The organism is Psychrobacter sp. SC65A.3 (genome assembly GCF_025642195.1).
In the GTDB taxonomy this organism is placed as follows: domain Bacteria; phylum Pseudomonadota; class Gammaproteobacteria; order Pseudomonadales; family Moraxellaceae; genus Psychrobacter; species Psychrobacter cryohalolentis.
The window spans coordinates 980,413-1,095,755 of the sequence record NZ_CP106752.1 but is presented as its reverse complement, the minus strand read 5'-3'; the positions used below and the strand labels follow the sequence as shown (position 1 = coordinate 1,095,755).

Genomic DNA, 115,343 nt, shown 5'->3' with positions numbered 1-115,343 from the left:
TGTGCAATAGCTTGCGCTCTATGCCTAACTGCTCGTGTAGGTTATAAAGACGTAGTAATATATTGTCATCTGCTAGCCCTTGCCGTGTGGCTGCATCAAAACTATTTATCATTTCTAAAAAGCCTGTGCTATTTGCATGGGCTTTTTGCTGTGTGGCATTTGTGCCTAGTGTGGTGTTCATTTGTTCCCCCTTGCCTGTGCCTCTTTGGGCTGGCGTGTTGATCTGTATTTTTTATAATAAGACTTACGTTTTGCATACTTGCGGCTTTCCTTTGGTGGTGGAAATTGCTTCATTTCTGCACCCTCCAACTGCTACAAATAGCGATAGGTTTTAGCCTATTTATAAGCCTAAAAAATACGCTCATTAAGGGATAAAAATAACGCTCTGTAATGCTAAATATTTTCGGCTGTAACGGGACATATGGAATAATTTTCGACGGCTTTTGATGAATACTTAAAGGTCGATTTGAGTGCTTGCAATCACCCAATAAAACTACCTTTTGCTTAGGGTTTTCAATGGCTAGTTGAACGTCTAAAGAGACTTTCGGTTTAACATTATTAGTAGGCACAAGCATCTACCTTACCAAAGCCAGTTTGGGCTAAGGGTTCGTTGATAGTGTCCAGTTGGCTATAAAGCAGATTAATCCAAGTATCGGCGGCATCTTGTGACAGACGCGCTAATGCTATGGCTGCATGGGGTTCTATTTGACGGGTAGCGATAAGATGGAATAACTGCCCCATGTCATGCAAGGTAGTAGCGGCGGCATTAATATCACATGCAATATCGGATAGCATGATAGACGGCATTAAAATCACTTCGTCATCATCGGCGGCGGTGCAATCTATTATATTGATTTGGTGTTTGCTGCCATACAGTGCGTTAATGGCTTGGCGGTTTGCTGGCATGTCATGGAATAATGACGGGGCGGCATCATCGCGGCTTACCTTGCCGTCATTGCGGTAATGGTATGTTTTACCGTTGGTGGTAAAGCCTAAACAATTATATTCTTTATCATTGAATAGCTGATAAATGCTATTGCCTACAGATGGGCATAGAACGCTGTCACCTGCTTTGAATGTGGCTAGTGTGCTGTTGGTAGTGGTTTGAGTGTTTGAGGTGGTACGGATTGAATTAGGCATGATAGCCTCCTAGTAATTTAGTTAGTTTGTTGTCACCCATAAAAATAGGGTGACGGGTCTTAACTACCGTTACTAGACGGTTGAGCTTATTTACCATAAAGGCTTTTGTATTAGGCTCTATCAACCCGTCATAGATGTTTGCACCAGTGACGGCGCTAGATATATGACGTGCCTGTATAAAGACAGACGTATTTTTATTCATGCCTGTAGTAGCTTGCTGATTAGTAGTCAGGCAAGTTTTAGGCACAAAAATAGCCAATGAATGACGGTTTGGCTTAACCGCTAGTAATTTAGTAGTGGGGCTATGATAACCGCTGTTATCATCGGTTGCAATCGGTTTTGCATTCACTGGCTGGCACGCTACCAATGACAATAGCAAGCCAATACCTGCCACCCATGCCATGAATATGATAAAGCTAAGTAGTAAGCCGCGCTTATGTGGCTCATTGCGATTGTGTGCCCCGTCACGGGCTTTTAGATTGTTTTTGGTATGATTATCACACATAGCGCGTTACCTCCATTTCAGGCATTGATAGAACGCTGTCCATCTGTTCGCTGGCATCAGTGGCAAACGATGAGTCCCTAAACAATGCAGCAATGACGGCTTGAATAACGCCTTTAGATATTGGGTCGTCTGTCTGCACGGCTTGCAATGCCATAGCGTAATGTTCGGTATCAATTGATAATAAGATCAGCTGCTCGTTGATATGCTCTAACGTGTCCGCTATCTGTAATAGTCTGTCGTTTGATTGGCTCATAATTGCACCCCTGTAGCGTCATGGTTGCCATCGGCTGGCGTGTCTATCCAATAGCGTTTAAAACGTTTACCGTTATTCTTAACCCATTCATCTTGAATAGTTATGCCTTGATCCCTTAGCTCACTGATACGCTGTAAAAAGCACGTTATATTGTAGAGGTCGTATGCTTCATAAGTAGATAGGCTCTTACCTGCTAGCAAGTGATTAAGAATAATTTGCTTATATTTTTGCTTTGTTTGCCGTGTGTTCATGGGTTACACCTCGCTAGTGATTGAGGTGTGGCTGTTTAGCCAATGATGTACTTCGGCATAGCTCCATGCAGTCATAGTAGGACTTAGCTTCTTGCCCGCTGGGAAACGTCCATCTTTTGACCATTCAAAAAGGGTGGTTTTGCTAAATGGTAGAAATGGCAGAATATCTTTAGCCCTGCCCATGCCAGTAATAGGCAGTTGCATAACTGGTCTGTTTGCGGCGGTTGCTTCGGTATCGTTCGAGGTGTTATCAGAGAAAGGGATAACTGGTTTGTCTGTATTTGACATGCTTATAACTCCGTATAGTTGCCTTGTGCGTCATAACGGTGCGCTACGACTGATAAGGTTAGATTAGGGGTTATAAGGTGTTCAAAGTTCTATAGTAGATAGCAGGTTATCTATAGTAGATAACTTTCTTTATTTATAGACACAAAAAAACCACCCGTTAAGGTGGCTGTTATTGAGCGTTAAGTGATTAATTTTTGAGCTGTCTTTGTAGTTGAAGCATACTTTTTAGACTATCCACGCTATCGGGATATTTCTTGGCAAATTCCATTACAGCGTGATTGTCGCTTAAATCAAGACTGCTCATTTCCTGCATAGCTTTCTCATGCTTTTTTCTAGCCTTGCGAGCGTCCCACGCTTTCCTCATGTTCTGCCCTTCTGCAAAACTATCGCCCCAACTGCTAGGGTCAATGACTGCTTGAGAGGCTCTTAGCGGCGCATCATTTGGCTGCACCCAAGATTGATCATGTACGTAAACATCGTATCGCTCAGCATGAGCTATAATTGCAAAGCCTGAGCATAATAGAGCTATAGCCAGTTTGTGCATAATCAATCCCTATATTTTGTTTGGTTTAAAAGTACTATAAACAAAAACCACAGTATCAGCAATTCTAATTACTGGCACCGGCACCCACTGCCGCGCCTGCCTGCCCTGTGCGCTGGGGTATCAATCCTAGTAGCTTCATTTGCTCATCAGTCAATCCTAAGCCGCTGCCCCTTGTTATGCCTGCCTGCCCATTCATGGCCTTTGCTGTGGCTGTTGCGGCTGCGCCTTTTTTGGACATATTAACCGCACCTGTTACGCCACCAGTTGCAACATTGGAAAGGTGTCCTATTCCTAGCGGGATCTTGCCCGCCCAGCCTGCCACGCCTACCAATGCGTTAATTAGTGCGCTTGATGTGTTTGAGTGGTTTACATGAGCGCCCAGTGGTTGCTGCATCAAAATATCACTGACTTGTTTAATGTCATTGATACGGGCTATCTGCTGCGGGCTAAACAGTGCTTTCATGCGATTGTCACCAAAAGAGTTAATAGCCTTGTTCAGTTGTGCGGGACTGAATGCGCCATTATTGGCTTGCGTTGCTCTAGTCAAAAAGTGCTCTATCGTTTCCCCTTGCAAGTCGGCTAAGTTTTGCGTGCCCTCTGGTGTGCTCTTTAGGTCATCGACTAATCGCACAAGGTCGCGCTCATCAGCATTGAGCACATACTTTTTAAAGGCATCATCAGGGGCTTTATCGTCTAATGCCGCTTTTAGCGCGGGGTTGCTTTCAATGGCTTGCATACGGCTGGCATGTGCGCCCTTTGCGCCTGTCCATGCTTCACTGGCTTGCTTGCCAGCGCCGCCGCCTAGGGCATTCATTGTTTCGTCAACTTCTTTGGCTAGATGATCTTTAACCAGTCCCAAGGCGTAACGCTCGTTGCCGTCTGTTGTGGTTTTTAATCTAGCGTTGAGCACCTTGTTTATTTCCTCCGACTTACCTAGTGTCAGCTGAAAATTAGGGTCGTCAAACATGCCTTTGAATATGCCGCGTATATCACCTTTTAGGAATGTGCCAAGCCCTTGCGCTTCCAATTCTTGACTGGCATTGTTAATAAAGCGCATGTGGTCCAATGGTACGTCATTGCCTGCGCTTGCCCTTGCATTGTCATACAAGCCGCTTACATTCGCCTTTGCTGCATCATCGCCCTGCTTAAGCGTTTGGAATGTCGATGCCATGCGCGTGTTGGTGTCTGTAGGCGTTGCGCCCGTTTCATCAGCTAATGACTGCCACTTGCTAGCAATTTGCTCATTATTGTTGGTATGGACACTGTTTAACGGGTTGCCATCTTGTTTGGCAAGTTCGCGTTCGGCTGCCCATTCTTGTGGATTGCGTGATATTTGCGCCCGTGTGCCCTTAATGCCATTGTCATCAAGTAGCGACTTGCGGACGGCTGCGGCGGCATCAATCTGCTTTGACTTGCTTAGGTTTTTGGTTGCTTCGTTGACTAGCTTAGCACGTGCTGCTGGCTTGACTGCTATACCTGTATCACGGATTGCATCATCAACTAGCTTTGTTGCCGCGGTTGCGGTTGCACCTGATTTGTTAGCCCCGCGTCTTGCTACTTGCTTGCCTGCATAGCCTACACCTTTGCCAACTGTTACGCCTGCAACCCCGCCAACTGCCCCACCTATTGCGCCAAGTGCTGTGTTGCCCACTTGTTCGGCTGTAGATTTGGAATGGCGTAGTGAGCCGTCTAGACCGCCAATAGCTGCCTCACGACCGGCAAACGCTCCTAGTCCTTTTAATCCCGCCCCTGGTGCGCCGCCTGCAACATATAACGGGGCTTTTGCTGCAATATCACCTGTCAGCTCGCCTAAATCAACACCGCTATAGTTTGCTTGGTCACGTAACTGGTTTTTACGTGCGTCCATCGCCGCCACATCACGGTCATAGGCTGCGCGATTACCTGTTGGTATCTTTGTACCTAATGCCTTGTTGATACCGCCTGATACCGCATCTAGTCCACTATTAGCGACCTGTGCGACTTTACCGAACGACTTTGCAACACCAGTCATGGCGCTGTAATTGGTAGATTTGGCTTTATCGGCTAACGTGGCGTTTTTGTTCTTGGTAGTCGCTTTGGGGTCTAGTTTGGTTGTCTTTAAACCGAAATATTCCCCTATCTCTTGGGCTGGTGATAGGTCAGCCGCCCTTAGTGCTTTAATCATCTTTTGAGCGTCTTTGCCAGCCTGTCCAGGTATAGAAGTCATACCCACTACAATTTTGGCATCAGATGTGCCCTTTCGCTGCTCAGATTTGATGTATGCTCTGATTTGCTGTTCTGAGTTTGCCATGTTGCTACCTCTCTAAGTTATGCCAATGCAGCATTTGGCTTGCATTGACTATCAGGTAAGCGACGTTGCCGCTTTAACCCTAACTTAGATTAAGAGTTGCAGACCTTTCAAGGTTCTATAGTAGATACCAACTTATCTATAGTAGATAACATTGATTTAAATATTGAGTAAAATGGTAAGGTTTTAATAAAAAACCCTGCTCAGTGGCAGGGGTAGTGTTAGCTAACAATCATCTTTTTGCACTTTGCACTTCGTTTATTTCTGTTAACCACTTTCCTACTGCTTGATACTCGAGCTTTAGATTGTCATTCTGTAGTAATGTAACGATTTCACAGTTTAATGAACCTCTATTTTTACCATAAGGTGCTGAGTTATCTAATTCAGTCAGTTTAGCCATTGCATACATTACCCTAAGCACAGTCCTCATAGATTGATGAGGTATTTCTTTTAAGTCTTTATCTAGCGGACTGACACTTTGACTCAACTTCTCTTGTAATCCTGCTACTTCATCCTTTGCATCTGCTAGCTGCCTCTCAAGTTCAGATACTCGCTTCTGATAAAATGGATTCTCTTTATCTAAGCTATTTGTATCTTTCGCTAGATTGTCATTGAAGCCGGTCATTACCCAGTCTTTGTTATACAAGAATGACTTTAAATCATCACTATTAAGTTGCCCATCATCATCAAGTGTCAATCTACCCTTTTTGATACCACCCTCAATAACTCCCAATGCCATTTCCAAACCATCATCACTACCGTTGAAATCAGGATGCAAGCCTGCAATTAAGCAGCTTGCTTGATACGGTGTAAAGTAATCATAAAGCATTGTTATGCGCTGATAGTCGTTAGGTGCAATAGGACCTTGGTGCTGTTGTGCTTTAATTAAGTCACCTACTGTTCTTTGTTTAAATCCTGATCCTAATTGAATATGATTCGGTGGTGGTGGTGCCTTACTCTGTCTTACGGCTTTTGATTGTCTTTTTTCTGAGGTTTGATGCTTTGCAGATATGTAGCTTTGTATCTCTTTATTAGGGAACAATAAATCATCTATGCCAATATCATACCCATCACCTTGAACATAATAATGAATATTATCAGAGGCATTTAATACATCAAAACCATGTTTTTGTAAGCAGATCCGCTCATCTTTATAAGAATTTAAATGCTCTACTCCTATTTCCTCATATATATAAGCATTGGTAATTATTACTGTTGGAATCTGCTTAGACAGCAAAGGATTTAGCTCAGGAGCAGTAAGATAACCATTGAAAGGTCTTGTAAACTCTCTTATATATATAACATTCTCATGATGGTTTATTGCTCCTTTGATTATATATTTATCATAAGAAAATATGGGGGTTAACTCTCCACGTCTGCATAAATCGGCAAGCTGTGGTAATCCAAAAGGTATCAATGTATCAGATTGGCTTTTTTGCAATATCTCTAATGTTTGCTCTAAGTTATAGTAACTCACACTCACACCCCTACACCCTTAAATCAAAGTAGGTGCAAGGCAGTGACAGCATAAGGGTGTGAATAGCTGTCGTTCGGGTAATTAGTCCTAGCCTTGCATGGTCGTTACAGCATGATGTTAGCCATGCTTTTGTTTTTGTTGTTTAAAGCTCGTATGTATGACGTTATCCAATTTGCCAGCATAAGCATCATCAATAAAGTTTGCCCATTGGTGCATCATGTCTATTCTGTATGGTAGGTGCTGCGCCCCGTTATAGGCTGCACTGATTTTGTTCTCTCTATCGTGTGCCAGCTGTAGCTCTATGGCTTCGTGCATAAACTCTTTTTCATGCAATGTGGTACTAGCAAGCCCTCTAAACCCGTGCCCCGTCATCTTGCCTTTATAACCCATATTCCATAGGGCATTAATAAATGCGCTTTGACTGTATGGCTTACGGGTTGAGGTATTAAAGAAAACATACTGATCCGAAAAGCCTAGCTCTTTGATCTGCTTTAATATCGCTACTGCTTGCGGTGCTAGTGGCACAATATGCAAACGCCTAGCTTTCATCTTTTCAGCTGGGACAGTCCATAAGCCGCGATTAAAATCTATGTCCTGCCATTCCATAAAGCGTAATTCATTGGTACGCACAAACGTATAGCATAAAAACCATAAGCCTAGTTTCACCAATACATCACCTTGATAAGCATCAATGTCTTTTAATAACTTGGGTAATTGCTGGCTAGTGATACGGCTATGATTGACGGTTTTATGTGGCTTGATCGCTTCGGCTAGGTCGGTGGCTGGGTTATGTGTGGCTAGTCCATTGCGTATGGCGTGCTTGAATATCTGCCCTATCTCTCTAATGGTACGCCTTGCCATTTCATTAGCGCCGCGACTCTCTACTGCTTTACCAATAGCCAATATGTCAGGTGCGGTAATGTCGTTTATGTTCTTTTGACCAATAGAGGGCTTAACATCGCGCATATAGGCGGAATAGTTACGGGAAAAGGTGCTTTCTGCTAGGTAGGTCTTGCGCTCGCTATACCATGACTGGGCTATGTTATCGAAAATATTTAAACCGTCTTGGCTGGCTTGCTGCTCTTTCTTGTGGTCTTTTGGGTTCACACCATCAGCTATTAATCTTTTAATCTCAATATTGCGCTGGCGTGCATTTTGTAGGCTCATTACTGGATAAGTGCCAATAGTGAGAGTTTGTTGTTTGCCTTGCCAGCGATAGGCGCTGATCCATGACTTAACGCCCGTGTAACGCACCCATAATTGCAGCCCGTTACCATCGCTGTGCTTGTCAGGTCGCTTTGTATCAATCGAGGTGCTACTGGGCTGTAGCTTATTGATAACGGTATGAGTTAAGGGCATCGGACTATCCTTTGTTGGTATTGAGCATGTGTATAGACTCTAATACCAACAATAATACCAACATTCTATATAGGACGCTATACCCCTATATAAACCTCAATACCTGAAAAACGCCCAAAATAAAGGGCTGACAGTCTATGACGGTCAGCCCTATATCGTTGTTTGGTGGAGATGGCGGGAGTTGAACCCGCGTCCGCCGGCATTACGCTCATGAATCTACATGTTTAGTTTCTGTCTTTGATTTTAGTCTGCACCGATCCGACAGTCAGGATGGATTAGCCGATTCTCTACTTTTGAACCCAAGCGATTGAGACAATCCCTTGTGGCGAGCCTACATGCGGACGCTTCAACTTAGTTGACCAACTGTAGGTGATCAGCAACTAAGTAAGCAGGGTTTAAACCAAGTAAACAGGGTTTAAGCTGCTAGAGCGTAATTTTCGTCGTTTGCGACTATAACAATATATGTTTGATTAACGAGAGGACATATACTCTCGACATGCATCATTGAGTTTCATCACCAGCGTCGAAGCCAGAACATCCCCAATAAGGTCGATGATTATATAGCATATATACGGCTGCTTGCAACCTATTAGAGCTCTGTATTACATTACGTTACAGCTCAACCATCTAAGCCAGTATGGTATTTAACCATTTACCGATATTTTGAATCTGCGGCATACATACCTGATGTGCCATAGGATAGGTATGATAAGCAACATTATATCCTTTCTCTGATAATAACTGCTTTGCTTGTTCGCCTAATATAACGGGAACAACTGGATCATGCGTACCATGCTCGATCAAAATTGGCATATCTGTGTTGACAGCGCTATAGCGAACGCTGTCATTGGTTGCAAAGTAGGTAGAAAGCGCCATCAAGCCAGCCAAGCGCTGTGGGTAACCGAGTGCCACATGATACGCCACTGCCCCGCCCTGCGAAAATCCTGCAATCACAATATGTTCAGGTTTCACACCGCGCTCGATTTCACGAGCAATCAAGTCATGGATTTGTTGTGCGGACTCTTCAATCTGCGCAATATCAACTTTGCGCTCAAGGCTCATCTCCAAGATGTCATACCATGCTGGCATGACCATACCGCCATTGACCGTCACTGGGCGGTTGGGTGCATGCGGAAAGATAAAACGTACTGCCATTCCATCCGCTAAGCCGAGCTGCGGCACTACTGGCTCAAAGTCATGACCGCTAGCACCCAAACCATGCAGCCAAATCACGGATCGATTAATCGCTTTGTTTGCAGGATTGTGCTCGACAATAACGGCATCTAAATACTTATTCATTAATTATCCTTAATGAGAGTCAAAATTTAAACAAAATTAATATTACAAAATTGTTTTGGTTGTCATCATTCCTTAAACATAACCCTATATTTTAGGAGCTAAGTCAGTAACCATAAAATTAGTAATGATGATTTATGCACATTTATGAGGGTAGTTTACATGACAATTTCAAAAAATTCAGTGAATGAGCGGGCACAGCTATACAACGCAGTGCTGAATAGACTCAGACGCCAAGGTTCTACTTTACCTTTAGCAATTATCAGCACTTTTTTATTAATAGGCTGTAATGAAGATGACGGTTCATCAATGATCGTACCACCTACTCTACCGCCAACGATTGAACCTATACAGTCGCTAGCTTATACCTATGGCGTTCGACCATTTTATCTGGTCAACGATATGGATGAAAGCCCGCTAAAAGATGAGTTACTGGCATGTAAGGGTCAAACACCTAGCAAGACAGATTTCTCTATCGCCCATCGCGGCGCGCCTCTACAATTTCCTGAGCATACTTATGACGGTTATGTAGCTTCAGCACAAATGGGCGCAGGCATCCTAGAGTGCGATGTGGCCTTCACTAATGATGGTGAGCTGGTATGTCGACATGCCCAAAACGATTTGCATACCACGACCAATATTGTCGCCACGCCATTAGCGAATCAATGTAGTGTCCCACCTATAATAGATGCTAATGGAACTCTCACCAATGCGGCCGATATTGAATGCCGAACTTCAGATATTAGCGTAACAGACTTTAAAAGTCTGACGGGAAAAATGGACGCCGTCAATACCCAAGCAACCAGTATTAGTGCCTACATGAATGCGACTGCACCATGGCGAACGGATTTGTATTCGCAAAATGGTGAGGTATTGACCCTAAAGGAACATATAGCACTTGCCAGTAGCTTGGGCATGAAGCATACACCTGAGCTCAAAGAACCCGTGGTTACTATGCCATTTAATGGATATAGTTTAGATACTTATCGTCAACAGCTAATTGACACTTATAAAGTTGCAGGCGTGCACACCAGCGATGTATACCCGCAGTCATTTAATCTTGCAGATATTGACTATTGGATTAATAACGAACCGAACTACGCCAACAATGCCGTCTACCTTATCGATGATAGCAACGAGAGCGCGGCGGGTAAAATATTTGATAAAAACGACCCAACGACGTGGAAGCATTCATTGGCTGAGCTGAAAGCGCGCGGCATTAATATCATTGCCCCCGCAACTTGGCTATTGGTCACCAGCGATGGTAATGGCAAGCTGCTACCGTCGGCATATGCCTTGCAAGCCAAAGCCAATGGCCTCGACATTCTCACGTGGTCGCTTGAACGGTCAGGGCCATTAAAAAGTGGTGGTGGCTGGTATTATAGTGGGCTTAGCGACGCTATTAATAACGATGGCGACATCATGAATGTCATTGATGTGCTGGCGCAAGAAGTTGGAGTGAAAGGCATCTTCTCAGATTGGCCAGCAACGGTCAGTTACTATGCCAACTGTAAAGGTTTGAAGTAATATAAAGGGTCAACCCTACTCATATTATAAAGACATAAAGACATTAAGTAATCGATTGGACTGGTTGCTTAATATCCGCATTTTGACCGCGATGACGCAGATAATGATCCAGTAACACAATCGCTAACATAGCTTCTGCAATGGGTGTTGCACGTACACCAACGCAAGGATCATGACGACCTTTTGTCAGCATCTCAATCGCCTCTCCCTCTGTATTGATACTCTTGCCAGCCGTAGTAATACTAGAGGTTGGCTTCAGTGCAATACTGACACGGATATCTTGTCCTGATGAGATACCACCCAAGATGCCGCCTGCATGATTGGCGGTAAAACCATCGGGTGTCATTTCATCACGAGAGCTATGCCCAAATTGTCCTGCCACTGCCATACCATCACCAATCTCAACACCTTTAACAGCATTGATACTCATCATGGCATGGGCAATATCGGCATCTAAACGGTCAAAGACAGGCTCACCAAGTCCAACTGGTACACCGCTTGCAATAATCTCAAGACGGGCACCACAGCTCGTACCTTCACGGCGTAAACTATCTATCAAAGTCTCAAAGCGACTGACAGCATCGGCATCCGCACAGAAAAACGGATTACTATTCACAAAATCCCAATCGATTGTGCTCGAGTTTAGGACATCACTGTACTCATGACCAATTTGGGTCACATGACCACGGATTTGCACACCTAAGCGCTCTAGCAAATATTTCTTGGCGATAGCACCAGCAGCGACACGCATGGCAGTCTCACGCGCCGATGATCGACCACCGCCACGATAGTCACGAAAGCCATACTTCATACTATAAGTATAATCGGCATGACCGGGGCGAAAGGTATCTTTAATTTCACCATAGTCTTTAGATTTTTGATTGGTATTACGAATCAGTAGACCGATAGAAGTACCTGTCGTTTTACCTTCAAAAACGCCAGAGATAATCTCGACTTCATCAGATTCACGGCGCTGGGTCGAGTACTTAGAAGTACCCGGTTTACGGCGATCCAAATCTATTTGCAAGTCGGCTTCGGATAAGGCTAAACCTGGTGGCACGCCATCGACGATTGCCAACAAACCTGCACCATGCGACTCACCGCAGGTGGTGACGGTAAAGACCTGCCCAATACTGTTGCCTGCCATATTTATCCTTAAACAAATGAAGTCGATTTTTGACTGTTTGAATTATAGTATCAATCGTGATTTATTGATTGCTATCTAGTAACTGTACATAATTAGCGAATAATGAGCGATAGCTCATAAGCTCATCATAGGTAATCGCAAAGATGCCATGACCGCCATGAGCAAACCTTAGCCAATCAAACTGAATCTCAGGATAAGCTTGTTTTAACGCCCACTCGCTATCGCCCACTTCACAGACTAGTAAACCTTCTGGGCTAAGATAATCTGGCGCTTCAAACAAGATACGATGTACCAAGTCCAAACCATCTTGACCAGCAGCGAGTGCATGCTCAGGCTCATATAAAAACTCTGGTGGCAAATCTGCCATGATAGCGGCATCAACATAAGGAGGATTGGTTACAATCAGCTCATATTGATTTTCGGCAGGGATTTTGGCAAATAAGTCAGACTCAATTACATTGACTTGATGACCAAGGTCATGATGATCGACATTAACCATCGCGACTTCTAGCGCGCCTTTATCAATATCTACAGCATCAACCAATGCATCGACAAAGCGAGTCGCCAGTGCGATAGCAATACAGCCAGAACCGGTACATAAATCTAAAATACGCTCAGGCTGTGATAGCTGTTTAATTTCTAACCCATGATCATAAAAAGCCGGCGCTTGATTATTGACACTTACGCCTATTGGTTTTGCCAGCTCGCTCACTTCAAAATATGGGTGGAACTGCTGACGAATCAATTCAGCAATAGGTGAGCGAGGAATCAATACGCGCTCATCGACATAGAACGGCAAATCACAGAAATAAGACAGATTAATCAAATAGCTTAATGGCTTACGCTCAGCGATACGCTCTTCTAACAAGCTTAGAACCAATTGCTTCTCTGAGGTGGTCAAACGACAGTCCAGAATCTGATCATTGGCGGACCAATCCAAAGATAAAGAATGCAATACAATCGCAGATGCTTCGGCAAACTCATCGGTGGTGCCTTGGGCGACAACCACATCATAGTTACGTAATTGCGTCACTGAAAAACGAATAAAGTCACGAATAGTGACCAGTTGCTCACGTGCCTCTTCAAGCTCCGCACGCAAAGTCGCAAATTCATCGTGCTCACCGACCAGCCCTGTCTCTAAATCGTATTCCATATCATCATTGATACCTTGTGACTCATCATCATTAAAGTATTGATTTTGAAATTCTTCTGCGCTCATTACTTGGTCTTCTGACATATCGCACCTTGCTGATTACATGCTCACTGACTACATGCGGATGGGTTAAATCGCTTTCAATGATTTCACTGAACAGCCAATTTATTAAATAAAAATCTCGTTCCACATTATAGACGGAAACAAGATGATGCGCCAATGACTGTGTTTTTTACTTCAACAAAATCTCCAGCAGTATTCACAATTAAGTAGCCCATGGCTTTAAAAGAACGGTTAGAAAGGGTAATTTAGCATAGCCATATATCACTACCTTAAAGCTCATAACGTATTGTGGTAACTGTTAATTGAGTGAAAAAGGCAGCCCTAGCCTGACTCAACTCTTGCTTAATTGTAGTGAATACGTCAACTGTTGACGTTTGGCAAGTCTTAAACGAAAAAATATGTGTCAAAAGTTTGCGAAGCATCCAAATTATGCGCATAATAGCCTCATTAGCAGCCACCACAAGTATATAAATATGATGAAAATAAAACCTCTTATCACCGCTATATCTATCGCTGTTGTTAGTATGAGTGCTATTGCTGCACCTGCTGATGGTACGCGCACTTTACCTGTACGCACAGCTGACTCGCTTCCTAGTATTGCGAAAAAAGTCAGTCTGAATGTGCAAGAAAGCCGTAGTAGCTCAGTCGTCGACTCTAGTACGACCGTAAAGCTAGATACGAATAAAACCAAATCAGCGGACCGTATGACCCAGCTGATTGATGCCAAGCAGGACGCTGAAGTGAAAGCATCGGTCGCCGTTACCGCTGACAATATGACCGTAGAGGAATTGACTCGTAAGGATGAGCAATCAGACAGTGACGATATTAGCGAAGGTCAAGCGGTATCAGCACCTAGCTCTGCCATGGCTGATAGTGCAACGGATACTTCTATCAAAAGTATCGCCGATGTTGATGGTAAAAAACATACCACGCTGAATTTGTCTAATTATGCCAAACAAGTAAACGGTGCCACATGGACACCGAGTATGAAAGTTAACTCAGCTATGACTATCAAAATGCAGGCGCTGCTCGATTGGAATCATGCGTCTCCGGGTGCTATTGATGGCGGCTGGGGCATGAACAGTAAAAAAGCACTGATCAACTTTCAAACCATGCAAGGCTTGCCAGCAAACGGTAAGATGGATCAAAAAACATGGGATGCTTTAAATAAAAATATTCCAGCTAACAAGCCAGTTTTAGTGACCTATACCATCACTGAAGATGATGTGAATACCAATTTTGCTACTATGCCTGCAGACTCAGAAGCCAAGTCAAAAATGAAAGGCTTGTACTATCAAGACATCAAAGAGATGTTTGGTGAGCGCTTCCATATGGATGTGCGTTATTTAGACAAGTTAAATAAAAACAAACAATATAAAGCGGGTGAAACCATTACTGTGTTAAATACGCGTGCTCCGCTTAAGCAGCGTATTAACCGTGTCGTTGCCAATAAAGCTGATAAAACCCTTTATGCTTATAATGATAACAAGCTGGTTGCAACCTATCCTACAACTGTCGGTAGTGACAGCACGCCATCACCACAGGGCACCTTTAAAATCGTTAATAAAGTAAAAATGCCGTGGTATAAAGCAACTGTTGGCGAAGGCGCAGATAAAAAAGTACATATGTTACCACCAGGACCGAACAGTCCCGTAGGTGTGGTATGGATGGGCTTATCTAAACCTTCTTACGGTTTACATGGCTCACCTAAGCCAGAAGGTATCAGTCGCCAAGCATCAGCAGGCTGTGTGCGTTTGACTAACTGGGACGTTTTAGAGGTTTATGCCAATATCGAAAATGGCGCAACCGTTGAGCTAAAATAGTTCAATAGATAGTACACAATAAAAAAGACCTTGATCATCGTATCAAGGTCTTTTTTATTATATTCCAAAAGATTCAGTACCAAAACTTTAAATGTAATAAATAAAATGAATAGCATATATAAAATGCTCAATTAAATGATACTACGATCTTTTTTACCGCAACCTATGCTTTGTAACCCTCTTCATTACCTGTAATGCTGCCAATTTTTTTGGTGAAAAATAATGCTGTGGGAATAGAAACTAAGAAACCGATAGCGACTGCTATTTGAATATGCGGAATCTGGTTAAAACCCATGACCAAAGCGCCGATCATAAAGAGACCGATGATGACAGTTGCTGCCATTGAATAGACAACAGAAAAAAGTGGCCAGCTCATAACTTATTCCTTACTTTTATTATGGGTATAACTACTTTATACACTATATCCATACTAATAGTAAGTCTTTTATTATTTATGCTCAGCCCAATCATAGTAAGTAATTACTATTGATAACCTTATTATAAGTATTGATTTATAATAAGTGTTTTTACTAACCCCAAACCGCCTTTTATTCAAAAGTTTTCCACCCTTTGTACTGGTCTAATTTTATTCAGGAAGACCTATGACTACGTGCTTGTTTATCCTTACTATTGAAATATTCGACTGACAATCTAAATAAAATTGTCTGGTTTATAGCAAAAAATGAGTAGGGTTTACCATGTATTTACTTAGGAATCTTCAACACCCTTGGCACGTTTGTGCTAAAATCGCTTGCAAAATTATTTTACTTATTCTACTAAATACATCCGTCAGTAAGGAGCCGCTGTGAGCCAGCCATTTCGCTCAGCCGATATTCGTCAAGCTTTTATCGATTTTTTCATAAGCAAGCAGCATACCCCCGTCGCCTCATCGAGTTTGATTCCACACAATGACCCGACATTGCTATTTACCAATGCCGGCATGAATCAGTTTAAAGAGACATTTTTGGGTATGGAGCCGCGTGATTATACGCGTGCGGTAACCTCGCAAAAGTGCGTACGTGCTGGTGGCAAGCATAATGATTTGGATAACGTCGGCTATACGGCGCGCCATCATACATTTTTTGAGATGCTTGGTAATTTCTCTTTTGGCGATTACTTTAAGCAAGCCGGTATTAGTTATATTTGGGAATTTTTGACCTCAGATGAATGGCTTGCGATTGATAAAAACCGCTTGTATGTGACCATTTATGAGACTGATGACGAAGCCTTTGATATTTGGCATAAAGACATCGGTATCCCAAGCGAGCGTATTATCCGTATTGGTGATAATAAAGGCGCGCCTTACGCCTCTGATAACTTTTGGACCATGGGCGATACCGGTCCATGCGGTCCTTGTACCGAAGTATTTTATGACCATGGCGCTGATATCGAAGGCGGTTTACCGGGTACGCCTGAAGAAGACGGCGACCGCTATATTGAGATTTGGAACTGCGTCTTTATGCAGTTTAATCGTCAAAAAGACGGTACTATGCTGCCGCTACCAGCCCCAAGTGTTGACACCGGCATGGGACTTGAGCGTATCAGTGCCATCATGCAAGGCGTACATGGCAACTATGAGATAGATTTATTCACTCATTTAATGGATGCGGCGGCTGAGATTTTAGAGATTGAGAATCAACAACAGTCATCATTAAAAGTCATCGCCGATCATATCCGTGCAGTGGCATTTTTGATTGCTGATGGCGTCACTCCAAGTAATGAAGGTCGCGGTTATGTGCTACGCCGTATCATTCGTCGTGCGGTACGCCACGGTAATAAGCTTGGTGCCGATAGCGATTTCTTTTATAAAATGGTCGCACCGCTTGTCGCTGAGATGGGCACCGCCTATCCTGAGCTAAAAGACAAACAAAGCGTCATTGAAAACGCCATTCAAAAAGAAGAAGCGCAATTTGCTAAAACCTTAGCACAAGGTTTACGCCTGCTTGCCAGCGAACTTGAAGGTCTAAAAGATGGTGACACCCTCTCTGGCGAAGCAGCATTTAAGCTATATGATACTTACGGCTTCCCCGTTGACTTGACCGCTGATATCACCCGTGAGCGCGGTATTGTGATTGATGAAGCGGAGTTTGATGAACATATGCAAGCACAGCGTGAACGCGCGCGTGATGCAGGCAAGTTCGACGTTGATTATAGCAGTGTCATTCAAGTAGAGAATCCAACGACCTTTATCGGTTATGAGCAGCTTGAAGAAGAAGGTGTCACGATTGATGCGCTGTATCAAGATGGCAATCCAGCCGATAGCTTAACTGAAGGTATGGAAGGCGTCGTAGTACTTGACCGTACACCGTTTTATGCGGAAGGTGGTGGTCAGGTTGGTGAGCTGGGTGAAATTCGCACCGCGACTGGCGTTTTTGAAGTGCAAGATACCAAAAAATCTGGTCAAGCTATTATTCATTATGGCGTGGTTACCATGGGCGGGATTAACGCCCAGCAAACTGCCGATGCACAAGTATTATCGAGCATTCGCGCAGCCAGTGCCAAAAACCACTCTGCCACACATCTATTGCATGCTGCATTAAGAGAAGTATTGGGTGATGAAGTCACGCAAAAAGGCTCGCTAGTATCAAGCGAAGTATTGCGTTTTGATTTCTCCTATGACAAGCCCGTCAGCACTGCTGAAATTACGCGTATCGAACGCTTAGTCAATGAGCAAATTCAAGCAAACACCCCTGCTCGCATCGAGAATATGTCTATTGACGAAGCGATGAAACAAGGTGCAATGGCATTGTTTGGCGAAAAATATGGTAGTGATGTTCGCGTCTTAACCATGGGTACTGGCAGTATCATCGATGGTCAACGTAAGCCCTTCTCTATTGAGCTTTGTGGTGGTTTGCACGTTAAACGTACCGGTGATATTGGTGTTTTAAAAATTACCAGCGAATCAGGTATCGCTGCTGGCATCCGCCGTATTGAAGCCGTCACTGGCATGAATGCGATTAAAAATATCCAGCAAAGTGAGCAGCAGCTGAGCGAGCTTGCCAGTCAGCTAAAAGTTAAACGTCCAGAGGTTGCACAGCGCGTGCGTACCATGGCGGATAAGCAGCGCGAACTTGAGAAACAACTAGAGCGTTTAGAGCAAAAAATCGCCAGCGCCCAAGCCGCAAACTTGCTTGATGACGTGCAAACCATCGCTGGTACGCCAGTACTTATCAGTACCTTAAGTGGTATCGATGGTAAATCTATCCGTACGTTGATGGACGATATCAAATCAAAACTACCAGATAGTGTGATTGTATTGATTGGTGATAAAGATGAGCAGTTAGCACTAGCCGCCAGTGTGGCAAAGTCTGTGACTGCGAAAGTAAAAGCCGGTGACATCATTCGTCATTTGGCAAGTGAGCTTGGTGGTAAAGGTGGTGGTAAACCTGACTATGCTCAAGGCGGCGCGCCAAAAGCTGCCAATACTAGTGCGGTTGTCAATGCCCTACCTGCTTGGATTGCGGACCAGCTTGGCTAATACCTTAAGCTGAGCAATATTGTACTAAATCAGAGATAAGATACGCGATTGGTTATAACGGTTATAACCAATCGCCATGTATCTAATGTCTACTGATACTTAAAGTTACGGCTCGAATATGATATAAAGGTCAACGCTTAGACTTATTTCAGCGTATGAAGTCTATTGGCATAATAAGACAGTAAACCATCAAAAAGTAAAACAAAGGGCGCAGTTCTTATAATCTGGCTTTATCGTTATTAAAATCAATCTAGCACTTAATTTAGACAGTGCCATGACGAATTGATGTCTCTCAATAACAGATAACCATTGGTGAATAATAGGTAGATTTTTATGGCGTTAATAGTACAAAAATATGGCGGCACCTCGATGGGCAGTATCGACCGCATCAAAAACGTCGCCAAACGAGTCAAACGCTGGCATGACAATGGTCATCAAGTAGTCGTTGTCGTGTCTGCCATGAGCGGTGAAACCAACCGTTTGATTGATTTAGCACGCCAAATCAGTAGCCAGCCCGATCCTCGCGAATATGACCAAATGGTCTCAACCGGCGAGCAGGTGTCTATCTCACTGCTTGCCATGGCGATTAAAGAGTTAGGTATCGGTGCACGTTCATTTACCGGTCGTCAAGTCGCTATTAAAACCGATAATGCTCACAATAAAGCGCGTATCGAAAGTATCGATGACAAAAACATTCGTGAGCAGCTAGATGCTGGCAACGTCGTTATTGTCGCAGGCTTCCAAGGTATCGACGAAGAAGGCAATGCGACGACGTTAGGGCGCGGCGGCTCTGATACGACAGGCGTAGCGATTGCCGCGGCTTTAGGCGCTGATGAATGCCAAATCTATACTGATGTGGATGGCGTCTATACCACTGACCCGCGCGTCACCTCAAAAGCCAAAAAACTTGAAAAGATTACTTTTGAAGAAATGCTTGAGATGGCAAGTCTTGGCTCTAAGATTTTACAGATTCGCTCAGTAGAATTTGCTGGCAAATACGGTGTACCGCTGCGCGTATTATCTAGCTTTGATGAAAACAACGATGGTAGCTTCGACCAAGAATTTCAAGACAATGTCGGCACCCTAATTACGATAGACGAAGGAGACAATATGGAACAGGCAATCATCTCAGGTATCGCTTTTAATCGAGACGAAGCAAAAATCGTCGTACGCGGTGTCCCTGATCACCCTGGCATTGCTTCTGCTATCCTCAGCCCTATTGGCCGCGCCAATATCGAAATTGACATGATCGTGCAAAACCTATCTACCAACGGTATGACTGATTTTACTTTTACCGTTAATCGTACGGACATGGAAAAAACCATGAAAGTACTAGAAAGCGAAGTCAAAGATGAAATCGGTGCTAAAGAAATATTGGCCAATGATGAAGTGGTTAAAGTCTCATTAGTCGGCGTCGGCATGCGCTCGCACGCAGGTGTTGCTAGTCTTATGTTCCAAACCCTTGCGGAAAACAACATCAATATTCAAATGATATCGACTAGTGAAATCAAGGTATCTGTTCTTATCCAAGAGCAGTATCTGGAAAAAGCGGTAAGATCTCTACATACGGCCTTTGGTCTTGATCGTGAAGACGGTGAAAGCAAAATCGCTGGTTTATAAGAATGAGCGTATAAACACTTTACTAAAGCCGTATAAAAATAATAGGCTTTAGTATTTGTTCAATAAACTGCGATTTATTATTTTCAACAATGCTTAATACTTAATTAAATAGGGTCTTATTAAGACCCTATTTTCTTTTTTTATTATTGCTGAGGTTATTATAAAACCAATAGTTTTGTGAAAACCCGTGACAGTATCTGTTATGCCCCCTATAATGAGGGTTTCATTTGGGCTAAATGAATTTATCTATCATTATCGCTATTAGCATCCTATTTTGGGTAAAATTTATAAAACAATGTTTATGACATTTATTTTATAACAGCTGCCTATTTTGTGCAGCGATAATGTCCTGTAATTGAGACGCAATCTGATGAGTAATAATCTGTTGATGCGACATAAGGAGTGTGACGCATGTTAATTTTGACACGCCGCGTGGGCGAAACGCTAATGATTGGCGACGAGGTCAGTGTGACTGTCCTAGGTGTCAAAGGCAATCAAGTACGTATCGGCGTTGATGCGCCAAAAGATATTGCCGTACACCGCGAAGAGATTTATCAGCGCATTCAACATGAGCGCACGGTACAGTCGCAAATGCAGCATCTTGAGCAAGGCAGCTTTGCGCCTTCATTTGATGATGAAGACTATTTTAATCGCTAACCTGTTAGCTTCATATCCAACTATCAATAATCATTAAGCTTGTATCAAGCATGCTAGTTTTGGCTTTTTAACAGCTTTGAGGTCATTTATTTATGAGTATCCGCCAATCAGATGTATCGGCTCTACTTAATGGTTTGAATAAAAAAGCCATTGGATTCAATGATGTCATCAGTTTTATTGATGATTTTTATCGTTATGCGCCAGCGCCTTTTGTGAATGGCATGGCACATAATGCTGCTGGTGAAAACGAAGGCAGCGCCAAGATTTTTGGTTTTGCAAAGCATCACGGCTTAAATCAATTAGATACGCTAAAGTTGTTTGGTGAGCATTACCAAACAGTTCAAGCGACGCCTAAAGGAGTTGATCATCCCAATATTCGCAATTTTTTACATTGGGGCTGGCAAGGTTTTTTAATGGAGAAGAATCCATTAACACTGCGCCCTAGCGTAGATACCAGCACGCTTTAATGGTTTATGATTGACGATTATAAAAAAGCCACACTATGATGATAGCGTGGCTTTTTTTATGCTTCATTTTTTATCAGTGCATTTAGATAGTAAGTCTATTTATCACGAAACTTCACGGGCTGTACTGCGCCTTTCGGATTTGGCATATTGGGATAATGATGTTCATGTTCAACATCACATTCAGCGCCAACGACCGAACCATCTTCTCTGACCGGCTTATGAATATAACCAGTTCGCTCAGTAGGCGCCAGATGTTCATGTTCCCATACCATCACGGCTTGCATACAGGTCTCGCGCTGCTCAGCAGTCAGCTTACGACCGTCTTGCCATTTGCCAAGCTCAATTGCCATACGAAATTTATCGACCACTTCAGGTGTTAGGCTTGCTAATATCGTTTGTTTGTCCATCGTGCCTACTCTCCACTACTATTTTTATATCACATTTTTGTCTAATAAAGACGCTTATTCATCGTCCATGATATCATCATCAGCGTCGAGACTGAATTCCTCAGCATGCACATTCCAGTGTAACTTCGTCCGGCACGCTTCATAAAAGTCAAACCCTGGCGGATGTAGCAAGGTTAATTTATCCGGGTGCTTACGAATATATAGACGCTGCTCTTGTTCAAGCGGCGTGCTTGGTTTACCGTCAGCACTGACCATCGGTTGGGTGCGGTTGTCCTCATGAATACGAATACAAATCTCGCTGGTGCCACTGACCACAATAGGGCGACTTGACAGCGTGTGCGGGTGCATAGGCACCAAACATATGGCATCCATGCTTGGATGTATAATAGGACCACCACCAGAGAGCGCATAAGCTGTCGAGCCCGTCGGTGTCGCTACGATGAGACCATCACTGTGCTGCCGATAAACATCATGCCCATCGATTTTCATCTGAAAATCAATCATATGGACAGACTTACCAGCGTGCAACACGATATCATTGAGTGCCATGTCTTCATGAATAATCTTACGACCTTCACGAATCTCCATTGTGAGTAAAAATCTATGGTCTAACTGATAATCGCCCATCAGTACTTGGCGCAATTTAAACGCCGCTTCATCAGGTTTGACATCGGCTAAAAAACCAAGGCGGCCACGGTTAACCCCCAAGACAGGTACACGATAGCGCGCTAGTGCTTCGGCAGCATGGAGTATAGAACCATCACCGCCAACCACAATGACCAAATCACAAATCTCACCGATAAGGCTACGCTTAACAATTTTGACCCTCTCAATATCAGTGAGATTCAGAGTTGGCAAGTTAGCAGTTTGCACATCCATAATCAACGTAAGATTCATATCGTTAATTATTTGGGCAATCTGCCCAAGACTTTGGGTTACGCTGCGCTTTCCAGCACGACCCATCAAGCCAATACGGCGAAAAGCTGGATTTTTGATAGCGTGGAACAGCTCTGATTCATGTAGGTGCGGCAATCTTGCGGACTGCGCTGAGGTTTCCATAAAACGACTCGGCATGATGGTAAATTACAGAGTAATGATAACGAGAAATGGGCGATTAGACTAGCCTGTTTATCAATTATCGTTGTTAACGGTCGTAATTGACCCCATATAAAAGCCAACATGCGCTGTTTCGGGCGTATGTATTTAGCTATTTGATATCGCTGTGTATAGGAGCGAAATCGACTCAATAGTTGCGCAAAGCCTTATACGCTGTCACGTAAACACCGTTGACAATAATGGCGATTTTGCTAAAGTAGCTGACATAACTATTATTTATATTTTATTGAGGACAACTTTATGGCCAATCCTATTGTCAGTCGCGCAGAGCTTGCCGTCGGCGGTGCGCCGATGACAGTGAAGGGCGTAATTCAAAAAACCAGTTTATTGCTTGGCTTATCGGCGATTACTGGTATTGGATTTTTCTTTTATGCGTTGATGGCAGGTTTATCACAAGGTTTTATCACGATGGCAGCCTTCGGTAGTATGTTTGCTGCCTTTGGTCTTGCTATCTTTATCACTTTTAAACCGCAAAAAGCTAAGACGCTTGCCGTCCCATATGCACTTTTGGAAGGTATATTCTTAGGTGGTATTTCACTGTTTTTCATGAGAATGTATCCAAGTGTACCAGTCGCTGCAATGTGTGCGACCTTTGTAACAGCAGCGGTTATGCTAGGGCTATATCGCTCAGGCTTGGTTAAAGTGACTGAAAAGTTCCGCTCAATCGTCACCTCAGCCTTGATCGCTATCATGCTAGTTTATGTGGCGCAGTGGGTACTTTCTTTAGCATTTGGTTCAAGCCTGCCTTTCTTGTTTGAAGGCGGCGCTATCGCTATTGGCTTTAGCTTATTTGTGATTGTTATCGCCTCTTTTACACTGTTATTAGATTTTGATAATATTGAGCGTGGTGTGGCAATGGGTGTGTCAGAAGACTACGAATGGTTATTCAGTATTGGTCTTCTTGCAACGCTAGTGTGGATGTATATCGAATTTATGCGTCTATTAAGCTATCTACAAGATTAGTCAAATAGCTGTTCGATAGTCATTGAAATAAAAAAACCGTCTTTTATTGAACCGACCCCCATAAGTTGGACACACCTTATGGGGGTATTTTTATGCGTTACGATCTAGACTTTAAGATGCAAGTCATCGCATACTATCGGCAAGGACATACCGGACTTGCCACAAGTGAGAAGTTTAAAGTAGATTCGAAACTTGTACAAAAATGGGTTAAGCAATACCAAAGCGGTGGTATAGACGCGATCAAGCCAAAGACAAGTAAGGCCAAATACAGCAGTGGGTTTAAATACAAAGTGATTACGACCATGCTGACGCAAGGATTAAGTCAATCCGAGGTCGCTTTAACATTTAACATCAGCTCACCGGCGCTAATCAGTCATTGGCACAAAGCATATCGACAACAAGGCATGTCTGGCCTAATATCCAAACCCAAAGGTAGAACCGCCATGAGTAAACCCTTTATCACAGACAAACCAGATGATGAGAAAACCTTAGCAGAGCTTAAGCGTGAGAATGAGTACCTACGTGCAGAGAACGCCTACCTAAAAAAGCTCGATGCCTTGCTCAAAGCGGAGGAACAAGCAGGCAAAAAGCAAGGCTCATCGAAGCACTAAGACAAGCGCACCCTTTATCTGCTTTGCTAAACATCGCTAAGATGGCTAAGAGTGTCTTTTACTACCATAGGTGCCAGTTTGACGTTAAAGACAAATATGCAGACTTAAAACAGCGTATTGCTAAGCTGTATCATAAGCACAAAGGCAGGTATGGCTATCGCAGAATAACGGCCGCGCTAAAGCAGTTAGATTGTCATCATAACCATAAGCTCATCGCTAAGCTTATGCATGACATGACCCTTAGCGCAAAGATAAGACGTCAGAAGTATCGCTCCTATAAAGGACAACAAGGTAAGATTGCGAAGAACTATTTAAAACGCCAGTTTCATGCAGATAGACCGAACAAGCGCTGGCTCACCGATATTACCGAGTTTAAGGTCGGTGATGATAAGCTGTATTTGTCGCCCATACTAGATTGTTATAACAATGAGATTGTCAGTTATACACTCTCAAAGAGACCGACTTATGACTTAGTTGGCAAGATGCTAGAGGATGCTTTGGCAAAGACGAAAGCGTGTCGTGATAAGACGCTCATGCTACATTCTGATCAAGGATGGCATTATCAAATGAGACTGTTTGGACAGGTGCTGAAACAGCATGGTATTAAGCAAAGTATGAGCAGAAAAGGCAACTGTTTGGATAATGCGCTCATGGAGGGGTTCTTTGGTACCCTAAAGTGTGAGACGATTTATATTGAAAAGCCTAATTCGATTGAAGGTTTAGAGAAACAGATTCATGAGTATATTCACTACTATAATCATGAAAGAATTCAACTCAAACTAAAAGGACTGAGTCCTGTTAAGTACAGAACTCAGTCCTTGATATAAACTAAACCGTCCAACATTTGGGGGTCAGTTCATATAAAGACGGTTTTTTTATGGGTAATCTTCAGAGATTTTTTTAAATGAGTTTAAGCTGGTTTAAATTAAGCGCGCTTTAGACGCAGCGCATTTAATACGACAAATAATGAGCTTAGTGACATGCCAATAGCAGCTAGCCAAGGTGGCACATAACCCAAAGCTGCTGGTATCAAAACACTGCCATTATAAATAAGTGCCCAGCGCAAGTTTTGTTTGATAATGCGTTTGGTTTTATCAGCGATACGTTTCGCTGCAATAATAGCTTCGATTTGTCCGTTTAGGATAATACTGTCACTAGATACTTGCGCCAAATCTGCTGCACCGGCAATCGAGGTTGAAACGTCTGCCGCTGCCAATACTGGCGCATCATTAATACCATCACCAACCATCAATATCACTGCACCTTGAGCTTGTAGCTGCTGAATATGATTGACCTTGTCCATTGGCGACAGTCCGTTATACGCAGACTGCATACCCAAATTTTCAGCCATTACCAAGGCTTGCGGACTTGGGTCACCTGTGAGCATGACAGGCTCGATACCTAATGCTTTCAAGCTATCCAGCATAGATTGAGCGCTATCACGTACCTTATCATTAAAATAAAAACATGCCAGTGCTTGCCAGCTTGCTGATTCATCCTTTTGACAAGATAAGACTACCGCTGAGCTGGCGCGCTCGGCAACTAAATCAATCATTAAGTCTTTATCTGCATTGGCAACATTATTCATTTTGTCTAAAGCAAAATCTACATGACCAATACGATATAGCACATCATCCATCATTGCTTCAACGCCACCTGCTGGATAATGCTGCAGCGCTTGTGTCGCTGGCAGATGCAGCTGATAGGCAGCGGTCAGTAGCGCATGAGCAATCGGATGGCGACTGCCTACCTCTAACGCCGCCGCAATGGCCAATACATTGTCTCTTTGCTCATCTGCCTTTGTGATGACACTTGTATCAGTAAGTAGCTTAATGTTTAATAAATTGGGTTTACCATAGGTCAAGGTTCCCGTTTTATCAAATGCCACATGGGTAATTTCAGCAAGCGTTTGTAGGGTATGCCCGCGCGTCGTCAAAAAGCCATAGCTGGCCAATCTATTGGTCGATACGGTAAGCGCAATTGGTGTCGCTAAAGACAGCGCACAAGGACATGTCGCGACCAATACCGCCACCGTTGCCCAAATCGCTTGGCTTGGGTCCACGATATACCAGCCAATAAATACCAAGACAGACAATACTAAAATACGCGCCACAAACCAACGTGCTAGCTTATCTGCTTGCTGTGCAAGTTTTGGCTTTTCACTCATTGCCCGATTCATTAGCCTGTCAATCAAACCGATTTGGCTGTCTTCTGGTAACGCTGTGACCAACATCTCAAATGGTTGGCTGTCGTTTTGTGCACCGCCAACGATATAGTCGCCTTGGGTCTTAGTGATTAAATCACCTTCACCTGTCAGTAGGCTTTGAGAAACTGTGGCGGTTGAGCTGAGCAAGATACCATCACTGATAATCTCAGAACCTGCCTCAACCATGATGATGTCACCCACTTGCAAGCTATGAGCGGTCACCATCTGCTTTTCTTTTGCCTCATCGTTTGTATTTGAGACAGTTAATCGTTGCTGACGAGTCTGCTGCCATTCTTGAGCAATACGTGATGTTAACTGATAGACATTAGCATCCATACTTTGTGTAAAATTAGGCGTAGCACTCACTGTATTTTGACTATTTACCTCATTACCAACTACGGTAACAGCCCCATTAACAGCTCCATTATCAACCTTATCAACAGACTCTTCGTTTTCTTGTTTAAGCGCATTTTTCTGCACGCTATTTTGTTCTAATAGCTGCAAAATACTTGCAGCAGAGTCTTTGTCTTCAGCAATTTTCTGTACCAATACTGGCTCAACTACCACCAAATCGTTTGCCATAGTTGCCGCTTTTAGGCGCGCATTGTGCTCAATATAACGACCTGCCAGCAAGAAGAAAATAAACATACTGACTGAGTCGTAATAGGTCTCCCCTTGTCCAGTAATGGTGGCAAATAGACTGGCGAAAAATGTGACAATCAAGGCAATACTAACGGGCACGTCCATATTGACTTGGCGAGCACGAATCGCTGACCATGCTGACGTAAAAAATGGTACACCGGCATAAAAGAATACTGGCGTACTGACGAATAAAGACACCCAACGCAAAAAATCTCGCTGAAATATCAGCATATCGCTATATTCACCGAAATAAATTGCCACGGCATACATCATCGCTTGCATTGAGCCGAGTGCCGCGATACCAAGCCTTATTAGCATTTGGTTGTTATGACGTGCTAGCATGGCTTCGTGGGTATCTTGCCGATAAGGCTTGGCTTCATAGCCAATTTCATTGATAACCGCAAGAATCCGGCTAATCGGTAGCTTGGTCTCATCCCAAATCACCCGCATGCGTTGATTGGTCAAATTAACCTGACATTTACTGATGCCATCTAACTCATCAAGCCGCGATTCAATCAACCACGTACAAGCGGCGCAGCGCAGATTATTGACAGACAACTCTGCTACCGACATACCGTCTTGGGCGTAGACAAACTGTGATTTTATTTCATCATGGTCATAAGCTTCAAGGCGGGTCATCTGAACGGGTAAGCTTGCCGTACGGTTAATCTCCGAGCGATCAAGATAATATTGCTCAAGCCCCGCTTCCACGATACTTTGTGAAGCTAACTGGCAGCCCATACAACACATCTCACGCGATTTACCTAATATATCGGTATGAAACGGCGGCTGCGGCACGGGATCACCGCAATGAAAACAATGACCCGCCAGCGGTAATACCAGACCGTCAATAATAGAATTGTCTTGATAATGAGTATTGGTTTTTGATGACCTTGGTAATGTCGGTGATGTTGGCGGCATAGGAGATGGAATACTGGACATAATCGCACTTATTTCCTTTAGACAGAACATTGAGTAAATAGCTTTAAATCAAGGCTCTATCATCTGATCTACTCGATATCGAGAAAACCATTATTTTTGATGTATATTGGTTAACTGGCTACTATATTTGGGGCTACGCGACATTGATGGTTATGCTTCTTTAAAATAGCGCGTGTTAATGCAAACCATTACTCTTACTCAAAATTGAGACAGTGTTACGACAATAAGAGGTGGCGGATACTTTCAAATAACCATCATTGCTTTTATAAAGATTATACTATAAGCACAGGCTCTCAGCAGTATAACTCCTGAGCGCTGAGAGCAAATGAATGCCTGCGTTGATGATGATAGATTGAAAAATTTGTCAATTTGCGTCATTATGAGGCAGTTTTTCATCCCAAAATGGTGTGTCATCAGTGCAAAAATCTAATTCTAAGCAACCACAGTCCTCTAAGCCTGCTATCAATACGCTACCTTCCCAGCAGCGCGGTGTGGTGTTTAGTAGTATTTTATTAATTGTTGTCATCGCTGGCATGGTGCTATTAGCACTATACTTGGTCAAACTTGATCGCACCATTACTCACAAGTTTGAGGGTAAACGCTGGGATATTCCTGCCAAAGTATATTCGCAGCCGCTTGAATTGTATCAAGGCGCCAACGTCGATAAAGACACGATGAAGAAATGGCTTGAGCTACTTAATTATCAAAGTGATAAAGCCTATGATCGCACGGGCACTTATCATAAATCAGGTAATACCTATTTTATTCATACACGTGGATTTACTTATAGCGCTAATGATATAGATCAAGAGCAAGTCATCAAAATGACTATTGCTGGTGATAAGATTGAGTCAGTACAAAGTACTGTGGCGGCGAAAACCGGCATTATCCGTCTTGAACCGGTGAATATCGGTGGTATTTACCCAGATAGTAATGAAGACCGTATGGTTGTCTCGTTAGATCAAGTACCGCAGCCGCTTATTGATGCGCTGATAGCGACAGAAGATCGTGGTTTTTATGAACATAAAGGGGTATCGATACGTGGTATCGCTCGTGCAGTCATCAATAACTTCTCTGGTGGATCACGTCAAGGTGGCTCGACCATCACACAGCAGCTGATCAAAAACTTTTATCTGAATTCAGACCGCACAATGAAACGTAAAGCCAATGAAGCCTTGATGGCTGTGTTACTTGAGCTGCATTATAGTAAAGATGAGATTTTGCAAGCATATCTCAATGAGATTTATCTGGGTCAAAATGGCAAACGCTCTATTAATGGTTTTGGGTTGGCATCACAATTTTATTTTGATAAGCCGCTCAATGAGCTCCGCCTAGATCAGCAAGCACTGCTTGTCGGTATGGCAAAAGGACCGAGCGTTTATAATCCGCGCCGCCATCCAAACGATTCAAAGGCGCGTCGCGATGTTGTGCTTAGCAATATGTTGGCGGTCGGCTCGCTCAGTCAAGAAGACTACGATAAAGCATTAAAAAACTCACTTGGGGTAGTTGATAAGCCTGTTGAAGGTAAAAGCCAATTCCCTGATTTTTTAGATATCGTCAAGCGTGAACTAAATAAAGTCTATTATTCCGATGATCTCAAAAACGAAGGTCTGATTATCATTAGTACGATGGACCCTATTGCCCAGTTGGCAGCGGACAAAGCGGTTGAGAGAAAGCTTGGTGAGCTACGCCGTAGTGGTAGCAAAACCAAAGATTTACAAGGGGCGCTGGTCAGTGCCAACCCTGAGACGGGTGAGCTGGTTTCTGTTGTCGGTAGCGGCAGCGAATTTACTGGCTTTAACCGTGCGGTCGATGCCAAACGCCAAGTAGGCTCATTATTAAAGCCGATTATTTATATGACCGCTCTAGAAAGTGGTCGCTATAATTTGGCAAGTTCGGTTGATGACTCCCCTATTACGGTCAGTCTAAGCGACGGTACCGAATGGAATCCCAAAAACTATGACAATCGTGATCATGGCTACATACCCTTTACCACAGCGCTGTCGCAATCGTATAACCATAGTGCCGTACGCTTAGGGATGGAGTTTGGAGTCGACACCTTTGCCAAGCAATTAAAACGTATGGGCGTTAAAGAGAAAATACCCCCTTATCCTGCAACATTATTGGGCTCAGTCAATCTAAGCCCGATGGACATGCTTGGGGTCTATCAAGTCTTTGCAACGGGTGGTTTCCGTACGCCTATTCACAGTATCCGTAGTGTGATTGATGATCGCGGTAGTATTTTGCAGCGCACAGGCTTAAATACTCAGCGCAGTATTCCGCCTGAGACCAACTTTTTGATTAATTATGCGTTGCAAGATGTCGTCAAGAACGGTACAGCTAGACGCGTGCAATCGCTTGGTAGCAATCTAAACCTTGCAGGCAAAACAGGTACTACCAATGATTACCGCGATGCGTGGTTTGCCGGTTATAGTGGCAACTATGTCAGCGTGGTTTGGGTTGGACGTGATGATAATAAACCGATTGGGCTTAGTGGCGGTAGCGGTGCTTTGCCAGTTTGGGTCGATTATATGAATCGTCTAAAACTGACACCTGTTGCGCTACCAGAGCCAGAAGGCATCGAATGGCTATGGTTAGAGAACAACTCAGGCAAGCTGTCTAATGAGCGCTGTGCCAGCGCACGCTACTTGCCTGTTATGTCAGCATATTTGCCCCAAGAAGCCAGCAGCTGTGCGATTGGCTTATACCAACAGGATCGTGCGCGCGAGCAGATGCAGTGGCAAAATCAGCAAGGCAATATCAACAAGCAACGTCGCCGTGAAGGATTAGAGATTCCAGATGGTGAAGTTATTGATAATAACAGCAATGATGCCGAGCAAGACGGTGATACACCCAATCGTGTAGATACTTGGTATGATCGTGCTGTTGAATGGTTTTAGTGAACTGCTTCTATTTCAGTCGTGATAGCTGAAAATTTGACTTTAAAGGTTAGTAGCTGAACGATTTTAAGATTTTTAAAACTTAAAAAGGGTTTTAATATGGCGTTATCTATATTGCAAGCGTTGTTGACTCAGCAGACGATTGAAGCTCAGCCCAAAAAACAGCCAAAGCATTTGCATATAGCTCTGTTAATTAGCGCTTGTTTTGGCATGCTAAGCTTGAGTGCTTGTCAGACTGCACCAACTTCAATAAAATCGCCTTCTGCTCAAACCTTACCATCAACCAGTAGTCAAAAAACGACGCAACCTGAAAAATCCACAATAGTGACGCAGACCCCTAACACTGATCATAGTAGTTATGAAAGTGTTGAGAGTACTGAAGCTGATAAGACTGACGATAATTATCCTATCGAGCCTTATCATCCACCTGCATTAATAGAATCACCAACGGAATCGGTAACAGAAAAGCCACCTGTAATCTTGGGGTCTAATCAAAGCACGAGTCAAACTCCGATCGTAACTCAGCCTGATGCCGTGATCCTCACGCCTGCTCGTGAAGATGAAGTGATATATGTGCCATCTATCCCGTCGCATAATGAGCTACTAGAGCGTGCGCGGCAGAACTCGCAGCGCAGTCAGAAAACCACCAACAATAATAGCAACTTGCCCGCCTTTCGTAACCTGATGCAAGTGGGTACTCAGCAATTAAAGGCAGGCAATTTAAATGGCGCTGAGAGTAGCTTCACCCGAGCTCAGCGCCTAGCACCCAAATCATCAGCGGTATATTTTTATCTTGCGCAAGTGGCACTCAAAAAAAACCAGCCGCGTAAGGCTGAAGCAATGGGACGGCGTGGGCTTAGTGTTTCTCAAGACAGCAGTCGCCGCCGTGCGCTATGGCAAATTATTCTACAGTCTGGACAAGCACAAGGTAATGCACGGGTGATAAAAGAAGCCAAACAAGCATTACGCTAACAGTATTATCTTTTTGATTAACCATGACGACTGACTATATAAGCGCTAAAATAGGCTTTTATAGTCGGTCGTTAATTTTTATTATCTATTTTTTATTTTGAAACAAGGTTACTTTTATGGCATGGCAACAACTTCACTTACAGTGTGAAAAAGACAACGTAGATCTCGCTGAAGCGCTATTACTAGAAGCAGGCGCGCTATCTATTGCACTTGATGATGCAGGCGACCAACCTTTATTTGAGCCACTTCCTGGTGAATCACCACTATGGGACGAGGTAATTTTAACAGGGCTCTTCGATGCTACGATAGAGACTGGAACTCGTGATGTTATCGAGCAACTCAGTCATGAGATTGCAGCCCAAGTGCAGGCGAGCCGTAGTTGGGTAAGTGCTGTCGATGACAAAGATTGGGAGCGTGAATGGATGTCCAATTACAAACCCATTGAGTGTGCCAATGACTTGTGGATTGTACCTAATTGGCTGACACCGCCTAATCCTGAAGCGACCAATATTATTATGGATCCAGGCTTGGCATTTGGTACTGGCTACCATGCGACCACTCGCCTATGTCTTGATTGGCTAACTGAGCAGGACCTTACGGATAAAGTAGTGATTGATTATGGTTGCGGCTCAGGTATCTTGGGTATCGCCGCCTTATTGTTAGGGGCGCGCCATGTTTATGCCGTAGATATTGATCCTCAAGCGGTACTGGCAACCAATCAAAATGCGGCACGCAATTCGGTCGACAATCGTTTGCAAGCGTTTTTACCAGAGGACTTTACTGCCTTTTGGCAACAGCAAAATATAGCGCCTGTAGAAGTGATGGTTGCCAATATTTTAGCCAAGCCACTGATAGGTCTAGCGCCTTATTTTGTCACCTTGATGGCACCAAAAAGTCGTATCGTCCTTGCCGGTTTGATTGAATCACAAACTGAGCAAGTGACCGAAGCGTATCAGCCTTATTTTGCGCTTGATCCTAAGCATGCTTTTACTGCACAAGAAGATCAACATTGGCAGAGATTATCTGGTACATTTACAGGCTAGCAACATTAAATTACATCTGTTACGATAGAGTAGTAGTTAAATGTTGTGTATTTGGCGCTACTCTAGAGTTGCCTGTAGTTTATAATTAATAATACTTCAACAATGGCATTGAAGTAATTGGCAGCGGTTGGTGAGTGGCTATACGGTATTCTTACTGATACCTTTTTGGATTCAACTCTATGACCACACCCATTAAAACCCAGTGTCCTCATTGTCATACCATTTTTAATATAAAAAACACCCAGTTAAATCAAAAAACCGCGACTGTCTGTTGTGAACATTGCCAGCAAATGTTTTTGGTGAATAATAATCTTATCGTCACTGCTGGTATAGACAGCAATCGTAAGCTGACAGATACAGAAGTTTCTAGCGAGCGTGATAAGAAAATTAATGACATAACCTCTCATAAGAAACATTCTATTTTAGCTGCTGCAAACTCAAATGATACAGATATCCTAATTCATGACGATATGATACATGATGACATGATTCATGACGATATCGATATTGAGGCATCTGCTGATAAGAGTCTAGAATACGACTCACTAGATAGTATGGATGCTTGGCTTACACAAGCCACCGATAACAATAACGTTACCCAAAGCGCTCTATCAGCAAGAAGTACTGCGAAAAAATTAGATAAACATTCAGATACATCCCTTGATTTATTTGAAGAAACTTCTACCTCTACTAAGCCTTCAAACCGCTCTCCTTCATCCGCAGAAGTGGCTTTAAGCTCAACGGCGGCTAACAGTATTCATGCCAATATTGATAATGATGCTGATGACTCGTGGCTCGAAAAACTGCTTAAAGAACAGCACCCACCCGAAGATACGCCAACCAATGATACTGATTTATCGCAATTACTCATTAGTATGGGCGTCGACTTTAAAGAGGAAGACCGTAATAAAGCGGCACATGCCAAAAGATTACAAGCGCAAGCCAAATTCTCACCAACACCATCCCATCGTTCAGTAGCTTCATTACTATGGACATTAGGCTGTTTGGTGCTAGTACTACTACTTTTTGCTCAGTACATTATGTTTAACTTAAATAACTTAGTTAAAAATCCTGCACATGCTCAACGCTTACAGACGATATGTACGATTGCAGCTTGTAGCCTGCCCAGTGCTGACTTGACTGCATTAACTCTGAGTGACATCAGATACCGAGCCGGTCAAATAAACAGTGCAGCTGATTCTAGTGATATAAGTGCTACTCTAAATAACCAAAGCTCACAAGCACAGCTATATCCTCATATAAAAGTCAGTGTATATGGTGCCAATGCGCTGATTGGTGAGTTTATCGCTCCACCAGATAAGTACTTGGTTGGTAAACAAAGTCAATTAGCTTCTAATGGTCGTAAGCAGTTACTCTTTACGGTACCTATTGCCAATGCTCAAATTAGTAAAATTGCTATTAATCCCATTTACTGATGTTCGCTGACTGATATTCGCTCATTAACCTCATCTTCTTAAGATGATCGCTGCTGATTTTGATATAATAGCCAACGAGAGCCTCATGGTTTTACTCTTTAACCCCAAGGACATTATCTTATGACACCACAGGCACAGTACAATGCCAGTCATGTTAACAAAAGCGCTGGTAATCCTGATTATTATAGAGAGGACTACCATCACTCAATCCGCAATGTGGAATCTACTTTAGATCACACAGGTCATGCGCATGAGCCATTACGGATACATGTTGAACACGTGGTCCGTCAATATTTTGCGATGTTAGGCGACGAGATACCAACCGACTTGTATGAGCTCATTTTAAAAGAGATAGAACAGCCCCTGTTGTCTGTTGTGCTTGAAAAAAGCCGAGGCAACCAAACCAAGTGTGCGCAGATTTTAGGTCTAAATCGCGGTACACTACGCAAAAAGCTCAAAATATATGGTTTAATGTAATACTATAAATAGTACTTTTAATATAAATAGTGCTTTTAATAAGTCTCATTCATTAATAAGTACCGTCAATCCTATTTATGACACGCTCACCTACCCTAACTAATACTATGTATGGCAGTTTGTAGTTTATGATCTTATCACTCACGATATGCTCTACACTGATTGTCATCATCACCATGCCAGACGTTTACGTCAGGCTTTTTTTATGGAAATTTTTTTATGAGTAAAGCCCCACTAGCACTACTGTCGGTCTCCGATAAATCCAATATCGTTGAGTTCGCTCAAGGTCTGATTAAAGCAGGTTTTGGTCTGTTGTCGACTGGCGGTACTTTCCGTTTACTCACAGAGCACAATGTCGCTGTCACCGAAGTATCAGACTATACGGGTTTCCCTGAGATGATGGATGGTCGGGTTAAAACGCTTCATCCCAAGATTCATGGTGGCATTTTGGGACGCCGCGGTACAGATGATGCGGTGATGAGTGAGCACGCGATTGAGCGTATTGATTTGGTTGTTGTCAATCTCTATCCATTTGCAGAAACGATTGCACGTAGTGACGTTACCATGAATGATGCCATCGAAAATATCGATATTGGCGGACCTACGATGGTGCGTTCAGCAGCAAAGAATCATGCACATGTTGGTATCGTGACTGATCCAGCTGATTATACGCGTGTACTTGAAGCATTAGGCGATGGGACGACATTAACCCATGCCTTACGCTACGATTTAGCGGTTAAAGCGTTTGAGCATACGGCACAATACGACGGGATGATTGCCAACTTCTTAGGCAGCCGTGTTAACGAGAATCAAGAGCCGGAAGATTTTTCACGCACCTTTAACGTTCAGCTAGAAAAAGTGCAAGACCTGCGCTACGGTGAAAACCCGCATCAAAAAGCAGCGTTCTATGTTGAAAATAATGCTTCAAAAAGCAAGCAAGCCTCTATTGCGACCGCTCAGCAATTACAAGGTAAAGCATTGTCTTATAACAATATCGCTGATACCGATGCCGCGCTTGAGTGTGTCAAAGCTTTTAGTACCCCTGCCTGTGTGATTGTTAAGCATGCCAATCCTTGCGGCGTTGCTGTCGATACCGATCAAGTAGCAGCATATCGTACTGCCTTTAGTACCGATCCTGAGTCTTCTTTTGGCGGTATCATTGCTTTTAACCGCCCGTTGACACTGGCTGCTGCTAAAGCCATTATCGATAATCAATTTGTTGAAGTCATTATTGCCCCAAGTATTGAAGGCGGTGTACTTGAGGCAACAGCAAGCAAGAAAAACGTGCGCGTCTTGGTTTGCGGCGACTTGCCAGCACCTGAGCTACGTGACCGTCAGCTTGATTATAAGCGCGTCAATGGTGGTCTATTGGTTCAAGAGCAAGATTTGGGTTTAATTACCGCCAATGACTTAAAAATCGTCACAGACGTGCAACCAACCGAAGCACAAATTGCTGACTTACTGTTTAGCTGGAATGTTGCCAAATACGTCAAATCTAACGCCATCGTTTACGCCAAAGATCAGCGTACCATCGGCGTCGGCGCAGGTCAGATGAGCCGTGTTAACTCAGCCCGTATCGCTGCTATTAAAGCGGAGCACGCTGGACTTGCGACCGAAGGCGCGGTTATGGCATCTGATGCCTTCTTCCCGTTCCGTGACGGTATCGACAATGCGGCACAAGTAGGGATTGCAGCGATTATCCAGCCGGGTGGCTCTATGCGTGATGACGAAACCATTGCCGCGGCAAATGAGCATGGTATCGCCATGGTCTTCACCGGTATGCGTCATTTCCGCCATTAATTCGTTATCAAGCACGTTCAGTATTAAAAATGCTTACCCTTAAATCAAAAAAAGCCACTGTATGATGACAGTGGCTTTTTTTATATTTCAAAATAGATGTATTTAGAATGGAGAGCTCATAAAGTGCTTATCGCCCTTGTGCATTTTCCATATTGGCTTTGTTAATCTCAACCTTGTAAACCATACGCAAATAGTCTAAGTAATCTTGCAGCTGATCTTGACCTAGATTATCACGAATAATAGCCGCAGTTTGCGCTCTTTGGTCTGCAGATAATGGCGATTGCTGGTCTGTTTTTATACGATCACCAACCAATACGGTTGCACCCATCTCTGTTTTGCTTGCCACGGCAACCACGACTTTCTCAGGCGCTTGCTTACTAAACGCTAAGCCGCGCTCTTTTTCTGTCAATTGCGTGGTCTGACGGTTGACTTCACCAAGTGCCTGAAACGTTACTGCCTGCTTATTGATATCGGCAGTCGTTTTGATGCCGGCGGCAAGTTTTTTCGCATCATTTAATGCTAAATCACTGGCTTTTTGCTGACGTAATAGCTGCGTAATTCTAGGGGTTGCAGCAGATAAAGACAGTGTTTTGGTCGGACGATAATTACTTGGCTGCACCCAGACTGTGCCGTTACCAACCTCGATACCTGCTGTGACCGCTTGATCTTGAATGGTGAACTCATCAAACGCTTGTTTAATCACGGCTGGCTGCGCTAGAACAGATTTATTGTTCTCTTTGCGGTAATCTTTAAGACGTTTTAATGATACATTTTCTTGCTGAGCGATATCTTCAATGCTGAAACCATCTGCCGCCAAATCGTTAATTGCCGTTACTTTGTCAGCGTAGATTTCTTGACGCTTGTACTCTTTTGCTTTGGCTATCAACTCATCACGCATACTCTCAAGGCTTGGTATTTTTTTACCATTATCTTCAGTCACCGTAAATATCTGATAACCAAAGCTGGTCTTCACCGGTACGCTGACATCGCCTACACTCAAGCCTTCTAACGCTTTCTCTACCGCAGCAGCGTCATTGCCAAATACCGACGGATTAAAGCGTCCGATATCACCGCCTGTTTCCCCTGATGGGTCATCTGACTCTGTCTTAGCAACCTTTGCAAAAGCTTCACCTTTGGCAAGACGCGCTTTGATCTTATCAGCACGCGCTTTGGCATCGTTACCAGTCAATAAGATTTGGCTGATCTTACGCTCATCGACGACGGCAAGGCTTTGCTTATAGGCTTCATATTGCTGCTGTAAATCCTCTTTAGTGACCTCGTTTACTTGGATGGTCTGAGGACTAAGCTGCAAATAAGCCAAATCGACCATAGCGGCACTTTTTAGCGTGTCTTTATTGGCATCATAATACGTTTGGATGTCATTTTTACTCAATTTAACTTTTGACACATAATCTTGCCAGTTAAAACGATGTAGCCAAATATTGCGCGACTCTAGCTGTAAATCAATCAGCTGGCTGACCGCTTTCATAGGATAAGCAGCAGTACCAACGATACTGGCATTCAGCTGATCTAAGCTCAATTGATTGCGGAACTCATCAAACAGCTGGGTTTTTGTCATATTACGTTGACGTAAAAAGCTTGCAAACTGATCATTTGAAAACTCACCATCTGCACCTTTAAAGATCTCTTCTTGGCGCAAAAGACGATTGATGGTGTCATCAGAGACGGTCATGCCAAGCTTGCCAGCCTGCTGCTCTAGCAAGGTGCGATCAATCAGACCTTTTAACACCTGCTCATGTAGCACATCTTCATTTAATAAACTGGCATCATCAACTTGGTCCAAAAGCTCAGTACGACGATTGTTTACCGCAGTCTGATACTCTGATAGGCCGATACTCGCGTCCCCTACCTGAGCGATCTGATTGGGATCGACATTACCCCCAAAGTAGCTCTCGACGCCCAATAGAGCGAGCGGCGATAGGCATAAAATCAATAAAATGCGACCCGGCCAGCTTTTTAAAAAATCGCGCAATTTATCCATAGTTATCTCTGCTTTATTAACCTATATTGATGAAAAACCATTGTAATACTATTAATAATATCAACGCTCTACAAGCTGGCAATGGTAAGAAAATGGTAAAACTAACAAGGGGTGCATTTTATTATGGTCGCTCAAGGCGGATAACACCGTCTTGGTTTGAACAACATCTCTATCGCGCGCCCTATGATACGTGATTTTTGATGCAGACTCAAAATATTCAGGTGATATAATACAAACTATAGCACTAAAAAAAGCACCTAATATCTAGGTGCTTTTTTGATGAGTCGCTCATAGCTGTTATGAGGTGTCACCTTTTATTGCTTTATCATCAACAAACGCAGTTTTTATTCATGTATCACGTCATAAGCTGCGACTGTCTTTAAATAGATACGGCTTAGTTCAAGCGCTCTTTTAGGTTTTTACCAGCTTTAAAGCTTGGTACTTTGCTGGCTGGGATGCTTAGCTCTTCACCAGTCTTAGGGTTACGGCCAGTACGTGCTTTACGGTCTTTTACGCTAAAAGTACCAAAACCAACTAGTGAAATGCTATCGCCAGCTTCTAGAGCTTCGCCAACGCTTTCCATAACTGCGTTCAATGCATCGCCAGCTTGAGTTTTATTTAGACCACTTTTCTCAGCAATGCTATCAATTAATTCTGACTTATTCATAAAATTTCCTTCAAGTTTTAGGGGGTAAAAAAACGCTCACGCCAAGCATTGTATCGCTCTCAGAGCACTTAAGCAATAAAAACCACTTGGCTCATGCATAAACAGGTTTTGCTTTGTTATCGCCTTTATAGCAAGGCAACATAAGGAGCGCAAGCAATTTTACATATTTTTGTGCACTCTACAACGTATTTGACACCCAATGTTACCTAAACCTGCTGCAATATGATGACAAAAACGCTATTTTAGCTTTTGTTTGCTGAGCCCTTATCTAGACGCTGATGTTTATCAACGCCAACTATAAACTGTGATAGTTAACGCATGAAATAAAAGAATTATTGTCAGGTAATAATTTTGCAACTGACAGAAACCCGCGTTACTTTTTATCATAAAGGCGTTACTATAAGCGCAATGTCATTGCATACTTTGGGTCGGTTTTAACCCTTACTTATCTTATTATGTTTTATTTGAACAATAAAAACGGATTATCTACATGAAGCGTTCTACGTTGTCTCACTCTTTTCTTAATGTCATTTTGGTGTTTATCGAATCGGCGCTGACCCTATTGTTACGTTTAGATCCAGAACTCCGTAAAGCCGCTTATCCACTTGCTAAGCAAGAAACTGTCGTTGCGCTTAGATTATATCTACCACACGTAGAGGTGTTCGCTACTTTTAGTACCAAAGGCGTGTTATTAGATGACAGGCTACCTATTGGTCGCAGTGAACCTGATGTCGTGATCAATGCTTATAGCCTGCAAGTGATTAATGCCATTACCACGCATGATAGTGAAACAACTGAAAAGCTGCAAATGCGTGGTGAAACGTTACAGGTTCAGCTGGTTAAGCAATTTATTATGCAGCTTGGTCTAGGTAGCTTAATTCAAGGCTTAATCAAAAAGATTAAGGGCGGTAAAAGCAAGCCCAAGCCGACCGAAGCGGAAATGGCAGATAAAAAAGAAAGCTATAAGCTACGTATTAAAGAACAGCAGATCGAAATTACTACTTTGACCATCAAAAATCGTGAGCTTGAAACCGCTGTCAAAGAGCTACAAAGCAAACAAAAGACTTTTATCATCACGACAATAATTGCTTCTATCATTGCTCTTGCTGCCATCATTGCACTCTTTGTAATGAATTAATGTTCAAAAAATAATCTGATGTATAGATGATTTTTTAAAAATATCTCTTAAGAGCGTTTGATATGACAGATCGTCTATCAAGCGCTTTTTTCGTTTTATCTTCAATCATTGTTTTTATCAATCATCGTCATTAATATCACTAACCATTCAACCACACTTTAATCTTGACTAAATTACTCGGGATTGAGTATAATTACCTTATCGTTGCACACATCGGGTAAACCATCTGTTGTTTAATAACGATAAGACACACTTAGTCGACAGATGATTTTTCTTATTAGCAGCATAGCTATTATATGTGACTGGCTATCTCTTAACCATCTGACCGATACTAAGATCGTTGTTAAATAAAATTATCCTTAAAAAGTTTGGAGATAACACATGCGTTTAACTACTCGAGGCAGATATGCCGTGACCGCTTTGCTAGATTTGGCATTACAAACCAGCCAACAAGAAAGCGCGGTGTCTTTATCCGACATTGCCAAGCGACAGTCCATTTCTATATCCTACCTTGAGCAGTTATTCTCAAAACTTCGTAAGCGTGGTTTGGTCACTAGTATTCGCGGCGCAGCAGGTGGCTATTATTTAGCAAAGCCACTTGATCAGATTGATGTCATGAGTATCATTTCTGCTGTCGATGAATCGGTCAATGCCATGCAGTGTGAAGGACGCGGCGACTGCCAAGGTGGTACAATGTGTCTGACCCATGATTTGTGGTGTGCATTATCAAATCATGTAGAGCAGTACTTGAAAAATATAACATTAGCGCAATTATTAAACATGGAGCACGTGCAGTCTGTATCAGATCGGCAGCACAGCGATGCTCTAAAAGATATTTCTACAAAAGACATTAACACTATTACTTTATCGACCAGCGAGGCAAACCCAGCATGAGCCAACATAACACCCTTATATATTTAGATTATGCCGCCACGACGCCAGTTGCTAAGTCAGTCGCTGCCAAGATGAGCGAATATCTGACGGTAGATGGCATCTTTGGTAACCCAGCATCACGCTCGCATGGCTACGGCTGGCAAGCAGAAGAAGCGGTAGAAACGGCTCGTCAGCAAGTTGCTGAGGTCATCAATGCTGATCCTCGCGAAATCGTCTTTACCTCTGGTGCGACAGAATCTGATAACTTAGCCATCAAAGGTGCTGCTCATTTTTATCAGTCTCGTGGTAAGCATATTATTACCAGTAAAATTGAGCATAAAGCGGTATTAGATACCTGCCGTGAGCTTGAGCAAGAAGGTTTTGAGATTACGTATCTTGAGCCGCAGCCAAGCACTGGCATGATTTTACCAGAGCAAGTAAAAGCTGCCTTACGTGAAGATACTATCTTAGTGTCTCTCATGATGGTGAATAATGAGCTTGGTACGGTGACTGATGTTGCAGCGATTGGTGAAATCACGCGCGAAGCGGGTGTTGTTTTTCACGTTGATGGCGCACAGTCTGTTGGTAAAGTACTTATCAACCTTGCAGAGATGAAAATTGACTTAATGAGTTTCTCAGGTCATAAAGCTTATGGTCCTAAAGGTATTGGTGCCCTATTCGTTAGTCGCAAGCCGCGTATTCGCCTAAAAGCCGAGCAGCATGGCGGTGGTCATGAGCGCGGTATGCGTTCAGGTACTTTGCCGACTCACCAAATCGTAGGTCTTGGCGCAGCATTTGAGTTAGCTAATCAGCGCTATCAAGAAGACAATGCACATGCGGCAAAATTACGCCAAAAACTGTGGGATGGTCTACAAGATATTGAAGAGATCTACCTAAACGGTGATTTAGAAAACAGCGTACCTAATATTGTAAATATCAGCTTTAACTTTGTTGAAGGCGAATCACTGATGATGTCGCTAAAAGACTTAGCTGTCTCATCAGGTTCAGCTTGTACGTCAGCGACTCTTGAGCCATCTTATGTCTTGCGCGCTATTGGTCGCCCAGACGAGTTGGCACATAGCTCAATCAGATTTAGCTTTGGTCGTTATACTACTGAAGAAGACATTGATACGGTTATCACCCAGATGCATCAAGCTGTTGATAAATTACGTGCGCTATCGCCACTTTGGGATATGTATCAAGAAGGCGTTGATTTAGACTCAGTAGAATGGTCTGAGCACTAATACTACATTTAAGCTTTATAATTTAAAAAATAATGGCAACAGCGATATTTTTATTTACTTTTTCTATCAAACATAAAAATATCGCCATAGCTAATGAATCAGACAATTATACATTAAGTGTTTGACCCCAATTATCGATGAGCCAGTAACCCATTAACAAAGACAGTCATTAAATGACAGCTCATCATCTAACCAGGAGAAAACCCCATGGCCTATAGTGACCAAGTTATTGATCATTACGAAAATCCACGCAACGTTGGCAATCTTGATAAAAATGCCAAAAACGTTGGCACTGGTATGGTCGGCGCACCAGCCTGTGGTGATGTTATGCGTTTACAAATCCAAGTCGATGATAACGGTATTATCGAAGATGCACGCTTCAAAACTTACGGTTGTGGTTCAGCCATTGCGTCAAGCTCGCTCGTTACTGAGTGGCTAAAAGGCAAAAGCTTGGATCAAGCTGGTGAAATTAAGAACAGTCACATTGCTGAAGAATTGGCATTGCCACCAGTAAAAGTGCATTGCTCAGTCCTTGCAGAAGATGCAATTAAAGCGGCTATTAGCGACTATAAAGGCAAGCATGTTCCTGCTTGAGCCCAGTCGTCGTTAAAATGACCAGCCATATTAAATAGTGTATAAGCTGTTTAATATATATTGTTTAGCAACTTGTTCTCTGTATGAAAGCGCAAGCTGCCAAAAAGCGGCTAACGCCAAGGAGGTGACAATGACGCTTATGTAATTGTCACCTTTTATTTATTTTGAATTTTTATCCCTATTATTGATAGTCAATGGGAGTTGGCATGATTGAAATGACAGAACGCGCCGCTCAACATGTGCGTGAGTTTTTGGACAATCGCGGTAAAGGCGAAGGCATACGCGTGGGTATTCGTACGGCAGGATGTTCAGGCTTGGCTTATGTTTTAGAATTCGTCGATATTCCTGACGAAAATGACACCCGTTATGAGAGCCTTGGTGTTAGTATTTTTATTGACCCTAAAAGCTTGGTATATCTCGATGGTCTATTAATGGATTATGAAAAAGAAGGTCTCAATGAAGGCTTTAAATTCAGTAATCCTAATCAGAAAGGCGAATGTGGCTGCGGTGAGTCTTTTACGGTTTAACCGTTTTTACTATATAAAATAGAAGCCCTTAAAATAATAAATAAAATAAAGGCAGACGATATGACAGACAACGTATTAGAACCACAGTTTGATAATTTTTTTGCCTTATTTGAGCAGCCCGTACAGTTTGAGGTTGTACAAGACAATTTGGATCAGCGTTTACGTTTTTTGCAAAAACGCTATCATCCTGACAATGTAGCAAAAAATATAGCCAATATTGCAAAAGCACAGCAGCAATCTGAGCAAGCATCAGCGCTTATTAATCAAGGGTATCAAACTCTGAGTTCGCCTGATAGTCGAGCCAGCTACTTGTTAGATATGGCAGGTCAAGCGCAAAGTCTAGAGCATTCCATCGCAGATCTAGACTTCTTAGAAGACGCTATGGAAATGCGCATGGATTTGGACGACGCTATTGGTGCTCAAGATATAGCAACGCTAAAGCAGTTACATCCACAGATTACAGAACGTCTAGCAAAGCAGTCAGCAAGCTTTAAAAACGCTTATGAGACTCAAGACTGGCAAACCGCTATCGATTCTACCCAAAAGCTGAAATTTCTGGTGAAGTTAAATGCTGACGTCGTGACAGCCATTGATGGAATCTCGGCAGCTACACATTTAGATGATGATGATTTATATGTGTAATTAATGCGCTTATTAGTAGCGTTATTATTGAATATAATAATAACGGCTCAATTTATAATACGTTTCAGAATTTTTAAAAAGCGACGGTTAAAGTAAGACCAATTATCTCGTATAATCTTGACTCTAAAAGCCTTTAATGGCTAGTTTCTATATTCAAACATTTATAGCAAAACTATTTTATGTTGTACTGACGATAGTCTATTTATCGTCTTTGTATCATTTCACTTATTCATTTTATCTTTGAGTTATCTTATGTCCTTAATGCAAATTGCTGAACCCAATCAAAGCACCCGACCTCACGAGCATCGTTTTGGCCTAGGCATTGACCTTGGTACCACGCGATCATTGGTCGCCGTGGTACGCTCAGGCAAAGCTCAAGTTTTGCAAGCAAGCACAGCGACAGATACCTTGTTGCCTTCTGTGGTGTATTATCCAAGTGAAGGTAGCCCATTGGTTGGTTCGGACGCCCTCGCCCACGTAGTAGATGATCCAAAAAATACCATTATTTCAGCCAAGCGCTTTATGGGTCGTAGCCAAGCTGATATCAAATTCTCTCATCCTTATGAGCTAAGCGGTGACAAAGATGAAATGCCAGCTTTTGTCACTGCGCAAGGAGCCGTATCTCCTGTTGAAGTGTCAGCGCGTATCTTAGCAGCGCTAGAACAGCGTGCTGCTCACGCATTGCCTGAGGATAGCATTCAAGGTGCGGTCATTACCGTGCCTGCCTATTTTGATGAAGCACAGCGTCAAGCTACTAAAGACGCCGCTCAAGCAGCTGGCATCAAGGTACTGCGTCTGTTGAACGAACCTACTGCAGCTGCGGTTGCTTATGGACTCGACCAAGCAACTGATGCAGGTATCGAGAAACATTACCTTATCTATGATTTGGGCGGCGGTACGTTTGATGTGTCGATTTTGAAACTAAACGATGGCGTTTTTGAGGTGCTAGCGACAGGTGGTAATAGTGCACTTGGTGGTGATGATATCGATCGCTTATTGACCAATTGGCTGATCAAGCAGTTGAATATCGATCCTATAGACGTCAGCCTGCACGATAAGTCAATCCTTGCTCAGCAAGCCAAAGCCTATAAGCAAGCGTTGACGGATGCTGAGCAAGTTGAGATTGATATTATCGTGAATGAGCAATCCTTTAAGGGCATATTGCGCCGTGAAGATTTATTAGTCATTGCAGACCCAGTGAGTCGCCGCACCTTGAGCGTTTGCGAACAAGTATTACGTGATGCCAAACTTTCAACATCTGACTTAGATGAAGTTATTTTAGTTGGCGGCTCGACCCGCATGCCTGCTGTTAAACAAATGGTTACTGATTTTTTTGCAAAGCAGCCACTTTGTCGATTAAATCCAGATGAAGTCGTTGCTTTAGGTGCGGCACAAACTGCGCATCAATTGGTCAACGGTGATAGTGATAATAATTTATTGTTGTTAGATATTACTCCGCTATCGCTTGGTCTTGAAACCATGGGCGGTTTGGTTGAGGTGCTTATTCCGCGTAACACACCCATCCCAGTCAAAAAGCGCCAAGTGTTTACCACTTATCAAGATGGCCAGACTGGTATGGTGATTCATGTGGTACAAGGTGAGCGCGAGACTGTCGATAACTGCCGCTCCCTAGGACGCTTTGAGCTATACGGTATTCCACCCATGAAAGCGGGATTTGCGCGAATCGAAGTGACTTTTAGCATTGATGCTAATGGGCAGCTGACAGTGAGTGCACAAGAAACCACTACCAAGACCGAAAGTAAAATTGAGATTGTGCCTTCTTATGGTTTGTCTGATGAACAAAAAGAACAGTTACTCATTGCAGGATTTAAATACGCTGAAGAAGACAAAAACGCGCGCTCATTGATTGAAACCAAGGTTGAATCAGAACGTGAGATACTGGCACTGCAATCGGCATTGAAAGATTTTGACGCTTTACTTTCAGAAGATGCTAAGCAGTCTTTGGTACATACTATGCAAGACTTGCAAGCTGCGCTTGATACCAATGACTTAACCCTTATTGATGCAAAAAAGCTGGCGCTTAAACCTCATAGCGACGCCTTTGCTGCTCTTATCATGAATCAAAGTGTCAAGACCAGTATGGCAGGTACCAGCGCCAAAGACTGGTAACAGAAATAAGTTACCATATTACTGACGTGTCAAATTAAGCATATTTTTATATTTTTAGATGTTATTTTAAATGGATTAGCACCGGATAGACTACCTTATGCCAAAAATCACTGTACTACCCCATCATGAAATTTGCCCTCAAGGCATCGAAGTTGAATTAGCAGCAGGCGAAAATTTATGTAAAGCCTTACTCGAAAAAGGCATCAAGATTGAACATGCTTGCGAGATGTCAAAAGCTTGTACGACTTGCCATGTCGTAGTGCGTAAAGGTTTTAATAGCTTAGATGAGATGGATGATATCGAAGCTGACTTACTCGACCGTGCTTGGGGGCTGGAACCTGATTCACGCTTGTCTTGTCAGGTGATGCTTGAGGATGACGATTTAACCATCGAAATTCCTAAATATACTTTAAATCATGCTAAAGAAAATCACTAATTATTGATGACTTTGCCTATCAGTTCTATTTAAGCCCTTTGTATTTTTAAGTTAAAAGCAATACTCATAAAAAAACCAGTTATCACTCATAACTGGTTTTTTTATGTTTAAAGTAAAAAGGCATAACTCATAATCATCTAATGCTATTATCGACTATTTATGATGCTGAGCCTCTTTTTTACTGGCTTTACTTATTTCAATAGCAACCGCTTTTTCTTCTTGTTCGATGCGTTCAAGTGCAAGATTGAGACGAATTCTGATATCTTGATAATCATTATCTTGCATGTCTCTAAAATTCAAATGCAGGTTAAAACCTGGTAGCGTGTGGTCGACCCATTTTGACAGTTTTCCTTTATTCTCATCAGGATCTAATACTTTCCAAGCGCTCATTTTATTATCGAACCCTTTTAACTGAAAAGCACCTGCATATTCGCAGTCAAAATCATGAGCGATATAGTCATGAGTGCTTTCGCTGATGTATATTTCACCCTTACCAGCGACAGCTTCAAGCCTTGAAGCTAGGTTTGCCTCTTTACCAATGAGCGTATAACTCAGACGATTATTACTACCAAAGTTACCAACATGACAGTAGCCTGTGCTAATACCTACGCGTATATATAATCCCTCAAAGCCCATCAGTCGCCATTTTTGCCGCAGCGTACGCATTTCACGGCGCATATCTATTGCCATAGCTACACAGTCTAGGGCATCTTGACGAGGACCACGGCTACTCGGCTCACCAAAAAAGCAGACCATGCCATCGCCGATAAACTTATCTAGTACTGCCCCATGTTTATTGGCAATCAATGTCATACAGTGCATATAAGTGTTTAAAATATCAGCCAAATTATCTGCACTTAAGCTATCAGACAGTTCAGTAAAACCAACAATATCTGAAAACATAATCGTCAGCTTAGCGCGTTTATTAGCGACGGTAACTGGACTATCCGCTTTAACAATAGGCTCCCATACTTGCGGTGGTACGAAACGTGTCAACTTATTGATTACCGACACCATCGTACTTAAGCGCCCGACCACTTGCTCAGCCCGTGCCTCATAATGGATATACTCATAATATATATGGCGAAAGTGACAAAGCATTACGAGCATCGTTGCTAGCAAGATGATAGGCGTTATCCAACTGGTATGACAATCTATCTCGGCACTACTTAAAATGACACTAACGTAGTAAAAAATAATGATGGTAACGATGGATACAGAAACCAGCTTTAGATGATTCTCAGGGCTGCTAATAATAATACGCAATCCGATCAACGACGCTAAACTTAATGAGATAATGGGACAAAGCTGAATGGAACCAATAACAGAAGACAATAAAATAATAACTATATTAGACGTCCAAAAGCTTTTTTGACGACGAAAGTTATAAATTAAAATCATGAGGCTAGGTAAGCAGACGACGATTAAAAGTGCCATCGAAGTTGGACTGAAGTCAAAATGGATAGCGAGCAGTATCACGCTGAGTATGAGAACAAAGATTTCAGGATAATCAAATCGACAGACATCAGTACCCTGTATAGATTTTTTTGGGCTAAAGGTGTCTAAAAGTGCCATGAGAGCTATTCGCTTAAATCAGTAAAATCATTGAAAGTACTCATAAAGATAGTATAGATAATGTACCTTATCCTTATAAAGAATATTTATGCTTATAAATAATATAAGAGAAATTAAACAGTTAACTTGCATATTATACGTTTTAATTTTATTAACAGCTATGTCATTGAGTCCTCAAAGTATACCGTTTGTCATTTATTTTGTTACCAAAGCCAATGAAATCATCATCTCAAGACCTTTGTACTAAACATAAATATCAATTTCGAGCTAATGGCAAAAAAGCCAGATAATATATCTGACTTCTTTTAACTGACATGTAACAAGCAATGTTAAAACTATCAATAAGTAGTTAATTACATCTGCCAATCAAACGGCATTTGATGATGACCGCGCAGTGCCATCATCAAAGTCTGTTGCATTTGCGCCAATACTTCTTTGCTATAAGGCACTGCAGGAACGCCCCATACCGGATTTGGCCACTGCATATCGTTTTGATAGCGGACAATATGATGAAAATGAAGCTGTGGTACTTGATTACCGAGTGCTGCCACATTCATTTTATCTGCCTGAAAAGTTTTAGCGAGCTGACTTGATAACCAGCTCGATTCACGCAAAAACTGCGTTTGGTCTGCCTCAGACAATTCATACAATTCTTTGATGCCTGATACTCGTGGCACCAATATCAACCATGGAAACTGGCAATCATTGATTAAGCGACAGGTTGATAGTGGAAAATCACCCACTAAAAAACTATCGGCAGCAAGTTTATGATGAAGTTGGAACATAATGGCGGTTCTCTTGTTATGAAACTCAAGGATAAGAAAGAAAGATTAGGCTTAAAATTTAAAACAGATATTTAAGGTAAAAATACAGTGACGCTATTTTATCAGTTATCCAATCGATAAAATAGCGTCATGATTTATTGTCTAAATGTCCTGCTTTTTAAATCTCTTAGTCTATAAGGTAAAGGTTAAACAGCTATTTTCCATGGTATATAGTGATGATTGAATATCCTAAACCGACTCTACCACCATATGCTTGCTAAAATAGCTTAATAACTCTTGAATCACCGTGACACGCTGCTGCGGTGTTGCCAATTTATCAGCATCCTGATAGCGAATGCCAGAAGCACCATTCATACGATAGCGCTGCCCATTTGCTTGAATTAGTTTAATAATCGCCAAAGCATCGACCGGGGTATCGGGTGCAAACTCTAATGTCATGCTATTACTATTGGCATCAATTTTATTAATTTTCAAAGGCTCGGCTTGTATGCGTAGACCATGAACCGCAAATAACTGCTTGGTCTGCTCTGGCAAAACACCAAAACGATCAATCATTTCAGTTCGAATATCAGTCAGTGCCTCTTTATCATCGGCATTGCCAATACGTTTATAAAATAACAAACGCTGATGCACATCATGCAGATACTCTTCTGGTATCAGTGCCGAGCTATGCAGATTGATTTCGCTGGTTAGCGATAATGGTGTACTTAAATCAGGCTCTTTACCGGCTTTAATCGCCTTCGTTGCTCGCTCCAGCATATCCATATATAGACTGAAACCAATTGCCTGCATATTACCACTTTGCTGCTTACCAAGTATTTCTCCAGCACCGCGAATCTCTAAATCTTCACTTGCCAGCATAAAGCCTGCACCTAATGTGTTAGCACGCTCAATAGCATGCAATCGGCGCTTGGCATCTCCTTTAAGCCCCTTGATAGACGGTACAAGTAAATAGCAATAAGCTTGATGATGACTACGACCCACGCGACCACGCAGCTGATGTAATTGAGCCAAACCAAACTTATCCGCGCGCTCTATAATAATGGTATTAGCATTCGGTACATCAATACCGGTTTCGATAATGGTCGAACAAATTAGCACATTGAATTTTTTATGATAATACTGCTGCATGACTTGTTCTAGTTGACGTTCTTGCATTTGCCCATGAGCGACCCCTACTCGCGCTTCAGGCACTAGTTCACGTATGGTCTCTGCCATACGCTCAATACTGGCCACATCGTTATGCAATAGATAAACTTGACCACCACGCAACAGCTCACGCAAGATAGCCTCTTTCATCAAAGCGTCGGTCTTCTGCATGACAAAAGTCTTAATCGCAAGACGACGGGCTGGTGGCGTGGCAATAATCGACATATCACGCATACCCGAGAGCGCCATATTGAGCGTTCTCGGGATGGGCGTCGCTGTCATCGACATACTATCAACATCAGTCTGAATCGCCTTAATACGCTCTTTATGGCGCACCCCAAAGCGATGTTCTTCGTCAACAATCATTAGACCTAGATTAGAGAACTTTACATCGGGCTGTAATAACTTATGCGTACCAATGACGATATCAACCTTGCCTGCCTCAAGGTCTGTTAGCACAGTGTCTTGATGTTTTTTACCGCCAAAGCGCGAAAGCGTTTCAATACGTACTGGCCAATCAGCAAAACGATTGCGGAAATTGTCTTCATGCTGACCGGCTAGCAAGGTAGTCGGCACCAGCACCGCTACTTGATAACCAGCACTGACCGCAATGAATGCCGCGCGCATGGCTACTTCCGTTTTACCAAAACCTACATCACCACAGATGAGACGATCCATGGGCTGATTCTGCTTCATATCTTCCATGACTGCATGAATAGCGCTGGCTTGATCCGGTGTTTCTTCAAAGGCAAACTGACTAGCAAACAGCTCGTATTGCGAGATATCTATTTTAAAATGAATCCCGACCTTTGCCTCACGCCGTGCTTGTATATTAAGCAACTCAGCTGCGACATCATGGATTTGCTCGAGCGCTTTCTGTTTAGCTTTATCCCATTTTCCACTACCAATCTTGTGCAATGGTGCAAGCGCTGGGTCGCCGCCGCTATAGCGATTAATCATTTGCAGATTGGCAACCGGCACGTAAATACTGGCATCATCAGCATATTTTAAGTGAATAAATTCTTGCTCACCATCTCCGACATCTAAAGTTATTAAACCATTATAACGTCCAATGCCATGCTCAATATGAACGACTGGACTGCCATCAGTTATTTCAGTCACGCTTTTAACCAAGAACTCTTCTGATACACCACTTTGACGACGACGGCGTGTTTGCAGCACTTGCCGACCAAATAATTGTGTCTCACTAATCAGAACCAAACGCTCAGGGACATAGACACCACGTTCAATAGGCGCAACCGTTAGCCCAACTTGTGGCTGCTTTTTAGCATTAAGACCAGTAGTTTTATCGGCAGCTAAAAATGCTGCAAAACTATCATAAGCCTTGATCTCAATCTTACCTTTAAACAGCTCAATAAGAATCTCACGACGACCTGCTGTCTCAGATACTATTAATACTGGTGTTGCTGTTTGCGCTTGTAGCTCTAAAAACGCTAGCAGCTCAGTAAGTGGCTCTGCTTTTTGATGATTGACGGCCAACTGTGGCGGCTCTTGCGCACTTAAGGTCACCAAGCCTTGTTGCTTATTCTGAACAAAATCTAACTGTGGTTGCTCAGATAACTGTAATGGACTCTCCAATACTGTCTCGTCAATCGCAGATGCATCATTCATTGTCGACAGTTCATTACGTGCACTGAGTATCACCCGTGGATAATGATTGAGATGCTCGTTAAGAGTGTTTGACAACAAATACAGCAACTCAGGGGCGACAATAGGTTTATCAATATCATGACGGCGCTCTTCATAGCGGCGCTGGATTTGCGACCAATAATCCGCCTGTTTCTCGTTAATTAGCTCATCAGTGATGAATAGCGTATTGCTTGGCAGATAAGCAAATAAACTACTCTCTACCGTCCAATCTTTTAAATCAAAAAACAGTGGCTGATAATATTCCAGTCCGCTACTGGCAATGCCCGCCATCACATCTTTATGTAATTCAAATTTACGGCTATTGCTATTGGGGAACATGGCAGCAAAATTGGTGCGAAAGGTTTCACGCCCTTCATCAAGTGGAAACTCTTTTGCGGGTAGGATCTGAAACTGTTTAATAGGCTTTGAGATATCTGGCAGTTTATGCAGTAGCGACAATGACTCTTTGCCCATACTACTATCGTTGCCACTCATCATGACTTTTAGGTCATCGACAGTTAATGTCCGTTGGGTCTGCGGATTAAAAAAGCGAATGGTTTCAATTTCATCGTCGAATAAATCTAGACGTAGCGGGAATGGCTGACCCATGGCAAAGATATCAATGATACTACCACGTACCGCAAATTCCCCCGGCTCAAAGACATTATCTACCGCTCGGTAACCTGCTTTTGCTAATAAGCTACGTTGGGTATTGATATCAAATTGATCGCCAACACTTAAATCAAAATGCTGTCCAATTAACCAGCTTGGTGGCGCAACACGGTGCATTAATGCTTGCACAGATATCAATAGCACGCCTGACGTTGGCATATCGGTTAATAAATTGATACGCTCACTGACAATATCTTGATGCGGTGACAACTCATCATAGGTCAGTGTCTCCCAATCAGGAAATACATGAGCATCCACGCCGCAAAACGCCAACTCTGTCTCTATTTGATTCAGCTGATTTTGGTCACGCGTCACTACGACTTTTAGACGCTCGGCAACATTCCATATAGGTGCTTGTACTAAACTTGCCAGCCATAAGCTGCTGACTGCACCGTGCACAGGTGCAAGCCAGCGACGCTGGGCATTTTGGATAGGGAATAATTGCTGGTTAATCGGGGCAAAGGCGTCAGTCAAAGCAGTGATAGGCATAAAGGGTAAGATCAATGTTAAGAGTCAGAAAGCTATTATACGAATATTTGCGCAATTACCAAAATTTATGCCGTAACGGTTTGTCACATAGCATTATTATAGAAAACACCAAGAGCCAAACACTTTATAAAATAAAGATTTATTGCTAAGAATAGGGCTGATAAACGAAAAGACCTTAGCTTGCGAGCCAAGGTCTTTATAGGGAGTTCTTCAAAAACAGACTTTGTGTTTAAATTAATGGCTTGTCACTAGCGATAATGCCGTTATTGTCTGCGTAGACAAACATACCAGAATTTAGCGTTAAATCACCAAAGCTGATTTCAAGATCGGTTTGACCTTCATCGCGGCGATTTGATTTACGCGGGATACAACCAAGCGCCATGACCCCGATATCCATTGCTGCCATATCATCAACATCACGAACACAGCCATATACAATGACCCCTGCCCAGCCATTATCAATAGCCGACTGTGCAATCATGTCGCCTAACAGCGCACAGCGCATAGACCCGCCACCATCAACGACCAATACTTTGCCATTACCGTCTTTGTCTTTACCATCACTGTTAAGCAACGATTTGACGCGACTATTATCTTCAAAACATTTGACGGTCACAATCTCACCGCAGAATTTGTCTTTACCGCCAAAACTATAAAACGATTTACCCTCGATATTAGGCAGGCATACCTGTGATTCAGGATTGGCATCTAATAAATCACAAGTTACAAAGTTTTCTTTGGTCATTGTTGCTGATTCTGGCATGGTGAGACTCCTTGTCTGTTATGGTTAAATTGTTTTGATTTATTGAACTTAAACATTACTTAGGCTATTTATTATAGTAGTAATAAATGTAAAAGTTATCTGATTAATAGCTTAATGTTTTACGCGGGTCATCGCAAGCATCTGTTTATTTTCGATAATATCAGTGGTTTTAATCGCGGGTTCGCTGCGGTATTTACTGCGATGATAGATATCATGGGCGCTCATCGCCATGGCACTAGCGACACGCTTAGCTGAAATAGGATGTAAGGATAATGACTCGGACACCAATGGCGAGATAAGCTGGAAGGCTTTTTGTCCCAGACTCTCAAGCGGGCGACCCTTATGTTTACCAAGTAGTAATGATGGACGGAAAATAACCAATTGGGCAAACCCTAACGCCATTATGGACTCTTCCGTTTCAGCCTTTACCCGATTATATAAAAAGCGACTGTTGATGTCAGCATTCATCGAGGACAATAAAAAGAAGTTTTCAACGCCTTTCTCTTGGCAAAGTTTGGCGAAACCAACATTATAATCATGGTCAATCTTGCGAAAAACTTCATCACTACCCGCTTGTTTTTTGGTGGTGCCCAAGCAACTAAAAGCATCCGTTTTTCGATCAGCGCCAATGCTTGCAAAGATTTCGGCTAAGTTGTCAAAATCATTTACCTGATAAAAACGCATGCTCGCATTGATGTAACGAGGCGGACGCCGTGCAATCACAATCAATGTGTCATAAATCTCACTCAGCTGCTTTACAAGATGTTGCCCGACCAATCCCGTTGCACCTATTACCATTGCTTTTCGCTGCATATCCTATCCATTTATAGAGTGTTGGAATACTTATGATCGTCAAAAATGTGACTTTTTAAAGCCCGTCGGTGACGCTGACCACTGTAGTATCATACCTAAATTAATCAATCATCGAGGCTATTATGCATGATTTATTGTAAGAGATTTTATCAGCAAACAGTTTTACTCAGCTCATACGCTCGTTTGGACTCAAATACTTACTCAATATTATGATAAATACCTTTATTAATACCTATTAAAGGCATAAAATCCCGCTCATCCACGTAATGCCGTAACTTCTTTGAGCATTAATCATCAAACTTATTGTCCTAAGGGCGATAATTTGCTAAGATAACCGGCTTTACACGTCAACGCTGTTTAATTATTCCAAACAGTTTTGGCGCTTGCGATGATTTATTACTATCAGATACTTTAATAGTAGGCATCGACATCATGTTCGGCGAGACGGCTGCTCGTTATCGATGATGGTTAAACCCTTTATTGCAATCCACATTCATAATTTTATCTGTCTTTATCAAGGAGATTCGCGTGGCTAATACTGCACAAGCTCGTAAACGCGCCCGTCAAAACACTAAACGTCGTCAGAACTCTGCGTCACAACGCTCTATGGTTCGTACTTATTTGAAACGTGTTGACGCGGCTATCGCTGCTAAAGATTATGACGCGGCTACCGAAGCTTACAAAAAAGCGGTACCGGTTCTTGATCGTATGGCTGACAAAGGTATTCTTCATAAGAATAAAGCTGCTCGTCGTAAGAGCCGCCTAAACAAAACCATCAAAGGCTTACTAGCTTAAGATTGGTTGCGTTTAGACCGTATGATTCTTCGATAACATCATAACTAAAACCTTGTCACTGGTTCTAATACTGGGGCAAGGTTTTTTTATGCCTGCTCAAAAGTAATTAATAATTTCGTAAATAGCGCTTATGTCCATTTTACTTCTGGTGGCAATAATAGTTTATTTGGATGAAAGCCAGCAGTACGGTAGGCTTCAAGCAAAGTGTGTATTGGACGTACATAAACTTCACCGCGCCAGACAAAATACGCACTTGCCTGCTCGAATGGCTTGTCATCAAACCACAAAAATACCCCTTCCATCATTTTTGGCCAATCGTTCCAATCAATCTCAACAACATCAAACATCACCGCTAAGAATGCAGATAACAAAGTGTCATGGCTGACAGCGAGCATTAGATGCCCGTGTTGCGGCTGATTTTGATAAAAAAGCGATAGAATATCGAGACCGCCCTGATAAGCGTTTTTAGTGCCTTCAAGATTGCCTTGCAAGAATCGATTGATAAAATTGAGAACACCAATCTCTTTAAAGATGGGATTTGCAATATCAGGTTCGGTCACTAAGCTACCAGGCTCAACCAACAATGACTGGTGCGCGATATCACGCCGTAGTCCTGCCCCTTCTTGCATCAGCTGCGCCGTATCAAGACAGCGACCAATCGGGCTTGAGATGCTATCAACATCGAGCGAATACGGCAGATGTCCTGACAACCAACGACCCCAAGATTTTGCCAATACACGACCTTTGGGTGTCAATGGCAGCTGATAACTGGCAAAGCCATTACCATCAGAGCGCTCACGCAGGGAATGTCTGGTAAATAAAATCAGGCGCTTATCTTCAGGCAACAACCTGACCGACGACATCATACTATCAGGAAGATGTGAAGGGGCTGGTGCACTTGGAGTATGACTCGCAAGCTTCTCAGCGGATAGGCTCGATGTGGTGTTATTAGGAAGTTTACTCATCACACAAGCCTATCAGATTTTCTCTCAGGAATGAACCAAATATAAGTCCAATCGCAATATAATCTAAGGCAAATATATTGAGAGCAGATCTATTGATTTTATTAGAAATAAGACGCTATGACACGGTGAAATCAAAAAAGAAATACTCATATTTATTACGTTTGACTAACCGATATCAATTACTCTATCCCATGTAAACGATAATGCCGTACTACTAACCTCATTTGGATAAGCACGCGGATTGACGATAACGCGCGTCTTATGGATGTGGTAATCAAATGCTTCATGCGTATGCCCATGCACCCATAGTGCTGGTGCCCACTCTTCATACATCCAGCGTGATAAATCACTGATAAATGCGGCATTACTTGGTAGCTCAGCATACTTCTCAGAGACAGATAATGGACTGATACTATGATGACTCATCACCACGGTTTTTTTGCCCAGTGCTTTTGCCGTTATCAATGCTTGTTTAAGCCATTGACGCTGCTTAGCATGAATCTTTATCGACATTTCAGGTGAAAACAGCTCGCTGCCGGCATAGATCTGTTTGTAGTCACGCATAAAGCGCATTGCCACGGCCCTAGTCTCTTCATTGGCTTGATATTGATAATCTGTCCAAAGCGTACAACCTAAAATGCGCACCTCTCCGATATCAATATGCTGACACTGCAAAAATCGTACGCCCTGCTTTGATTCACTATCATAATTGTCCCAAGTTGCCAGCTTTTTATCAAAATGCAGCACGTCTTCATTAAAGTACTCATGATTACCAGCGATAGTGATTAGAGGGACTCGTAAGCGCGCTGCTTGCTCTTGTAGCCATGGCATACCAATATCGCTATTTGCTGTATCTCCCGCCACCAGTACGATGTCTGCGTCGGTTTTGGGGATATGCCCTATCGGATGGGATTGACGTATATAACTGTCAATATGTAAGTCACTCAAAATCTGTAATTTCATAGCAGCCTATATCATTAAATAAACATAAATAGTTTAGCACCTTTTCATCTAGGGACAAAAAGTAAAAAGACAGCGGATTAGGCTGTCTTTTTACTTTTTGACTGAAGTATCTGATTGAAAAGTTAGAGAGTTTGGAGTATTAACTGTAATTTCGCTGCAGGATCTACTGCTTGAGTAATTGAGCGCCCAATCACCAGATAATCAGAGCCATCAAGTAATGCCTGTTTTGGCGTACAAATACGCTTTTGATCATCAGCATTATCATCTAGCAGACGAATACCAGGCGTAATCAGTTTAAAGTCCTGACCACATAATACCTTTAATGCCTTTGCTTCTTGTGCTGAGCATACTACACCATCGAGACCGGCTTGCTTGGTTAATTGTGCTAAGCGGCTCACTTGTGCCTCTAAGCCGTCGGTGATGCCCGTTTGTATGAGTGCTTCATTGTCCATAGATGTTAAGACAGTCACTGCAATCAGTAGCGTGTCAAAATCATTATCTAGCAAGCGCTGTTTTGCCAATGACATCGCATCGTAGCCGGCACTTGCATGGACGTTGACCATCCATATACCAAGCTCAGCCGCAGCCAATACTGCTTGTGCAGTGGTATTGGGGATATCATGAAATTTAAGGTCTAAAAAAACCTCAAATTGGCGCTGATGCAATGCTTTGACTATCTCAGGGCCACAGCGGGTATACAGCTCTTTACCTACTTTCAATCGGCATAATGCCGGATCTAATTGGTCAGCTAATGCAAGAGAGGCATCCTTTGTCATATTATCTAATGCAACGATGACAGGAGAATTAATTGCGTTGTTCATTGTTATGCTTCTTTATATCAGGTTTATCAAATTATTATATTTATAATCAGCAGTGAAAATGCATATTACAAATTATTAGTAATCACGTTTTTGCTTGGTCAAACTTGACCCATCATGCACATTGGCGTTGGGATGAGCATTGGGCATTGTCGTATCCTGTACATTGACCGCTGTTGCACCATAAACGGCTTCTTCTACAGTAGGCGCATTCGCTTGACGATCAATCACCATATTGGCTTGGGTTATCTGCTCTTGCAAATTGGTATTTGCCTTTTGTAGACGCGATATTTCCCACTTGTTTTGCAAAACACGGAAAATTAGCAGTGCTAACAAGATACCTATAACGATACCAAGTATGAGGCAAAGTATCATTAGCAAGCCTAAATTCATCGTTGGTGCTTGCGAAAACAAAAGATTGACGCCAACTTCAGTATTGTTTGCCAATACCAAACCTAGCGAGTAAGCGAAGCTCAAAAATAGCAGCACTAATAATAAAATACGCATCAGACGTCTCCTTAAGTTTTTAATAGAACAGATAAATGGATAAAAACTAAGCCATACTGATTGAGATTACTACGTCATAAAAGGGTTAGTATAAATAAGAAAAATCGGCTCATACTTTAGTAGTAGATCGGTAGAATATCTTATATTACTTCAACTGGCTTATTGGCCGCCTGCTACTTTTTCGTTTACAGCTTCACGTAATGCCTTGCCTGGCTTAAAATGCGGAATTGCTTTTGCAGGTACTGGTACGCTTTCACCCGTTTTAGGATTGCGACCCATACGAGCACGGCGATGATGAAGACAAAAACTGCCAAACCCACGAACTTCTACTCGACCATCATTGGAGAGCGTATGAGTCATCAAGTTTAATATCTCGCGTACGGCGTCATCGACAACGGTATCTGTCATCGTGTCACAATTTGCACTCAGATTACTAATAAATTCGGACTTATTGATTGTTTGCTGCATTATCATACTTGCCTTGTTCATTGATAGATAAGATGATGGAAATAACTAAAATGATCACCACAGATATTATAAAATATTAGCTGACAACCACGCGATTGTTGACTAAATATCTGTTCATTTATAATGACTTGGATCTGATTTTACATCTCGTTACTCGATGTTGTAAATGATAGCGGATATTGAAGGAAATTGGAAACAAGAGTTCCTCTATCAAGGAAAAAACTGTATCAATTATCGTTAATACTAAAATTTAGCCATAAAAAAAAGCGACCGGAGTCGCTTTCTTTTATAAGATCATAACATTAGCGGTAAATAGCTTACTGCATTTGTTCTTTGATCAAGTCACCAATCGTTTTTGGTTGTGCATCAGAACCAGCAGCAGTACTAGTCGTAGTTGTGCTACTTAACTCTTTAATCGCTTGACGCTCTTCAGCTTCGTCTTTCGCTTTGATAGACAGGCTGATATTACGTGTTTTACGATCAACACTGATGATTTTCGCTTCTACATCATCACCAACAGTTAGATGCTTAGTCGCATCTTCAACGCGGTCACGTTGAATCTCAGAAGCACGTAGATACGCTTCAACTTCATCAGCAAGTTCGATAGTAGCACCTTTAGCGTCTACTTCTTTTACTTTACCATTAACGATAGCACCGCGGTCATTATTGACTAGGTATTCGTTAAATGGATCTGACGTTAATTGTTTCACGCCTAGGCTGATACGATTGGCTTCTGAATCTACAGACAATACCATTGCTTCAACGGTGTCGCCTTTGTTGTAGTTACGGATAGCATCTTCGCCAGTTTCATTCCAAGAAATGTCTGACAAGTGAACTAGACCATCAATACCGCCATCTAGACCGATAAAGATACCGAAGTCAGTGATTGATTTGATCGTACCAGTGATTTTATCGCCGCGCTCATGTTTCTTATCAAACTCATCCCATGGATTGGCTAGAGTTTGCTTGATACCTAAGCTGATACGACGACGTTCTTCGTCGATATCAAGGATCATTACTTCAACTTCATCACCCACTTGAACAACTTTCGACGGATGGATGTTTTTGTTGGTATGATCCATCTCTGATACGTGTACTAGACCTTCAATACCTTCAGAGATTTCAGCGAAACAACCATAATCAGTTAAGTTGGTTACGCGAGCTTTCACAACTGCACCTACTGGATAAGTACCGCCAACGTTATCCCAAGGATCAGTACCTAGTTGTTTTAGACCTAGGCTAACGCGATTGCGCTCACGGTCAAATTTAAGTACTTTAACTTTAAGATCTTGACCAACTTCAACAACCTCAGATGGGTGCTTAATACGGCGCCATGCCATATCAGTGATGTGCAATAGACCATCAATACCACCAAGATCAACGAATGCACCGTAATCAGTTAGGTTCTTAACGATACCTTCGATTTCGATACCTTCTTCAAGCTTGTTCAATAGCTCTTCGCGCTCAGCTGAGTTTTCAGCTTCCATAACGGCACGGCGACTAACGACAACGTTGTTACGTTTTTGATCAAGTTTGATAACTTTAAATTCTAACTCTTTACCTTCTAGATGCGTCGTATCACGGATAGGACGTACATCTACCAATGAACCTGGCAAGAAAGCGCGTACTGAACCGATATCTACAGTAAAGCCGCCTTTTACTTTGCTAGAAATAATACCTTTTACAATCTCATCATTGTCAGAGATTTTTTCAAGGAAATTCCAAGTTTCAACGCGTTTGGCTTTTTCACGTGACAGTAAGGTTTGACCCATGCCGTTATCAACCGCTTCAACCACTACGTCTACCGTATCGCCAACTTCAACTTCAAGTTCGCCTTCTTCGCTTAAAAACTCTTCACGAGCGACGATACCTTCAGATTTTAGACCCGTATCAACAGTGATCCAGTCGTTATCGATGGCGACAACAGTACCGGTGATAACCGAGCCACGCTCGATATCCAGACCTGTTTCTTCGATGCTCGCTTCAAATAGTTCAGCAAATGATTCCATTATGTCTACCTTTGTATAGCCGTATCCTGTCCAGCACAGTACGGATCAAATTTATGACTGTATAAAACGAGAATACTGGTTTTATATCCTATGCAGTCATATATAAAAACGTTTGTTGCTAATAAGCGAATGCGTCAGCAAACTCACTAGCAACAACTGTCTTATATTAAAATGCGTTATATTTTTTAACTTATGTGCCTTAAGCAGTAGATTCTATTATTTTCTAAAGATTATTGGCGTCTACTACTGTAATTTTATACTAAAATCAATCCTATAGGAAACCTTTTCATACTTACTACCTTGTTATTATTAGCTATTGAAGCAAATACCTTTAACCTGACAATATTGTTTTACTTGCTCATAAACCGCATCAGCATCTAAATTGGAGCTGTCTAATAGTAGCGCATCTGCTGCAGGCTTTGATGGTGCCGTTGTACGGTTTTCATCACGATCATCACGGGCTTTAATCGTCGCTAGAATCGCTTCAAAATCTGCTATTTGACCAGCATTTAGTAGCTGTGTTACACGGCGCTCGGCACGCGCTTCAGCACTGGCAGTCAAAAATACCTTGACGTCAGCGTCTGGAAACACGACTGTACCCATATCACGACCATCCGCAACCAATCCTGAACGAGTTGCCATATCTTGTTGCAGCGTTAGCAATGCTCGACGAACTTTTGGAAATACTGCTATCTGTGATGCGTAACCGCCAACCGTTTCATTACGAACTTGCTCACCTACTGCATCACCATTCACGATAATATCGACACGTCCTGATGCATTGTTGGGTACAAAGGCAATCTCTAAGCTTTGAGTTAACGCTAATACAGCCATCTCATCAATGGTTTGGCTTGCATCAGCAGTAATCAATCCAGCTTCAAACGCCTTAAGTCCAACGATACGATATAACGCACCTGAATCAAGTAGCTGATACCCTAAAGCTTGTGCTAAGCGCCATGTAACTGTGCCTTTACCTGCGCCACTTGGCCCATCAATACAAATAACAGGATAACGCAATGAGGGCTTCTCACTGTTAGTAATCGCATTAGGGTTGGCAACAGTCATAATACTCACTTAAAGTCGGCAATTTCTACAACCACATAAATAATCATAAAAGTATAAATAAGGCATTTTTCACTTACTTATCAAAGCATTATAAGGAAATCACTCTATTAACAAGTAAATAGGGCGATATTATAGCAAACAAAGCGACCTATCACTAGCAGCAAGAACCATATCTTGTTAATCGCTTATCTTGCGATTGGCTTTTGCCACTTTTCTACGCTGCCGAAAAAAATCTTTGAGCATCTGGCTGCTGTGCTCACGGCACAAGCCTGCATCGACTTGCATACGATGATTATAAAAAGGCTGTTCAGCCAAGTTCATTTGACTACCAAGCATCCCTGCTCTCGGCTCATGCGCTGCATATACTAGCCTATCTACACGTGCATGAATCATCGCACCCATGCACATGGTACAGGGTTCTAAAGTCACATATAAGGTCGTCTTTAGGGGCAAACGATAATTCTTTAAGCGTGTACAAGCATCTCTTAACGCTACGATTTCAGCATGAGCCGTCGCATCACAGCGTCCAATCGGCTCATTAAACCCCTGACCAATAATCTGCTGGTTATGTACCAAGACAGCTCCTACTGGCACCTCTTCTTTCTCAGCGCCTTGCTTGGCAAGTTTTAGCGCCTCTGTCATCCACTTAATATCCTCAACTGACCAAAATAGAGCTGTTTTAATCTGCTCACCTGTCAGCGGATTACCATTAGTAAATGGAATATGTATTAGCTGGCAAGGCAATAAATTAGTGTTCAAAAAAATTTTCATTTACTGTGGTAATTGCCAGTCGATAGGCGTTTGACCATATTGCACCAGATAATCATTGGTTTTTGAAAACGGCTTAGAACCAAAAAAACCACCACGATTAGCAGCAAGTGGTGATGGGTGTACTGCCGTCAAAATCAGATGTTTATCAGTATTGATATACTTACCTTTTTTCTGAGCTTTACTGCCCCATAAAATAAAAACAGTATGTTCAGTCTGATCATTAATAACATCAATAACCGTATCAGTGAACTTCTCCCAGCCTTGATTTTGATGACTGTTTGGCTCGCCTTCTCTTACTGTCAAGGAACTATTTAACAATAATACGCCTTGCTGTGCCCAATACGTTAAATCACCATGTGCTGAAGGTTTGATGCCAATATCGTCCGCCATCTCTTTCAATAAATTGTTAAGTGACGGTGGCTTTGGGATAACTTTAGGGACAGAAAAGGATAGCCCCATTGCCTGTCCAGGACGATGATAAGGATCTTGCCCTAAGATAACAACTTTCACCTGTGATAAAGATGTTAAATTAAACGCATTAAATATCAGCTGTGCTGGGGGATAAATACCATCCTCTGACTGATAGGCTTCTTTTAAAAAAGCTCGCAGGCTATCCATATTGTCAGAAGTTAATTCTTCTGACAACGCCTGTTTCCAATCTTCTGGCAAGCGTACATTGTCGAGAATCGCTTGCTTTTGCGCGACTGTTTTTGTGGGTTGTACGTCAAATAATTCCATGATGAATCCTTTTTTATTTGTTATCAGGATGCGTTAAGGTTGATATTAACAAAATATTAGGGTTGCGTTGTCATATATATTAGCAATAAAAAAACGGTTACCGCAGTAACCGTTTTTATCATAGTGCGAAAACTAACCTAACTGGCTAATGATTCGGAGTCTGGACGTGGCTCATGAGTCTCAACGACAGTCAATATAATACGGCTATCCGCTGACCCTTTATCTGACGACTTATCGAGCTTCACAGTATCACCATCTAATGCCTCTGGCTCCAAGGTTAAATGGACAACCCCGCCATTCACTAAATCACCAAATAGAATCATATTTGCCAGAGGCTTTTTGATTTCGTCTTGTATCAGGCGCTGCATTGGACGTGCGCCCATTAAGCGATCATAGCCTTTAGCTGCCAGATAATCACGTACCTCATCATCAATCTCTAAAGTAACTTGCTTATCGTCAAGTTGTACCTGTAGCTCAACCAAGAATTTATCAACCACGGATACAACGACTGAGGTATCAAGCGGATTAAACTGGATAATAGCATCAAGACGGTTACGGAATTCCGGAGTAAACACACGCTTGAGTGATTCTGTATTGTCACGGCTATGATCTTGCTGGGTAAAGCCCATAGAAGATCGACTGATACTCTCAGCACCGACGTTGGTCGTCATAATAACAATGACCTGCTTAAAGATAGCAACCCGACCATTATTATCCGTCAATGTACCGTGATCCATCACTTGTAATAACAAGTTGAAGACATCCGGATGCGCTTTTTCGATCTCATCAAACAATAACACACAATGCGGATGCTGATTGATTTTTTCAGTCAATAGACCACCTTGATCATAACCCACATAACCTGGAGGCGCACCAATCAAACGTGAAGCGGTATGTGCTTCCATGTACTCTGACATATCAAAGCGCACCAGCTCAACACCCAACAGATTTGCTAATTGACGAGAAACTTCCGTTTTACCAACCCCTGTCGGACCAGCAAACATGAATGAGCCGATAGGCTTATCTGGTGCTTTCAGACCAGCACGAGACAGCTTAATCGCATCTGCTAGAGTCGCAATCGCTTCATCTTGCCCAAATACCAGATGCTTAAGATCACGATCTAGATGCTGAAGAATACTCTTATCATCACTAGATACTGACTTGGGCGGAATACGTGCAAGCTTGGCAACAATCGCTTCGATATCTGCTACATCAATTTTTATCGGAGCGCGCTTCCCTTTTGCTTTCTTATCAACAGACGATTTTGCACGATCATTGGCTTTCGCAACATCTGCCTCATCCTGCATTTCGTTATCACTATAAGTATCACTGTCGAGACCGTCAATATCAGCCTCAATCTGTGCATCAAACTCTTGCTCTATATCAGCAATAAAACTTTCTTCCGCTTCTATATCGTCTGCATCAGCCACGACCCCTAAACGCTTATAAGCGCCAGCCTCATCAATAACATCAATGGCCTTGTCCGGCAAAAAACGCTCATGGATATGTTTCGCTGATAATTGAACGGCAGTAACCAGTGCTTCATCAGTATAGACAACATTATGGAACTCTTCGTACCGCGGTTTAAGACCACGCAAAATATCAATCGTATCATCAACACTTGGCTCTTTCACGTCGATCTTTTGGAAGCGACGCGATAAGGCATGGTCTTTTTCAAACACTTGACGGTATTCAGTAAAAGTGGTTGAACCGATACAACGCAGTTCACCATTGGCAAGTGCTGGTTTAATCAGGTTGGACACATCCATATTACTGCTCATTGATGAGCCAGCGCCAATAATCATATGAATCTCATCAATAAACAAGATAGCATTGGGTTTTTTCTTTAATGCATCTAATAGCGATTTCATACGTTTTTCAAAATCGCCGCGATATTTAGTACCTGCGATCAATGAGCCAATATCAAGACTATAAATCACGCAACCATTGAGTGGTTTCGGGGCTTTATCATTGATAATCAACCACGCCAACCCTTCAGCAATAGAGGTTTTACCAACACCCGGCTCACCGACCAATAGTGGATTATTTTTGCGGCGGCGACACAAAACTTGCGCGGCGCGTTCAATCTCAGGACCTCGCCCAATCAATGGATCTGTTTTACCTTCAGCAGCACGCTGATTTAAATTGGTCGCAAACTCAACCAATGGATCTTTACTGGTTTTTTCTGAGGCACTACTACGGCGCTCACCCGTCATAGAAGCACGTGGCTCAGATGGCTCATCTTTATCTTGACCATGTGATAGATACTGAGTCAGCTCAAGACGACTGATGCCCTGTTTTTTGAGCAAATAAACCGCATAAGTATCATGTTCTGAAAACATCGACACCAGAATATCCGACCCTTCAACCAAACGACCGCCACCAATAGACTGCACATGAAAAATTGCCCGTTGTAGAATACGATCAAAGCTTTGGGTCGGCTGCGGGGATTGCTCAGTATCAGGATCGACCGTTGGAGTATGCTTATTAATATAAGCCTCAAGCTCAGTACGTAGTGCTGAGACATTTGCATTACAGGCCGTCAATGTGTTGGCAGCGTGCGTATTTTCTAAGAGTGCCAGTAAAAGATGTTCAACAGTGAGATACTCATGCGATTTTTGGCGCGCAAGTGTCATTGCTAAACGCAAAGAAACTTCAAGATGACGACTTAACATAACGACTTCCTACGGTTATACCTATCTTTATAATTGATAGCTTTATGAATGAGTTAGTAAGTAAATCAGGGCGGTAGATGGATTGTTCAAGGGCAATATGCGTATTATTAAATGACGCTGTTAAATAATGGCTTCTATGGCTTGGCTATGATCCTCACTTGTCTTTATCTCAACATGATACTCAGATATAGTCAATCTATTAACACATACTAAAATGTATCGAAGTGTCCCTAGACCATTTTTCAATGATAATATTCATTCAACAATAATAGAGCGCATGTACTAAAGCTACAGACAATTCAAGAATTTGAATAATGCAAAAAGAGAATAAAGACACGCAGTAATGAGAAAAGCGGTTATATAAGAAAGTCTAAGCTAGTTTAAAAAAGAGAGGTGCAGAGCAAGCTTGTGCTTAAATAAACTTGCTCTAAAAACAATAGAAGAATATATTTTATGGAAAATATTAAAGATATATAGTGAGTTGAACATAAACACACGTCATCAAGAATTAGAGTAAGGCTTTACTCGCCTTGATGCGGTTCGATTTGGGTCAATAATGGATAGCCTTCACGATGTGCCAGACTGTTAACTTTTTTGGCCTTGGTCTCAGCAATGTCTTTAGGATAAATACCAGCAATACCTTTGCTGCTATTATGAATCGTCAACATAATCTCAACGGCCGAATCCATACTATGACGGAATTCAGACTGTAAAATATAGACGACAAATTCCATCGGCGTGTAATTGTCATTATACATCACCACAGCATACATAGGCGGCTTGGCTACTTCCGGCTCTGCTACCAATACATCAGCCTGCGGGGCTGTTTCACCTTCAGGCTCACCCACTTGCGCAAGACGCATGGGTATATGTGGAAAGTGCCAATCTGATGTGATTGGCGTCGCTTTTGCTATCGTTTGTTTTATCATAATTAGAATACAGATGAATCAGTAGGTTTAATGAATGGTTATCTTTAAGAGACTATAAAATCTTTAAAAATAAGGGGTAACACTAGATATCTGGCTAGCAGCTACGACAACTAATGCTCCATAAGACTTAAGGCTCAATAGGACTTTCATCGACGTCTGGCAAATCTAACAGTGATAATGGCATATTGTCAACTTTAGCACCAAGCTTCCAATCATACAGCTGCTCGACTTCTTGACCAGCGGCTTTCAGATTTAGCTTGATTTGCAATGGCTTGAAACCCGCTGGCATTGTAAAGCGACCACGTATACGCGTCACGCCTTCAATCGTGTAGCTGACGGGCTCTAATGGCACTTCTACAAAATCATCATCATCAAGCAAAGTCAGCGTTGGATTCAAACGTTTGGCTTTACCATCACTTGCGAGCATACCTATATCGAAACCATATTCAAAGGCATTTTCAGGTAAGGGCTCAATCTTTGCACCTAGTATCTGTAAAGGCATGCCGCCCTTCTCACTCACAATCTCAGCATAGAGGTCATTGAGCTGCGCTACCTGTCTATTTTCAACCATGATGGCTTGCTGATTTTCGCGTAACTCTTTTAAGTTTGCCAAACTTATTTCTAATTCTTGTTTAGAAGTAGCAACTTCATTGGTCGCTATTTTATGACTGACGCGCAAATCTTTTAGCTCTTGGAGCGACTCTTTACTGGTAATGACTGCTTGCTGGGTTTCATTTTGCATTGAATAATAGCCACGTTGATAACCAAGTTTGTGACCAAATACTAATGCAACAACTGCTGTCACCAATATCGCAATCACAAATAACGCTAACACCAATGTGGAAGCGCCCTGCTGCGAGCGAGCAATGCTGTAATGCTTCATAACACTACGCTGAGTTTCAGTATTCAGAGATGAACAATGTAAGCTACGCTCCAATTTATACGAAACAGAGTCTTGGCACGATGGGCGTGCTGGCGGTGAGCAAAAGCGTAGTACACTCTTAAAACGCATTTAGGCAGTATCTCTTAACAGGAAAGGCAAGTTATTATAGCGGAATTTATAATCAATACCTAGTATCATAAATGAGGATAATTTAATCATAAGTAAACATCTGTTAAGGAATGATGGGCGCAAAATTTAAACCAAGAGACTCATCAAGTCCAAACATGACATTCATGTTTTGCACTGCTTGCCCAGCTGCCCCTTTGACTAAATTGTCTTGTACGACAATGACAGTTAATTCGGCACGCTCATTGTCTTGATGAACAGCAATACGTAAGCGATTGCTGGCACGTACACTACGGGTATCGGGATACAGCCCTTTTGGCATGACATCTATAAATTGTTCTGATGCATAGCTTTGCTCAAATACTTGTTGCCAATCCACTAAAGCACCTGCATCGGTCAGCTCCATATGAATAGAGCTCAACATACCGCGTATCATCGGTACCAGATGCGGCAAAAAACGAATACGATGGTTAAACTGACTGTCTAGTAATTGGGCAACACCTTGCTCAATCTCTGGCAAATGGCGATGACCTTCAACGCTATATGCTTTAAAATTGTCTGTGCTTTCTGCATAATTCAGTGCAAGACTGGCTTGGCGACCAGCGCCAGAAACACCAGATTTGGCATCGATAACAATGCGTGATTCAATCAAAGCTACTGCCTGCTGATTCTGCAAATCTATAATGGGTTTTAAGCCTAAGATAGCTGTAGTCGGATAGCAACCTGGGTTACCAACCACCAATGCCTCAGCAATTTTGGCACGATTGACTTCAGGCAAGCCGTAAACGGCTGTTTTTAGTAGGTCAGGACAAGCGTGTGGTTGTTGATACCAGTGTTCAAACTCGCTCAATGACTGCAAACGAAAATCTGCCGCCAAATCAATGACTTTTACCCCAGCTTGAGTCAAAGCCTCTGCTTGCTTCATTGCAACGCCATGCGGCGTGGCAAAAAATACCACATCGCACTGTTGTAGTGTCGCTAGCGTCTCGTCCCCTAGATCACTAAACACAATATCTGAGATACCGCGTAAACTTGGGAATATCTCATCAGCGCGAGTGCCCGCTTCACTACGGGAGGTCAACAAATCAATAGACACTTTAGGATGGGCAGATAATAGACGTATCAACTCAATACCTGTATAACCTGTGCCACCGACAATCGCTGCTGAAATCATAAGATATCCTTTTCTGCTACTTTACTATTACTTAATAAATATGAGATATAAACTCAGTCAAATAACTAAGAACATATCTCAAATCGTACTTTTTAGATTTTATAATCATGTACTGCATCGATGAACACTTTGGCATTGTCAGGATTAACCCACTGGGTAATGCCATGACCTAGGTTTGCCACATAACCGGTCTTTTCACCATTGGCATAAGCACTATCGAGCATCGCATTGACTTCAGCACGGATAGTTGCTGGAGAGCCGTACAAAGTTGCTGGGTCTAAATTACCCTGAATGGCTTTGCTACTTTGTAGTTTTTTATGGTGCTTCGTTAACTGACGCTGACTTTCGGTCAAAACTTGACGGGCACGATCAATCGGCATCGTCCAGTCTAGACCCAACGCATCCGCCTCACTATCTGCTTGCACATCAAGCCATAGCCCGCCGCCTTTAGTAAATAATACTACCGGTATTTCAGGATGACGTACCTTTAGCTCAGCGACAATACGCTTATTATAAGCATGCGAGAAATCAATGAATTGACGATGACCCAGCGCGCCGCCCCAACTATCAAATATTTGTAGTATCTGTGCGCCTGCCATGACTTGCGCATCGAGGTAATCAATCACTGATGTCGCCAATTTATCTAATAACTGATGTAAAAACTCAGGATTGCTATACAAAAAGCCTTTAGTATAGCGATAATCTTTGGAGCTACCACCTTCAATCATATAAGTGGCTAGTGTCCAAGGACTACCAGAAAAGCCAAATAACGGCACTTGCCCATTGAGCGCAGTACGAATACTGGTTACCGCACGCATGACATAGTCAAGAGAATCATTGACATCGAGCACAGGCAATCTATCTAAATCAGCTTGCTGGCGAATAGGATGTTTAAACTTAGGACCTTCACCTGCTTCGAAATATAGACCCAATCCCATCGCATCAGGAATGGTTAATATATCACTGAACAAAATAGCCGCGTCTAAATCATAACGACGTAATGGCTGTAAGGTGACTTCTGTCGCACGCGCGGTATCTTTACACAGGCTCATAAAATCACCTGCTTCAGCACGGGTCGCTTTATACTCTGGTAAATAACGACCAGCTTGACGCATCATCCAGACAGGTGTGGTATCGATCGGCTCAAAACGAAGTGCTCGTAGCAATCTATCATTTTTCAAAGGCGCAAATTTTTGCTCGAGCGAATTATTATTGTCTGAAGCACTCATGTACAAATCTCCAAAACAGCACTATATGTCACCAAAGCGCATATAACACTGGATAAATTACGTTAAAGGAAAGAATAGCAAAGCGCTTATTATCAAGATATTTATAGCTCTATAGATATTAATTTTTTTACATCGTCAATGCTAAGTTATCACGGTGTACCATGACGACACGTTCTTCATTATTACCAAGGATACGATCGAACTGCTCAGTACGCTCACGAGCAACGCGGCAGGCATCGCGAGAAGAAAAGTTGACTTGACCAACGGCGATACGCTCACCAGTATCCTGATGGACGATTTCGACCACATCGCCTTCATCAAAATCCCCACGAACTTCAGACACGCCAACTGGCAACAAGCTTTTTTGATGCTCAACTACCGCTTTTGCTGCACCTGCGTCAACAATTAAAGAGCCCGACATACGCAAATGCGCGGCAAGCCACTGTTTGCGAGCAATGATTTTGTCTTGATCATTGGTGGTCAATAAGGTACCGACTGCTTCGCCTGATACTACTCGAGTGATCACATTATCAATAGCGCCACTCACAATCACCGTCGGACAGCCACCCATAGCAGCAAGACGACCAGCACGAATTTTGGTTAACATACCACCACGACCCAACTTGCCACCATCACCTGCAATATCAAATAAATAATCAGCCATCGCACGCTCTTGACGGATCATTCTGGCATTAGGGTTGTTGCGTGGATTGTCAGTAAAGACACCTTCTTGATCAGTTAAGATAATGTACAAGTCGGCATTAACCATCGCCGCTGCCATCGCCCCCAGAGTATCGTTGTCACCAAACTTAATCTCATCAATAGTAATGGTATCATTTTCATTAATGACCGGCAGCACACGCCATTCTAGTAGCTGCGTAAGCGCACCAGTAGTATTAAGATAGCGACTACGGTTAGACAAATCATCATGCGTTAGTAGCAACTGTGAGCTTTGAATACCGTGCTGAATCAATGCTGACCACCAGGTTTCAATCAAACCCATCTGTCCGACAGATGCACAGGCTTGTAATGCCGCCAGTTTTTTAGGACGCTCCTCAAGATTCATACGCACCACCCCTTCAGCAACAGCACCTGAAGATACGAGCAGCACCTCTACGCCTTGCTTATGGAGTTGCGCGATCTGCTTTGCCCATTCGTAAATGGCAGTTCGATCAAGCCCTCGACCATTATTGGTTAATAACGATGAGCCAATCTTGACAATAACGCGCTGAATATCAAAGTTACGAGCTTGCTCAACAAACCTTGCTTCTTCTATCGTGTTCTCTATGCCAACTGCCATATAAACTCCTGTTGCTATGGTAAATTAATCATGGGGATACATCTAAAAAATATGTGCAAAGACCAATCACATTAAGGGGCGTAAACTACTTCGACGCCATCATCATCGTTATCATCAAAATCGTCATCCGATAAATCCGTACCTTCACGCGCCGCTTTACGAGCAGCACGATACGCTTCACGCTGAGCTTCCGTATTTAGACGAACTTCTGCCTCTAGACGCTCAAATCGTGCTTTTTGTGCATCAGCAAAGATAGGATCTTCGATTTCACGTTCGCGTTCGCGTTCAATCTCATTCATCAAGTGGTACTTAATGGCATCAACGCCTTCACCTGTTAGAGTGGCGGTACGGAAAACGATACCTGTCCAGCCAAGCTCTGCCACAATATGTGTACAAAGCTCATTTAACTCTTCTTCAGGCACTTGATCGATTTTGTTTAATACCAAAATCTGTGGCAAATTGGCCAGTTCAGGTGAAAAGCGCTCAAGCTCATTTAAGATAACGCGAGCGTTTTCGACCGGGTCGCTGCCATCGATAGGCTTGATATCAACCAAGTGTAACAGACGACGCGTACGAGCGACATGCTTTAAAAAGCGAATACCAAGTCCAGCACCTTCTGAGGCACCTTCGATCAAGCCTGGAATATCGGCCATAACAAAAGAGCGATGACGACCAATATCAACCACACCCAGATTAGGAACCAGCGTGGTAAATGGATAGTCAGCTACTTTTGGTCTAGCAGCAGAGACTTGGCGGATAAAGGTCGATTTTCCTGCGTTAGGTAAACCAATTAAGCCAACATCAGCCACTACTTTTAGCTCAAACTTAAGAACTTTTAGCTCACCTTCAAAACCTGACGTCGCTTTACGCGGCGCTTGGTTGGTAGAGCTTTTGAAATGGGTATTACCCAAACCACCATCGCCGCCTTTGGCAATCAATAAAGTCTGACCAATTTCAATCAAATCACCCAACACTTCATCTGTCTCGGTATCAACGACCGTCGTACCAATAGGCACTGGTAAGAAAAGATCATCAGAGCCTTTGCCTGAACAGTTTCTACTATGACCGTTCTCAGCACGCATAGCGTCATGACGACGGGTATAACGATAGTCAACTAGGGTGTTGGTATTATCCTCTGCAATGACATAAACATCGCCGCCCTTGCCACCATCACCACCATCAGGACCACCGCGCGGGACATATTTTTCTCGGCGAAAACTGGCGATTCCGTTACCACCGTCACCTGCTTTTACCGTTACGACGGCTTCATCAATAAATCGCATCTTACTTTCCTTTATTTACACTCTAGTTTATAAGCTTAATGACAGTCATAGACTGCTTCTTTTGCCTATAGTTATCTTTTAAAAAAATGGCAAACTTTCGTCAATATTGCTCTACATCATTGCTTTATTCATGACAATAACACCCGATGACCAATCGGACTATCGGGTGCTGTAGATATTACCGCTAAAACCATATCCGTTTGTTTATATAACTAATGACCATCGCTCTACTCTTTGAATCAAAGCATTATGACCGAGTCATTGCTGCTATACAAACGTATTAAGCTGGAATCTGCGCATAACTGATACCTGCCATTTGCGTTGCCAAACGTAATACTTGCGTGCTATAACCCACTTCATTGTCATACCAGATATAAACGATAGCATGATTATCCGTCAAAATAGTCGCTTGGGCATCAACGATACCTACATGTGTATCACCGACAAAATCCGTTGATACCGCTTCTGTAGAATCCGTATAAGCAATTTGTGTCTGCCACTGGCTACTATTTGAAATTTTGCGCATAAACTCATTTAACGCATCAGCACTAGCTGGCGCAGTTTTAAGATTTAAATTCAAAATCGCTAAGCTAACATTTGGCGTTGGCACACGAATGGCATTACCCGTCAATTTACCGCTCAGCTCTGGTAATGCTTTACCAACTGCCTTTGCTGCACCAGTACTAGTGATAACCATGTTCAATACGGCACTACGACCACGGCGATCCGCTTTATGATAATTATCAATCAAATTTTGATCATTGGTAAACGAGTGAATGGTTTCAACGTGACCATTTTCGATACCATATTCATCATTTAATACTTTTAACGTCGGGGTAATTGCGTTAGTAGTACAGCTCGCCGCACTAACGATAGTGTCATCGCCGACCATATCGTTATTTACGCCATATACGACGTTTTTAATCTCGCCGCCAGCAGGTGCCGTTAATAGCACTTTTTTCACACCAGTCGATTGTAGATGCTTACCAAGACCGGCTTCATCTTTCCAGATACCCGTATTATCAATGACCAATGCATCGTTAATACCGTAAACTGTATAATCAATCTCGCTTGGGTCTTTGGCGTAGATAACTTGCACAAAGCGACCATTAATGATCAAACCATTGTTTTCATCATCAACAATCACGCCGCCTGCAAAACTACCATGAATCGAATCGCGCTCTAGCAATGACGCACGCTTAGCCAAGTCGCCTGCTGCTGCGGGACGTACTACGATGGCTTTTAGCTGCATACCTTTCGCACTTGACGCTTGCGATAACAATAAACGAGTTAGGATACGACCGATACGACCAAAACCATATAGCACCACATCTGCTGCGCCATTGATAGCCGCTTTAGTATTATCAACAGACTGTAATGCCGATTGGATATCACTGTCATTAGCGATTAGCTGACCAACATCAATACGGACGGCTGGCAGGTTTTTATTCTCTGCTAACACTTTAACCATCGCTAAAGTATCAGCGATATCAATCGCATGAGCACCTTGATCACGCAAAGCAACTTTTTGATGCAGCGCCAATATTTGACCCACGGAATTGCTATCTAGCGTATCACCGAATAAAGTCACTTGCACATCTTGCTCATTGTAGAGCTTGTTCAATAGCCCCATGAGCTCAATCGCTTGTTGCTCTTGGGTGTTATAGTTGCTCAAATGGTCTTGATGTAATTGGCGTAAGGTATCAGCGTTACTCACGAGAAACATCCTTATGGTCAGTATTGGGGAATCAGTAAAATAGGAAGAAATATTATTGAATAGGGTATATACAGTCTATGTACTCACTCAGATATGCTAACAGACGACTGCTGTCATCGATTATTATCATAGGAGTCTGTAGATAAGCTAGATTTTAGCTTAAAACGCCTTATTTTGCTAGTGATAACAAATTTGTATGAGTCACAAGCTATTTGATGACTACCGATTTAGCATAATAAAACGGGTTATTACGATAAAGGCAGCATATTATGCTGCCTTATTATCAATCCACTTAAACAATGCTAAATACAAGAGCCATGATAAATAAAGGCAATATAAACCATTATCAGACTTTTATGGAATCAAATCCACCGTCTGCTTACTCTGCGACGTTAATTTAAATTCTTTCAAATCATAACCCTGTTGCTGGGCAATTTGACGGTATTTGGCATAAGTCTCTTGACTCACATTTGGCGAACGAGCCAGCATCCATAAATACTTTTTATCAGGTGTGCCAACCAGAGCGGTTTTATAATCTGGATCACGTGCCAATACCCAATAGTCAGCTCTCCCTACCGGTAACCAACGAATCCACGATGGCAAAAAGGTAACTTTTAGTTTGCTTCCTGTCGCATCAGCAGGTTTTGCTAAGCCTTCAGCAATAATGTTCGAGCCATCTTCAGCCTTACACTGATTTATAACTTTGATACCTGAACCATCAGTTTTTTCAACATAATTAGCCGTCACATCGCTGGCACAGTTGCGCTGAAAATACATCGGCAAACGACCGACCTCATACCAAGTACCAGCATATTTATTGAGATCAACGCTATCTACCGTAGTCGGTGTACTAGCAGATTTATGAATAATACTGCTAGGTTTAACCGTGAGCACCTCTGCCGTTGCATTGGTCATGTGCTTGCTAGCAACCGCTTGAGTCATAGACGGTGTCGCTGCATAAGCAGAAAATGCTGCTAACGGTATGATAATAGCTAAGGCTATTCCAGTATGCTTAATAAGACCATTCATAAATATACGCTCTGGTATCTCTGCAACGCTTGCTGCGTTTTTAGGAGATATGATGTGAGGTGGCTCGACTATGGATTGCTCAAATTCTTTGAAGATACTTGTCTTAATACAATCAACTTCAGCTGTACTGGCGTTAAAGGTGCTGTTATCAATTAAATTAGAGTTAAGTACACTTACATGAGTTTTTTTGACACATTTATAATCAAAAAAGCTGGTTTGTTGTGACATATCTTGTGCCAGAGTTTCTAAATATTCTTTACTAAAACCTACATTATTATAGCTGGCGTCATTACTGGCACGGTCAATATTACCTGCTGGTGTTGCCTGATCTTTATTCATCTGATACTTAGGTAGCTGGTCAGTATGCGGTGATTGAGAACCAGCTGCCTCAGAATCAGACCATACTGACTTCGGTAACTTATTGGTTTTCATAGGGATACCATTTTATTAACAGTGATTATTAGGAGCGATCTATCTACTTATAGGCATTTATTCATACCATTGTTATTTATAAGAGAGGCACAAAACGATTTTCACCCACTGGCCTTGCAACAAAAAATGAATGGAAGTTAAATTGGCTATTACTTTTAACATTGTAGTCATTAAAAGTCTTAACAATTAATAAGTCTATAAAAGCTTGATTTAGCGCCCTTCGATAATTAATGATTCATAGTAATGGCAAATCCCTAATCAAAACAGTGTGGCAATGTAGGAAAACGCAACGGTTTGTAAGTAATTCTGTTTATAAGATATGGGAAGTTACATTTTTATTAACCGATAAAGAATATTCAAATCAATTACTTATCTAGTGCTATTTTTCCTCTGAGAATTTTTTTATTTGACCCACCATACTCTGGTTTTAGCAGTGTTCAAATGGCAGCTTGATGCCCAAAATTTTTATAAAAATGCGGGTAACTATAGTACCAAAAACTATTTTAAAAACTGGCGAATTCCAGCAACAGCAACGCCTCCATGTAGCACGGCTTGTTTATAAATCATAGGTGATAGTCCACCTAAGCCGATAACTGGCATATCCGCTAATTTTGCTAAATTTGACCACGCCTCCCAACCTAATGCCGGTGTATCAGGATGGGTTTGGGTACACTCAACAGGTGCCAAGAAAATACCGATAACGGGTGGCAACTGCTGCTGTAACCGAATATACGCCAGTTGATTGGCAGCACTAATGCTATCTACATCATGACAACTAACGATTAATGGCAAGCTTGTAGACAAGCCAAAGTACGACATGGGCTCCTTAGCTACTCCGCTTGACCATTGCATAAGCTGTGTCTGTGTTAAATGACTTGCTATTATTTGATTATTTGCTTCTACATTGTCTGTTTTGTCGATATCTAAGTGGTCAGGAGTAATCGCTTGAATATCAGGACGTAGTTGTAATAGCTGCTTGATACTGTTTTCTGTCCCTGCTGTTTTTGTCCGTATATAAACCCAAGCGCCAGCCGTTATATGCTCATGATGATACTGTAACCATGCTGCCATAGGATTAGAGGCAGCATCAAAATGCGATAATGGATAAGTAACTGTTATCTGCATAGGCAGCTGTAACCATGCAAGGATTGTCTTATTGGCAGCAGGCAAGTCATAATGTCCTGCTAGCAGCTCGGCCTTCTCTACCCATGTCAGCTTTTGACCTTCTAGACCATAGCTTAGGTTTTTATATTGTGCATATTGTTGTGCAGTCACTTCAATACGGTAAACTTGTAAGCAGACCTGCTTATCACCATAATCATGATGCAATCGACCGAGTTTAACTGCCGTATTATTAGCAATACTGATGCCTGTCTCTTCGGCAACTTCTCGTATCAGTGCTTGTTTTGCTGTTTCATGAGCGTCTATCTTTCCGCCTACAAACTCATAGCGGTTCCCTTGGTGTTGAGAAGCCGCCCTAAATCCTAGTAAATATTGATCCTTATAATGAATAACGGCAACCGCTACATTGACTGTCGTTATTGAAGTGTCTTTTATAGAGTTACTTTGTTCAACTGTCATCCTATTTTCCTTTAATGCTACTAAGATTGATGGCTAAAATTGTTTGAATGAAAAAAAACGGTTAGATAAGTTTACATAATCGCTATTATTTATTTTATAAATTTGCTTGCAAAATTATTCAATCTAAATGATAATTATTATCGTTAATAAATTATATTCTATTAGTATTTATTGTTTTGAATATTTGCTACTTTGCTATCAAAAGGAATTTACCATGAGTCTTGTAATCTCTCGTCATTTGAACTTCCGTGAAAACCGTCTGCCTACTTTGCAATCACAGCACTTGTTTGCTTTGACTAAAGAAGTACGTATTGAACATGAAGGCGAAGAATATCGCCTACGCTTAACACGTAATAATCGATTAATTTTAACCAAGTAAATTCTCTTAATGCTCATAAAAAAACGCCTTTTCATAAAGGCGTTTTTTATTTGATCAAATATCGATAATGGATTAATTTATAAATAGTTATTTCCAGTCAACCAATCTGCCAATCTGCCAATCTGCCAATCTGCCAATCTGCCAAAATCACAGCAAATATGAGGGTAGATATCTAAGTACAATCTTTAGAACTGCCAACTATAAACCACATCCACGGCATTTTCTGCTGCTGACGTTGCCTCTACATAGATACGGCGGGTCAACTGGTAACGTATCGACAAGCTGTTCTGCGCATTAAAAACGCCCACACCATAGCGGATATATAAGTCAGGGGTCACATAACCGGTGACATTGACGTTGGTATCTTCACTGCTGCCCGAAGCATCAACCGTTAAGCTTTGGAAACCAAACGCTTGACCGATTTGATTGGTCAAATTACGTGTGCCGCTCAGCCCAAAGCTCAGTCCAGCGGCCGCTAAGTTATTGGTGACTTGAGATTTAAAGCCTTGCTCACTGATTTGAGTAGCACTTTGATTATTAATACGACCCGTGACCAAGGCATTCATCGCTTGCTGCTGCGTAAGCCCCGCATTATTGAAAACGATAATATTAGGGCTTTCAGTATTACCTTTGACACGGACACCGACTGTTTTACCGCTGATATTTTTGACCGCTTCGATACTTAAACTTGGTTTCATCACATCGCCGTTGAAGCGCACTTGACCATAGTTAAGCTCTAGGTTTTGACCAAAAGCATTAATATTGGTACGACGTGAGACCTGTACTACCCCTTTTGCGCGCATGATGCCTGTACCGCTTTGCGTGACATGAATGGCACCTGCTAGAGGAATCACGGCACCAAAACCACGGAAGTTGATGTCATTACCCAAATCGATACCGATATCAGCATTGATTGACCAAGGTTTTGAGATAGCCAAAACCTCATCAATATTGCCGATAAGACGACGATCGAGTACGACAGCGTCTTCAGTCTGAGTAATAATATCTTCACTGGCCTCTGGCGGACGAATGGTCGCTGATGGCACACTGACTGCCCCAGTGATATTGACGTAGCGATCGGAAGGACGCACGATAATATCGATATCAGGATCAACACTCGCCACCAATAATGGCGGCTGGGTCAAAATCAAACCTTTACCATCTATACTCAGCTTAGCCTGTAGCTTTTGCTGCCAATTGACAGTGCCAGCAACCGTCCCTTTCCCTGTACCACTATTGAACCTACCATCTATCGTTGCTTGAGTACCACGGATTTTGGCAGTGGCATTCACTTTGGTCAAATTGACCGGCAAATCAAGCATCGCCATTCGACCATTCGCTAACTTCACATCACCATAAAACTGTGGCTTATCCAGTGTGCCGCCCAAACCGCCTGCCATAGTGATGTTGCCTTCGAGCACGCGCATACCAGGGAAGAAAGGTTTAAAGATAGCCAAGTTAAGCTCATTGAGCACCAACGCACCTGATATAGGTTTGGGCGTCTTATATGGATCGACGATCACTTCTGCATAACCACGAGCACCTTCACCCGTATTGATATCTGAGCGTATTTTTAGACCATTTGGTACAGACACAGCAATGAGCGAGATACGCTTGTAAGGTAAGGTGACAGGCAAGCTGTCACCATCTTGAATCAAGCCAATTTTACCGTTGTCAGAATACAGCGTGGTATTAATTGTCGGTGGACGACCACGTTGCCAACCAACAATCGCTTTACCATTAATCTTGCCATGCCAATCGATATCTTTTGGTAAAAACGCTGAAAATAGTGAGGTATCTAGTTTTTGTATCGCCAAATCAACTTGACCACTGGCAGCTGAAGCAATGAGGTTTTCACGTAAGCAGAGCTTTCCTGTTTGATCAGTCGCCTGCCAACAATGTGCCGCCAGCTGTACTTTTAGCTCTGTGCTATTTTTACCTTGCTTCTTAGGCAAATTAACAATCAGCTGCGCTGGCTGCAATTGGTTTAAGGTTGCATATTTGGACTTAACTTGACCCTTGCCAATAACACCTGACCAGCTGAGCTTATCTCGATTAAAACCACCCTTAAGCCTTGCTGAGATACTGAGCTTCTCATTAAGCAGATCAAAATCAACTACGTGAGCTTGTTCAGTACCATTAAAGGTTGCATTAAAGTTTTTAAAACTTTGTCCGCCAGCCTCTAAGCCTTCGGCAGTGATAATAAACTGGCTTGGACTGTTTGCCAAGTTAACCAGTTTGCCACGTATGCGACCTTGACGTAATATAAAGCCTGGTAGCGTAATACGCTCACCAACTAAATCAACATAAATCGTCGGCAATGCTTGTCCTGCTGGCTGTGACAAGGTAGCACCGCCAGAGACTTTACCACCAAGTTTGTCTGAGAGCTGGTCAAGGCTTGTGATATTGATTTTGGCTTGTAGCTGTTTGTCATTACCATTGGCGGTGATGTAATTATTACCCCAACGCAGTACCAAATTATTGGCATTTAAGCTTTCGATCAAAGCGTTCACTTGCTTATATTGTGCCTGCGCATCTTGCTTCTGCAAACGTTGAAAATAGCTTGCCAAGTCTTTTGGTAGATGTAGTTTGGCTGTCAAGCTGCCTTTGGCACTAAGTGGTTGACCCTTTAGCATCCCATTCAAATTCACTTGCTTGATATTAATCGTCTGTTGGGTATCGCCCCAACGTCCACTGGTATCAATAGTGCCGGTAATCGTACTCGGTATGTCTTTGAAGAAATAACCCAAATTAAAGCGATCCATGACCGCATCAATATCCCAAGCAAGACCTTGGCGCACATCAACGGTGCCTTTAGCATCAATACTGCCTGCTGCGCCCACATGTCGGAAACGCTTGATTCGAATGAGCTGTGCATTACCACTGGCATCAATAGTCAGTTTACCTGCTGGCAATTGCTCAGCGTCTAAGACACCATCAAAGTTTACGACGAAGTTTTTCAGTACGCCTTTTGCCTTAGCATTATTCTTTGGTGGACTTTGCCACTCGCCAGTGGTTTTTAAATCACCAGTAATAATAGCGGCATTATTGGGCAAGAAATAACCCAAATTAAACTTATCAAAGCGCCCATCTAGCGTCCAGCCGATATTCTTTCTTAGGTCGATGACACCCTTGGCTTTGACCGCACCTGCTTCGCCATTATAATTTAACTTGCGAACACTGATCAGATTTGGCGTACCAGCGGCATCGATTGATAAACGACCTTTTGGTACATCAGCCGTGTCAATTTGACCATCAAAACGCGCATCAAAGACCGATAGCTTACCGCCGATAATATCAACACTGGTATCGCCGCCGCCAGTAATGCCGATAGCACGACCTTTTTGCGTGGCATCCAACTGCGCCTGCAAAGCGGTATTATTGAAACTAATAATATGCCGCTGACCTTTGACACGGTTTTTAGTGATATTCAGCAATCGTCCGCGGGCACTGATACGTCCAGTTAGGCGCTCAAGCGGTATATCACTGCGGTATTGCTTGGGCAATAAGCCATTAGTACGTGCATCAATCTGCCAAGTAAGCGGACGTTTTTTAGTAGCTAATTGAATCTGACCTGTCCCTGACAAATCGCCCACTACGCCTTTATAGTTTAGGCGGTTGATATCAATGATATTGCCAGCCTTATGAAGCCTGACATCGTAGTTACCTTTAGGCGCTGCATTCAGCTCATTAATAATGGCTTTGCCATCGACAGAAAGATTTGAGCCGCGAACAATCACCTTCGCTTGTCCACTAGGGCTATTGATGTTGCCGATATTAGGGATATTTTTACGCACAAGGTTCTGCCATTTTGCATCAATATACAAAGGGGCAACTTGTTTAGATTTGACTGAGGTTTTTCCACGGACAATATTGGCATTGACTTGCTCGCCATCACGCTGACGTAATGCGGCATCCATTTCCATATTACCGGCAGTATTTTTATGCTGATAATGAAGGGATAAGCGCCCGTTTAACTTTTGCGGGGCATATACTTTAAAGTCCGCATATTGTTTAGGAATGACGCGTCGTACATCAAAATTACTGCCGCTCGCTCTTATCTTTGCATCAAAACTGCTGTTCCAATCCAAGATACCTTGCAATATCAAGTTGCCAGCGGCCACATCTGCATCTAGGCGATCAACACGTAGCTGACGATTGGCAAGAATGGCGCGTCCTTGGTAATGTCCTGAAGGAATGTCTTTAGCGGTCAATTCAGTGTTGATACGTAGGCGTATCTCTGAGATCACACCTGATGCAGTCGCGATGCCACTCTTCAAGTGAATGTTTTGACTGTCCGCATAAGGAACCAGAATGTCATCCCATTCAAGTTTTGCTTGAAACGGTGAATCAGGATCCAATCCCTGCACTACAAAGTCGCCACTAACCGCACTATCATTGTAGCGGCTACTAACCTTGCCAACGGTGCGCTTTAACGTGCCTGTTGCGGTGATATTCAAGGGATCAATATAGGCTTTTTCTAAAGCACTGACCTCTACAATGGCACTTAAATCTAAAGGATAGTCGCCTTGCAAATCGGCATGACCCTCTAAAGCACTGACTTTAACAATATCGCCATATTGCAAACTACCGCGACCAACCGTCACCATACTGCCAACCCACGTCAAATCGCGGGCTTCAACATCATGCACAACAATGGGGTCACGAGTTACTTGCTTATAAATGATGGTTTTTACTTTTGCATAATCAAAACGTAGATTAACCGGTAAGCTTAAGGTTCTATAATCGAATGCCTCACCTGTTGGCGGTTTTTTATTGATAATTTCAATGGTTTGTATATCCGCATCACGCAAATGTACCTCTTTGGCAAAGACGGCGCGCCAGCCTATTTTAACGTAAGCTTTATCTACCAATATCTCAAGATCTTCATTGGCAACAATATCGATATCATTGAGCCATAGACCTTCGCGCAGATTGCCGCTACCGTATTTGAATTCAATACCTGTTTCTGCACTGATTTTCTCTAAGATAAACTTAGTGCCTGACTCAGTACCCGCCGCATATAAGAAGATAGCAAACATAATCGCTAGCACGATAAGAATCAGTACCAGCAATTTGAGCACAAAAGACAACGGATACCAACGTCTTACGGCGCGGGCATCTCGTTGTGCTGGATCTTCATCTAATGGCTTATTAGGCAGGGTATTTTTGGTCGACATGACACTCAACTACGTTAAAGAATGATTACCAGCAATCGCTAGAATAATAAAAAGACAACGGTTTTGTTTATATACTTTTATAAAGGAGAGCCAATAAACAGATGCAATCTCACTGGAATACTCTCTTCTGTCACACCAGCTGCAACATCGACGCGCACCACGCCAACAGGTGACGCCCAGCGGATACCAACGCCGACACCAACTTTGGTATCTGTCTCAAAATCTTTGTCATATGCATTACCAATGTCAGTAAAAACAGCACCGCGAAAGCCGGGTTTAAACTCATAGTTATATTCTGCACTACCAACCGCGAGGATTTGTCCACCGGTCAGATAGCCTTTATCTAGTGGCGATAAGCTTTCATAGTCATAACCACGAATACTTTGGTCACCACCAGCAAAGAAGCGCAGCTTATAAGGCACCTCATCAAAGTCATCTGCCCAAATATAACCAGTATTGATACTGCCAAGCACTTGATGCTTGTCATCAGCACCAAAGCTATAAATACCGCTGACGCCAGCGCGAGCAATTGCTAGATTGGTATCGCTAAGCGCTTTATCAGCCCCCGCTTCAATCGAATAGTATTGGCGGATACCGCCAGTGGGATTGGTGACACTATCTACATCTGTCTTACTGATGCCATAACCAAGTAATAATGCTTGCTGTTTAGGCTTTGAAGACGTAAAGCGAATAGGAAGATCGTTTAACTGCGCTTCATCATCAATACCCGTTTCTAACTCATCTAAACGGTAGCGCAGAGAGTAGCTGCGATTCCACCCCGTTTCACGGCGGATATTACGCGCTAGCGACCCTTTTAGGGTTTTGGTAGACAAATCAAAATTGCCTTCACCTTGATTAATAGCTTCTTCTTCATAAGTTAAGCTTGCTTCAAGCTTATCATTCAAAGGATGTTTCCAAGGCCTGCTAGCATAGACACCGACATTTTTAGTAATTCTTGAGACTTCTGTCTCAAGCCCTGCTTGATAGCCTTTACGATTGAGCAGATTATAATCTATTTTCGCGGTTGCGCGGACACCTGTATCGGTACCATAACCAATACCCACCTGAGCATCACGCGGTTTATTTGCCGCCACAAACACGTATAGGGGTACTTTCTTACTCTCTAACACTTCTTGCGGTGTTTTACGCCCTGCCAATGTTGGTGGTACGAAGTTCTCATCCGCCAATATACTTTTCTCATCCGGGAATATCTTTTGTGCAATGTCGCTGATAGCATCACTAATTTTACCTAAAATACTGTTTGAATCTTGGTCTTTTTCATCCAATACCCGATCATTTGGCAGACGGCTTAAGCGTTCTGCTTTTTGCTTAATGGCCTGCAGCTTCTCAAGCGTCTCTTCATCGGCTTCAAATTCGATAGCAGCAATGTCAGCCGCATTTACTTTCTCTCCGCTATTGGCATAAAGCTCGCCGTCATTACTAACACCTTCTATTTGGCGCGCATTAACATCAGAAGCACTGTTTAATTCATCATCCATTGTTTCAATAAAATTGTCTACATTTGGTGAGTTATCAAAGGCCAAAGTAGCACTTTGTGTGCGCTCATCTGGCGGCAAAATCGACTCAACGTTAATGGTATTAAAATAACGGGTCGCCGATAAATCATTACTGAATTTCGTGACAGCGGGACGATAAAAAGGATCGCCTTCTTTAAAGTCGAATAACTGCCTTAACAGTGACAATTCAACGGGCAGTTTTGCAGGATCACGGGTCAGTGTCCCTGATTCTCTATCATAAGTAAAAAATACCACTTCATCAAACTCATAGCGATCGCCAGTATTGTAAACCAGTGAAACATCTGCTGTGTTATCAGGCAAGATAATATCGACGGATTTATTTAACCAATATTGATCAAAGTAACCGTAAGTATTACTGAGCGACTCAAGGGCAGATTTACTGTCTTTATAGACGCGGTGGTTAAAGATATCGCCTTCTTTTGGCGGCAGATCTTTTTCAAGCTCAACAAATTCTTTTTGCTCACTGCCTGCACCGCGAATGTCGACAATCCGGCTATCGACACGTACGGGCTCACCCAGCTTTTCAATGACGACGTCGATCGTGTCTGTATAAGGCTGGCTTAGACGCAAAGTCACATCATAGTAACCAACTGCTTTTGCAGCATCTAATGCGGTTTGACGTAAACGCGGTAATGCCGCTGTAAAGTCAACGACAGACTGCACAGTGGTATCATCAAGCGCCGCCTTGATATTCTTAATAGGCTGCACATCGTCATCAGCTTTGACTAGTATCGGCTTGGTATTGACAGCATTGCTATTGTTAGCTGCGACTTGTTGTAAGTAAATCGTAGTATCTACATGTGGTAGCGCCAGTGAGCCTGAATTAAACAATCGATTATAGAGACGCTTGACACTATTGCCTTTGTTGCGCGCCATTGGACTCGGCGTTTTGGCTTGCTCGATACTTTCGCTAACGGCTTCGGTATCGTTTTGATAATCTGGCAAATAGTCATCAGGATTGATCGAGTTTTCTGTATTCTTTGATTGATTGACGTTGGCTAAAATATCGTTATCTATCACTTCACTGGCATTACCACTGCTGACAGCATCGCTAACCGTAATAGGACGCGCCATGATCTCTGCAGTCTCAGCTCGCTCAGCAATGCTTTCATTGATGCCTAATGTATCTAAATTACTGGGTATCGGCAGATTGGTCGCGTCTAATTCCACATCCAACCCAATCGGCGGCGTACGATCGTCTAAAGTGGCGACAGGTGCATCAAAACCACTATTATTACTAGTGCCAATATTACTAGTGCCGATCCTATCGATATCTTGCGCGTTTTGTCTGTCCATCGCCGCAAGCTCACGATCAATCTCTTCAGGCGTCATCATCTGATAGCCCTGCTGCTGTATCGCTGCTGCTTGCTGCTCTAGATCTTGATTTGTATCAAAATTTTGCGCATCATCGAAATCATTATTAAAGCTATTGGCATTTTCTGGATTAACATTACTGTTAGTCTTGCCAGCTGAATTTTTCGCGTTTGGATTCTTAATACCTAGCGTTTGCTCACTATAGTCATCCAATACAGATTGCTCAATAATACCTTGCTCAACCGCTTTTTTTAAGCGCAGCGCATCTAACGCCATATCCAGCTGACGGTCATCATCAGAAATCGCCGATTTGGGGATTTTTGGCGACGCTGCTGTAGCAGTTTTTACTGTTATCTGACTGCTTATAGCGCTATTATTTGAATCAGTAGTAGCGGCAAAAGCTGCAGGGGCAAGACTACAGCCAAAACCGACCAAGCTGGTGGTCAATGCACTAAAAAGCGCTGTGCGGGTAAAATAAAGACGCGGAGTATCGTTAGCACTAATAGCAGTGCTAGATTTGATTGAGCTATTTTGGCAACCTAAGAGGTCAGGCAACTTAACAGGTACGTTATGCACTGGCGTTGAAGGCTGATGTTTCATATTCATTCCTATTCCCTTACGCAGTGCAAGGTTGCTGACGCTGACGACTGCTAAGTCTTGGCGGTAAATACAGGGATAACAACAATTATAATGAGCTAAAACAATTTTTTAACTTGCAGCTTTACTTTTTGTTTGACGATTTAGCCTACGATTGAAGCATTAACATATAATTAGTATATAAAAAATTACTTACATCAGACCATTTAAGCATCGGCAAACCTTTGCTATTGGCCACTTTATTAGGATTTAGTCGGCTAAAATTTACAAATCATAACTTAGTTAATTATGAAATCATAGCATTGGACGTATGTATTTTTGCCAAAGCCTTGCTATTATACGGCTTAACATTGATAAAACCTATGCCATATTTAGTTAAGTTTTTGATAGCGTTGATAATTACCCTAGTATTAATGACTATTTTCTCCGTCTTGCTTCACTTTTACTTGTCTTGACCCATTTGTAGGAATTTTCATGGCCAATCAATTTCAGTTATTTAAGCGTCGCCGTTTTAGCGCCATGTTTTTTACTCAATTTTTGGGAGCGTTTAATGACAATATTTTTAAGCAAGCGCTGATATTAGTCTTGACTTATACGGCGGCGAGCCAGCTTGGCGTTGAGGTTAGTATTTTAAATAACTTAGCGGCCATGTTATTTATTTTGCCGTATTTTCTATTTTCGGCGCTGGCAGGACAAATCGCTGACAAGTTTGAAAAGTCTAAATTGACCCGCTTAACTAAGCTACTTGAGCTGTCCATTATGGTGATTGCGGCAGTGGGTTTTGTATTTGAGTGGTATGCACTCTTATTTGTCGCGTTGTTTTTAATGGGCACACAATCTACCTTTTTTGGGCCCATCAAATATGCCTATTTACCACAAGCGATGCAAGAAAATGAGTTGGTCGGTGCCAATGGTCTGTTTCAAATGGGTACGTCATTAGCGATATTACTTGGTATGATTATCGCTGGCGTCTTAACCCAAGTGCCACAGCCGCTATATTGGATTAGTCTGACCGTATTAGTCGTTGCGATATTAGGTTATTTCGCCGCCCGATCTATACCCACCATGCCAGCGATGCAGCCTGATTTAAAGATTAATTGGAATATCTTTACCACCAGTGTGTCAACGGTACGTTATTTATATTCCTTACGGTTTTTGTTCTTCGTTATCTTGGGCAACAGCTGGTTTTGGTTTTATGGCGCAACTTTTTTGACCCAAACACCTGAATTCAGCAAAGTCATTCTTCATGGCGATGAGTCAGTGGTAATTTTCCTGCTGACTTTATTCTCAGTCGGTGTCTCTATCGGCTCATTATTATGCAAAAGGCTTACCAAGAATCAGGTCAGCTTACGTTTATTACCCTTTGGTATCGCTGGTTTGAGTATCTTTGCTATCGACTTGTATTTTTCTCTATCAGGATTGTCGATTGATGGGAATACTGAGACGTTAATCGGAGTGAGCGGATTATTCGCTATCCCTGGTAGCTGGCGCGTGTTTGTCGATTTATTCTTTTTGGGCTTTAGTGGCGGCTTATATATCGTCCCTTTATATGCGTCTATGCAGGCGTATGCACCCAAAAGCCATCGTGCACGCATCGTTGGTGCCAATAATATTTTCAATGCTATATTTATGGTCGGCTCTGCTATCTTTTCTATCGTTGTCTTAAATAGCTTGGGTATGTCACTACCGCAGTTGTTCTTAGTCACGGGCTTGCTCAATATTGCCTTTGGGGTATTTTTATATACCAAGCTGAACAAACATATTAAACATGCCAGCATCCAAACTCATGATGATCAGCTAAACAGACATGATTAAAGGGTTTGATAATTTGAATCAACAGCATTAATGACAACTGCCGTTATAAATCGATTGCTGAACGCCTCATTATTATGATGCCGACCATTGATGTTGTTTGCTATAGTAAGCGCTAAGATTGAGTAGTAGTCGCTGCAACCCTTTAACAATTCCATAGCAACACGTTATTCATAATAAATAATGCCATCAGGAGTGAATCATGGCTTTGCGTTCCTTATCTAAAATCGATCAATTACTGCTTGGGGTAGACAAGGCATTGCGAGCAGTCGTACCGCATTCCAATCCGAGTACTCGCCCTCTGCCTGTGAGTAGTGATGAGATTCCTGAGCTGAGTATTACAGAATCGCGGCACGTTGCAGGGCTGATGCGTATCAATCATACCGGAGAAGTATGTGCGCAAGGGCTGTATCATGGGCAAGCATTTACGGCAAAAGATAATAGTGTCAAACAAGCCATGCAGCAATCTGCCGAAGAAGAAGTCGACCATCTGGTCTGGTGTGAGACGCGTCTAAGCGAGCTTGGTAGTCATCCAAGTGTGTTTACACCTTTATGGTATGGCATGTCTTTTGGTCTCGGCGCAGTAGCAGGCGCCATCTCTAACGAGTTTAGTTTGGGGTTTGTCGCTGAAACAGAAGCACAAGTTAGCGAACATCTGCAAGATCATATTGGACAATTACCACCGCAAGATCAGCGCTCAAAAGAGATATTGGCACAAATGGATAGCGAGGAATTACATCATCGTGAGTTGGCACTTGCCAATGGTGGAGCTGCATTGTCGCCACTCATGCGTCATACCATGCGCTGGATGGCAAACCGCATGAAAGCCACGGCTTATCATTTTTGATTGATTTACTTTGACAAACACAGGGCAGCAAAAAATGCCTCAGTAATGACTTTTAACACTCCTACTACTGTTCGTATTGAGATTAATTTGCTAGGGTATAAAAAATTGTACGATTTTGCCGTAACTATATGAGTACAACGTCAATGTCTAGCAGATATAAAGCAGCTATTAAGCAATGGATTTATCAATAACGACCAAACAGACAAAACAACGATTAAATAAGGTAACTATCTTTATGAACGCCATCAGTCAACCGACCCACTCTCAAAAATCGCCTAAGTTTGCGACTTTAACCGCATTGGCCGCCGCTTGTGCCATGATGCTATCTGCGCCTGTGAATGCTGCCGAAGTTGATGCTTCAGCGACTGCAACTACTTCTGTACCGAGCGCTATTGACTCAAGCAAACGAGTGATTCGTCTTGCTAGACCTAATGCAGCTGTCAGTGCTACTCAGGCAGCAACCACTGTTCAACCAGAAGTGGCAACAAGTACTGCAGCACAAGTGAGTGCTCAAGCAAATATCAATACGAATCAACAAAGCAGTGCCCAAGTTACTAATACTCAAATAAACAATACACAGCCCACTCCCACTCGTGCGCCTCAAAATACTATCCAAAATCAAGCCATCCAAACCAATCAGAATACTGAGCTTACAGGGACGACACGGGTTTATGAGCGTGGACCGATGGTTGCAACGGGTATCGATTTACGTGGTGGTCAGCTGTCAAACATTCCAACGCCGCAAGTGCAACTTTCAGACATCAGCTTTGTACCTACTATTTTGATAGCGCAGCAAACCGGTCTTGGTACAGACAAATTGGATGTCAGTCTACTCGATGATTTTATTAAAGACACATCACCATATGCACGCCATTATCCACCAAACTTCCCTAACCGCACCCAGCGTCATTACGCTCGTGAAAAAATCAAAGTACTAACTGACTGGATTGAACCTTATGCCAAATCGCCTAAGGCTTCTTACGATGTGTTACTGCGTGCTGCTAAGCTCAATGGTATGGGACGTAACTTAGACTTAGGGTCAGAATATACGGTACGTGGTGGGCAATATATTGACCGTGCCATCAAAATCAAACCGGATAGCGGCGAAGCCAACTTTATATATGGCATGATGCTTTCAGAAGGCGGTGGTTTTAAAGAAGGTCAAAAGTATCTTGATCAAGCGGTTAGCTTAGGTTATACCGAAGCAGAGCAAAGCTTGGCACAATCGGATGTTTTGAGTGATCGCCGTGAAAAAGCGCTAGAGCGTTTGCGTCGTTTAGAGCAGAAAGTCCCAGACAATACGGTTATCCGTCAGCAAATCAAGCTAATCGAAGACGGTAAGTTTTATATTTGGGATATACCAGCATCAAATATAAAACCAAATATGTAAATCAAAACCTTATAAAGATGATGTATGACAAATACGTCATCAATATTAGATAAACATAGCTAAAAAATCAGCAATCTAGCGTCTTTTTTTATATTGAGAAATTAACGATATAGAACTAAGGCGCTTTTTTGTACCAAATATAAACGCGTATTATGAACGTCAAATGAAATGTCATCCCGCTCTTACATTCACTTTTATTTGAAGCGCTATCCTTCTTTATTATTCTATCTTTTCAGTAGTGCTATTTTCTCCAGCATCGTATCCAGTAAATTTAGCAAAATCTGAATATAAGGCGATAAATACGATAGTCGAAGCACCAAACTTCCGCTACACTCATCCTAATATAATTGCTATTTCATAATACATGCCTGTCCATTATTCACTGGAATTACCTATGATTTTCGCTAACCCTGTCAATAATGCGTCAAAAGCCACTCATAAAAATAAGATGCCTTTAGCTGTATTGGTACTGCTATCAGCTATGGCAATATTACCTGCCTGTAGCACGGTTTCTGTCAATAGACAGGCCTCTGCCAAGACGATTTCGGCGCAGCGTGGTAATATTGTCACTGATAACAAGCTCAGTAGTGATACCGCATCATTATTATTGTCAGCAGGGCTCAATGAGCAAGCCTGTATGCAGCAGTTTGAGCTTTGCTTAACACAGCTTGCTGATAGCATGCTTAATAGGCACTATCGCCCAGCACTGGCCGCCTTTTCAGAATTACACTATGCAAAAGCGCGCCAACTCGCTACCTCAAAGAGCTGTAGCAATGCGCTTGCCCGTCCGCCACTTGATCCCTATTATGCCAATGCACCTTTGGATGATGCTGAAGCTAAAGCGCAGCAGAGCAAAACCGAGATATGTTTAATCGACTATCAAGAGCGTCTCTTTGATGCCATCAAATCCAGCTATACCTACTTATTCTATGACAGTCTAGAGCATGATTTTGAAGGAGCAGATGAAAAAGTAAGTGGCGGACGGGCAAAAAATCGTATCCCAAGCGATATCGATATCCAAACTCAAGATATCTATAATGCCGCGAGCAACGATGTTATTACTCAGCTTTATCAATCAACAGGCGACATGAACCAATTGATGCGCAATGTAAAAGTAGAGCATCTTGCCACGACCGCTAATACCAGCAGGCGTGATAGTAGTGAAATTGCCGTCAATGCAGCCATTGCCAATAGTTCACCCGTCAAAGGACAGTCGACCGATCAAGTCAAAGTAATGAAGGTGCAAGTAGACAACTATCATTTAAACGTCTATTTGCCAAATGAAAATAACTATCTTAAAAATGCCAATGAGAAAAATTCTGCGCTAGCAGACTTAGTGTCTACTTATGAGCTGCGCTTGTCGGGGCTAAACTCTATTAGCAAGCGACCGGGTTTAGGTATCAGTTTGGTGGCGTCATTGGACGATCGCTATACCACCACTATTCGTCAATTATTACTCTCTTCGCTCTCAGGTCAAATCGGTCAAGAAGCGGCTAATAGTAGACTTGGCAACAATAGCACAAGCAACGCCGCAAAAATTGCTCAAGAAGAGGATGCCAGCTCACGCATCTATCCTACTGGGCATCTATTGATGACGGGGCTGATTAAACCTACGGGCACTAGTGTACTCGATACCCTGAGTAGCGAGCAGCTAAACATCCATTTATATAACCCTTACCGCAGCGAGAGCGCCTCTATCTTAGGCGATGACTATCCACTGGCCGCCAACTTCTCTGCCGGTTATGGACTCTGGTTAGCAGAAAATCAGCTCGATGGTGTCGGCTATCTAAACCTTATTACCCGTCAAAAAGAAGCCAGTTTACCCAAACTTTTTATGCTTGAGCCCTATGACCCTAATAAGCGCGTGATTATCATGCTGCATGGTCTGGCATCAAGTCCGGCAACGTGGGTCAATTTGACCAACGATATTTTTAATGATGATAAATTACGTAATAACTATCAGGTATGGCAAATCTTTTATCCGACCAATCTGCCTATTTTAGAAAATCGCTATCAAATCCAAAAATTAATCACTGCCACTTATCAGCAAACAGACCCTGCAGGGGAAAATCTTGCCAGTAAGAACAGCGTGATTATTAGCCATAGCATGGGTGGTATCATTGCTCGCATGATGTTATCTGATGATAATTTGGCGAATAATTTAGATGCGTTAGACGATAATAGTTTATTAGCAAACAGTAGCCAGCGTCAGGTTGACGCCATGCTCAAACAAGCACTTACCAATAAAGAGCTACGCAACCGTTTTGAATTAAATGCGCTACCGCAAGTTGATACGGCAGTCTTTTTATCTTCGCCATTCCAAGGTACTGACTATGCCGATCGCTGGTTTACCCGTGCGTTACGCCGCATTATTTATCTGCCGGTGGGCTTAGTAAAAACTGTTACGGACAATTTGGCAACCATTGCTATAAAAGGCGACTTGGCGAATAACCCTCTAGGGGCGTTATACCTGCAAAATGGTGCCAGTCAATTGAGTGACAAATCCTCCTTTATTCAATTAACCAAAGACATTAGCATCAACAAACGTGTTACTTATCATTCGATTATTGCCAATAACGATTCTGATATCACAAGAGGTCTGGCTGCAATGCAACCGGAAGGCGTCAAACTTGATTTGTCGCAAGCAGTCATAGAAGATGACGATAGCGTGATTGAGACTGTCGATACCAGTAGTACCAGCAATGTAGAAAACTCAGATAATTTAAACGTTTCAGCTGGCGTAGTTGATGGAGAGACTGTAAAAGATGCGACTGCTAAGACAGATACCTTGCCACCTGAAGCACTGGTCGCTGCTGTTATCGTCAATGAAGAAATTAGCCAAGCATTAACTGAGCGTCTGTCAGATGGTATCGTCCCCTATACCAGTGCGCATCTTGATGGTGCAGCGTCTGAGACTGTGATCAATGGCGGTCATAGTATCCAAGAAAATCCACAAACCATTCTGACCTTGCGACGTATATTGCATAAACAATTACAGCAATAGCTTAAATTAAATGACAGGTTGGTTATTTTCACAGTAGATTTTTTACAATAGATAGCAAAAAAATATTATTAAAAGGTATTGTTTTATATTACTGTTCTGTTTCTATTGATAACCTTACTTAAACAATAGCCATGACTTGAAAAGCACAATATTACATTGTTAATCATTTATGACCAATAGGTGCGTGATATGGCTGGATAGCAACTTGCGCGTAAGCAGACTCAGGCGCATAATGCTGAAATAGAAAATATTTTAATAATGCCATAAGAGACATATCTTATAGTTTATAAGGACATAAATTATTTACTTTAACTAAATAGTAGTGCTTAGATTATCATAGATAAGGTGTTGTCTAAATGACAACGATAGCCAGTTTACATTGACTATTGTTCGTAACACTTATTATCCTACTGACATCCGTATCGACGGACAGCTACGAACAATGATTTCAGCGTAACATGGAAGCAAGCGCTATTCAGCTAAAATATAAGGGTAACCGCTTATGTTCGCTACATTTATGATTGACCAGCTTGATGCGCTGATGCTTGCGCGTATCCAGTTCGCTTTTGTTATTTCATGGCACATTGTTTTTCCAGCTTTTTCAATCGGACTTGCCAGCTTCTTGACCGTTTTAGAGTTTCGCTGGTTAAAAACTGGTGAGCCTATCTATGCCGAAGTCTACAAACACTGGGTAAAAATATTTGCCGTGGTATTCGGCATGGGTGTGGTATCGGGCGTGGTGATGTCCTACCAATTCGGTACCAATTGGGCAGTGTTCTCTGATAAAGCAGGTAACGTGCTGGGTCCCTTGCTTGCTTATGAAGTATTGACCGCCTTTTTTTTAGAAGCCTCATTCTTAGGGATTATGCTATTTGGCTGGGGCCGCGTCAGTAAACGTATGCACCTTGCCTCAACGGCGATTGTCGCTATTGGTACGCTGATATCAGGGTTCTGGATTTTGGCTGCCAACAGCTTTATGCAGACGCCACAAGGCTTTATGGTAGGCGCAGACGGTCTACTGTATCCCACCAATTGGTTAGAAATCATTTTTAATCCCTCTTTTCCCTACCGTTATGCCCATATGATGACCGCAGCTTTCTTGACGACTGCCTTTGTTATCGGCGGCATCGGTGCATATTATCTACAGTCCAAAAAACATGTCGAACATCGCAAACACGGTCGTGTCATGCTCGGTATGGCGATGGTGATGGCGATTTTTGTTGCCCCAGCACAAGTACTTATCGGCGATATGCATGGGCTTAATACATTAGAGCATCAACCTGTCAAAGTCGCAGCGATGGAAGGGCTTTGGGAAAATGAGCGCGGTGCACCGCTGGTATTATTCGGCATTCCGGATCAAAAAGCAGAAAAAAATCACTATGAAGTTAAAATACCTTATGTGTCCGGTTTAATTTTAACTCACTCATTTGATAAAGAAGTGAAGGGCCTTAAAAACTGGGCACCAGAAGATCGACCATTCGTTCCCATTGTCTTTTGGGCTTTCCGTATTATGGTTGCCATTGGTATGCTGATGGTATTGGTGGGACTATTTAGTCTATATAAATACTTCAAAAAACAGCAGTTTAATTCTGACAGTATCTGGTTCCACCGCTTATGGATGATGATGACCCCGATGGGTTTTATCGCCCTACTTGCTGGGTGGTTCGTCACTGAAACCGGACGTCAGCCGTGGACAGTTTACGGCGTCATTCGAACGGCAGAAAGCATGTCTCCGGTTGCGGCACAACAAGTGGCAACGACGCTGATTGGCTTTATCGTGCTATATGTCTTCGTATTTGGCGCAGGCAGCTTTTATATTTTACGCTTGATTGCAAAGGGTCCACAGCCGTATGAAGACCCTGCTGATGATAACTTCTATGAGCACTCTATCACTGAAGGTCAAGGTCGCACGTTAAGCGGCGATAGCAATGCCAGTGAGAAAGTAGAAGATTTGGATCAGCCTGCCGATGACGTCGAAGATGGAGGATTACGCTAATGTTTAACTTTGGTGACGTATTAGATTTACCCCTCATCTGGGGCGGCTTAATTGCTTTAGCTGTCTTCGTTTATGTGTTACTTGATGGATTTGATTTGGGCTGCGGTATTTTATTCCCGTTTGCGGGTTCCGACAAAAATCGTAGCCGCATGATGAACTCTATCGCCCCTTTTTGGGATGGTAATGAGACATGGTTAGTATTGGGCGGTGGTGGTTTATTTGCCGCCTTCCCAGTCGCCTATGGCATTATTATGACAGGGCTTTATCTGCCGGTGACCTTTATGCTGTTCGGTTTGATTATGCGCGGCGTAGCATTTGAGTTCCGTTTTAAAGCAACCTCACATCGCTATGTATGGGATACTTTTTTCTTTATCGGCTCTGTGGTTGCTACCTTCTTCCAAGGGATTATGCTTGGCGCGTTGGTACAAGGATTAGAGGCAAGTAATCGTTTATATACCGGCGGCCCTTTTGATTGGCTCACGCCATTCTCTGTGGTCTGCGGTATCGCTCTGATTATCGGTTACGCGCTGCTTGGCTCGACGTGGTTGATTATTAAGACTGAGCATAAGCTGCAAGTTTGGGCGCGTAAAGTTTCTGGTTGGATGCTATCAGCATTGGTAGTCGCAATGATTGTCGTGACTGCCTTTATGTATTTCTCAGACATTGATGCGCTTGAAGGTTGGTTTAGTTTCCCAGGGTTATTGTACCTTGCACCGATGCCGATTATCGTCTTGGCGTTATTTTTCTTTATGCGTAAAGACTTGACCTCAGAGCGTGAATATCGTCCGTTCTTATTGACCGTCGTGCTATTTTTGATGGGTTATATCGGTGTTTGTTTTGCGATTTTCCCTTACATCGTGCCGTATCAAATGACCATTTATGAGGCAGCAGCAGCAGATACTTCATTATCATTTATGCTTATTGGTGCTGGCATTATGCTACCCATTATTTTGAGCTATACCGCGTTTGCCTACTATACGTTTAAAGGTAAAACGGATCACGAGCACATGTATTAATAGCTATTAAGCAGTATTCTATATTCTAAGTTTTCAGGAGAACACTGTTTAGGAGAATATCATGAAAAATCTTAGTAAAAAACAATCTCAGTGGGCATGGTTTATTGGTTTATACATCGCAGGTTTTCTGACGATTTTTACCATTGCCCAGCTGATTAAATTGGCAATGGGCGTATAAACATTTACCCCATTCGCTATTCATAAAAAACCGCAGCCCTAATCAATAATTAGGGCTGCGGTTTTTTATGGCCTATTACTACTAGATATTATAGATTAAGCACCGCAATGTTCGCTTACACCTTTATTTTCTATAAAGGTATTTACCTGCTCTAGGCGTTCAGGCGTACCAACATCTATCCAATTATCAGGCATGATCTCAGCCGTTACTTGGAATTTTATCATTGCTTGTCTAAGTAATGGTCCAAGGGCGGCAGATTGACCTGATACCAAGCCATCAACCAGTCGTGGCGACACAACACTGATGCCAGAAAAAGTATATTTATCGGCTTCACTAATGGCCTGCTCGCTTGCCAAACCATTATTAATAGCAAAGTCGCCACCCTCATTATGCTCAGGATTATCAATCAACAATAAATGGGCGCGCTGGTCTGCGCTTAGTTCATACGTGACCAACTGACTAAAATCAAACGTCGTCCATACGTCAGAGTTGACTAAGATAAATGGTTCATTTTTTAACTTTCCAGTTTGCAGCGCTTTAAAAATACCACCTGCTGTCTCTAATGGCTCATCTGCTTCAAGTGACCAATGCAACTGTACACCAAACTGCGTGCCATCGCCAAGCGTGCCCATCAACTTATCAGCCAGCCAAGAGGCATTAATCGTAATATCAGTAATACCAGCGGCTTGTAGCGCTTTAATATGCCAAATAATAAGTGGCTGCCCGCCTACTTCCACTAACGGCTTTGGTGTCTCTAAAGTTAATGGACGCAAGCGCGTACCCTTACCGGCTGCCAAAATCATGGCTTGCGTTATTACCGACATAGATAATCCTTATTCTTGGCGAAATTTATACGAGGCGACTGATGATCACTAGCTTTGAATACATTGGCATTAAATATATGAGCGTTAAATATATTGCTGCACAAATTTGGTTTGATAAGCAGGCAATACTGTATCCAGTATCCATTGATTAAATGGCAAAACGACTTGTTGCAGACGCGCACTGCCTTTTGTACTTAGCCATTCTAATTCAAAAAGAAAATCACGCATGACTTTAGGAATATCCGCTAAATAACGACTTTTACCATCGCGCTCATAAAGCCGGATAAAAATACCTAGCACTTTTAGGTGCCGCTGTACGCCCATGATATTGACCTGACTTTCAAGTTGCTCAGCACTGTCTGCTGTTGCCAGTCCTGCTTGTTTTTGCAATTGCCAAAAGTCATGAATCCACTGCGTTACTTGCGCTTCCGACCATTCGACATAGGCATCACGTAGCAATGATACCAAGTCATAGCTATGCGCGCCAATCACCGCATCTTGAAAGTCAATCACCCCTAATCGCGTGTTATCCGCCTGATCCTGCATCAAATTGCGGCTATGATAATCACGATGGACGATGACTTGCGGTTGTAATACAATCTCTTCTATCAAGGCTGATTTTAGGTTTTCCCATAATGACGTATCAAGTGTCACGCCAATATGCGGGATAAACCACTCGCTAAATAAGTCCATTTCACGGGTTAGCATTGCGGCATCATAATCAGGCAATTGATGTTGAGACTTTGCTGTCTCTACCGGTATCTGTTGCAACGCAACTAGTGCCTGCATCGCTGATTGATAGTAGTCATTTACTTGCGCAGGCGTAGCACCAACCAATAAATGAGCGAACTCTACCGCGCCAAAATCTTGCAAGACCAAAAAGCCTTTTGTCACATCTTGCGCGATCAGCGTCGGCACATTGATGGCTTGCGACATGAGCTTTGCCACATTAATAAACTGCTGCATCGCGTCTTGCTCATCAGCCGAATCCATGACAATATAACGCGCTATTTTTGTCGTATCATCTGTACCACCAGCTACTAGCTGAATACGGTGATAACGGCGAGCACTGGCATCACCAGGTAAGCTCTCAAGGGTAAAGGTTTGATTCTCGAACACTTGCTTTAACCAGCACTCTAATGACTCTTGGCGCGTATTAATGGCAGGTATCGCAAGTTCTAATATTCGTTCGTCGGTAATAGTTTTTTCGGTCATAAAAAGCATCGCAGGTTAAATATAAGTCGTAAATGACTAAATGAGTGATAAGTAGGACAAATACTTGCTAAAATAGTGAGCGCTTATTGCACAGTCGCTGTTGTCTTAAAAATAGCATGGCTATCTAATAAACTTTGATAATTTGATAAATAGTGTAGCTGATTTGGTTTTTTTTGACTATGATTAGTCGTCATTATATGTAAAACGTCGCAACTTTTAAGATTATATTATTTATTATTCGTTTATAAAGCCCTGTAGCTGTCTAAAACAGACTTGATGGACGATATATTGCAATCCAATAGGCTCTACAAATCATAGGTGTGCCCTTGTTATATTCTCCGCTTTACCAAAGCATCCGTTTGATTTTATTTGGCGCGCTAGGCTTATCGAGCTTGACCGTTAGCGCCGCTATCAATCAGACTGACTCGATGATGCCTGAGCCATTGGTGACTGATAGCTCAAACCAGTATGCTGATGACGTAGCAACTGATGCTGGTTTTAATAATGAAATCAATCAAGATATCAGCTATCAAAGCGACAGTCAGCAGTCAGCAGCCTATAAAAAAGCCAGTTTGAGTAGTGATGCTACTCTAGGTAATGACGCGGCTGTAAATAATAGCAATATTACTGAGATTAATGATCGTACCAAGACGAGCCAAGATAGCCGCGTTGCCCCAGTAAATACAAGCAACCCATCAAAGGCTGGTAATCGCCGAATTGATACCAATGATGAGAGTATTCAAGAAAGCCTTAAACGTTTAGCAGAGTTTTATGAGCTGACGCCAGAGACGAACGCTTCAACAGTAAACAGCAATCAAAATAGCCTAACACCTGTAACCACCAACATTCCGACTGTTGGTAGCAATCTGCGCTTGCTGCCAAACACTGTCGATAGTGCGGCGCGCTGTGAGGGACAATGGGTCTATCCTAAGAAAAATCCAAATTATCAACGGGCTATTAATGAAGCAGGCGCCAGTAATGGTCAACCAGCACCAAATTTAAACGGTCTGCCCAATAATCAAGCGCCACTATTTGCAGAGTCAGATTATGGCTACTATGATAATGTCGATTATGCCGAGCTATCAGGTAATGTCATCATTGACCAAGGTACTCAGCATATTGAGGCTGAAAAAATCGTATTGGACTTAAGCAACGGGGTGACAGCGGCGCAAGGTAAAGTGATGTTTACTGACCAAGCTACTGGCAATGTCTCTGTAACTGGGGCACAAGACCGCACTCAGCAAAATGGTAAAACTAGCCTTACTGATAAAGCAACACAAGGTGGTCTCATTGGTGTCGCTGACAATTTGAATTATAATACTGAAACAGGGCAATCTACTGCTACAAATGTTGCCTTTGCCAGTGTTGAGCTACAAGCACATGGTTATGCCAAGCGCTTAAACCGACCGAATGAGAGCCAATATGAATTGGATGAGGTCATGTATAGCACCTGCCCTCCGACCAATCGTAAGTGGCAATTTGATGCCAAAAGCATAGATTTAGACACTGAGACAGGACGCGGTGAAGCTTACAATACCACCTTCCGTATTGCTGATGTGCCCGTATTTTATCTGCCTTATTTTAACTTTCCGATAGACAGTCGACGCGGTAGTGGGTTTTTATTGCCTAATGCAAGCATTAGTAGCGAAAACGGACTTGAAATTGATGTGCCTTACTATTTCAACCTAGCCCCCAACTATGATGCCACGCTAAGCACGCATATTTATACCACTCGTAATCCTATGCTATCTGGAGAGTTTCGTTATTTAACAGAAAATTATGGCGAGGGTATCTTTAATGGTTCCTACTTGCCTAATGATAAAGAATACGATGGCGAAGACCGCCGCAGTTTGTTCTATGATCATTATTGGTCATCTACCAGCATCCCACGCCTAAGCGGTGAGGCCAAATACAGCTACGTATCTGATGCCGACTACCTTAATGATTTTGATACGCTAGGTTTATCAGACAATACCTTGAATCTGCCGCGCCGAGCGCAACTGAATTATTATAATGACTATGTCGACGGCGAGCTAAAAGTAGAAACCTTCCAAACACTTGATGCGTTGAATAACAGTGGGCAGATGTTGCAAGATAAAGACAAGCCTTACTCGCGCCTACCACAGCTCAAACTTGATTACCGTCTACCTTGGGCAAAGCATTTTGATATCACTGGCGTTAGTGACTCCGCTTATTTTAAAAAATCCATCGATGATGGTTCTGAGAATGAAAAAAGTGGCACACGTTTTTATAATAAACTCAGTGCCTCTTATCCTATGGAGAACTCATGGGGTTATATCAAGCCAAAGCTAATCTTACAACATTTGTTTACTACTTATGATGAAGACAGCTTAGTTGACAATTCACTGGGTAAAGATGATGGTAGCCAGTCAGTGTTTGTCCCGCAAGCCAGTATTGATGCAGGTTTACATTTTTATCAAGCTGGCTCACCGTTTGGCGCATTTGATGACACGTTAGGTGGCTATCGTTTGCTTAGCCCACGCCTGAAATATACTTACTCGCCTTATAAAGACCAAAACGATATTCCAAACTTTAATACTCGTATTGCCTCTATTAACTATGAGCAGTTATTCTCAGACAGCTGGTTTTTAGGGCATGATCGCTTACAAGATTTACATGCTTTTACCCCAGGTATTAACTATCGTTACATCGATGCAACGGGCGTGACACGTTTTGATGGTAGCATTGGTGAACAATTTTATCTTGATGATGGACGCGTTACGCTTGATAATACAAAACCTGTCTTTACCTCATCCTCTTCAGGGCTAGTTTGGGATACCAGCACACAGCCGTATAATAATGTCTGGGTCGATGTGAGTGGCGCGCTGACCAATAGCTACGATTTAAATTATATTACTACTGAGTTACGTTACCAGCCATCTGATAGAAGCTTATTTAATGTAGGCTTTATCAAACGTCAACGTGATGAAAATACCAACCAGTTACCACTGTCTGCATTGACAGCGTCAGCAGTTTTCCCAATCAATAATAACTGGCGTGTACTGGCTCAAGGTCAATACGACTATAATCGCAACCAAATGCTCGATTCATTGATTGGGATCGATTATGAAGATTGCTGTTTTGGCTTTGCGGTTTATGGTCGTCGTTATTATAATGACTTGAATATTGCTGAAAAACCCACACAAGCGATTATGGCAGAAGTGAGATTAAGTGGTCTTGGCAGTGGTAGTAGCCGTTTGACACGCTTACTTGCTGATAAAGTATTAGGTTTTGAACCTGTTCAAAATGCATGGAAAGACTAATAACATGATAAGAGACAAGCCTAATTTATAGCCTAGTATGTATGGTATAAACTGGTTTGCATTCTATTATAAACAACCCTAGCCAATACTTTAGTATTAACATTATTTGATGCTAAAGTAGTGGCGAGTGGATTTAACCGATTACCATCCGATGCAATGACATTGATGAGGAGCATCATGAGATTTTTTTCTTTACGCCAGACAAGCCAAGCAGTATTCCTATCGATGGGCTTAATGACTGCTCTTGGTATGAGCGTTAGTGCCCAAGCAGCAACGGTGAACTCTGCAAAAGCGCAAGCGACGACAACTCAAAAAAACAACGTGGCTCGTTTAACGCCTGCCAATAGTACAGATGGCATCATTGCATTGGTGAATGAAAATGCGATTTTAAAAAGTGATCTCATTGCTGCCATTGCTCAGACACAGGCACGTGCAAAAGCTGCGGGTGAACCTATTGCCAATTCAGCACAGTTACAGTCAGAAGTATTAAACGCCCTTATTTTGCGCGAACTACAGCTGTCCTTGATCAAACGTGTTGGTTTAAATCCCGATGAAGCGTCTATCAATAAGCGCTTAGAACAAATAGCAAAAGCAGAAGGTTTAAATAGCATCGCCGCTTTACAACAGCGTTTAGACTCAGCGCAATCGGGCAGCTACGCGACTTTGCGCGCGCAGTTGATTGAAGATGCCGCTATTCAAGCCTTACAACAGCGTCAAATCACTAATCGTGTGCGTATTAGCGAGCAGGATATTGATGCATTTTTGGCATCACCTGAAGCCAAACGCTTGAACCAAAGTGAGTATCAGACAGTCCATGTCCGTGTTCCATATATGGATGACTATAGTCGCCTATCAGAAGCACAGCGTAATGACGCCTTAAAAGTGGCGCAAAAGTTACGTACACGCCTTCTTGTGCCAAATGTCAATGTCGCTGAAGCGATTGCAGCCAGTCAAGGCAGCTACCCTATCCCATTACAAGGTGGTGATATGGGCTTTCATAAAGCCGCTGCCCTCCCAACTGAGCTATCGAGCGAGATTACCAAACTTGAGGTTGGCGCTGTGAGTGCGCCTTTAGTCACCCCTGAAGGTATCGATATTATTAAGCTTGCTAATAAAAAAGCCAGTGATACCATGCTTGTTCCTCAGTGGAATACTCGTCATATCTTGGTTAAAGTTGATGAGCTACAAACAGATGCTCTTGCTGAGCAAAAAATTAACGACCTATATAGTCAGCTACGTAATGGTGCTGCTTTTGATAGTCTAGCGTCAACGTATTCAGACGATCCTGGTTCAGCAGGGCGTGGTGGCGATTTAGATTGGGTTGGTGAAGATCAGATGATTGCTCCGTTTGAAGCAATGATGAAAAACACAGCTGTCGGTGACTATTCTGCCCCGTTTAAAACGCAATTTGGTTGGCACATACTGAAAGTTGAAGGTAAGCGTCAACAAGATGTCAGCGATGAGTATCGTCGTACTATGGCACGTCAAGCTCTATATCAACGCCTAGCACCACAAGCCAAAGAAGACTGGCTACAAGAGCTACGTGCTGGCGCTTATATCCAAGTGCTTGGTTAATGATCAAGTGAACTAAATAACCAGTCAAAGTATTTTATAAAAAAGGATATATGCCAGTGCGTATATCCTTTTTTTTATGCCTTTTGATTTGTGATTTACTTGAAAATAATAGCAGATACATAAATGCTCAAGCATAAAAACGACGAGTAAAAATATATAAATGAATAACGTAAGCACAAAGAAAAGCCCCGAACCTAGGGCGATTGGTTCGGGGCTATGGTTTTTCATATTATTATTGTTATCTCTTCCGTGTTGACTCATCCTAAGTCATAAACAGTAATCCATGAGACAGTGGGCTGTCCTGTCCTATTATTGATACTGTCTCAACACTACATCCTTGCGTATCCTTGTGTTGATGGATGTATTCTAAGACAATTGATGTGCAGCGACTAGAGGCTAAAGACCTTATTTAACGTAAGCATTTGCTTACGTCTGAATTGTTTAGCTAGTAGGCATCCTTTGCTTACTAGGATTCTTCTGAATCTCACTTCTATTCCGATTCTTCATGCTCTTTAGACACCTTGCAACCTTCTTTTTTGCCTGCTTCGATCTTATTTTCCGCCTCTTTAAAGTCGGCTGCTTGTGCTGTAGGAGCATTTCCTTTTTGATTACTCTCCTCTTCTGGCTCATATTGCAACGTTGTCATCATAGGAAAGTGGTCAGAGCCAATCGAAGGTAAACGTTCAATATCAATCACTGTGAAGCAAGCACTATGGAAAAGATGATCCAATGCCCAACGTAAAAACGGATAGTTAACATGAAAAGTATTGATAAAATGTCGTCCGATACGGGGATCTAGCAGCCCTGAAATACGTTGAAAACGACGTGTGGTCTGTGACCAAGCAACGTCATTAAGATCACCTGCCAATATGGCCGTTTGCTTATTGTCTTTAATATGCTTGCCAACCATCAATAGCTCAGCATCACGGGTCGTAGATTTATCAGCTTCTGTTGGACTGGGGGGCATAGGATGCAAGCAATAAAGCCAAATGACGCGCCCACCTTGCAACTGTATCTGAGTGTGAATAGAAGGTATATCATCAATGATCAAATATTTAATTTCAGGGTCTATCAGCTCAAGCTTAGAATAAAGATGCATACCATATAAATTATCTAAAGGCACTTTTACTGTATAAGGGTAATCAGACTCAACTTGATTAAGCGCTTTTTCCCATTTTTCATCACTTTCTAAAGTAATTAAGATATCAGGTTGTTTCTGTTGTACTAACTCAACCAATTTATAAGTATCATCATTGGTGGTCAACACATTTGAAACCATGATTTTTAACTGATATTCCTCAACATCCGGTTTATCTTTGGCATTTTGTACTTCTTTCTTCCATAGCAGAGTATAGGGCAATACCATTCTGAGCTGAAAGGCTAACGTAATACTCAAAGCCGCAAATAACAGCCATTGTTCTAGCTGCCACTGAGGTCCAAATATCACCATGCCAAGCCAAGCAATGATACCAAGTATCATGATTTGAATACGAGGGAAATCCACACCGCGTACCCACCAATTATCAAGTGGTAGCCATCCCCAAATAGTGATAAATGCGACGAGCCCTGCCAGTCCTTGCGCACCGTAATATAGAAAGGAGAAATCCATCATGTGTATCGACCATTTATCAAATCAACAGTTACACCGTTGATTATGTTAGTTATTATTATGGCTTAGCGTCTATAATAGCTAAACGATAAATTCTCTTAATAAAATGCATATAGAAATATTTAAATAAAAAACATAAAACGAAAAGTGCTTAAGGTAAGCATTATATATAAGGGCTTACTTTAGCATTCCAGACAACCTGCGCCTACTATTGAACACTAATTACCTAATAGATACTATAAAACATTACAAAGATCAGGCTTACGTCTGTGCTTGTTCCGTTATCAAAGTCTATATTTCACTTATGATGAATATCATTTCTAATTCATTAGCAGAGCTAGAAGAATGACCATAACTCAAAGTTATAACTATCATAGTTAATAGTGCTAGTAAAACCCGCGAAACCTATCAAAAAACCTTGCTTTTTGGAGCTATTCACGGCATTGTTATTGGTTGGCGATGCAACAATTTATTGTAAAAAAGGATTGAGTTTGATGAGTGATTTAACAGTAGGTTTGGTAGGCTGGCGCGGTATGGTCGGGTCAGTATTGTTACAACGTATGATGGAAGAAAAAGATTTTGACGGTATTACGCCAGTATTCTTTTCAACCAGTAATGCAGGCGGTGATGCGCCAAGTTTTGATGGTATTAAGACCAGCCAACTACAAGATGCTCATGATATTGACGCCCTTACCGCTTGTGATGTGATCATTACCTGCCAAGGTGGCGACTATACCTCAAAAGTACATCAACCACTGCGGGATAGTGGTTGGACTGGCTACTGGATTGATGCGGCAAGCACCTTACGCATGGAAGATGACAGCATCATCATTCTTGATCCGGTTAATCGAGTTGTTATCGATAATGCACTCGCTGAGGGTAAAAAAGACTTTATCGGTGGCAACTGTACTGTGTCACTGATGCTGATGGCAATTGGTGAGCTGTTTAATAAAGGTTGGGTCGAATGGGTCAGCGCCATGACTTATCAAGCCGCTAGTGGTTCAGGCGCTAACAACATGCGTGAGCTTATTGAAGGCATGGGTGTATTACGTGATGCTGTTAAAGATGAGCTTGCCAATCCTGCTAGCGCCATTCTTGAGATTGATAAAAAAATCGCTCAGACTCAACGCTCAGACGATTTTCCTAAACAATACTTTGGCGTGCCATTAGCCGGTAGCTTGATTCCTTATATCGACTCACAATTAGAGAACAAGCAGTCTCGTGAAGAGTGGAAAGGTGGTGTTGAAACCAATAAGATCCTTGGCAACTCTGAAGCAGATAAGATTGCTATCGATGGTATGTGTGTTCGCGTTGGGGCGATGCGCTGTCATGCACAAGGCTTAACGATTAAGCTCAAAAAAGACATTCCATTAGAAGAGATCGAAGCGGCACTGAAGAATAGCGGTAATGAATGGTTAGATGTGGTTGAAGACAATAAAGAAGCCACTATGAACCGTTTAACTCCTGTTGCAGTGACGGGCACTTTGACTGTCGCATTAGGTCGCCTGCGTAAGCTTAATATGGGTCCTGAGTATCTAGGTGCATTTACCGTTGGTGACCAACTGTTATGGGGCGCGGCTGAGCCATTACGCCGTATGCTCAATATCATTCGCGAGCAAAACAGCTAAACCCGATATTCCGAATTTAGATATAAAAAAGACAGCTCTTGCTGTCTTTTTTTATGAGTTATTTTTGCTGATAAGCGATCATTATTTCATTGCGGCGCATAAATGGCAGTGTCCATGGTGGATTGTAACGTGCCAATTCAGGTTCACCTGACATCCTTAATTTTTGCGCCTGCATCCAAGACTGCAATTCTGCCGTTTTCGCAGCCACCTTTTCACTGCCAGCAAGCCCTGAAAACTTAATAACACCATAATTCTTAGCGGGTACTTTCACAATTTCAATATTTGAATTATTTGGTTTTGGTAGCGTTTGCAGCGTGTATTGGCTTGGCATGGTAAATTGCACACGCCATTTTCCATCGTTTTGTTGCATACTCACTGGCGCTGTCATGGCTATTTTTTGCGACTCATCACTGCTATTTTTATTTTCAGATTGCATCGTCACAGGGGCAGTCATGCTGATTTTGCTACTCTCGCCACTTGGCGCAGTATTGTTACCAAATATATAATCTGCTAACACTTTAAACCCTGCACGACTGGCCATATTTTGATCACCAGAAACCCAAGTTTGCGCTACCAACTGCTCATTATAACGACGCAATTCAAAATTTTCAGTTTGCGACAAGACAGTATATTTCGGCTCTTCGGTAGCCATAGCTGCTCCTGATATCGATAATAAGCTACTTAACAATAAGCTGCTCTTTAAGTAATTTCTTTTGGTCATGACTTATCTCCATTGTCCAAAAGCATATAAGGTATTAATATTTGGGTTTTGGTCTGTTTTCTACTTTAACAATGACTTGATCACGATGTCTGTAGCTTTTAGTTATAGTCGACTAAAACACCCCATGAAATCTAAGCTAAATAAACATCAATAACCAAAAAAAGCCTAACAATGCTATAATTAGCGCCATTTTCATAGCTCATATAGCGGTTACCTTATGCAATTTGTCTTACATAAAACAGCCAGTGGTGTCACTCGCGCACGCCGTGGTACAGTCCACCTCAATCATGGCGATGTACAAACGCCAGCCTTTATGCCAGTAGGTACTTACGGTACCGTTAAAGGCATGCTACCACGTGATATCGAAGCAATTGGCGCAGATATCATCTTGGGCAATACTTTTCATTTATGGTTACGCCCTGGTACCGATATTATTGATAAATTCGGTGGCTTACATAAATTCATGCATTGGGATAAGCCTATTTTGACTGACTCTGGCGGATTTCAGGTATTCAGTCTTGGCGCGATGCGTAAGATCACTGAAGAAGGTGTGACTTTTAAATCACCTATCGATGGTGCTAAAGTCTTTTTATCACCAGAAAAATCGATGCAGATTCAATATAGCTTGAACTCAGATATCGTGATGCAGTTTGATGAGTGTACGCCCTATCCTGCTACTCACGATGAAGCTAAAAAGTCTTTAGAGTTGTCACTACGTTGGGGACAACGCTGCGTTGATGAGCATAAAAAGCTTGGCAGTACCAATGCGTTATTTGGCATTATTCAAGGCAGTATGTACGCTGATTTACGCAAGCAATCACTAGAAGGCTTGCTTGAAATTGGCTTTGATGGCTATGCCATTGGCGGTTTGTCTGTTGGCGAGCCAAAAGAAGAGATGATAGACGTCCTAGATTATATCGCAGATGACATGCCTGCCGATAAGCCGCGCTATCTGATGGGTGTCGGTAAGCCTGAAGACCTCGTTGAAGGAGTACGCCGCGGTGTCGATATGTTCGATTGTGTCATGCCAACCCGGAATGCGCGTAATGGTCATTATTTTGTCACAGGCGACGCCGACAATGCGGGCGTGGTACGTATACGCAACAGCCAATACCGCACCGATGAAGGTCCATTAGACCCTGAATGCGATTGCTATACTTGCCAGAATTTTAGTCGTGCTTATTTATCGCATTTGAATAAATGCAAAGAGATGCTTGGCGCGCAGTTAGCGACGATTCATAACTTGCGTTACTATCAACGTTTGATGCAAAATATCAGAGATGCCATCGAACAAGATAAATTTGATGAGTTCGTGAATGAATTTTATAGCAAACGCGGACAGACGGTGCCAGAGCTGAATTTGCGTTAATAGTAATGGTAATTTGACGTTAGCTATTCGGATATAAAATACAGAAAAGGCTTAAGATTAATCTTAAGCCTTTTTTGTTCACTAAATTTTAACAAGCTAACTATCAACAGGATACATATCAAGAATAGATGATTAGCCTACCAATGCAGCCACAAATACCACGATGACCGCGATTGGCGCTATAAATTTAGTAACGATTTGCCAAATCTGCCAAGTACCGTTTGATAAATTAAGCTCTTGCTGAATGCTACGTTGGTCCATTCTCCAAGCAAAGAAGATAATGCCTGCAAGACCGGTTAGCGGCAATAAGAACTTACTGGTAAGTTTGTCTAGTGCATCAAAGATGCCGTTGCCCATGATAGTAAAGTCGCTCCATAGGTTAAACGACAATAGCGCAGCGATACCCAATAGCCAAATCACAGTACTTGCAGTAATGGTAGACATCGTACGGTTCATCGATGTACGCTCTTCTAAGAACTCGACACTTGGCTCTAACAATGATATCGACGATGTCACAGCAGCAAAGGTAATCAATAAGAAGAACAAAGTACCAATAATCGTACCACCAGCCATACTACCAAAAGCAATCGGTAGACTGACAAAAATCAAACCAGGACCTGATGCAGGATCAAGACCATTGCTAAAGATGATTGGGAAAATGGCCAAACCAGCTGCTAAGGCAATAACTGTATCTAAAATAACAACCGTACGAGCTGTTTTTAGTAAGTTCACTTCACGACCTAAGTATGAACCATAAGCCACCATGATGCCCATACCAATAGATAGGGTAAAGAAAGCATGACCCAATGCCGCTAGCATTACATCAACGGTCAACTTGCTCAAATCAGGTGCAAACAAGTAATTAACCGCTTCACCAAAACCACCATTTATCACGTTATAACCAACGATGATAAATAAAATCACACCCAGTAATGGCATCATGATTTTAGCCGCGTTTTCAATACCGCGTGTCACACCAATACCGACGATAAGTGCGGTAATGATCATAAATACCGTATGCCAAATCGTTAGCGTACCTGCTGATGCTAGCATTCCATCAAAGGTTGCAGCGACAGAGTCACTGTTTTGACCGGCAAAACTGCCCGTGCCAACTTTAGTGATATAGTTCAGCGCCCAGCCACCGATGACACTATAAAAAGAGAGAATTAAAAAACCACCTAAGATACCGGTTGCGCCGACAATACCCCAGCTACTTGACTTACCTTCACTAACAGCAACATCTTTAAAGGTATTAATAGGATTCTTTTGACCACGGCGACCAATGAGCCACTCAGCGACCAATACTGGAAAACCAACCAAAGCAATACAGAACAAATAGGCAATAACAAAAGCTGAACCACCGCTCTCACCTACCATATAAGGGAATTTCCAAATATTTCCTAAGCCGACTGCCGAGCCTACTGCTGCCAGTACGAAGCCAAAACTTGAGCTCCACTGCGCATGATCTTGTTTATTACTAGCCATTTTTCCTTCCTCATACTTCAATTAATATTGCTTATAATCATCCTTGATTATTATAAATAGCTGTCCATAATATTTGACTATTTACTCTATGCATCAATGTGATGCATCCAGCAACATTAAGAAAGAATTGTTTACATTGTTGTAGAGGCTCAGTTTCTGCTAAGCAACTAAAAAAGTCAAGTAATCATAAATATAAAAAGCCATAACTAATAGTTATGGCTTTTTATATTTATGATTACTATTTATAACATTTAGTTTTGATGGTAAAAACTATTTAAAATGAGCTACCGATGTATTAAAACAGAATTTAGCGCACGACTCCGCGGCGACTTTTCTGTAGCGAATCAATTAAAAATTCGATTTTTGACTCTTTTGGCAACAGATCTTGTTTTAATACTTCAAGTGCTTGCCCTGTCGTTAAACCAGATCTGAATACCACACGATAAGCTTGACGCAGCACGTCGATGCTATCTTTAGACCAGCCTTTACGGCGCATACCTTCAATATTAAGACCATGTGCTTTAGCAGGATTACCTGAAACCATGGTAAACGCCGCTACATCTTTTAAGACTAACGTTGCACCACCAACCAAACTATAATCATCAATTGTACAAAACTGATGAATGCCTGAGTTACCACCGACAATAATATGATTGCCAATGGTAACGTGACCTGCGACGCCGACATTATTAGCCAATACATTATGGTCGCCAATTAAGCAATCATGAGCCACATGAGTGTTAACCATGAGCAAGTTATGGCTGCCAATTTTTGTCAATCCACCATCTTGCTCAGTACCACGGTGCAAGCTACAGGCTTCTCGAATGGTATTATGATCGCCAATCTCAAGCCAAGTACGCTCACCCGCATATTTGAGGTCTTGCGGGTCTTCGCCAATGCTCGAAAATTGATAAAACTGATTGTATTCACCGATACGAGTCAATCTAGTGACAACCACGTGGCGATGCAATACAGTATGTGCACCAATCGTAACCTCATCACCGACAATACAGTAAGGGCCAATGGTTGCGGTTTTATCAATCGTAGCAGACGGTGAGATGAGTGCTGTGGGATGGATCTGACTCATAATAGAGGCCTTTGTATCATCGAATGCAATTAAATTAGTAAAACAAATACAGACAGCTTAATGAAATTAACTAGCCTAAAGCTGCCTTTGTCAAGAAATAAGATGATGCTAATGAATAAACATTAACATCACGGTTTAAATGTTTCATGCATTATTCAAAGTGACTAATGCGGTTTATTGCTCCTGACGGGCAATCATAATCTGCGCACTAACCGCAAGCTCATCTTCAACATGTACAGTACAATCAAACTTATAAATACCCTGCTTTTGCATCACAATTTTAGAGCGGATAATCAGCTGATCACCAGGGATAACACGGCGCTTAAAGCGCACTTTATCAACCCCTGCGAACAAGTATAAATAGCCATCTTCTGCCGTCAGTCCTGCACTAATAAAACCCAGAACACCTGATACCTGAGCCATGCACTCAACCATCAATACGCCTGGCATGATAGGCTCATCAGGGAAATGCCCATTAAAAAACTCTTCATTAATGGTGACGTTTTTTATGCCCGTGATACATTCGCCTGGTGTACAAGCAACTATCTTATCCACCAATAAAAATGGGTAACGATGTGGCAAATAATGCTTTAATGTATGGTAAGTTAATGGCAACGTTAACCCTTGTTCAGCCAAGCTTTTGATGTCTTCTGCCGTTGGGTTATCAATATTGCTAGTGCTCATAGTAGCGCTTCCTTGCTGTATTTAAAGTCTTGCTTGAGAGTAAAGCTTTGCTGAGTTTTAATATTATAAATAATCTAAGTATCAATTTTCTTTAACTATGAATCTTTAAACGCTAATCACGACCAAGCTGGCGAAAACGGACAGCCGCACGGCGCCAGTTAGCAGTTGGCATAGCAGCCGTTCCAGAAGAATACGATCCGGCAGTGGTGATTGACTTAGTGACCATAGTCATACCCGATAAGGTAACATCATCGGTGATATTAATATGTCCGGTAATACCGACCGCCCCGCCAATAATGCAGCGTTTGCCAATTGTAGTACTACCTGCGATACCTGTATGAGCAGCGATAGCCGTACCATCACCAATACGGACGTTGTGTGCCACTTGTACGAGGTTATCAATAATAACATGATTTCCGATCACCGTATCATCGATGGCACCGCGATCTATACAGGTTTGACTGCCAATGCGTACATGATCACCTATCAGCACACGCCCTAACTGTGCAATACGCTCCCAACCTGTGACACTAGGATTGGCAGTGGGTGCAAAGCCAAAGCCTTCCGAACCTATCGTCACCCCAGCGTGCAACCTAACATGACTACCAATAATACAGTCATGTCCTATCACCACTTGTGATTTGATAACACCATCTGTACCAATGGTAGTATTATCCTCGATGACTACATGAGCCTCAAGCACGCTGCGATCACCAATCTGCACTTGCTCACCGATGACGCAAAAAGCGCCGATAGTCACTTTATTGCCAATAACGGCACTGTCGGCGATGACGGCTGTCGGATGAATACCGCTAAAGGAATGTTGGCGAGCAAAAATTTGACTCACGCTAGCATAAGCCAAATAAGGGACCGCAACAATTAAAGCTACCGTATCATTTGGCACTTCTTCATGATGCTCTTCAGTGATGAGTACTGCCCCAGCACCAGTATTAGCTAGACTAGAAAGATAATGAGAATTAGCCAAAAAGCTCAACTGCTGCCGATTGGCCATCGTTAAATTACCAATACCCTCTAAGGATAGACGGCGCTGCTCAGCGCTAAGCTCAGCCTTGTTAAGAACAGGCTGACGCTGCTCAATCTGGGAGATGAGTTGCTCAATCGTTATCATAATCAGTATTAGTATTGGCAGGAATAAGAGGGTCGTCAAGTTGAGATATCATCTTGACGACCGGCTAAATCTAACGAACGATTCAATTACCTAAAGGGCTGAATAACAAGAATCAAACCCTTTACCTAGTAACAGGCAATTAGCAAGCACTTAGAAAGTGTTACCAATTTGGAACTGGACTTTTTCAGTCTCATCGCCATCTTTATCACCGATAGGTACAGCATAGCTCAAAGAAATCGGACCAATTGGCGTATACCAAGTGACGCCTAAACCGGCACTAAAGCGCAATTTATTGTCCTGTGTTAATAGGGGTACACCAGTATCATCGCCCGTAGCTGGATCAATAAAGGTGCGATTTTCTTTGTCAGTAGTATCAAATACCTGACCACCTTCAGCAAATAGTACTGGACGTACTTGATCCGCCCAATCGCCTTTAAATGGCATTGGTAAAATCAATTCAGTACCGAAGCTGACTAGCGCATTACCACCAACTTCTTCGTCTAAATTTTCTGTAGTACCATTAATGGCATTATTATAACTTTCTGATTTAGGTCCAAGTGTTGAAGCTTCATAACCACGTACTGAACCATAACCACCAGCATAGAAGTTTTCATAAAACGGCAAATTGTTACCATAACCAAGCTTGGTATAACCACGAGCAACCCAATCTTTATAGATAGGTTGATAAATATTACCACGATAAACCAGTTTCTGATAACTAGAATCACCCAGACCTATGGTTGCATCGACTGTATGACTCATGCCTTTATTCGGAAATACGGGACGATCTAACGTGCTGTAATCCCAACCGAATAGTAAGTTGTAGCTTTGATATTCGTTTTTAAAGCCCGTACGACCAGAGAATTCATCTTGATCATTATTGAATTTCTCGAACGTACCACCGTCATCTATAATCTGCTGAACGCTTGATACACCTAGACGGCTACCGCCACGTACTGTGGTGTTATCAATATTTAAGCCTGCACTCACGCGTTTGGTTTCATCAACTGGATAGCTATAGTTCAA

General features: G+C 42.4%; 89 protein-coding genes, 1 other RNA gene and 1 pseudogene (2 of these 91 only partly in view). 36 read left to right on the top strand and 55 right to left on the bottom strand.

Annotated features, from left to right (window positions below):
* The 12 genes from OEG80_RS04730 to OEG80_RS04675 form a co-directional block, all read right to left on the bottom strand.
* Window positions 1-181 carry the 5' end (the start) of a YfjI family protein gene (locus OEG80_RS04730; RefSeq protein ID WP_263242043.1) on the bottom strand. 1,943 nt of this gene lie to the left of the window's left edge, so only the first 181 of its 2,124 coding nucleotides appear in the window; it begins with the start codon at window positions 179-181; its stop codon lies off the left edge, out of view.
* Between the two features lie 377 nt (window positions 182-558).
* The gene (locus OEG80_RS04725) at window positions 559-1,140 is read right to left on the bottom strand and encodes a hypothetical protein (RefSeq protein ID WP_263242042.1); all 582 of its coding nucleotides are present in this window, start codon (window positions 1,138-1,140) and stop codon (window positions 559-561) included.
* Window positions 1,133-1,645, bottom strand: a complete 513-nt coding sequence (locus tag OEG80_RS04720) for a hypothetical protein (protein ID WP_263242041.1) — start codon at window positions 1,643-1,645, stop codon at window positions 1,133-1,135. The genes OEG80_RS04725 and OEG80_RS04720 overlap by 8 nt, the downstream gene beginning before the upstream one ends.
* Window positions 1,638-1,898, bottom strand: coding sequence for a hypothetical protein (locus OEG80_RS04715; RefSeq protein WP_263242039.1), 261 nt, complete (start codon window positions 1,896-1,898; stop codon window positions 1,638-1,640). Before OEG80_RS04715 ends, OEG80_RS04720 begins: the two co-directional genes overlap by 8 nt.
* The gene (locus OEG80_RS04710; protein ID WP_263242038.1) at window positions 1,895-2,149 is read right to left on the bottom strand and encodes a helix-turn-helix domain-containing protein; all 255 of its coding nucleotides are present in this window, start codon (window positions 2,147-2,149) and stop codon (window positions 1,895-1,897) included. The genes OEG80_RS04715 and OEG80_RS04710 overlap by 4 nt, the downstream gene beginning before the upstream one ends.
* 3 nt (window positions 2,150-2,152) lie before the next feature.
* A complete protein-coding gene (locus OEG80_RS04705; RefSeq protein WP_263242036.1) occupies window positions 2,153-2,437 on the bottom strand; it encodes a helix-turn-helix transcriptional regulator in 285 nt (94 codons plus the stop codon).
* A gap of 187 nt (window positions 2,438-2,624) precedes the next feature.
* Window positions 2,625-2,981 (bottom strand): hypothetical protein, encoded by a 357-nt coding sequence (locus OEG80_RS04700; protein ID WP_191689627.1) that lies wholly within the window; start codon window positions 2,979-2,981, stop codon window positions 2,625-2,627.
* 64 nt (window positions 2,982-3,045) lie between these two features.
* Window positions 3,046-5,271 (bottom strand): hypothetical protein, encoded by a 2,226-nt coding sequence (locus OEG80_RS04695; protein WP_263242035.1) that lies wholly within the window; start codon window positions 5,269-5,271, stop codon window positions 3,046-3,048.
* Between the two features lie 229 nt (window positions 5,272-5,500).
* On the bottom strand, window positions 5,501-6,745 hold the full coding sequence (locus tag OEG80_RS04690; RefSeq protein WP_263242034.1) for a hypothetical protein: 1,245 nt from the start codon (window positions 6,743-6,745) through the stop codon (window positions 5,501-5,503).
* Window positions 6,746-6,862: 117 nt separating this feature from the next.
* The gene (locus tag OEG80_RS04685; RefSeq protein WP_263242033.1) at window positions 6,863-8,104 is read right to left on the bottom strand and encodes a tyrosine-type recombinase/integrase; all 1,242 of its coding nucleotides are present in this window, start codon (window positions 8,102-8,104) and stop codon (window positions 6,863-6,865) included.
* A 163-nt stretch (window positions 8,105-8,267) separates the two neighbouring features.
* Window positions 8,268-8,646, bottom strand: a transfer-messenger RNA (tmRNA) gene (gene ssrA / locus OEG80_RS04680).
* Between the two features lie 85 nt (window positions 8,647-8,731).
* Window positions 8,732-9,403: an alpha/beta hydrolase gene (locus OEG80_RS04675; RefSeq protein WP_149491845.1), complete on the bottom strand. Its 672-nt coding sequence runs from the start codon at window positions 9,401-9,403 to the stop codon at window positions 8,732-8,734.
* Between the two features lie 159 nt (window positions 9,404-9,562).
* Between OEG80_RS04675 and OEG80_RS04670 the strand changes: the two genes are divergently transcribed.
* Window positions 9,563-10,927 carry a glycerophosphodiester phosphodiesterase family protein gene (locus OEG80_RS04670; RefSeq protein ID WP_263242031.1) on the top strand — a complete coding sequence of 455 codons (1,365 nt, stop codon included), beginning with the start codon at window positions 9,563-9,565 and terminating at the stop codon, window positions 10,925-10,927.
* 43 nt (window positions 10,928-10,970) lie between these two features.
* Here the strand turns inward: OEG80_RS04670 and aroC are convergent, their stop codons facing one another.
* Together aroC and prmB are read right to left on the bottom strand one after the other, a co-directional pair.
* Window positions 10,971-12,074 (bottom strand): chorismate synthase, encoded by a 1,104-nt coding sequence (gene aroC, locus OEG80_RS04665; RefSeq protein WP_011513961.1) that lies wholly within the window; start codon window positions 12,072-12,074, stop codon window positions 10,971-10,973.
* 61 nt (window positions 12,075-12,135) lie between these two features.
* A complete protein-coding gene (gene prmB / locus OEG80_RS04660; protein WP_011513962.1) occupies window positions 12,136-13,311 on the bottom strand; it encodes a 50S ribosomal protein L3 N(5)-glutamine methyltransferase in 1,176 nt (391 codons plus the stop codon).
* A gap of 377 nt (window positions 13,312-13,688) precedes the next feature.
* Between prmB and OEG80_RS04655 the strand changes: the two genes are divergently transcribed.
* Window positions 13,689-15,113 (top strand): L,D-transpeptidase family protein, encoded by a 1,425-nt coding sequence (locus OEG80_RS04655; RefSeq protein ID WP_263242029.1) that lies wholly within the window; start codon window positions 13,689-13,691, stop codon window positions 15,111-15,113.
* Between the two features lie 163 nt (window positions 15,114-15,276).
* Here the strand turns inward: OEG80_RS04655 and OEG80_RS04650 are convergent, their stop codons facing one another.
* Window positions 15,277-15,489, bottom strand: coding sequence for a hypothetical protein (locus OEG80_RS04650; RefSeq protein ID WP_263242027.1), 213 nt, complete (start codon window positions 15,487-15,489; stop codon window positions 15,277-15,279).
* Between the two features lie 429 nt (window positions 15,490-15,918).
* Between OEG80_RS04650 and alaS the strand changes: the two genes are divergently transcribed.
* The 4 genes and pseudogenes from alaS to OEG80_RS04630 all read left to right on the top strand — a co-directional run bounded on the left by alaS (window position 15,919) and on the right by OEG80_RS04630 (window position 21,335).
* Window positions 15,919-18,591 (top strand): alanine--tRNA ligase, encoded by a 2,673-nt coding sequence (gene alaS, locus OEG80_RS04645; protein ID WP_263242024.1) that lies wholly within the window; start codon window positions 15,919-15,921, stop codon window positions 18,589-18,591.
* A gap of 333 nt (window positions 18,592-18,924) precedes the next feature.
* On the top strand, window positions 18,925-20,211 hold the full coding sequence (locus tag OEG80_RS04640; RefSeq protein ID WP_011513965.1) for an aspartate kinase: 1,287 nt from the start codon (window positions 18,925-18,927) through the stop codon (window positions 20,209-20,211).
* Between the two features lie 411 nt (window positions 20,212-20,622).
* Window positions 20,623-20,790: pseudogene (csrA, locus tag OEG80_RS04635) on the top strand (carbon storage regulator CsrA); the annotation flags it as partial.
* Window positions 20,791-20,960: 170 nt separating this feature from the next.
* The gene (locus tag OEG80_RS04630) at window positions 20,961-21,335 is read left to right on the top strand and encodes a HopJ type III effector protein (RefSeq protein ID WP_011513967.1); all 375 of its coding nucleotides are present in this window, start codon (window positions 20,961-20,963) and stop codon (window positions 21,333-21,335) included.
* A 95-nt stretch (window positions 21,336-21,430) separates the two neighbouring features.
* Here OEG80_RS04630 and OEG80_RS04625 read toward each other — a convergent pair whose 3' ends face one another.
* The gene (locus OEG80_RS04625; protein ID WP_133104483.1) at window positions 21,431-21,742 is read right to left on the bottom strand and encodes a YeaC family protein; all 312 of its coding nucleotides are present in this window, start codon (window positions 21,740-21,742) and stop codon (window positions 21,431-21,433) included.
* Between the two features lie 54 nt (window positions 21,743-21,796).
* Window positions 21,797-22,801, bottom strand: a complete 1,005-nt coding sequence (locus OEG80_RS04620; RefSeq protein ID WP_020443747.1) for an NAD(+) kinase — start codon at window positions 22,799-22,801, stop codon at window positions 21,797-21,799.
* Between the two features lie 297 nt (window positions 22,802-23,098).
* On the opposite strand from OEG80_RS04620, the gene OEG80_RS04615 reads away from it, so the two are divergent.
* The 3 genes from OEG80_RS04615 to OEG80_RS04605 all read left to right on the top strand — a co-directional run bounded on the left by OEG80_RS04615 (window position 23,099) and on the right by OEG80_RS04605 (window position 25,259).
* Window positions 23,099-23,821: a Bax inhibitor-1/YccA family protein gene (locus OEG80_RS04615; protein ID WP_263242022.1), complete on the top strand. Its 723-nt coding sequence runs from the start codon at window positions 23,099-23,101 to the stop codon at window positions 23,819-23,821.
* Window positions 23,822-23,913: 92 nt separating this feature from the next.
* On the top strand, window positions 23,914-24,432 hold the full coding sequence (locus OEG80_RS04610; RefSeq protein ID WP_263241012.1) for a helix-turn-helix domain-containing protein: 519 nt from the start codon (window positions 23,914-23,916) through the stop codon (window positions 24,430-24,432).
* A complete protein-coding gene (locus tag OEG80_RS04605) occupies window positions 24,420-25,259 on the top strand; it encodes an IS3 family transposase (protein ID WP_263242443.1) in 840 nt (279 codons plus the stop codon). Before OEG80_RS04610 ends, OEG80_RS04605 begins: the two co-directional genes overlap by 13 nt.
* 98 nt (window positions 25,260-25,357) lie before the next feature.
* On the opposite strand, the gene OEG80_RS04600 is transcribed toward OEG80_RS04605, so the two are convergent.
* Window positions 25,358-28,222, bottom strand: a complete 2,865-nt coding sequence (locus OEG80_RS04600; protein WP_263242021.1) for a heavy metal translocating P-type ATPase — start codon at window positions 28,220-28,222, stop codon at window positions 25,358-25,360.
* 416 nt (window positions 28,223-28,638) lie between these two features.
* On the opposite strand from OEG80_RS04600, the gene mrcB reads away from it, so the two are divergent.
* The 6 genes from mrcB to purH all read left to right on the top strand — a co-directional run bounded on the left by mrcB (window position 28,639) and on the right by purH (window position 36,850).
* The gene (gene mrcB, locus OEG80_RS04595; RefSeq protein ID WP_263242020.1) at window positions 28,639-31,122 is read left to right on the top strand and encodes a penicillin-binding protein 1B; all 2,484 of its coding nucleotides are present in this window, start codon (window positions 28,639-28,641) and stop codon (window positions 31,120-31,122) included.
* Window positions 31,123-31,221: 99 nt separating this feature from the next.
* Window positions 31,222-32,094: a tetratricopeptide repeat protein gene (locus OEG80_RS04590; protein WP_263242019.1), complete on the top strand. Its 873-nt coding sequence runs from the start codon at window positions 31,222-31,224 to the stop codon at window positions 32,092-32,094.
* Window positions 32,095-32,210: 116 nt separating this feature from the next.
* Window positions 32,211-33,137: a 50S ribosomal protein L11 methyltransferase gene (prmA, locus tag OEG80_RS04585; RefSeq protein WP_149409569.1), complete on the top strand. Its 927-nt coding sequence runs from the start codon at window positions 32,211-32,213 to the stop codon at window positions 33,135-33,137.
* A 179-nt stretch (window positions 33,138-33,316) separates the two neighbouring features.
* Window positions 33,317-34,573, top strand: a complete 1,257-nt coding sequence (locus OEG80_RS04580) for a DUF3426 domain-containing protein (RefSeq protein WP_263242017.1) — start codon at window positions 33,317-33,319, stop codon at window positions 34,571-34,573.
* A gap of 216 nt (window positions 34,574-34,789) precedes the next feature.
* Window positions 34,790-35,050, top strand: coding sequence for a DNA-binding transcriptional regulator Fis (fis, locus tag OEG80_RS04575; RefSeq protein ID WP_442792462.1), 261 nt, complete (start codon window positions 34,790-34,792; stop codon window positions 35,048-35,050).
* 219 nt (window positions 35,051-35,269) lie between these two features.
* Window positions 35,270-36,850 carry a bifunctional phosphoribosylaminoimidazolecarboxamide formyltransferase/IMP cyclohydrolase gene (purH, locus tag OEG80_RS04570; protein ID WP_263242014.1) on the top strand — a complete coding sequence of 527 codons (1,581 nt, stop codon included), beginning with the start codon at window positions 35,270-35,272 and terminating at the stop codon, window positions 36,848-36,850.
* Between the two features lie 127 nt (window positions 36,851-36,977).
* Here purH and OEG80_RS04565 read toward each other — a convergent pair whose 3' ends face one another.
* Both OEG80_RS04565 and OEG80_RS04560 read right to left on the bottom strand, forming a co-directional pair.
* On the bottom strand, window positions 36,978-38,852 hold the full coding sequence (locus OEG80_RS04565) for a SurA N-terminal domain-containing protein (protein ID WP_263242013.1): 1,875 nt from the start codon (window positions 38,850-38,852) through the stop codon (window positions 36,978-36,980).
* Window positions 38,853-39,246: 394 nt separating this feature from the next.
* Entirely contained in the window at window positions 39,247-39,519 is a 273-nt protein-coding gene (locus tag OEG80_RS04560; protein WP_011513979.1) for an HU family DNA-binding protein, read from the bottom strand.
* A 490-nt stretch (window positions 39,520-40,009) separates the two neighbouring features.
* Between OEG80_RS04560 and OEG80_RS04555 the strand changes: the two genes are divergently transcribed.
* From OEG80_RS04555 to fdx, 8 genes are all read left to right on the top strand, one after another.
* Window positions 40,010-40,657 carry a hypothetical protein gene (locus tag OEG80_RS04555; RefSeq protein ID WP_263242012.1) on the top strand — a complete coding sequence of 216 codons (648 nt, stop codon included), beginning with the start codon at window positions 40,010-40,012 and terminating at the stop codon, window positions 40,655-40,657.
* A gap of 381 nt (window positions 40,658-41,038) precedes the next feature.
* Window positions 41,039-41,551, top strand: coding sequence for an Rrf2 family transcriptional regulator (locus OEG80_RS04550; protein ID WP_149491856.1), 513 nt, complete (start codon window positions 41,039-41,041; stop codon window positions 41,549-41,551).
* Window positions 41,548-42,774 (top strand): IscS subfamily cysteine desulfurase, encoded by a 1,227-nt coding sequence (locus OEG80_RS04545; protein WP_149491857.1) that lies wholly within the window; start codon window positions 41,548-41,550, stop codon window positions 42,772-42,774. Before OEG80_RS04550 ends, OEG80_RS04545 begins: the two co-directional genes overlap by 4 nt.
* Before the next feature lie 207 nt (window positions 42,775-42,981).
* Window positions 42,982-43,368 (top strand): Fe-S cluster assembly scaffold IscU, encoded by a 387-nt coding sequence (iscU, locus tag OEG80_RS04540; RefSeq protein ID WP_011513983.1) that lies wholly within the window; start codon window positions 42,982-42,984, stop codon window positions 43,366-43,368.
* A gap of 206 nt (window positions 43,369-43,574) precedes the next feature.
* On the top strand, window positions 43,575-43,895 hold the full coding sequence (iscA, locus tag OEG80_RS04535) for an iron-sulfur cluster assembly protein IscA (RefSeq protein WP_011280745.1): 321 nt from the start codon (window positions 43,575-43,577) through the stop codon (window positions 43,893-43,895).
* 60 nt (window positions 43,896-43,955) lie between these two features.
* Window positions 43,956-44,537, top strand: a complete 582-nt coding sequence (hscB, locus tag OEG80_RS04530) for a Fe-S protein assembly co-chaperone HscB (RefSeq protein WP_263242011.1) — start codon at window positions 43,956-43,958, stop codon at window positions 44,535-44,537.
* A 252-nt stretch (window positions 44,538-44,789) separates the two neighbouring features.
* Window positions 44,790-46,667: a Fe-S protein assembly chaperone HscA gene (gene hscA, locus OEG80_RS04525; protein ID WP_263242010.1), complete on the top strand. Its 1,878-nt coding sequence runs from the start codon at window positions 44,790-44,792 to the stop codon at window positions 46,665-46,667.
* A 97-nt stretch (window positions 46,668-46,764) separates the two neighbouring features.
* On the top strand, window positions 46,765-47,103 hold the full coding sequence (gene fdx / locus OEG80_RS04520) for an ISC system 2Fe-2S type ferredoxin (RefSeq protein ID WP_263242008.1): 339 nt from the start codon (window positions 46,765-46,767) through the stop codon (window positions 47,101-47,103).
* A gap of 153 nt (window positions 47,104-47,256) precedes the next feature.
* On the opposite strand, the gene OEG80_RS04515 is transcribed toward fdx, so the two are convergent.
* The 5 genes from OEG80_RS04515 to OEG80_RS04495 form a co-directional block, all read right to left on the bottom strand.
* Window positions 47,257-48,678, bottom strand: coding sequence for an adenylate/guanylate cyclase domain-containing protein (locus tag OEG80_RS04515; RefSeq protein ID WP_263242005.1), 1,422 nt, complete (start codon window positions 48,676-48,678; stop codon window positions 47,257-47,259).
* Between the two features lie 353 nt (window positions 48,679-49,031).
* On the bottom strand, window positions 49,032-49,463 hold the full coding sequence (locus OEG80_RS04510; protein WP_011513989.1) for an HIT domain-containing protein: 432 nt from the start codon (window positions 49,461-49,463) through the stop codon (window positions 49,032-49,034).
* A 228-nt stretch (window positions 49,464-49,691) separates the two neighbouring features.
* The gene (gene mfd / locus OEG80_RS04505; RefSeq protein ID WP_263242004.1) at window positions 49,692-53,423 is read right to left on the bottom strand and encodes a transcription-repair coupling factor; all 3,732 of its coding nucleotides are present in this window, start codon (window positions 53,421-53,423) and stop codon (window positions 49,692-49,694) included.
* A gap of 229 nt (window positions 53,424-53,652) precedes the next feature.
* Window positions 53,653-54,168 (bottom strand): ribonuclease E activity regulator RraA, encoded by a 516-nt coding sequence (gene rraA / locus OEG80_RS04500; RefSeq protein WP_041772578.1) that lies wholly within the window; start codon window positions 54,166-54,168, stop codon window positions 53,653-53,655.
* Window positions 54,169-54,297: 129 nt separating this feature from the next.
* Window positions 54,298-54,999, bottom strand: coding sequence for an NAD-dependent epimerase/dehydratase family protein (locus OEG80_RS04495; protein WP_263242001.1), 702 nt, complete (start codon window positions 54,997-54,999; stop codon window positions 54,298-54,300).
* Window positions 55,000-55,527: 528 nt separating this feature from the next.
* Here OEG80_RS04495 and rpsT point away from each other — a divergent pair.
* The gene (gene rpsT / locus OEG80_RS04490; protein ID WP_011513993.1) at window positions 55,528-55,794 is read left to right on the top strand and encodes a 30S ribosomal protein S20; all 267 of its coding nucleotides are present in this window, start codon (window positions 55,528-55,530) and stop codon (window positions 55,792-55,794) included.
* Window positions 55,795-55,922: 128 nt separating this feature from the next.
* Here rpsT and OEG80_RS04485 read toward each other — a convergent pair whose 3' ends face one another.
* The 19 genes from OEG80_RS04485 to OEG80_RS04395 all read right to left on the bottom strand — a co-directional run bounded on the left by OEG80_RS04485 (window position 55,923) and on the right by OEG80_RS04395 (window position 78,456).
* Window positions 55,923-56,759, bottom strand: a complete 837-nt coding sequence (locus OEG80_RS04485) for a histidine phosphatase family protein (protein ID WP_263242000.1) — start codon at window positions 56,757-56,759, stop codon at window positions 55,923-55,925.
* 165 nt (window positions 56,760-56,924) lie between these two features.
* Window positions 56,925-57,722, bottom strand: a complete 798-nt coding sequence (locus OEG80_RS04480) for a metallophosphoesterase (protein WP_263241999.1) — start codon at window positions 57,720-57,722, stop codon at window positions 56,925-56,927.
* A 122-nt stretch (window positions 57,723-57,844) separates the two neighbouring features.
* The gene (gene pyrF / locus OEG80_RS04475; protein WP_263241997.1) at window positions 57,845-58,543 is read right to left on the bottom strand and encodes an orotidine-5'-phosphate decarboxylase; all 699 of its coding nucleotides are present in this window, start codon (window positions 58,541-58,543) and stop codon (window positions 57,845-57,847) included.
* A 75-nt stretch (window positions 58,544-58,618) separates the two neighbouring features.
* A complete protein-coding gene (locus OEG80_RS04470; protein ID WP_133104463.1) occupies window positions 58,619-59,047 on the bottom strand; it encodes a LapA family protein in 429 nt (142 codons plus the stop codon).
* A 159-nt stretch (window positions 59,048-59,206) separates the two neighbouring features.
* Entirely contained in the window at window positions 59,207-59,515 is a 309-nt protein-coding gene (locus tag OEG80_RS04465) for an integration host factor subunit beta (RefSeq protein ID WP_020443770.1), read from the bottom strand.
* Between the two features lie 317 nt (window positions 59,516-59,832).
* Window positions 59,833-61,524 (bottom strand): 30S ribosomal protein S1, encoded by a 1,692-nt coding sequence (gene rpsA, locus OEG80_RS04460; protein ID WP_201531252.1) that lies wholly within the window; start codon window positions 61,522-61,524, stop codon window positions 59,833-59,835.
* A gap of 309 nt (window positions 61,525-61,833) precedes the next feature.
* On the bottom strand, window positions 61,834-62,589 hold the full coding sequence (gene cmk, locus OEG80_RS04455; protein ID WP_263241994.1) for a (d)CMP kinase: 756 nt from the start codon (window positions 62,587-62,589) through the stop codon (window positions 61,834-61,836).
* A 177-nt stretch (window positions 62,590-62,766) separates the two neighbouring features.
* Entirely contained in the window at window positions 62,767-63,360 is a 594-nt protein-coding gene (gene tadA / locus OEG80_RS04450) for a tRNA adenosine(34) deaminase TadA (protein ID WP_263241993.1), read from the bottom strand.
* A complete protein-coding gene (locus OEG80_RS04445; RefSeq protein WP_263241992.1) occupies window positions 63,361-64,098 on the bottom strand; it encodes a uracil-DNA glycosylase in 738 nt (245 codons plus the stop codon). It abuts the gene before it with no gap.
* 137 nt (window positions 64,099-64,235) lie between these two features.
* A complete protein-coding gene (gene clpA, locus OEG80_RS04440; protein ID WP_263241990.1) occupies window positions 64,236-66,773 on the bottom strand; it encodes an ATP-dependent Clp protease ATP-binding subunit ClpA in 2,538 nt (845 codons plus the stop codon).
* Window positions 66,774-67,294: 521 nt separating this feature from the next.
* Window positions 67,295-67,702, bottom strand: a complete 408-nt coding sequence (locus OEG80_RS04435; RefSeq protein ID WP_263241989.1) for an ATP-dependent Clp protease adaptor ClpS — start codon at window positions 67,700-67,702, stop codon at window positions 67,295-67,297.
* A 127-nt stretch (window positions 67,703-67,829) separates the two neighbouring features.
* Complete coding sequence (locus OEG80_RS04430; RefSeq protein ID WP_263241988.1) at window positions 67,830-68,714, bottom strand: hypothetical protein; 885 nt, start codon at window positions 68,712-68,714, stop codon at window positions 67,830-67,832.
* Window positions 68,715-68,817: 103 nt separating this feature from the next.
* Window positions 68,818-69,885 (bottom strand): N-acetyl-gamma-glutamyl-phosphate reductase, encoded by a 1,068-nt coding sequence (argC, locus tag OEG80_RS04425; protein WP_263241986.1) that lies wholly within the window; start codon window positions 69,883-69,885, stop codon window positions 68,818-68,820.
* A 92-nt stretch (window positions 69,886-69,977) separates the two neighbouring features.
* Window positions 69,978-71,114 carry a uroporphyrinogen decarboxylase gene (gene hemE / locus OEG80_RS04420; RefSeq protein WP_201531246.1) on the bottom strand — a complete coding sequence of 379 codons (1,137 nt, stop codon included), beginning with the start codon at window positions 71,112-71,114 and terminating at the stop codon, window positions 69,978-69,980.
* A 127-nt stretch (window positions 71,115-71,241) separates the two neighbouring features.
* Window positions 71,242-72,414 carry a glutamate 5-kinase gene (gene proB / locus OEG80_RS04415; protein ID WP_263241983.1) on the bottom strand — a complete coding sequence of 391 codons (1,173 nt, stop codon included), beginning with the start codon at window positions 72,412-72,414 and terminating at the stop codon, window positions 71,242-71,244.
* 71 nt (window positions 72,415-72,485) lie between these two features.
* Entirely contained in the window at window positions 72,486-73,697 is a 1,212-nt protein-coding gene (cgtA, locus tag OEG80_RS04410; RefSeq protein ID WP_263241982.1) for an Obg family GTPase CgtA, read from the bottom strand.
* Between the two features lie 280 nt (window positions 73,698-73,977).
* On the bottom strand, window positions 73,978-75,423 hold the full coding sequence (locus tag OEG80_RS04405) for a glyceraldehyde-3-phosphate dehydrogenase (protein ID WP_263241981.1): 1,446 nt from the start codon (window positions 75,421-75,423) through the stop codon (window positions 73,978-73,980).
* A 345-nt stretch (window positions 75,424-75,768) separates the two neighbouring features.
* Window positions 75,769-76,875 carry a lipocalin family protein gene (locus OEG80_RS04400; protein WP_263241980.1) on the bottom strand — a complete coding sequence of 369 codons (1,107 nt, stop codon included), beginning with the start codon at window positions 76,873-76,875 and terminating at the stop codon, window positions 75,769-75,771.
* A 498-nt stretch (window positions 76,876-77,373) separates the two neighbouring features.
* Complete coding sequence (locus OEG80_RS04395; protein ID WP_263241979.1) at window positions 77,374-78,456, bottom strand: NUDIX domain-containing protein; 1,083 nt, start codon at window positions 78,454-78,456, stop codon at window positions 77,374-77,376.
* Window positions 78,457-78,670: 214 nt separating this feature from the next.
* Here OEG80_RS04395 and hemP point away from each other — a divergent pair, with 214 nt between their 5' ends.
* Window positions 78,671-78,835, top strand: coding sequence for a hemin uptake protein HemP (gene hemP / locus OEG80_RS04390; protein WP_020443783.1), 165 nt, complete (start codon window positions 78,671-78,673; stop codon window positions 78,833-78,835).
* 185 nt (window positions 78,836-79,020) lie between these two features.
* Here the strand turns inward: hemP and OEG80_RS04385 are convergent, their stop codons facing one another.
* Window positions 79,021-84,015, bottom strand: coding sequence for a translocation/assembly module TamB domain-containing protein (locus OEG80_RS04385; protein ID WP_263241977.1), 4,995 nt, complete (start codon window positions 84,013-84,015; stop codon window positions 79,021-79,023).
* 77 nt (window positions 84,016-84,092) lie between these two features.
* Window positions 84,093-87,467 (bottom strand): autotransporter assembly complex protein TamA, encoded by a 3,375-nt coding sequence (locus tag OEG80_RS04380; RefSeq protein WP_263241976.1) that lies wholly within the window; start codon window positions 87,465-87,467, stop codon window positions 84,093-84,095.
* 471 nt (window positions 87,468-87,938) lie between these two features.
* On the opposite strand from OEG80_RS04380, the gene OEG80_RS04375 reads away from it, so the two are divergent.
* The 7 genes from OEG80_RS04375 to OEG80_RS12975 all read left to right on the top strand — a co-directional run bounded on the left by OEG80_RS04375 (window position 87,939) and on the right by OEG80_RS12975 (window position 97,707).
* Window positions 87,939-89,279 carry an MFS transporter gene (locus OEG80_RS04375; RefSeq protein WP_263241975.1) on the top strand — a complete coding sequence of 447 codons (1,341 nt, stop codon included), beginning with the start codon at window positions 87,939-87,941 and terminating at the stop codon, window positions 89,277-89,279.
* Between the two features lie 205 nt (window positions 89,280-89,484).
* Window positions 89,485-90,123, top strand: a complete 639-nt coding sequence (coq7, locus tag OEG80_RS04370; RefSeq protein WP_263242467.1) for a 2-polyprenyl-3-methyl-6-methoxy-1,4-benzoquinone monooxygenase — start codon at window positions 89,485-89,487, stop codon at window positions 90,121-90,123.
* Between the two features lie 235 nt (window positions 90,124-90,358).
* Window positions 90,359-91,513, top strand: a complete 1,155-nt coding sequence (locus OEG80_RS04365; RefSeq protein WP_263241974.1) for a tetratricopeptide repeat protein — start codon at window positions 90,359-90,361, stop codon at window positions 91,511-91,513.
* 394 nt (window positions 91,514-91,907) lie between these two features.
* Window positions 91,908-94,517, top strand: a complete 2,610-nt coding sequence (locus OEG80_RS04360; RefSeq protein ID WP_263241972.1) for an esterase/lipase family protein — start codon at window positions 91,908-91,910, stop codon at window positions 94,515-94,517.
* A 517-nt stretch (window positions 94,518-95,034) separates the two neighbouring features.
* Window positions 95,035-96,513, top strand: coding sequence for a cytochrome ubiquinol oxidase subunit I (locus OEG80_RS04355; RefSeq protein ID WP_227500775.1), 1,479 nt, complete (start codon window positions 95,035-95,037; stop codon window positions 96,511-96,513).
* Window positions 96,513-97,529, top strand: a complete 1,017-nt coding sequence (gene cydB, locus OEG80_RS04350) for a cytochrome d ubiquinol oxidase subunit II (RefSeq protein ID WP_263241970.1) — start codon at window positions 96,513-96,515, stop codon at window positions 97,527-97,529. Before OEG80_RS04355 ends, cydB begins: the two co-directional genes overlap by 1 nt.
* A gap of 61 nt (window positions 97,530-97,590) precedes the next feature.
* Window positions 97,591-97,707: a hypothetical protein gene (locus OEG80_RS12975; protein WP_020443792.1), complete on the top strand. Its 117-nt coding sequence runs from the start codon at window positions 97,591-97,593 to the stop codon at window positions 97,705-97,707.
* A gap of 95 nt (window positions 97,708-97,802) precedes the next feature.
* Here the strand turns inward: OEG80_RS12975 and murU are convergent, their stop codons facing one another.
* Both murU and OEG80_RS04340 read right to left on the bottom strand, forming a co-directional pair.
* Entirely contained in the window at window positions 97,803-98,531 is a 729-nt protein-coding gene (gene murU, locus OEG80_RS04345) for an N-acetylmuramate alpha-1-phosphate uridylyltransferase MurU (protein WP_263241969.1), read from the bottom strand.
* 84 nt (window positions 98,532-98,615) lie between these two features.
* The gene (locus OEG80_RS04340; protein WP_442792454.1) at window positions 98,616-99,755 is read right to left on the bottom strand and encodes an aminoglycoside phosphotransferase family protein; all 1,140 of its coding nucleotides are present in this window, start codon (window positions 99,753-99,755) and stop codon (window positions 98,616-98,618) included.
* A 317-nt stretch (window positions 99,756-100,072) separates the two neighbouring features.
* On the opposite strand from OEG80_RS04340, the gene OEG80_RS04335 reads away from it, so the two are divergent.
* Window positions 100,073-103,030, top strand: coding sequence for an LPS-assembly protein LptD (locus OEG80_RS04335; RefSeq protein WP_263241966.1), 2,958 nt, complete (start codon window positions 100,073-100,075; stop codon window positions 103,028-103,030).
* Window positions 103,031-103,207: 177 nt separating this feature from the next.
* Complete coding sequence (locus OEG80_RS04330) at window positions 103,208-104,605, top strand: peptidylprolyl isomerase (RefSeq protein ID WP_020443797.1); 1,398 nt, start codon at window positions 103,208-103,210, stop codon at window positions 104,603-104,605.
* A gap of 490 nt (window positions 104,606-105,095) precedes the next feature.
* On the opposite strand, the gene OEG80_RS04325 is transcribed toward OEG80_RS04330, so the two are convergent.
* Complete coding sequence (locus tag OEG80_RS04325) at window positions 105,096-106,217, bottom strand: endonuclease/exonuclease/phosphatase family protein (protein ID WP_263241961.1); 1,122 nt, start codon at window positions 106,215-106,217, stop codon at window positions 105,096-105,098.
* Between the two features lie 491 nt (window positions 106,218-106,708).
* On the opposite strand from OEG80_RS04325, the gene asd reads away from it, so the two are divergent.
* On the top strand, window positions 106,709-107,842 hold the full coding sequence (gene asd, locus OEG80_RS04320; RefSeq protein ID WP_181210127.1) for an aspartate-semialdehyde dehydrogenase: 1,134 nt from the start codon (window positions 106,709-106,711) through the stop codon (window positions 107,840-107,842).
* 58 nt (window positions 107,843-107,900) lie between these two features.
* Here asd and OEG80_RS04315 read toward each other — a convergent pair whose 3' ends face one another.
* Window positions 107,901-108,563 carry an SOUL family heme-binding protein gene (locus tag OEG80_RS04315; protein WP_181210128.1) on the bottom strand — a complete coding sequence of 221 codons (663 nt, stop codon included), beginning with the start codon at window positions 108,561-108,563 and terminating at the stop codon, window positions 107,901-107,903.
* Between the two features lie 217 nt (window positions 108,564-108,780).
* Here OEG80_RS04315 and tgt point away from each other — a divergent pair, with 217 nt between their 5' ends.
* On the top strand, window positions 108,781-109,932 hold the full coding sequence (gene tgt, locus OEG80_RS04310) for a tRNA guanosine(34) transglycosylase Tgt (RefSeq protein ID WP_020443802.1): 1,152 nt from the start codon (window positions 108,781-108,783) through the stop codon (window positions 109,930-109,932).
* 132 nt (window positions 109,933-110,064) lie between these two features.
* Here the strand turns inward: tgt and OEG80_RS04305 are convergent, their stop codons facing one another.
* The 5 genes from OEG80_RS04305 to bamA all read right to left on the bottom strand — a co-directional run.
* Window positions 110,065-111,417, bottom strand: a complete 1,353-nt coding sequence (locus OEG80_RS04305) for a sodium-dependent transporter (protein WP_181210129.1) — start codon at window positions 111,415-111,417, stop codon at window positions 110,065-110,067.
* A 307-nt stretch (window positions 111,418-111,724) separates the two neighbouring features.
* A complete protein-coding gene (lpxA, locus tag OEG80_RS04300) occupies window positions 111,725-112,504 on the bottom strand; it encodes an acyl-ACP--UDP-N-acetylglucosamine O-acyltransferase (protein ID WP_181210130.1) in 780 nt (259 codons plus the stop codon).
* 174 nt (window positions 112,505-112,678) lie between these two features.
* Complete coding sequence (gene fabZ, locus OEG80_RS04295) at window positions 112,679-113,188, bottom strand: 3-hydroxyacyl-ACP dehydratase FabZ (RefSeq protein WP_011280792.1); 510 nt, start codon at window positions 113,186-113,188, stop codon at window positions 112,679-112,681.
* A gap of 112 nt (window positions 113,189-113,300) precedes the next feature.
* Window positions 113,301-114,317: a UDP-3-O-(3-hydroxymyristoyl)glucosamine N-acyltransferase gene (lpxD, locus tag OEG80_RS04290; protein WP_263241953.1), complete on the bottom strand. Its 1,017-nt coding sequence runs from the start codon at window positions 114,315-114,317 to the stop codon at window positions 113,301-113,303.
* 150 nt (window positions 114,318-114,467) lie between these two features.
* Window positions 114,468-115,343: the end of an outer membrane protein assembly factor BamA gene (bamA, locus tag OEG80_RS04285; RefSeq protein ID WP_263241951.1), read on the bottom strand. The gene runs 1,548 nt beyond the window's last position; only the last 876 of its 2,424 coding nucleotides appear in the window; its start codon lies off the right edge, out of view — the gene reads right to left on this strand; it ends in the stop codon at window positions 114,468-114,470.

Bases quoted from the DNA above. Each gene is read 5' to 3' on its own strand.
- OEG80_RS04725 (WP_263242042.1), bottom strand. From the start codon at position 1,140: ATGCCTAATTCAATCCGTACCACCTCAAACACTCAAACCACTACCAAC.
- OEG80_RS04720 (WP_263242041.1), bottom strand. From the start codon at position 1,645: ATGTGTGATAATCATACCAAAAACAATCTAAAAGCCCGTGACGGGGCA.
- OEG80_RS04715 (WP_263242039.1), bottom strand. From the start codon at position 1,898: ATGAGCCAATCAAACGACAGACTATTACAGATAGCGGACACGTTAGAG.
- OEG80_RS04710 (WP_263242038.1), bottom strand. From the start codon at position 2,149: ATGAACACACGGCAAACAAAGCAAAAATATAAGCAAATTATTCTTAAT.
- OEG80_RS04705 (WP_263242036.1), bottom strand. From the start codon at position 2,437: ATGTCAAATACAGACAAACCAGTTATCCCTTTCTCTGATAACACCTCG.
- OEG80_RS04700 (WP_191689627.1), bottom strand. From the start codon at position 2,981: ATGCACAAACTGGCTATAGCTCTATTATGCTCAGGCTTTGCAATTATA.
- OEG80_RS04695 (WP_263242035.1), bottom strand. From the start codon at position 5,271: ATGGCAAACTCAGAACAGCAAATCAGAGCATACATCAAATCTGAGCAG.
- OEG80_RS04685 (WP_263242033.1), bottom strand. From the start codon at position 8,104: ATGCCCTTAACTCATACCGTTATCAATAAGCTACAGCCCAGTAGCACC.
- OEG80_RS04675 (WP_149491845.1), bottom strand. From the start codon at position 9,403: ATGAATAAGTATTTAGATGCCGTTATTGTCGAGCACAATCCTGCAAAC.
- OEG80_RS04670 (WP_263242031.1), top strand. From the start codon at position 9,563: ATGACAATTTCAAAAAATTCAGTGAATGAGCGGGCACAGCTATACAAC.
- aroC (WP_011513961.1), bottom strand. From the start codon at position 12,074: ATGGCAGGCAACAGTATTGGGCAGGTCTTTACCGTCACCACCTGCGGT.
- prmB (WP_011513962.1), bottom strand. From the start codon at position 13,311: ATGTCAGAAGACCAAGTAATGAGCGCAGAAGAATTTCAAAATCAATAC.
- OEG80_RS04655 (WP_263242029.1), top strand. From the start codon at position 13,689: ATGTGTCAAAAGTTTGCGAAGCATCCAAATTATGCGCATAATAGCCTC.
- OEG80_RS04650 (WP_263242027.1), bottom strand. From the start codon at position 15,489: ATGAGCTGGCCACTTTTTTCTGTTGTCTATTCAATGGCAGCAACTGTC.
- OEG80_RS04640 (WP_011513965.1), top strand. From the start codon at position 18,925: ATGGCGTTAATAGTACAAAAATATGGCGGCACCTCGATGGGCAGTATC.
- OEG80_RS04630 (WP_011513967.1), top strand. From the start codon at position 20,961: ATGAGTATCCGCCAATCAGATGTATCGGCTCTACTTAATGGTTTGAAT.
- OEG80_RS04625 (WP_133104483.1), bottom strand. From the start codon at position 21,742: ATGGACAAACAAACGATATTAGCAAGCCTAACACCTGAAGTGGTCGAT.
- OEG80_RS04620 (WP_020443747.1), bottom strand. From the start codon at position 22,801: ATGGAAACCTCAGCGCAGTCCGCAAGATTGCCGCACCTACATGAATCA.
- OEG80_RS04615 (WP_263242022.1), top strand. From the start codon at position 23,099: ATGGCCAATCCTATTGTCAGTCGCGCAGAGCTTGCCGTCGGCGGTGCG.
- OEG80_RS04610 (WP_263241012.1), top strand. From the start codon at position 23,914: ATGCGTTACGATCTAGACTTTAAGATGCAAGTCATCGCATACTATCGG.
- OEG80_RS04600 (WP_263242021.1), bottom strand. From the start codon at position 28,222: ATGTCCAGTATTCCATCTCCTATGCCGCCAACATCACCGACATTACCA.
- OEG80_RS04590 (WP_263242019.1), top strand. From the start codon at position 31,222: ATGGCGTTATCTATATTGCAAGCGTTGTTGACTCAGCAGACGATTGAA.
- prmA (WP_149409569.1), top strand. From the start codon at position 32,211: ATGGCATGGCAACAACTTCACTTACAGTGTGAAAAAGACAACGTAGAT.
- OEG80_RS04580 (WP_263242017.1), top strand. From the start codon at position 33,317: ATGACCACACCCATTAAAACCCAGTGTCCTCATTGTCATACCATTTTT.
- purH (WP_263242014.1), top strand. From the start codon at position 35,270: ATGAGTAAAGCCCCACTAGCACTACTGTCGGTCTCCGATAAATCCAAT.
- OEG80_RS04565 (WP_263242013.1), bottom strand. From the start codon at position 38,852: ATGGATAAATTGCGCGATTTTTTAAAAAGCTGGCCGGGTCGCATTTTA.
- OEG80_RS04560 (WP_011513979.1), bottom strand. From the start codon at position 39,519: ATGAATAAGTCAGAATTAATTGATAGCATTGCTGAGAAAAGTGGTCTA.
- OEG80_RS04555 (WP_263242012.1), top strand. From the start codon at position 40,010: ATGAAGCGTTCTACGTTGTCTCACTCTTTTCTTAATGTCATTTTGGTG.
- OEG80_RS04550 (WP_149491856.1), top strand. From the start codon at position 41,039: ATGCGTTTAACTACTCGAGGCAGATATGCCGTGACCGCTTTGCTAGAT.
- OEG80_RS04545 (WP_149491857.1), top strand. From the start codon at position 41,548: ATGAGCCAACATAACACCCTTATATATTTAGATTATGCCGCCACGACG.
- iscU (WP_011513983.1), top strand. From the start codon at position 42,982: ATGGCCTATAGTGACCAAGTTATTGATCATTACGAAAATCCACGCAAC.
- iscA (WP_011280745.1), top strand. From the start codon at position 43,575: ATGATTGAAATGACAGAACGCGCCGCTCAACATGTGCGTGAGTTTTTG.
- hscB (WP_263242011.1), top strand. From the start codon at position 43,956: ATGACAGACAACGTATTAGAACCACAGTTTGATAATTTTTTTGCCTTA.
- hscA (WP_263242010.1), top strand. From the start codon at position 44,790: ATGTCCTTAATGCAAATTGCTGAACCCAATCAAAGCACCCGACCTCAC.
- fdx (WP_263242008.1), top strand. From the start codon at position 46,765: ATGCCAAAAATCACTGTACTACCCCATCATGAAATTTGCCCTCAAGGC.
- OEG80_RS04515 (WP_263242005.1), bottom strand. From the start codon at position 48,678: ATGGCACTTTTAGACACCTTTAGCCCAAAAAAATCTATACAGGGTACT.
- OEG80_RS04510 (WP_011513989.1), bottom strand. From the start codon at position 49,463: ATGTTCCAACTTCATCATAAACTTGCTGCCGATAGTTTTTTAGTGGGT.
- mfd (WP_263242004.1), bottom strand. From the start codon at position 53,423: ATGCCTATCACTGCTTTGACTGACGCCTTTGCCCCGATTAACCAGCAA.
- rraA (WP_041772578.1), bottom strand. From the start codon at position 54,168: ATGACCAAAGAAAACTTTGTAACTTGTGATTTATTAGATGCCAATCCT.
- OEG80_RS04495 (WP_263242001.1), bottom strand. From the start codon at position 54,999: ATGCAGCGAAAAGCAATGGTAATAGGTGCAACGGGATTGGTCGGGCAA.
- OEG80_RS04485 (WP_263242000.1), bottom strand. From the start codon at position 56,759: ATGAGTAAACTTCCTAATAACACCACATCGAGCCTATCCGCTGAGAAG.
- OEG80_RS04480 (WP_263241999.1), bottom strand. From the start codon at position 57,722: ATGAAATTACAGATTTTGAGTGACTTACATATTGACAGTTATATACGT.
- pyrF (WP_263241997.1), bottom strand. From the start codon at position 58,543: ATGAACAACGCAATTAATTCTCCTGTCATCGTTGCATTAGATAATATG.
- OEG80_RS04470 (WP_133104463.1), bottom strand. From the start codon at position 59,047: ATGCGTATTTTATTATTAGTGCTGCTATTTTTGAGCTTCGCTTACTCG.
- OEG80_RS04465 (WP_020443770.1), bottom strand. From the start codon at position 59,515: ATGCAGCAAACAATCAATAAGTCCGAATTTATTAGTAATCTGAGTGCA.
- rpsA (WP_201531252.1), bottom strand. From the start codon at position 61,524: ATGGAATCATTTGCTGAACTATTTGAAGCGAGCATCGAAGAAACAGGT.
- cmk (WP_263241994.1), bottom strand. From the start codon at position 62,589: ATGACTGTTGCCAACCCTAATGCGATTACTAACAGTGAGAAGCCCTCA.
- tadA (WP_263241993.1), bottom strand. From the start codon at position 63,360: ATGAAAATTTTTTTGAACACTAATTTATTGCCTTGCCAGCTAATACAT.
- OEG80_RS04445 (WP_263241992.1), bottom strand. From the start codon at position 64,098: ATGGAATTATTTGACGTACAACCCACAAAAACAGTCGCGCAAAAGCAA.
- clpA (WP_263241990.1), bottom strand. From the start codon at position 66,773: ATGTTAAGTCGTCATCTTGAAGTTTCTTTGCGTTTAGCAATGACACTT.
- OEG80_RS04435 (WP_263241989.1), bottom strand. From the start codon at position 67,702: ATGATAAAACAAACGATAGCAAAAGCGACGCCAATCACATCAGATTGG.
- OEG80_RS04430 (WP_263241988.1), bottom strand. From the start codon at position 68,714: ATGCGTTTTAAGAGTGTACTACGCTTTTGCTCACCGCCAGCACGCCCA.
- argC (WP_263241986.1), bottom strand. From the start codon at position 69,885: ATGATTTCAGCAGCGATTGTCGGTGGCACAGGTTATACAGGTATTGAG.
- hemE (WP_201531246.1), bottom strand. From the start codon at position 71,114: ATGAGTGCTTCAGACAATAATAATTCGCTCGAGCAAAAATTTGCGCCT.
- proB (WP_263241983.1), bottom strand. From the start codon at position 72,414: ATGGCAGTTGGCATAGAGAACACGATAGAAGAAGCAAGGTTTGTTGAG.
- cgtA (WP_263241982.1), bottom strand. From the start codon at position 73,697: ATGCGATTTATTGATGAAGCCGTCGTAACGGTAAAAGCAGGTGACGGT.
- OEG80_RS04405 (WP_263241981.1), bottom strand. From the start codon at position 75,423: ATGTTTCTCGTGAGTAACGCTGATACCTTACGCCAATTACATCAAGAC.
- OEG80_RS04400 (WP_263241980.1), bottom strand. From the start codon at position 76,875: ATGAAAACCAATAAGTTACCGAAGTCAGTATGGTCTGATTCTGAGGCA.
- OEG80_RS04395 (WP_263241979.1), bottom strand. From the start codon at position 78,456: ATGACAGTTGAACAAAGTAACTCTATAAAAGACACTTCAATAACGACA.
- hemP (WP_020443783.1), top strand. From the start codon at position 78,671: ATGAGTCTTGTAATCTCTCGTCATTTGAACTTCCGTGAAAACCGTCTG.
- OEG80_RS04385 (WP_263241977.1), bottom strand. From the start codon at position 84,015: ATGTCGACCAAAAATACCCTGCCTAATAAGCCATTAGATGAAGATCCA.
- OEG80_RS04380 (WP_263241976.1), bottom strand. From the start codon at position 87,467: ATGAAACATCAGCCTTCAACGCCAGTGCATAACGTACCTGTTAAGTTG.
- OEG80_RS04375 (WP_263241975.1), top strand. From the start codon at position 87,939: ATGGCCAATCAATTTCAGTTATTTAAGCGTCGCCGTTTTAGCGCCATG.
- OEG80_RS04365 (WP_263241974.1), top strand. From the start codon at position 90,359: ATGAACGCCATCAGTCAACCGACCCACTCTCAAAAATCGCCTAAGTTT.
- OEG80_RS04360 (WP_263241972.1), top strand. From the start codon at position 91,908: ATGATTTTCGCTAACCCTGTCAATAATGCGTCAAAAGCCACTCATAAA.
- OEG80_RS04355 (WP_227500775.1), top strand. From the start codon at position 95,035: ATGATTGACCAGCTTGATGCGCTGATGCTTGCGCGTATCCAGTTCGCT.
- cydB (WP_263241970.1), top strand. From the start codon at position 96,513: ATGTTTAACTTTGGTGACGTATTAGATTTACCCCTCATCTGGGGCGGC.
- OEG80_RS12975 (WP_020443792.1), top strand. From the start codon at position 97,591: ATGAAAAATCTTAGTAAAAAACAATCTCAGTGGGCATGGTTTATTGGT.
- murU (WP_263241969.1), bottom strand. From the start codon at position 98,531: ATGTCGGTAATAACGCAAGCCATGATTTTGGCAGCCGGTAAGGGTACG.
- OEG80_RS04340 (WP_442792454.1), bottom strand. From the start codon at position 99,755: ATGCTTTTTATGACCGAAAAAACTATTACCGACGAACGAATATTAGAA.
- OEG80_RS04330 (WP_020443797.1), top strand. From the start codon at position 103,208: ATGAGATTTTTTTCTTTACGCCAGACAAGCCAAGCAGTATTCCTATCG.
- OEG80_RS04325 (WP_263241961.1), bottom strand. From the start codon at position 106,217: ATGATGGATTTCTCCTTTCTATATTACGGTGCGCAAGGACTGGCAGGG.
- asd (WP_181210127.1), top strand. From the start codon at position 106,709: ATGAGTGATTTAACAGTAGGTTTGGTAGGCTGGCGCGGTATGGTCGGG.
- OEG80_RS04315 (WP_181210128.1), bottom strand. From the start codon at position 108,563: ATGACCAAAAGAAATTACTTAAAGAGCAGCTTATTGTTAAGTAGCTTA.
- tgt (WP_020443802.1), top strand. From the start codon at position 108,781: ATGCAATTTGTCTTACATAAAACAGCCAGTGGTGTCACTCGCGCACGC.
- OEG80_RS04305 (WP_181210129.1), bottom strand. From the start codon at position 111,417: ATGGCTAGTAATAAACAAGATCATGCGCAGTGGAGCTCAAGTTTTGGC.
- lpxA (WP_181210130.1), bottom strand. From the start codon at position 112,504: ATGAGTCAGATCCATCCCACAGCACTCATCTCACCGTCTGCTACGATT.
- fabZ (WP_011280792.1), bottom strand. From the start codon at position 113,188: ATGAGCACTAGCAATATTGATAACCCAACGGCAGAAGACATCAAAAGC.
- lpxD (WP_263241953.1), bottom strand. From the start codon at position 114,317: ATGATAACGATTGAGCAACTCATCTCCCAGATTGAGCAGCGTCAGCCT.